A 114,879-nucleotide genomic window follows, 5' to 3' on the forward strand; every position below is an offset into this window, starting at 1 on the left:
GAAGAGAAAAGGGACTAGCAGGAGAATAAGTCTGTTGCCCGGAAATTTGTGTTGTGTTTTAGCCGCGCGCAAGTGATGCGCGCTTTTTGCCATAACAGGAACGGTACTGATGTTAGCGTACTTCATAGTTTTAAAGATTGAGTGGATGGTGTATGTGAAAACTTGTCGTTAATCGCGGTGTGTTCCTGCCAGCCTTGGGGAGCTAAGCATGCTTCATAGCCCATGGCGGGCCGTGATCTATATCTGTTTTATTCTCTCTTTTGCTGGTAAGACAGGGCGCTTTCGGGAAGGGTTGTATGTGCTAAAAAATATTTTTTATTTACATCAGATGAATTTCTAACTACTCCAGTGTCACAAAAAAAACAGCCTATACTTGCTGCTTTAGGTGTTTGATGGCTGCCAACTGCACAGCACCAGTTGTTGATTATAGAGAGTAGGGGGACGTAAAAAAAGCGCCATGGCTGGAGCCACGGCGCTTTCAAGATTTTAGGTGAAGTAGTGTGTTCTAGTTTCTGCCAAAGCTTCTCCTGATCTGAACGTTGAGCCCCAACGAATAAGGCCGCAGACCAAAAGGCTCGCGTTCATGGAAAGTGGAGCCCAGGAAGTAGTTAACGGTTGGCATCAGCATCAACTCATACTTACTATGCAGCGACAGGTTATAGCCTGCTCCCAGCATCAGGTTATAGTTCGATTGCTCCAGTATGTTGTCCTTGGATGGGAAAACAATGGTCTCGTTCCAGGCGCCGTCGATGTACTCGTTCGTGCGGCCCCTTACCAGCAGGTTTGCCCCGGCTGCCGCGGTGAGGTTGAACCTGCTTTGCGCCCGCTCCAGGAAAAAGTACGTCAAGCCCACGCGCAGGCCACCATAGGCATAGGAGCTTTTTAGCTGGCGATCCACCACTTTCAAAACCGGCGTAAGCCTGATAGCGCCATCAGGCTCCAGGCTCCTTACCACAGAGTCTATTTCTCCGTTGGAGTAAGTATAAGCAAGATTTTCGCGCAGCTGCATCAGCGACAGGCTTGTTTCCAGGTACAGCTGCTCCTTTAGCTTCCGGCCCATGGTCAGGTTAAACTCATAGCCCATGCGCTCAGGATCAAGTTTCTCCCTGTTCTTCAGATTCACGATGTAGATTTCATCGGCAGTGGCAGGCGTAAACGACCGGAACGCGTAACGCGGTGCAACTGTCAGGCCCAGATACCAGTCCCTTTGCTGCTTGTCTTTGTCACGATTCTTGGTTTCTGCTGCCGGTTCCTCTTCAGCTTCTTCATCAGCGCGTGCTGCAACTGCTAGTGGAGCAGGGCTTACCGAATCCGGCAAGGCAAAACCTGCTTCAAAGTTGAGCGCAGGAAGTATACTTGTCAAACGGTCTTCAGTCCCAGCAACTTCATTCTTAGCAGCTGCTTCTCTGCCTTTAGGTGAAGTCTTTTCGTCTTCAGGTGATGGCTTACCAGTTTTAGGAATTGCACCCGTAGAAATGGCATCCTCTACCATAGCTATACTTTCAGCAGCCACACGCTTCGCCTCCACCGGGTTTTCCTGTGGCACCGTATCCTGTACTTCTGCTAACACAGGGAAACCCTCCGCCTGCGCCGGTCGAGGGTTTGTAGAATCGTTGCTTTTTCCTGGTAGCTTCTCCTGCTCCTGTGGCTGCTGCCTTAGCCGCGTCGGTTCCTGCTGCGTAGTTTCTGTCGGAGCCTTTGTACTGCTGCGCTGACTTGCAGGAGCCGTGCTTTCTGCCCTGTTTGGCGGAGGCAATGTTCTTTCCGGCTGCTGCATTGTAACGGTATTTTTGCCTGATTCCACTACAGCGGCAGTTTCTTCCTGCTGCTCTTGTGCGGCTGGTACTGCTGCTACATCAGTTGCCGGAGTGTCATTTAAGAAATAGTAAACACCAAGGGTGGCAAGCAGCAAAAGCAGGATCACGCCAAACCAGCCGATGGGGCGCCAGCCGGTATCCGGAGGCTGTACCTCCGCCTTGATGTTTTTCCATCCGTCGGTTGGCGGCTCCTCTTCGAGCTCCAGCAGCTTACGCCTTATTTCTTCCAGTTCTTTATCAGTCAGCATTTCTCAGATATTGAATGTTTTTGCAGCGTCTTCTTCAGATGGCTTTTTGCCTTTGCCAGTTGCGACTTGGAGGTGCCCTCCGCAATGCCCAGCATTTCGGATATTTCGCGGTGGTTATAGCCCTCCACCACGTACAGGTTAAAGATAACCTTGTAGCCTTCGGGTAGTTGGTTGATCAGCAGTAGCAGTTCCTGGCCCGAAATACTGCTGATGATATCGTCTCCTGCCGGCGTGCTTTCCTCCACGGTGCTATAGTCGGTCTGGAACTCGTACTTCCGGTTCTGGTGCCAATGGTTGATGGCGGTGTTCACGAATATCCGGCGCACCCAGCCTTCAAAGGAGCCGCCGTTGTAGCTATCCAGGTGCTTGAATACCTTTACGAAGGCCTCATGGAAAATATCCTCCGCCTCGAACCTCGACTTGGTATAGCGGGTGCAAACTGCCATCATACGCCGGGAGTAAAGCGTGTACAGCTTCTCCTGGGCAGCGGCTTTCCCCTGCTTGCAGCCTGCTATGATTTCTTCCTCAGTTTGCACCTTCTTACCTGTTATCAAGCCAAATTACCTTGTACAATAGGGCGCCGCTGCCCGGTGTGGGAGCAGGAGCAAGGGGGCGGCAGCTATTTCCTGGCGTAAGCATGTTACTGTGCTTTTACCTTTATTTTAACCTGCATTTGCTGCATGCCACTCTTAAAATCGACGCTGTACGTGAAGGCGTCCTCGCCCACAAAGTTTCGGTTGGGCGTGTAGATAAATGTAGGATTCTTGTAGCTTCCCGGGTAATCATAAAACCGCAGGGTGCCATGTTGTGGCTGTATGGTTACGGGGGCAAAAGGAAGGAAATTGCAGAAAGAGTCGTTGGCGAAAATTTTAATTTCTTTGGGCGTGTTGCTGGTTGTTTCCAGCGAGTCGGCTCCCAGTGCCTCAACGCAGGTGCTGAAGTCGATGGACTCTTCTACGTGAATGACTATTTTCTCTGTTTTGCAGATCGCGTCGCTGCACACGGTATACGTCAGGCTGTCTGTTCCCCAGAAATCAGTAGCCGGGATGTAGAACGTCTCATATTCCTCGCCAACGTAAATGCCGGGCGCCACCTGCCCGTGCCGGGGCTGGCCGTACGTTACACTCACGGCTGCCTTGAGGCTGTCATTCACCAGCGGCAGGAGCATCAGCCTTACGGTGTCGTTGTTTTTAAACATGTACACCTCGTCGGGGAACAGTTTGAATTCATGGAAGGAAACAGGAATCACATCCTCTTCAAACGTATCGCAGCCCCAACTAAAGAGCCCCAGCAGTAGGAGCAGCAGCGGGGTACAGGTATTTATACTTCTTTTCATCACACAACAAAGTATAGGTTTCTGCCGGGAAGACAGGGCGGCATCGGGAAGGGTTGCCCGGGTACGGGATATATTTTCAGAGGCGCACCTACTACCAGGAGAGGCTGTTATTACACGGCTTCTCCTGGTGATTCGGTTAGTTAAGATAAACTTTAAGTATGTGAATTTCAATAGCGCCAGGCTATGAAATCTGGCGGATGCGCCGAGGTAGCGCAGCGTTTTTTCCGGAAGGGAGTAGAGTGGAGGGGGAGTCTTAGCGCTGCGCCAGCATCTGGTGCAGCACGCCTTCTTTCAGCGCGTACGCCGACACCCGGATTTCCTGCAGCTTATACTTCTCCAGCACAAAGTCCACGGCTATACTTGCCAGCACAATCATGTCCACGCGCATTTCCAGCATGCCGGGGATAGCCAGGCGTTCGTTGTGGTTCTTGCGGAGCAGTTCCTGGTGTACGGTATAAAAATCCTCCACCGCCAGTGTAGAAGCCACAGGCTGTGTTTGGGTGCGGGAAGTATCGCCTTTGCGCAGACCATCTATGTCGCAGAGGGTGTCGAAGGTGCCGGAGGAACCGACAAGTATGGTGGGTTTATACTTGGCTACGGCCGCTGTGAGCGGCTGCAGGCGTTCCTCCAGGTACGCTTTTTCAGCGGCTATACTTTCGGCTGTGATCGGGTCCTGGGTGAAGAATTTATCCATCAGGCGCTGCGCTCCCAGCTCAAAGCTTTGCTTCCAGAAAATTTCCTGCTGGTTGCAAAGTATAAACTCGATGCTGCCGCCGCCGATGTCCGTGATCAGGGCCGTGTTCTCGTCGAGCACCCCGGCAGCGCGCACGCCGTAGTAGATAAACTCTGCCTCGCGCGCACCGTCAATCACCTCTACCCGGATATCGGTTTGCTTGAAGATGTCCTTTACAAAGGAGTCACCGTTGCTGGCGTTGCGCACCATACTTGTCGCCAGGGCCCGCACCGTTTGTGCGCCATAGCTGTCTATTGTGGTACGGAAGTCTCGCAGGGTTCTTAACGCGCGCTCTGATGCCTCGGGCGCAATGGCCCCGTTGCTGATGCCGCCCTGCCCCAAACGCACCGGCACTTTCGTTTTATACAGCTCGTGCAGTTGTCCCTGCTCGTCTACTTCCGTTATCAGCAGGTGAAAGGTGTTGGTGCCCATGTCAATGAGGGCGAGGCGGTTGGTCATGAGATTTTTCTTAAATGGGACAGCTTTAGTTAGCTTTGGATTCGCGTTTCCACTGCTCAATCTTGTTTATCATTAGAGCTTTGTTCAACTCAAATTGTTTTGCTCTGTGACCATTAGCACCGGAAGGGTGGGGAAAGCCGCTTAAGATATAATTACTATTTAACTTGTTGTTTGATTGTAGCTCAATAAATATATCATTGACGTTCTTCCCCAGTGGGATTATAAGTGCATCTGTAAAGAAGCACATTTCTGGTACTAGATGAGTTTCTATTTGATTCCACAATAACGAACTTTTTAATGGTGATGGTGAGGACCCTGTATAGTTTCGACCTGAGCTAAAAACGGGATATCTGAGTGCGGATGTAGAGTGTAATAAGTCGTTGTCTAAATCAAACAGATTTGCTGTAGACTTTAGGTTTAGCTTTTCATGTAGTCCAAGTTCATCTAGCATCTTAATTAAGTTAGAACGCATTGAACCGGCGAAGCTTGACTCTGATTTGACCTTTTTCAAAGCTGATTCATAGCTGTACCCTTTATGTAATTCTGTGATGACAGTGTTGAAGGATTTTTCCATTTGAGTCCATCCTGGAGTTATGCCAACAATGACTACAGGGGCCGTCTTATTGATGTAATCAAAAGGAGCAAAGTAGACTTCAAGGTTTTTCTCGGTTGCTATCAAATAGCCCTCTTTTATTAAATCGGTTTTAGTGTACCTATCCTTTCTTGGCTCTCTTTTAATCCTATCTTCGAAGTTCATGCTTGATATCAGATTTATGGAACAACTTACTTTTGCCCCTAATAGATAAAGTCTCTCTTAAAGGGTAAGCCCACTGCTATATTTACACTACCTCCTCGCTGAGCTAAACCGAAAGAACGTCCCCAACGGTAATCTCCTGTTTCCACTGTCGTGCAGGTATAGCTCGCCCAGTTCCTCGTTCTGAATCTGCTCGCCGAAGGTGCCGCGCATCAGGTTGTCCAGGATCATGGCCGAGAAGCCGATGGAGTAGAGGTTGATCAGCAGGAAATAGTCGGTGCCGTCCAGCATTTCGCGGCACAGCTTTATCATCTCGTTCAGTTCCTCTTCCAGTTGCCATTTCTCGCCGTTGGGGCCGCGGCCGTAGCTTGGCGGGTCCAGGATGATGCCGTTGTAGGTGTTGCCGCGCTTCACTTCGCGGCGGGCATACTTCATGGCGTCTTCCACGAGCCAGCGCACGTTGTCCAGGTTGCTGGCTTCCATGTTGTCGCGGGCCCAGAAGTTAACCTGCTTTATCGAGTCGAGGTGCGTTACGTCGGCACCAGCGGCTTTGGCGGCCAGGGTGGCGGCGCCGGTGTAGGCAAACATGTTCAGCACCTTCGGCTGTGGTGTTTTCAGCTTTTGGGTGGTGTCGTAGATGAACTTCCAGTTGCTGTCCTGCTCCGGAAAAATCCCTACGTGCTTAAACGATGACAGACCAAGTCGGAAACGCAGTTTCAGGTCGTTGTACTGGTAGTTGATGAACCACTGCTCCGGCATTCCTTTCTTCAGTTTCCACTGGCCTTTCTCCTGGCTGCCCTTGTCGCGGGTGAACACGGCGTTGGCCATGCGCTGCCACTCCTGCTCCGGCAAGTGCTTGTCCCAGATGGCCTGAGGTTCAGGGCGCGCCACGTAATAGTCTCCGAAACGCTCTAACTTCTCAAAATTTCCGGAATCCACCAGTTCGTAGTCAGCCCAGTTTTCTGTTGTTAAAAAGGAATACATATCTTTGTCGTTAATTTCTGGCTTTGTGCCGGTTGGCGGCTAAATTACGCATTATCCGCCGAACCTGAAAAAGGCACGGAGTCGCCTATTTATTTGTTACAGCTACATGGCAATAAGCTTTTATAAGTACCAGGGCACGGGCAACGACTTCGTGATGGTCGATAACCGCAAACATAATTTTCCGGCTGATGATGAAGCGCTGGTAAAATCGCTCTGCGACCGCCGTACCGGTGTGGGCGCAGACGGCTTGATTTTGCTGCAGAACCACCCGGACTACGACTTCGAGATGGTGTACTACAACGCCGATGGCCGCGTGGGCTCTATGTGCGGCAACGGTGCCCGCTGCACGGTTCGCTTTGCCCGGCAGTTAGGTGTGATCGAGGATGTAGCCTGCTTCCTGGCCGCCGACGGTGAGCACCAGGCCAGCGTGGAGCGCGACCTCATCCAGCTAAAGATGCACGACGTGAAGGAGGTAGAGCAGATTGGGGAGGATTTCTACCTGAACACAGGCTCGCCGCACTATGTGCGTTTTGTGGAGGATGTGGAGCTGCTGGATGTCTATGAGGAGGGCCGCGCGATCCGCTACAACGAGCGCTTCAACGAAGTAGGCACCAACGTAAATTTCGTGCAGCGCCTGTCGGACAACGAAATTTTTGTGCGCACCTACGAGCGCGGCGTGGAAGATGAAACATTATCCTGCGGAACCGGCGTGACCGCCGCGGCCTTGGTAGCGGGCATGAAAGGCATGCAGAGCCCCGTAAAGGTAAAGGTGCTGGGAGGCGAGTTGCAGGTGGCCTTTGAGCAGCATGAAACGGGCGGCTTCAAGCATATTTATTTGATGGGACCGGCCAGGCAGGTGTTCAGTGGTACGGTGCCCTTGCAGCAAGTATAAATTACACGTATAAAGCAGACCGCTGGTAATGTATTGCCGGCGGTCTTTGTTTTTCAACCCCAAGTATAAAACAGCGTGTTCCTCAAGTCAGACCATACCTACCTGCGGGCCCTGGAGCCAACCGACCTGGAGTTCCTGTATGCCCTGGAAAATGATACCACCGTGTGGCATGTGGGCAACACCCTCACGCCCTATGCCAAATTTGTGCTGGAGGCTTACCTCGAAAACGCCACGGCCGATATCTATACTGTGAAGCAACTGCGCCTGGCCATCTGCAACAGCAGCCACCAGCCTGTGGGCGCCATCGACCTGTTCGACTTTGACCCGCTGCACGCCCGCGCAGGCATCGGCATTGTGGTAACCGCCGAGCACCGGGGCAACGGCCACGCCAAAGATGCCCTGGAGCTGCTGCTTGGCTACTGCCATAAAACGCTGCAACTGCACCAGGTGTACTGTTCCGTCACAGCAAGCAACCTGGCAAGTATAAACCTGTTTGCCCAGGCAGGCTTTAAGCAGGTGGGCGTGCGGAAAGAGTGGCTCCGAACATTAGAGGGTTGGGACGATGTAGTAGAGATGCAGTGCCTGATGCAGCAGGATCAAACCCAAGTATAGGTATAGATAAAATAAATATGGAATTCAGAATAGCAACCGCAGCCGATATACCGGGCATGTCCCGGGTGCGTTTTGCCGTGCAGGAAAACCAGCTGTCAGACCCCTCGCTGGTGACGCCAGAGAACTATCGTGAGATGATCGGGGAGAAAGGCGCTGGTTGGGTGTGTGCAGTGGCGGGAGAGGTCGTGGGCTTCTCCATCGTGGACCTGACGGAGGCCAACGTGTGGGCACTGTTTGTGGACCCGACCTACGCAGGCAGGGGCATTGGCCGGAAGCTGCATGACGAAATGCTGGCCTGGAGCCTTGCCCAAGGGCAGCAGCACCTGTGGCTCTCCACAGACTCCGGTACCCGCGCCGAGGCATTCTACCGCAAAGCAGGGTGGCAGCAAACAGGCACAGCGCCAAACGGGGAAGTGCGGTTTGAGCTGTCGCTTCCGGCCTGGAGCAGCCGCTTCCAGGCTGCTGAGTAAAGTCGTGCGGAACGCGCTGAACTTCTGACACATTGCCACGCGTTATCCTTCTATGACACCGCTACAAGTGTTCAGCAAGAGCTTATAGCGCTTTTGCTATACTTGGTCGGTAATTATGGCAGAACATTTCCAGTGCCCCGGTTCTGGTATTGTTTTAGTGCAAAGCATTAGATATATCGGAAAAACAGCTATTTTTGACGATATTGCAAACAGAGAAATCACTTAAGTAAACGAAATACAGATGTTCGATTTTTTCGGGAAAACCGTTGCGAAAATATTCGGGACTAAATCCGACAGAGATATAAAAGAGGTACTGCCTTATGTATCTAAAATTAATGAGGAGTATGTTAAGCTTAGCGGTCTTACCGACGATGAGCTGCGTGGCAAGACCTTCGAGATAAAGGGCATCATTGATGAGCGCCTGAAGCCGATTGACGATAAAATTGCCGCCCTGCACCAGCGCGTGATCGATGAACCGGAGCTGAACATCGTGCAGAAGGAGAATATCTTCGCAGAGATTGATGAGCTGGAGAAGGACCGCAACAAGGAACTGGAAGTAGTGCTGATGGAAGTGCTGCCAACTGGTTTCGCCGTGGTGAAGGAAACCGCCCGTCGCTGGAAAGAGAACGGACAGCTGGTGGTAACCGCCACCGACCACGACCGCATGATTGCCGGCCGCAAAATAAACGTGCAGATTGAAGGTGATAAAGCTACCTGGGCCAACAGATGGATGGCCGCCGGTAGCGAGATTGTCTGGGACATGCTGCACTACGATGTGCAGCTGATTGGTGGCACCGTGCTGCACCAGGGCAAGATTGCCGAGATGGCCACAGGTGAAGGTAAAACACTGGTGGCGACACTGCCGGCTTACCTCAACGCCCTTGCCAAACGCGGGGTGCACGTGGTAACCGTAAACGACTACCTGGCCAAGCGTGACTCCGAGTGGATGGCGCCGTTATTTGAGTTCCATGGCCTGACCATCGACTGCATCGACAGACACCAGCCAAACTCTGAGGCCCGCCGCAACGCCTACAAAGCCGACATCACCTACGGCACCAACAACGAATTCGGTTTCGACTACCTGCGCGACAACATGAGCCGCGAGCCACAGGACCTGGTACAGCGCAAGCACCATTACGCCATGGTCGATGAGGTGGACTCCGTGTTGATTGACGATGCCCGTACGCCGCTGATCATTTCCGGCCCGGTGCCGCGCGGTGATGAGCATGAGTTCTACCAACTGAAGCCACGCATTGCGATGCTGGTAGAAGCGCAGCGCAAAGTTGTATCTAACTTCCTGATTGAGGCCAAGCGCCTGATCAAAGAGGGCAACACACAGGATGGTGGTTTATCATTGTTCAGAGCGTACCGTGGTTTGCCAAAGAGCAAGCCGCTGATCAAGTTCCTGAGTGAGACGGGTAACCGTGCCATCATGCAGAAGACAGAGAACTTCTACCTGCAGGATAACTCCCGCCAGATGCCGGAGGCTGATGAGCCGCTATACTTCACCATCGACGAAAAACACAACCAGATAGAGTTGACGGAGAAAGGCGTTGACCTGATCACAGGACAGGGCGAGGACCCGAACTTCTATATCATGCCGGACATCGGTATGGAGATCGCCGAGATTGAGAACAACAAAGCCCTGACGCACGAAGAGCAACTGCACGCCAAAGAGCAGCTGATCTCTGACTTCCAGGAGAAGTCGAAGCGTATCCACACCATCAACCAGTTGCTGAAGGCTTATACGTTGTTCGAAAAGGACACCGAGTATATCGTAACGCCGGACCACAAGGTGAAGATCGTGGATGAGCAGACGGGCCGTGTAATGGAAGGCCGTCGTTATTCGGATGGTTTGCACCAGGCTATTGAGGCGAAGGAGAACGTGAAGGTAGAAGATGCCACACAGACTTACGCCACGGTGACGCTGCAGAACTACTTCCGTATGTACCATAAGCTTTCGGGCATGACGGGTACGGCCGAAACAGAGGCAGGCGAGTTCTGGGATATCTACAAGCTGGATGTGGTGGTAATTCCAACCAACCGTCCGATCCAAAGAAAAGACGAACACGACAAAGTATACAAAACCGTTCGCGAGAAGTATAATGCCGTTGCCGACGAAATTGTGGAGCTGACAGAGAAAGGCCGTCCGGTGCTGGTAGGTACTACTTCGGTAGAGATATCAGAACTGCTGAGCCGCATGCTGAAGCTGCGCAACATCAAGCACCAGGTACTGAACGCGAAGATGCACCAGAAAGAGGCGGAGATCGTTTCTGAGGCGGGTAAGCCGGGAACGGTAACCATTGCCACCAACATGGCCGGTCGTGGTACCGACATTAAGCTGGCTCCAGAGTCGAAAGCTGCCGGTGGTCTGGCCATTGTGGGTACAGAGCGTCACGAATCACGCCGTGTCGACCGCCAGTTGCGTGGTCGTGCCGGCCGCCAGGGTGACCCGGGTTCTTCTCAGTTCTTTGTGAGTTTGGAGGATAACCTGATGCGCCTGTTCGGCTCTGACCGCATCGCCCGTCTGATGGACCGTATGGGTCTGGAGGAAGGCGAAGTGATTCAGCACTCGATGATCACCAACTCGATTGAGCGCGCTCAGAAGAAGGTGGAGGAAAACAACTTCGGACAGCGCAAGCGCCTGCTGGAGTATGACGACGTGATGAACGCACAGCGCGAGGTAGTGTACAAGCGCCGCCGCAATGCCCTGTACGGTGAGCGTCTGGAGCTGGATATCTGGAACATGATCTATGATATCAGCGAGGACGTAATCGTGAGCTACAAGAACATCAACGATTACGAGAACTTCCAGCTGCACGTACTGCGTGTGTTCGGTATTGAGTCTGCCATTTCAGAAGACGAGTTTAAGTCTACGGCGGCAAACCAGTTAGCCGAGCGCCTGTACAACGAGGCCCTGAACCATTACCTGGAGCGCAACAGGCAAACAGCCGCGCAGGCTTACCCGATCATCTCGGATATTCACCTGAACCGTGGACCGATGATCGAGAACGTGGCCGTGCCGTTTACCGATGGCAAACGCCAGCTGGCTGCCGTAGCCAACCTGACCAAGGCTTACGAGTCGAAAGGACAGGAGCTGCTGCGCTCGATGGAGAAGATTATCACGTTGGGTACGATCGACCAGGCCTGGACAGAGCACCTGCGCCAGATGGACGACCTGAAGCAAAGTGTGCAGAACGCTGTATACGAGCAGAAAGACCCGCTGTTGATCTACAAGTTTGAGTCGTTTGAGCTGTTTAAGCGCATGATCGGCAAAGTGAACGAGCAGACCATTCAGTTCCTGTTCCATGCCTCTATCCCGGTGCAGGCACCACAGCAGGTACAGGAACCAATAAGGCCGCCGATGGCGCCGAAGCCACCGGTACTGAAGGAGCAGAAGCAGGAGGTGCACTCTTCCCTGGAGAACCAGCGTGGCCAGACCACGACTGAGGCCCCGGAGCCGGAGCGCATCATGCCCGCGCACTCACAGAAAGTAGCCGGCCGCAACGACCGCGTGAGCGTGCAATACACCGATGGCCGCGTGCTGAAGGATGTGAAGTTTAAAAGCGTAGAAGACGATCTGCAGCACAACCGCTGTGTGCTGATCGAGGAATAAGAGAAGCGGCAGCCACGGGTTTATACTTGTGGCTGCCGTTTTACCGCTCTTACAAGTATAAATCAAAGGCGAAGGATATAGGAGAAAGAAACCTTTCATCTTATGTCCTTTATCTTTTACAGCACAACATGGCAGGAGAAGAACTAGCAGCCTACATCGACCATACCATTCTGAAGCCTGATGCCACGGAGGCGCAGGTGCAGCAGCTCTGCGACGAGGCCACCAAGTATGGCTTTGCCGCTGTGTGCGTGCCACCGTGCTACGTGCAACAGTCGCGGGAGCGGCTGGGTGCAGGCACGCAGGTGAACGTGGCGACAGTGGTTGGTTTTCCGCTGGGCTACCAGCACCCAAAGGTGAAGTTCCTGGAAACGCACCAGGCCATTGCGGATGGCGCGAATGAGATCGACGTGGTCATCAACATATCAGCACTAAAGTCGGGCAAGTATGCGGAGGTGGAAAACGAACTCAGCGACCTGGCTAAGTTCTGCCACCTGAAGGAGGCGGAGCTGAAGGTGATCATCGAAACGGCCTTGCTGACGGAGGAGGAAATCGTAAAAGCCTGCGAACTTTGCGTGAGCGCCGGGGCCGATTATGTGAAAACCTCCACTGGCTTTGCCAGCAAAGGCGCCACCGTGGCGCATGTAGAGCTGATGCGCCGCGTGCTGCCCGCTACCACGAAAATAAAGGCTGCCGGAGGTATCCGAACATTCGAGGATGCCGAAGCGTTAATCAAAGCCGGTGCGGACAGGTTAGGCTGCTCGGCAAGTATACAGATCGTGACTCATGAACAGAATTCTTAATTTTTTCCTGGCGCTGGTATTGCTGGCCGGTACCTCCTGCGCCTCTTCATCGGCCTCAAACAAAACAGGCAGCGAGGCGAAGATTGGCACGGGCAAAGCCAGGGTATCGGAAGACCTAAGCGTATACCGCCCCAAGTATGAGACGCCAGATGCCGGTACCACGGCTGCGCGCGTGGAGCCCACCAACCACGACAATGCGCAGGTAGCCGCCTTGATGGATACGGTGGTGAATGTGAACAGGAACATCAAGTATGCACAAGGCTACCGGATACTGGCCTATAACGGGTCAGAGCGGCAGACGGTGATGAACCTGCGCAAGTCCATCATTTCGCGGGTGCCTGAGGTAAAGGATTACCTGACGTACAACCAGCCGAACTTCCGGTTGATGATAGGCGACTTCTTTAATCGCGTGGAGGCGCAGCAGGTGCTCAACCAGCTGTCAGACCTGCTCCCAAATGCACAGATTGTGCAGGACAAGATCAACATCCCGAAAAGCTACTAACAGCACGGACATAGCACGTCAGTAAAAATAAATTCAAGAAAGCGTTGTGACCGGAAGCTGGTCGCAGCGCTTTTTATTTTTAACTTGCTTTTAGACCAGTTAACTTATACTTAGTGCACGTCTTCGGCTATCGAAATAAAAGTATGTCGCAATTAACAGATAAAATAAAGCAACTCGCCAACTCCTACGCCCCTGACACGGTGCAGGTGCGCCGCCATATACACGCAAACCCGGAGCTCTCTTTTGAGGAGCACAATACGGCTGCCTATGTAAAGCAGGTGCTGGAAAGCTATGGCATCGCTGCTGAACCTATGGCTACCACGGGTTTGGTGGCCCTAATAGAGGGAAATAACCCGGAGAAGAAAACCGTTGCCCTGCGTGCCGACATGGATGCCCTCCCGATTGTGGAGGCGAACGAGGTGGCATATAAATCGAAGAACGAGGGTTTGATGCATGCCTGCGGGCACGATGTGCATACGTCTGCGCTTTTGGGTGTGGCGCGTATTCTGCAGGAACTGCGCGGAGAGTTTGAGGGCACGGTAAAGCTGGTGTTTCAGCCGGGAGAAGAGAAGTTTCCGGGCGGTGCCTCGCTGATGATACAGGAAGGCGTACTGCAGAATCCGGCTCCGGCAAGTATAGTTGGCCAGCACGTGTTCCCGATGCTGCCAGCCGGTAAAGTCGGTTTCAGGTCGGGCATGTACATGGCGAGTGCCGATGAGATCTACATTACCGTGAAGGGCAAGGGCGGACATGCTGCTATGCCTGAATCAAACATCGACCCGGTGCTGATTGCCTCGCACCTGATCGTGGCGCTGCAGCAGATCGTGAGCCGCCACGCCAGCCCGAAAGTGCCGTCGGTGCTGTCGTTTGGCAAGGTAGAGGCAAAGGGAGCTACCAACGTGATCCCGAACGAGGTGAAACTGGAGGGTACCTTCCGGACCATGCATGAGGTATGGCGCAAGGAGGCGCACCAGAAAATAAAGAAGCTCGCCGAAGGCCTGTGCGAAAGTATGGGCGGCAGCTGCGATATTGACATCAAGCACGGTTACCCCTTCCTGCAAAACGACCCGGAAGTGACAGGCATTGCACGGGAGGCGGCTGTGTCGTACCTGGGGGAGGAGAACGTGGTGGACCTGGACCTGTGGATGGGCGCTGAGGACTTTGCCTACTACACTCAGCAGGTGCCGGCGTGCTTCTACCGCCTCGGCACCCGTAACGAGGAACGGGGAATTATATCCGGTGTACATACGCCCACGTTTGATATCGACGAGGCGGCGCTGGAGACGGGAATCGGTCTGATGGCCTTTATTGCGCTGCAGCAGTTGCAGCGGTAGCGTTATAGGCCAATGGAGAAAGCGGGGGCAGCATTCAGATTGCGCGGGGGCTTATTCGACAGGGAAAGAACCTTACGGTTGATGCCGGACTACCTGGAGTACGACAACAAGGATTTGGTTTCGGAGCCGTTTACAAGGGTCAGGAAAGAGGACATGGCCGATATCAGCTACAGCGCCGACTGGAACATCTGGTACCGGTTCTATGTGGGCAGCACCTACCGCATCAACATTAAAACCAAAGACCACCGGGTACTGCGGGTGAAATTTACCAGCTATTTCAGTGCAAACGAAAAGGTGAACGATGCCTATGATACCATTGTAAACCTGCTTTGGGAGTATTACCTGGAGGACATCGTAACTGAGCGCCTGGAGGAGTTTGAGGCTTCCAAAAAGCTGCAACTAGCTGGGTTCACGCTGACCGAACACGGTGTGACGGTGCCGGAGAAGAAGCTTTTTATCGAGTGGGGCGATGTGGAACTGAAGGAGTACGAGGCCTACCACATGGTGTACAACCGGCAGCAGCCCACCGAGCACCAGGATATCCGCCTCGGGGAGTGGGGCAGTGAAGTCCTCTACAGTATCATTAAAAAACTAAAGAAACGAACATCCTAAAACAGCGGCAAAACCTTTCCACATGAAGAAACTATACTTGCTTTTTATACTTTGCCTGCCGCTTGTGGCGCAGGCTCAGCTCAGGGTTTCGGCGCCTGCCAGCATTTGGCCGGAGCTGCAGGTAAGTTATGGTGTGGGCGACGAGGGCGTGCTGTGCTTCCGCAACGGCTACCGCATCAACACCGACAGCGACTTCAACGACCTGAAAGAGACGGGACCGCTGAGCAGCTTTGAGCGGGTGGAGCTTTCGCTGGGCTACGAACATGCATTCACTGAGCACTGGCGTGGCGGCGGCCTCTTCCGGTATGCCATCGAAGATTATCCTTCCGCCGCTTTCTACGGTTTGTTCCTGCGCCACAATGGAAGCCTGAAGGGGCTGTACTTTAACAAGCAGCTGCTGTTTGAGTATGTAACCCAGGAAGACCAGGATGCGATTGGCCGCTACCGCCCGATGGCCGAACTGGGAAAGCGCTTTCCGCTGGGCAGCAAATTCATATCCCCAAGTATAAGCTTCGAAGCCATGCTGCGCTCTGAGTTCGGCAGGGAAATAGATGGTGCCCCGGCCGAGCGTAACATAGACCGCACCCGGCTGCGCCTGAACCTGAATTTTGAGTTGACCGAAAATCTGCGCCTGAACCCATACTTCCTGCGGCAAACGGACTACTATTATGTGCTTGTGCCGCCTGTGTACGACGAGCAGGACCAACTGGTGGCTGACGGCTACAGAACCAAGCGCAACCGCATTATGCCGGTGTTCGGGCTCGAGCTGAAGTATAGCATCAGGCACACACCGAATACTGCCAGTATTTCCTACTAGAATATGTATAACTGTTAAATAGTCAGCGTGTTATGAAATTTTTGCAGGTGTGAAATGACATTTTTTCAGAATTCAACAGGATGATTCAACTGGTATGGTTTTTACTGAGGCATAGGTAGAAATCAACTATAGTTAAAACATAAAAAAGGAGGTTATCATGGCACTTAGCAGATACAACGGCATGCAGGAGAACATGCCGAACACATTTAGCTCGATGTTAGATAGATTCTTTAACGAGTCTGTAAACTCCAGAAACTTCACAGACTTTACACCGCACGTGGATGCCTGCGAAACCGAGAAAGGCTATGAGATTGAGGTCTCTCTGCCAGGCGTGAAACAAGAGGATATCAGCATTGATTTCCAGGAGGGAAGACTGACGATAACAGGAGAGCGCAGGCTGGAGAAAAAAGAAGAAGGCCGCCGCTTCCACATGCTGGAAACACAGTATGGTTCGTTTAGCAGATCTTTCTACCTGCCTGACAAGGTAAACCCAGACCAGATCTCGGCCAGCTTTGAGAACGGTGTGCTGCTGGTGAGCGTGCCGAAGGATGAGCAAAAAACTATGAAGCGCCAGATCAACATCTCTTCTGGCTCAGAGAATAAGAAAGAGTCGAAGAAGGTGGAAACCAGGGAGACGGCTACAGCAGAAAACGGCCGGGCGAAGAAATCCTAGAAAGCAAGAACTAACAGAAGAGGCCATCACTTTGGCCTCTTTTTTGTTTAGATAAGATACGAGACCATACAACTGGCTGCATTGGCCATACTATCGTATAAAGTTGTAGCGTTACTCAGATAAGATATAGAAGATTAGGAATATAGTATCGTAATAAAGATTTAAGCTAAAACATGAAGACGAAACAGTTTATACTTGGTGTTGCGCTTTCGGCTGTTGTGGGCGGCGGGGTAGCAGTAGGAAGCTACAAAATGTTGGAGGATGACCAGGTGCTGCGTGTGCAGGACGAGCAGCAGTACCCAACCGTGCGCTATACCAGCGACATGCGCAGCAGCAATGTGGTAGTGCCGGAGGGCCTGAACTTTGTAAATGCCGCCCAGGTGTCCACGCCTGCCGTAGTGCACGTAATGACCGAATACACCGCCCGTAGCTCAGACCGCTACAGCAGCCAGATGGATCCGTTCCTGCGTGAGTTCTTTGGCGATGGCTTCGGCCAGCAAGTGCCGCGCGGTCCGCAGATGGGCTCCGGTTCCGGGGTGATCATTGCCTCCAACGGCTACATCGTTACCAACAACCACGTAATTGACAAGGCAGATAAGATTGAGGTTGTTATGGACGACAAACGCACGTTTGTTGCGAAACTGGTAGGCACCGACCCGACTACCGACATTGCCCTTTTAAAAATTGAGGCGGAAAAACTGCCGACTATCCGCTACGGTAACTCTGATGAGCTGCGTGTAGGCGAGTGGGTGCTGGCCGTGGGTAACCCCATGAACCTGACCTCTACCGTTACAGCCGGTATTGTGAGTGCCAAGGGCCGTAACATCAATATCCTGCGCACTAGGGCGAACAAAGACATGAGCATCGAATCGTTTATTCAGACAGATGCTGCCGTTAACCCGGGTAACTCAGGGGGTGCCCTCGTAAACCTGAATGGTGATTTGGTAGGCATCAACACGGCCATCGCTTCTCAGACAGGCCAGTTTGCCGGCTACTCTTTTGCCGTACCTTCTTCTATTGTGAGCAAGGTAGTAGACGACCTGCTGAAGTATGGCGAAGTACAGCGCGCCTTACTGGGTGCCTCTATCCAGGAGATTGATGCCGCCTTTGCCAAAGAGAAAGGACTGAAGACCTTAAACGGCGTGTATATTGCCCAGGTACAGGAGAAGAGTGGTGCCGAGGAAGCAAACCTGAAAGCCGGTGACGTGATCACAGCCATCAACGGCGTAACCGTGGCCAAGTCGTCGCAGTTGCTGGAGCAGATTGCCCGCTACCGTCCTGGTGATAAAGTGAAGGTGTCTTACCTGCGTGATGGAAAGGAAAAGTCAACGAACGTGACGCTGAAGAACCTGGAGAACAGTACGGAATTGGTGAAGCACAGCGAAGCCAAAGCCATTACCTTTGAAGGTGCCACGTTTGAGCCTGTATCGAAGCAGGAAATGAGCAAGCTGGGTATTACGGGTGGCGCTAAAGTGAGCGGCATCAACAGCAGCAAGTTCCGTGAAACAGGTATGAAAGACGGTTTTATCATCACCCGCATCGACAAGTATGAGGTGAACCAGCCATCTGACGTGGAGAAGTACCTGAAGAATTTCGATGGTGGCGTAGTCTACATTGAGGGTGTTTACCCGGATGGACTGAAAGCCTACTACCCGATCGGTAAAGGTTAAGAAACTGACACGTATACTTATAGAAAGCTTCTGCAGCCTTGCAGAAGCTTTTTTATTTTTTAGCTTTGTATAAGTCCCTTTTTGAATCTTGATAAAAAGTAAAACCATGAAACAGACCATAGAAGCGCTTCCGCTTACCAAAGAAATAAACGATGTACTGCAGCAACTGGGCATCAAAGAAACAAACCCCGCCTACAGCACTGGCCTTACCTGGGGTGGACAGGAGGGCCGCAACACGCGCACTATTACTTCCCCGGCCGACGGCAATACCATTGCTACGGTAAGTATGGCCACGGCCGAAGACTACGAGCAGGTAGTACAAACGGCGCAGGAGGCATTTAAATCCTGGCGCACCGTTACCTCTCCAAAGCGGGGTGAAATTGTGCGGCAGATTGGCGAAAAGCTGCGCCAGCACAAAGAGGCGCTGGGCAAGCTGGTGAGTTACGAAATGGGCAAGATTTACCAGGAAGGCCTGGGCGAGGTGCAGGAGATGATCGACATCTGCGACTTTGCCGTGGGACTTTCGCGGCAGCTGCACGGTTATACGATGCACTCAGAGCGCCCGCAGCACCGCATGTACGAGCAGTACCACCCGCTGGGCATTGTAGGCATCATCTCGGCCTTCAACTTCCCGGTGGCCGTGTGGAGCTGGAACGCCATGCTGGCAACCGTTTGCGGCGATGTGGTGATCTGGAAACCATCGGAGAAAACGCCGTTAACCGGCATTGCCTGTCAGCACATTATCCGGGAGGTATTAGCTGCCAACGAGGTGCCGGAAGGCGTGTTTAACCTGATTATCGGGGATGCAGAGATCGGCAGCCTGATGAGCCACGATAAGCGCATGCCGCTGCTATCGGCCACTGGCTCTACGCGCATGGGCAAGAAAGTAGGCGAGGCCGTAGGCGCACGCCTGGGCAAGTCGCTGCTGGAATTGGGCGGCAACAACGCCATCATCATGACAGAGAACGCGGACCTTGAAATGGCGCTGAACGCCATCGTGTTCGGGGCTGTGGGTACCTGCGGCCAGCGTTGCACCTCCACCCGCCGCCTGATCATCCACGAGAACATTTACGAGCAGGTGAAAGAGCGCCTGTTGAAAGTATACCCGAAGCTGCCGATCGGACACCCGCTGGATAGCACCACCCTGGTAGGCCCGCTGATTGATACGGATGCCGTGAATGCCTTTACTGCGGCGCTGGAGAAGGTACAGCAGGAGGGTGGCACGCTGCTTACAGGTGGCGAGGTGTTGAGCGGCGAAGGCTATGAGACAGGCACCTATGTGAAGCCTGCTATTGTGGAAGCCGAGAACGAGTATGAAATGGTGCAGGAAGAAACCTTTGCACCTATCCTGTACCTGATCAAGTACAGCGGTGATGTGGAGAACGCGATTGAAATTCAGAATGGCGTACGCCAGGGTTTGTCATCCTCTATCTTCTCTACCAACCTGCTGGAGACAGAGGCTTTCCTAAGCCACTGGGGCTCTGACTGCGGTATTGCCAACGTGAACATCGGTACATCTGGTGCCGAGATCGGTGGTGCCTTTGGAGGCGAGAAAGAAACAGGCGGTGGCCGCGAATCCGGTTCAGACGCCTGGCGCATCTACATGCGCCGGCAGACGAACACCATCAACTACAGCCGCGAGTTGCCACTGGCCCAGGGCATTAAGTTCAACATCATGGACTAAGGATCAGGATTTAGAGGATTAAAAAAGATGAATAGGATGCAACAGTTAGCTTAAGCCATTCACATTATTCCATCCTTCAAATTTTAAACTTCATCCTATAAACCCTGATTCAGATAATTAACCGAAAAGCCAGCCCTACTGCAGGGGCTGGCTTTTTTGTTGACCATACTTATCGGGCAGTAGATATGTGCACAACCTAAGGCTGTGTCAGGAGAAAGAATATTTATACACATGCTATACTTGAAGGGGCGTATGGCAGCAGTTTCTCTACACTTCTGCTACAAGTATGGCGAAGTTGAGCAGTCATTACGCAGCAATATCTCCTTTTTATGATCAACCCCACGGCGGTATCTCTTCAAAAACAGATAGTTATCCACAATTGTGCATAAATAGTATGTGGATAAGTGGATAACTCCTGTTTACACCTGCAAATCAGTACCTGAAAGCGGGTGGAGCGGGTGGATTGCTTCCTGTGTTATCCCATACTTGCTGCTTTAACTGCAACGTGCTGAAGCAGATAAGGTGTTTAAACGTTTTCAACAAGTGCCTGTGGAAAGTGTGGAAAAGGTGCTTAACGAAAATCATCCGGAAAAATTTTGCAATTTGATGCAACCTCAGGTGCAGCTATGTGTCTTTAGGGCAGAGATTGAAAGAGACGAGGTGGATAGAACAAAATAGCATGTAAGCGCGGCTTAAACGATCAGGCATAGGACTTTGGAGAAACTTGGCTATCAGGATGTAAATCACCAGGTGGTGGAACGCTGCAAAAGCGGTGACAACAGGGCGCAGTATGAGCTGTACAAGCTTTACTCGAAAGCCATGTTCAACGTGAGTATGCGCATCACCAACGATTATGCCGAGGCTGAGGACGTGCTGCAGGAAGCCTTTATCAGTGCTTTTAAGAACATGCACAGCTACAAGGCAGAGGCTTCGTTCGGGAGCTGGCTGAAAAAGATCGTGATCAACGCAGCCATAAACGCGGTGCGCAAACGGCGCTCCGAGCTGGTGCCGATGGAAGATAACCTGGTGGCAAACGTGCCTGACGAAGTATGCGACGATGATTCAGAGTGGCAGGTGGAGCAGGTCCGGCGGGCCATCCAGAAGCTACCGGACGGTTACCGGGTGGTGCTAAGCTTATACCTGATGGAAGGCTACGACCACAGCGAGATAGCCGAGATACTGGGCATTACGGAATCAACCTCTAAATCGCAGTACAGCAGGGCCCGAAAGAAACTGCTGGAGATTATGAAAGAGCCACAGCTAATGGCCAGAGTATAAAACAAACGAACAACGGGTGTCAACCATGAAAGATAGATTAGAAAATTTTATTCAGGACAATCGGGAAGATTTCGACGTGTTCGAGCCCCGGCAGGAACTGTGGCAGGAGATCTGCAAAAACATTCCTGAGTCAAGCAGCAAAGAGGCCAAGGTGATTAGCATTAAGCTTGGCAAGCGCGCCAGCTTCAGCGCCGACTTCTTCTTTATGCGTGTGGCGGCGGCTATTGTGCTGCTGCTGGGCTGCGGCCTCACGATTCTGCTGATGAAAGAGCAGGCGCCAAGCCCTGCCAACACCCTGGCCGCTGCGCCAAGTATAAAGGCCATTGCCCCGGAGCTTCCGGAAGTGGAGGCCTATTACGTGAGCCAGATTGAGGAGAAGAAGTCGGAGCTAAGTGCCTACGACCTGAAGGTGCTGGGCCTGGACGGACAGGGAGAGATAGACCAGGAGCTGGCACGCCTCGACAGCAGCTACGTGCAACTGAAGAAGCAACTTTATACAACCCCTAATACAGATGAAATAGTGAGTGCGCTGATCCAGAACCTGCAGATACGGATCGGGGTGCTAAACCGCCAACTGGAAGTAATCCAGCGCATCAAACAAATGGAACAACAGCCAAAATCAGAACCTAAAACCGATGATACGACCAATGTATAAAATTCTACGCTACATGCTGGTGCTTGCACTGGCCCCTGCACTGGCACATGGTAAGCAGCAGGAGCCCGAGGTAAAGGTAACACCCGAGGTGAAGGTAACAGTAGACCTGTCATGCCTGAGCACGATGTCAGCGCTAAAGCTGGCGAAGCTGGAAAACATGCCATCGCTGAAGCAGCTGGAGGTGCTGGAACGCCTGGAAACCCTGGAGCAACTAGCCGACCTGAACGAACTGGCGCTTAATTACCAGACGGGCAATGCTACAGGGCAAACTGGCAGCACTTCGCCAGAGACAGCAGTTTACGATGCCGAGAAACGCAAAACCGTCAACAAATCATTCAAGGTGAGCAAATCCGACAGGCTGCGCATCGAGAACGAGTGGGGCAAGGTACACGTGAACACCTGGGACAAGAACGAGATAAAGGTGCAGGTAGATGTGATTGCCCGCGCCGGCACAGAGGCCAGGGCCCAGGAGATGCTGGACGGCGTGAAGATACTGGAGAGCCGCGAGGATAACACCTACGCTTTCCGCACCAAGCGCGAGTCCATGAACATCAACGGCCACAACAACAACAACCGGAGCCTGGAGATCAACTACACCATCTACATGCCCGCCGAAAATGCTATTGCAGTGAAGAACAGCTTTGGCGATGTTTACCTGGCCTCGATGAAGGGAAAGACAGAAGTGGATTTGAAGTATGGCGCCCTAAAATGCGACAGACTGGGCAGCAATGAGAACAATGTGCGCTTAGCGTATAGCTCCGGTAACTGCAACTACATAGAAGGAGGCAACATTAGCGTTGCTTATTCCAACATGAAGGTTGGAGCAGTGAACAGCCTGCAAGGCTCCTCGAAGTACAGCGACTTTAAAATTGGTGCGCTGGAAGACCTGCTGGACATGGACCTGAAGTACGGCACTTTCAGGATCGACAACATCAGCAAAAACATTCGCAAAGTATCGTTGGACAGTGGCTTTACCCCGGTTAACCTCCATTTTGCCGACAACTCCGCTTTTAACTTCGCTGTGAATGTGCAGTTCGGAGAGTTTAACTTCGATAAGTCCGCTGTGAACATTACTTCGCTGGAAAGAGATTATACTTCGGCTGCTTACAAAGGCAGCTTTGGCGGCAGCTCGCCAAAGGGCCTGGTGAACATTACCTCCAAGTATGGCGAGGTGAAATTCACGAAATAGAGAATAAAGTTTGTTTAAGGTGATAAGAGAGCCGGCCCAGTGTCGGCTCTCTTTGTTTTTGCACGTACAGCATACCAAGTATTTTCAAGTATATTTGATTATGGCAAAGAACAAAGAACTCCTGAACTCAGGCAAGGCTCCGGAGCCTGTGGGGCTGTACCCGCATGCGCGGCGCGTGGGCAACCTTCTTTTCCTGTCTGGGGTGGGGCCACGGGAGCGCGGCACCAAAAATATTCCTGGTGTGGAGTTGGATGCACAGGGAAACATCTTAAACTACGACATAGAGGCGCAGTGCCACTCAGTTTTCCGGAATGTGCGTTACATCCTCGAGGATGCCGGCGCTGATTGGGACGACCTGGTGGATGTGACCGTTTTCCTGACAAACATGCAGGACGATTTCCAGACCTACAACCGCATCTACGCCGAGTATTTCAAGGACAACCAGCCCTGCCGCACTACTGTAGAGGTTAACAAACTACCCACTCCCATTGCGATAGAGCTGAAGTGCATTGCCACCATCATCACACCTTAACCAAGTATAAAATCCGCAGATATCACCCGTGAGCGACAACAGAGAGAAATTATACACCGACAGGGCGGCTTCCCTGGCAGCGCAGGAAAAGCAGGCAGCATCCAAATCAAGTGCCGTATCGTGGCTGCGCGTGGCGCTGTTTGTAACAGGAGCGGCGCTGGCCTTTTATTTTTTCAAGGTTGATAACAACACCGCCGGGGCACTCACCATCCTGGGGTTTTACATCCTGTTTGTGCTGGTGATGCGCTGGCACAGCCGCCTGGATTTTAAGCGCCAGCAGCTGCGGCTGCTGGGTCTGGTGAACGGACAGGAAGTAGAGCGCCTGCAGGGTAGGCTAAACCAGTTCGACGGTGGCAAAGAATTCATAGACGATCACCATCCCTATACTTCGGACCTGGATATTTTCGGGCACAGTTCGCTGTTTCAGCTGCTCAACCGCTCCGTTACCAGCATCGGCAAGTATAAACTGGCCGTGTGGCTGCGTCAGGCGGCCGCTCCCCAGGAAGTATGGCAGCGGCAAGAGGCAGCAGCAGAATTGGCCAGTCCGGCACGCTTGGATTGGCTGCAGGCGTTCCTGGCCCTCCCGATGCACTACAAGCACAATGCGGAATCGGCAAAGGGTTTTATCAACTGGTTTAAGCAGGCGGATTTTTTTCGGCAAAACAGTTGGCTGAAACCGCTGGTGTTCATACTTCCCATACTTACGCTGGCGGCTATTGCAGCCTGGTTCTACGGCTTCAGTGGGTGGATTGCCGTTGGCTTTCTACTGCTGCAGTTCATACTTGCCTACCGCTTCACAAAGGCGCGGGACGACTACTATGAGCAAAGTATGGGCATACATGAGGCCATGCAAAGCTACACCAGACAACTGCAGCACATAGAGCAGGAGCAGTTCACAGCGCCGAAGCTACAGGGTTTGCACCAGCAGTTGGTTTCCGGCGGCGTCAGCGCCTCTACAAGCCTAAGGAAGCTGTCCGGCATCATCGATTACTTCTCGTACCGCCTAAGCACGCTCATGGCCTTTTTCCTGAACACGATCCTGATGTGGGATTTTGTGTGGATGTACCGCCTGGAGGACTGGAAGGAGCAGCACCTGGAGAAGCTGGAGCACACGCTGGAAGTGCTGGCAGAGCTGGAGGCCCTGGCAAGTATAGCCGCTTTCCAGCACGCGCACCCGGGGTATGCGGTGCCGCAACTAAGCGAGGAACCCTTCCTGTACGAGGCAGCGGCCATGGCGCATCCGCTCATCTTTTCTGTCAATCCGGTTGCCAATGATTTCGGTATGCAGGGCACCGGCCACACCATCGTGATCACGGGTTCCAACATGTCGGGTAAAACAACATTCCTGCGCACCGTGGGCATTAACATGGTGCTGGCGCTAATGGGCGCTCCGGCCTGCGCGGCACGCCTGGAGGTGGCTCCGGCGCAAATCTACACGGCCATGCGCACGGCAGATAACCTGTCGGAAAACACCTCTTCGTTTTATGCGGAGCTGAAGCGCCTGCGTGTGTTGCTGGAGCTAACGGAGCAGGGGCAGCCGGTCTTTTACCTCCTCGACGAGATACTCAAAGGCACCAACTCCCGCGACCGTCACCTGGGCGCGATGTCATTGATACGGCAGCTGCACAAGCGCAACGCCTCCGGCCTTATCTCCACCCACGACCTGGAGCTGGGTGCCATGGAACAGGAACTGCCTGGCAGCGTCGAGAACTTCAGCTTCAACAGCGACATTACTGGCGACGAGATCCGGTTTGATTATAAACTCACCACAGGCATCTGCCGCAGCTTTAACGCCAGCAAACTGATGCAACTGATGGGCATTGAGATCACAGGTAAAGTCTGATTCTTTGAAAGCAACATTTTTGATAAAGGACAAAAAATCAACCTCATTTCTACTGCACACCACGTATGACTAGTTGAAATTTTGGATACATTATACATCAACAACTAGCAAAAAATATTATGAGAGTAGTAGCCGATATCCCGAACCCAGACATGAAAGTGACGCTCCTGAACTGGAACGGAAAGTACCTGATCAAGCTGGAGAAAGGAGACTTTGAGCAGACATATAAGATAAGCGAGATGGACGTAATGGGCGATGCAGGCGCCAAAGAACTGCTGGACGAGGACTTTCTGGAGGCAACCCTCAACCGTTTCAATGATATGCGCGATGCGTTTGTGAGCACTGTGCGGCGAAATAACGGGTAGAGGTGTAGCTAGGTATTCTAGGTATTACTATTTATGTGTTTATAGTAGCTAAGTAGAAAGTATGAATATGATATTGAATAGATACTCCTATACGCTATTCATACTTTCAAGCCTCTTGTTCTCCTGTGCAAACAGTAATGTCCCTTTGGGTATTGAAAGATCATCCGCAAGTATATTTATGTTATTAATTTGTTCCCATGAAATTAATTAGACCAAAAATTATCGGAACACTGAAATTACACAAGATGATGGAGGGTAATTTGGCTGTGATGAATGATATAAAGAATGCTCCTAACAAAATCATTATTCCTTGCCGTTCTGTAGCGCATGGAGAGGAAATCATTTCTAGAATTAAAGAAGCCAAACCAGGAGAACTCATTCATCTATGATTGTAGACTTTGATTATGCCTTCATCCCATGTCATGTATAACAAGTTTCGGATAATTAGATATTGTTCGCTCTGTACCACTCGAAATTGCCTAATAGAAGCCTCCTGACACAAATGCCGTAGAAATGTCGGAAATGCACCGTTACAATTTCCAGCGTTTCATATTTACTTTTGAACAAAGCACTAACAAAAATAGCTATGAGCGACATTGGAAGTAAAATTCGGGAGATCAGGAAAAGGAAAGGTTTGTCTCAGGAAGAATTAGCCGAGCAGGCGAGTGTCAACCTCCGAACGATTCAGCGAATTGAGAAGAACGAAACAGAACCCCGCGGCACTACAATGCACCTGATTTGTGGTGCCTTGGGTATAAGCGCTGAAGACATCCTGGATCACGGGAAGCAAGTCGACAAAAGCTATCTGATCTTTTTCCACCTCTCCGTTATCTCGTTTTTAGCTATTCCTGTCGGTAACATCATTCTGCCGCTCATACTTTGGATGACCAAAAAAGATAAGGTAATCGGTTTAAGTGAGACAGGAGCAAACGTTCTGAATTTCCAGATTGCCTGGACAGTTCTATCCTTCCTGGCTATAGTTGCCTTTGCTTTCTTCAAGATCATGCATTACCCGGGAGCAGCTGCCTTATTCTATGTGTTCATCAGTCTTTATGTGCTTAACATTATTTTCCCGGTAATTGCTGCCATCAAAGTGAAGAAGGGAAACCAGCTGCAGGTGTATCCGAACCCGATCAGCTTTATCAAATAAGGCTGCTACGACACAATGTAGTCCCTGTAAAGAAACACTCTATAAAACAGAAAAGCCCACCTTAACGGCGGGCTTTTCTGTTTTATAGAGTGTTTTGCTGGAATTAACCGATCGCAACACGCTTGAACTCAGCCACTGTCATGCCTTTGCTTGTCTTGTCAAGCAGCTGGGCGATTGTCAGTGATGGGTCTTTCACGAACTCCTGGTTCAGCAGGGTGTTCTCTTTGTAGAACTTGTTCAGCTTGCCCATGGCAATCTTCTCAAGCATAGCCTCTGGCTTGCCTTCGGCACGCGCCTGCTCTTTACCTACTTCAATTTCGCGCTCTACTGTAGCAGAGTCAACGCCGTCTTTGTCAACCGCAATTGGCTTCATGGCGGCAATCTGCATCGCTACGTCTTTGCCAACCTCAGTTACTTCAGAACCGCCTGTGTTTGTCAGGGCAACCAATACTCCAAGTTTGCCATTTGAGTGGTCGTAAGAAACAACTTTCTCAGCAGATACATTCTCGTAAGAAATCACTTCGATTTTCTCACCGATTTTGCCCATCAGATCCGTGATGTGCTCCTGCAGCGAACGACCATCAGCCTGTGCTACAGCCAGCAAATCTTCTTTGGTGGCAGCGTTTGTAGAAACAGCAGCTTTCATGGCGGCTTGTGCCAGGTTCTGGAAGTCAGCTACTTTCGATACTGGCTCAGTTTCGCAGGCCAGGGCAATTACTTTACCGTTAGTGCCTTCTTCGTTCACGTGCGTCATCACGATACCTTCAGAGGTAGCGTTATCAGCGCGCTTGCTTGCAATTTTCTGGCCTTGCTTACGCAGAATATCTTTAGCTGCTTCAAAGTCGCCGTTAGCTTCTGTAAGCGCTTTCTTGCAATCCATCATACCGGCACCAGTTTCCTGGCGCAGTTTGTTAACGTCTTGTGCTGTAATAGCCATCTTTTTATAATTAAGAATTATGAATTATAAATTATGAGTTTACTCTTTGGCAGGGCGGAAGTAGAAAGCTGGCATCTATACCTCGTCAGCGGCTTCTTTCCCAATCCCCTAAAACAAACTGAACATTGAAGCAGTTTGTGCCCAATGTTCAGTTTGTAAAGTGGCAATATGAATTACTTCTTATTGCTCGTCAGCTTCTTGCTTCTCTTTGATGCCTTCTTCCTCAGAACGCTTGCGCTCTGTTTCCTCTTTGTCAACTTTGCGCTCAGACAAGCCGTCTTCGATCGCCTTGCCGATAAGCGACACGATCAGAGACACAGACTTAGAGGCGTCATCGTTAGCAGGAATTGGGAAGTCTACCAGCTCTGGGTTAGAGTTTGTATCGCAAACCGCGAATACGGGCAGGTTCAGCTTGTGTGCTTCTTTCACCGCGATGTGCTCACGCTTCACGTCCACTACGAACAGAGCCGCTGGCAGGCGAGAAAGGTCGGTGATACCGCCCAATACACGATCCAGTTTCTCACGCTCGCGAGACAGCATCAGCTTCTCACGTTTCGCCAGTGCCTTAGACTGCTCAGGGTCTTTCATCATCTTGTCGATGGTAGACATTTTCTTGAGCGACTTACGCACAGTAGCGAAGTTTGTAAGCATACCACCTAACCAACGCTCAGTAACGTAAGGCATTTTAAGGCGACGCGCCTCTTCTGCCACGATTTCCTGCGCTTGCTTTTTAGTAGCTACAAACAAGATCTTACGACCAGACTTGGCGATGTTGCGGATAGCTGAAGTAGCTTCGTCCAACGCAACCAACGTTTTGTTCAGGTCAATGATGTGGATGCCATTCTTCTCCATGAAGATATATGGAGCCATTTTGGGATCCCACTTGCGGGTAAGGTGACCGAAGTGAACACCTGCCTCAAGTAGTTCTTTATAATTAGTACTTGCCATGTTGTTGATACACCTTTAATATTAACGTTTACTGAACTGGAACGAACGACGCGCTTTGCGCTTACCGAACTTCTTACGCTCCACCATACGAGGGTCTCTAGTGATGAAACCTTCTTTCTTAAGAGCTGTTTTGGTCTCGGCGTTCTCTACCACCAGTGCTTTAGAGATTGCAAGTCTAAGTGCTTCAGCCTGGCCGCTTACACCACCACCTCTTAGATTGGCTTTCACATCGTACTTGCCAATTGACTCCAAGGTTTGAAACGGCTGATTCACGATAGTTTGCAGTACTTCGCTAGGGAAATACTCTTTGTAATCTCTACCGTTAATAGTGATATTCCCTTGCCCGGACGTCATGTAGATGCGTGCCACCGAGGTTTTTCTTCTACCAGATGTATTGATAACTTCCATTAATAATTAGATATTGAGGGTTAATTCTTTAGGCTGCTGAGCGGCAAAAGGATGCTCGCTTCCTGTGAAAACATGAAGATTTCTAAACAGCTCACGGCCCAGTCTGTTTTTAGGCAACATGCCACGAACAGCGCGCTCTACAAGCAGCGTAGATGATTTTGCCTTTAGCTCACGTGGAGAAGTTCTCTTCTGGCCACCTGGATACCCAGAGTGTGTCAGGTAGTACTTCTGGTCCCACTTGCGGCCAGTGAAACGTGTGTCATCAGCATTGATAACAATCACATTGTCTCCGCAGTCAGCGTAAGGAGTGTATGAAGGCTTGTTTTTGCCCTTCAGGATCTTGGCAACCTCTGATGCCACACGACCCAAGCTTCCTTGCCCCGCATCAACAATCACCCAGCCTTTGTTGGCGGTTTTCTTGCTGACGTTAAGGGTCTTATAACTTAAATGATCCATTTTGGTGGTTGTAAGCGATTTATTTATTTAATTATGAACTTTCGGTCATTGGAAAATGGTCACAAAGATAAGTGCTATTTATTTGATATGCAATACATAGTGTTGAAATATACTGGTAACCAGATGAGCATGCCAGATTCCGGGAGGTGGTTTGTGCCTACAGCAGCTTTAGGATGAGGCATAAAAAATACCCAGCCGCATCCGAAAGGTGCGGCTGGGTAAGTATAAATTTCCTGTAGTTCGTTCTACTTCGCTCTGGTGGGCGGCGGTGGAGCAGGAAGTCCAGGCAGCTTTCCGTACTTGCTCTCGGCAGCCGGAATCGTTTTGCTTCCGTTATACTTATACTCTTCCACACCGCCAGATTTCAGGTAAACTACAAAAGATAGCAAATCAAACTCCTTTCGGTTGTTAAACTTAAATCCGACGTGCTTCACTTCAGGGTTTCTTTTCAGAAAAGCCTTGTGGTCTTCTGGCAGGTTTGCCTCATTCTGGTAAAATGCGTCCGTCACACCCATCACATAAGTAAACGCTTCATCAGCATCTACTTTCACGGGCGGAGGTGGGGGAGGCAATTGCTCTTCAGCAGGGGCTGGTGGTGGCGGTGCTGGCAAAGCAGGGAACTTCTCCTTGAACTCCTGTACCTGTCTAGAGTCTTTGTTCTTTTCAGTTATAATGGATATTACTCCCTTTGCTGCTTTTTTGCCGAATACCTTCTGCGCGCTTTCGCCTTTGTACACATTTATGCTGTGGATCTGCTTCGGGTCTAGTTGCTTGTAGGTCTCGTTTTTGTCTTCCTTCCCATCAACGTAGTAGATAACGCCATCGGGGAAGTAAGCCTTTAACTCGGCTGGAGCAGGCGGTGGAGGTGGAGGCAACACTTCGGCATCCGGAGCTGCCGGTGCAGGAGCTGCTGGTGCGTCCGGGGCTGCCGGTGCAGGCGGTGGCGGCGGTGCGGGTAGTTCAGCTGCATCTCGGACAGGCGGTGGCGGCGGAGGTAGTTCCGGTAGCTCGTACTTGCGCTTGAGGGCAGCTATACTTTCTGTACTGTCCAGGTAGTATACTTCGGTTCCACCACCTTTTAGGTTAATCACGATTGCATTTCTGTTCTCCACTATTTTTCCCTTCACGTTTTTCACGGCAGGGTTGTTCATCAGTAAATCAACAAGTGCTTTAGGAAGCTTACCATCGCCGTCTTGGGCTGGTGTTTGCTTTTCCTTATCTCCAAAAGTATATGCTTCCTCTGCGCCGGCCTTCACGCCAATTACTATTTTGCCGCTCGATTTCCAGATTTGTATGATATTAGATGGATCTGCTGGAGCGGTGGGAAGGTTTCCATATTTAGTAACAAACCTGGACATGTCACTTTCCTTTTTTAATCCGAAAACTTCAAAACTATTTCGGCTCCCGATCATTATGCGCTCAAATCTATTTCCACTTCCTGTTAAATCATCAGGTAACCAAGCAATTTCAGTTACATTAAGGTTACGCCTAAAAAAATCTTCATAATCTTTTGATAAACCCTGGCTACTTGTATTTGTGGTAGCATTCCCTGTGTCCACTAATGACATTTCATCTACAAATTTATCAATTGGCTCACTGGCACTTCTAAAAGCGAGCAGTAACACGGCAGCCAGTGGAAGCGCAATCAGCAGCCGCAGTTGGTGGGCTTTTCTTGTCGGTACTTTGTTCATCATGGCTATTCTTCTTTTAAGTGATGGAAAGTTAAACTGGTTGGCAAGCTGTGGCTCTGGTGTAGCCAGGGCTTTCAGGATAAGGTACTGGTAAGCCTTTCTGTCTACTCCGGCGCTCACCACGTGCTGGTCGGCAATAAACTCCAGGTTTTCTTTAATGGCTTTTTTCATGAGCCACACGCCCGGGTTAAACCAGTAGAAAACCGTGCTTAGCTCGGCCAGCAGCACATCGAGCGTATGCCAGCCTCGTACATGGATCTGCTCATGCCGCAGAATCGCCTCCAACTCTTCGTTTCGGTGCTGGGCCGGGTTCAGGTAAATGGTTTGCCAGAAGGAAAAGGCCTGGCTGATATTTCTGATCTGGCGAAACGAGATGCTTTTGTAGGCTTTTGGCTCGGAGGAAGTGTGGATTTGGTACAACGACACGAACTGCAGCAGCAGCCGAAAAGCCATCACTGCCACTCCTGCCCAAAACAGTATAATTGGTATCTGCCAGTAATCGAAAGCGGTTTCCTGGGCAGGTAGGTTCGTTGCTGTCATCCAATGGGCGGGTACCGTAACAGCATAAGCGCTTACCAGCTCCTGTTGCTGCCCAAACAGCTCCGCCAGATCAACAAAAGGATAAAGCGAGGAGAACAGCACGGCAAATACCAGGAACAGGCGGTTGAGGTGGTAAAACGTGAGCCGGCGCAGGACCAGGTGGTAAGCCAGGTAAAACAGCACCAGGGCCACATTCACTTTAAGCAGGTAGAGGAGCAGGGTTGGCATATCATTCGGGCTTTTTGTTTTCGATCATTTGAATAATCTCTTTCAGTTCTTCAGCGCTGATCTGCTGTTCCTTCGCGAAGAAAGCCACCAGTTCCTTGTAAGAACTCTTGAAGTAGTCGCCTACAAACCCTTTCATAAAGCGCTTCTTGTAATCCTCCGCTTTTAGCAGGGGCTGGTAGCGGTAGGAGTTGCCCAACTTCTCGCTTTCCAGAAATCCCTTCTTCTCCAGGTTCTTCACCGTGGAGGCCAGCGTAGTATAAGGCGGCTTTGGTTCAGGCATCTTTTCTAAGAAATCCTTGATGAAGCCACTCCCGGTTTCCCAGATTACCTGCATGGCCTCTTCCTCTTGTTGTGTCAGCTTTTCCATATTTATACGAGTCTTTCGTAAGTATACGAAACTTTCGTAATTAAATGATGCACAAGCCATGATTTTTTTGGAAAATAAATTCAGATAGTTTGAAAAGAGTGCCTGGAGCAAGCTTTTGTATCTTTTACCGCTTGGGTGCGTGTACCTTTATACTTCGAAAAAACGAAAGATCTATGAAAGCCATACTTGTAAAAGAACCCGGTGGACCAGAACAACTTGTGCTGGGGGAATACGAAACCCCACAGCCACAGCCCGATGAGCTGCTGGTGAAAGTACACGCCACCGCCCTGAACCGCGCCGACACGCTGCAGCGGCAGGGCAAATACCCGCCACCCGCCGGGGCAAGTCCGCTGCTGGGCCTGGAGGTAGCCGGAGAGGTAGTGGAGGCTGGCTCAAACTGCACGAAGTACAAAACAGGCGACAAGGTGTTTGGCCTGCTGCCCGGTGGCGGCTACGCTGAGTACGCGGTGATACAGGAAGCCATGGCCATGCGGGTGCCAGCCAACCTAAGTATGGAAGAAGCTGCAGCGATTCCGGAGGTGTTCCTGACGGCTTTTCAGGCGCTGATCTGGCTCGGGAAGCTGCAGGAAGGAGAGCGGGTGCTGCTCCATGCCGGGGCCAGCGGCGTTGGCACAGCTGCCATCCAATTGGCTCGGGCCACGAAGGCAGAAGTCATCGTAACGGCATCAAAGCAAAAGCTGCAGGCCTGCCTGGATTTGGGTACCCACAAGGCCATTGATTACAAAGCCAGTAATTTTGAGGAGGAGGTGCTGGCGCATACCAACGGCGAAGGCGTGGATGTAATAATTGATTTCATTGCCGGGCCATACTTCAAGCAGAACATCAATTGCCTGCGGCTGGATGGGCGCATGGTGCTGTTGGCCAGCCTGGGTGGCGGAAAGGTGGAGGAGTTCGATCTGCGAAAGATACTGGCGAAGCGGTTGCAGATTATGGGCTCCACCCTCCGCTCCCGCAGCCCGGAGTACCAGGTGCAGCTCACGCAGGAAGTGGCCCAGTTTGCCATGCCCCATTTTGAGCGCGGGGAAATCAAGCCTGTGGTAGACTCTGTGTATGACTGGCAGGACGTGGCCGAGGCCCACCGCTACATGGAAGAGAACAGGAACATCGGGAAGATTGTGCTGCGGGTGCGTTAGGACCAAGTATAGAGAAGGCAAAAGTAAAGGCCGCTGAAGTATGACTTCAGCGGCCTTTTATGCTATAAACTCTGTAATACTCATTTTCGCGCCATTGTCATTTTGAACGGTAGTGAGAAATCTATCTGGAATTCTGAAAAGATCTCTCCTGACGTCGAGATGACAATGGAATGGAGCAGAGATCATCTGCGTCTTTTGTCCTTTGTCAAAAAGCCCTTACTCTATATCTGAAATATCTGAAGCCTAACTCGCCCGCAGCTGCTTTACCAGTACGGCAAAGTCTTTCGGGTAAGGGGCCTCTATTTTTACCGGCTCCTCGTTCAGCAGCAAAAAGCCGAGGTTAAACGAATGGAGGGCAAAGCGCTTTATCAGTGGTAATTCTTCTGTGTTCTGCTTCAGGTTGAATTTGCGTTTGAGGCTGCTCAAAAACAGATCCTCGCCTCCGTACAGTTTATCGCCTACAATGGGCGCTCCCAGAAAAGCCAGGTGCACGCGTATCTGGTGCAGTCGACCGGTTACCGGGAGGCACTCCACCAAGGTATGGCGGCTGTAGGTTTCAATCGTGTTGAAATATGTTTCGGCGGGCTTGCCCTGCGGCGCCAGTTTGGCCACCCCTTTCGCATTGGCTAGAATAGCGCGGCTCACCAGCTTTTCCTCAAACTTGTGGGTGCCCCAAGCCACAGCGTGGTATACTTTGTATACTTCGCGCGCCTCAAACTGCATCGACAGGTGGCGGTAGGCTTCGGCATTTTTGGCAAAAGCCAGGCAGCCCGAGGTGTCCTTATCCAGGCGGTGGCAGGCCTGCAGGTCCGGGTTGTACTGGCGGGCAATCTTCAGCAGGTTCGTGGAGTTTGGTGTGCGGTCTTCCAGCGTCGCCAGGAAGGGCGGCTTGTTCACCACCACGTAATCGTCATTCTCAAATATGATCAGGTCTTCGAAAACCGGGTATTTCATGTGTTGCTATACTTTGTTCCGGCACAGCGCAACCGCTACTGTGCATCCTGCAAAGATACGCAATTTTCGCTTGTCATGGCTTGGATGAGCGGGAGCAATGAGGGAGCGGCTACTTTGCCTTCTGTAACTTAAAGCGGAGGGTGGTTCCTCTGTTGAGCTCACTCTTTACGGCAATAAACGAACGGTGGGCCTCTATTATGTGCTTGCAGATAGCCAGCCCCAGGCCAGTGCTGGACGTATCGCGGGCGCGGCTCTTATCAATGCGGTAAAAGCGCTCGAAGATGCGGTTGATGTGCTCCAGGGCAATGCCCTTGCCATCGTCCTTTACTGTGATGGTATACTTGCGCCTGCCCTCGTCAAACGTGATCCAGATGTTGCCGCCCTTTCGTCCATACTTGATAGCATTGTCGATCAGGTTAACGAACACCTGCCGGATGCGGTTCGGGTCGGCGTATAGCATGATCTTCTCATCAGGGGCCACCTCTACATGCAGCGTAATCTCGTGCGCACTCGCCTTTTGCTCCAACTGCTCTGCCACCTCGCGTACCAGTTGGGCCGCATCAAAATTGCGCCGGGCCATCTTCACCACGCCTTTCTCAAACTGCGAGATGCTGATCAGGTCCTGCACCAGTATGTCAAGGCCGTCGAGGCTTTTGGCGGCTTTCTGCAAAAACTTGTCGCGCACGTTGGGGTCGTCCATGGCGCCATCAAGCAAGGTATGGATAAAGCCTTGGGCAGCGAAGATGGGCGTCTTGAGCTCATGTGACACATCTGCCAGGAACTCGCGACGCATTACCTGCAGCCGCTTCAGCTCGTCAATCTCCTGCTGCTTACGCTCGGCAATCAGAAAAATGTCTTCTTTGATTTTTCTGAGCGGGTCGGCCGAGAAGGTAGACTTGGTTTCCACTTTCTTGAAATCCTGCCGCTTTATCTTCTCCAGGCTGGAGTACACGTTTTTCACCTCGCGGAACACCAGCGCCTCATATGAAAAGTAGATGAGCAGAAAGCAGCAGATAAACACAATAATAAGCGCCACCAGCAACCCCTGCGAAGAGAAGGAGCTAGCCAGCGCCAGAAAGGCAGTAAGCACCAAAGCCACCGCCAGGGCAGTCAGAACGGCAAGTGTGCGGGAGTTAAAGTTCATGGTAACAAGCCACAGGTATCAGCACATGAAGATACAAGTTTTAGCTGTGCGATGGGAAGGTGAGAAAAAAATAAAGCAGCATGAATAGCCGCCAAAGGGCGGTTTCAGGCTGCATAAGCAAAAGGTATTGTACTTTGGGTTAGTCGGTGTTGAACTTATAACCCACGCCTTTGATGGTTTTGATGTTGTCTTCGCCAATCTTCTCGCGCACCTTGCGGATGTGCACATCCACTGTCCGGGCGATAACATACACATCGCTGCCCCATACGTTGTTCAGCAGTTCTTCGCGGGTGTATACTTTGTTGGGCGTGGTGGCCAGGAACGAAAGCAGCTCGAACTCCTTTTTTGGGAGCGTAATCTTGGCCTCGCCCTTGTACACGGCAAAGCTGGTGCGGTCTATGCGCAGGTCGCCAACTTCTATTACCTGCTCTTTCTCCTCTTCTTGCGCATCGCGGCGGGTAAAGGCGGCCAGGCGGCTTAGGAGTGCGCGGGGCTTTATGGGCTTGTTGATGAAATCGTCGGCGCCGGCCTCGAAGGCGGCCACCTCGGAGAACTCCTCGGAGCGGGCTGTCAGAAAGATGATGTGCGTGGTGCGGAACTCGCTCATTTCGCGCAGTTGGCGGCAGGCGGCTATGCCGTCCATCACCGGCATCATCACGTCCATCAAAATCACATCCGGCTTGGACTGTACGGCCACGTCAATCGCTTTCTTGCCATTATCGGCAGTGGTCACATCGTAGCCCTCCCGGACCAGGTTGTAATGCAGCAGCTCTACGATATCCGGATCGTCGTCTACTACCAGTATTTTGTAGTGTGATGTGGTTTGCACGGTTCAAAGGGATTAGGGTTTGTTAAAGGCACGGGCAGCATTCGGGCTGTTCTCCATACAACAGTTTGAGCGGCCTTGCGGCCTGCTGCACTACCAGTTTTCCTATACAAATATACCCTAAGCTACAGCAATTACTGTAGCTTCATCAAATCATAATATTTTCTTAACATTTGGGCGACTGCTCTTGCCCGGTGCGGCATAAAAAAGCCAGCCCTTTGGAGAGGCTGGCTTGCTGTTAGTTTCGTGCGATCATGAGTTTGTTTTTGAGATTCTTATATTCGTAGAGGTTTACTTTTACTGACCCTACAAACATCTCTGCCTGTATCATCACCGGTATCTTGTTCTTGTCATCCGACAAGTACACCGTGATGGCGTTCTCTCCGTTAAACATCTCATTCTTCGGCATGCGGGGCACCAGTTTGATTGCTTTTATGTCACCAGCTTTGGTGGATACAGTTTCGCGGCCCCTGTACTCAACCACCATGTCGAAGTTTTCTTCGTCGAAGAAGCCCTTCACTTTGGTTTTGTCACCGATCTCCATTTTATCATAATCCAGGGTGCGGAGGTAGTAGAAACCACTCACAATGTCCTGCACATTTTCTGCCACCTTAAAGGTCTTCTTTTCCACGTCCTTCGAGCGCTTCTTCTTTTCCATGTGCGCTTTGTTGCGGAAATGGTCAAAGTCCACGGTTTCGCGCTTGCGGTAGTTGCCCTCCTCTATGTTGCGGAAAGAGCGCTGAGGCACAATGGCCGCCGTGTCGATGTACGACTGCCAGGTGTCGCGTATGCGAATGGTCAGGTCAAAAAAGCTGTTCGTTTTTCCATACACTGTCGCCTTGTAACACATTCTGTCGTTTATGCGGTGCAGGGTAGGGGATATATCAATCACGGCCTCGGCCGCCGTTATTGGTCCGTAGTGTACTTTATACTTCAATACCTCGCCGGTGCCAAAACTTTCGTTCGGTACCTGACGCATCCTGTCTTTGGTGGCAAAGCCAAAGATCACAAGTGTAAGTATGAGGAATACAGGCAAAAACTTCTTCATAATTCAGCCTCTTTAGTGGGGTCAGCGTTGTTTTTACTACCTAAACAAGTTTTATACCAAGAGTTTCTCAAACCGTAAATTATAAAATTTGCCAGCGCTAATCAATTCATTTACAATAAAAAAAGGTGCTGCACATGAGGCAGCACCTTTTAATTACTTCAGGTTCGGGAATAAAGTTCACTCGGCAGCGGCAGTAGCTGCGGCGGCATCATCCAGTGCTGCGGCTACTTTCTCCGGATCACCTTTCACGATGGCTCTGATTTTTTCCTCTATTTCCTCGCTTAGTTCCGGGTTGTCCAGCAATATCTGCTTCACACCGTCGCGTCCCTGGCCCAGCTTGTCGCCGTTGTAGGAGAACCAGGAGCCGGACTTGTTCACGATGCCCAATTCTACGCCAAGGTCAAGGATCTCACCAACCTTGGAGATGCCCTCGCCATACATGATGTCGAATTCTACTACTTTGAACGGAGGCGCCACTTTGTTCTTCACTACCTTCACACGGGTACGGTTACCGGTAATGTTATCTGCGCTCTCCTTAATCTGGCCGATACGACGGATATCCAGACGAACGGAAGCGTAGAATTTAAGGGCGTTACCACCAGTGGTTGTTTCCGGGTTACCGAACATCACACCGATCTTCTCACGAAGCTGGTTGATAAAGATACAGGTACAGCCCGTTTTGTTGATGGTACCCGTCAGCTTACGCAGTGCCTGAGACATCAAACGTGCCTGCAGACCCATTTTGCTGTCACCCATGTCGCCTTCCAATTCGCCTTTCGGTACCAGGGCGGCAACAGAATCAATCACAATAATGTCTATAGCACCGGAACGGATCAGGTGGTCAGCAATCTCCAGTGCCTGCTCCCCGTTGTCGGGCTGTGATATCAATAAGTTTTCAGTGTCAATGCCAAGCTTCTGCGCGTAGGCTCTGTCGAATGCGTGCTCGGCGTCGATGAAGGCAGCCATGCCGCCTTTTTTCTGAGCCTCAGCAATGCAGTGCAAAGTAAGTGTGGTTTTACCTGATGATTCAGGGCCATAGATCTCTACGACACGGCCACGCGGCAAACCGCCGATTCCCAACGCAATATCCAGGCCCAGCGAACCAGTGGAGATAGCCGGAATATCTTCTACCTTGTTGTCGCTCAACTTCATTACGGTACCTTTGCCGTATGTCTTGTCGAGCTTGTCCATGGTCAGCTGCAAGGCCTTCAGTTTTTCGTTGCTTATGCTCATTTGTGTTTTGTTGATTTGCTTTATATTGAAGGTGAAATTACAAATTCGACACCAATCTACAAAATAGTTTGCAAGTAATTTGCTAATTATTTTAGTTGCTTTGCGGCGTCTGGTTATAACACATGCCAGCTGCTTTTTGTGCCATCTGTCTCTAACTTTATGCGCTATTCCACGCTTTTATTTCTCTTGATTTTCTTGATAGTAAGTCCTTTTGCCAAGGCGCAGCTGAACAATAGTGCTTTGCTGCAGCAAGTGCCTGTTCAGGAGCAAAATGCTAACCAGATTAGGATTGGCGTCAGCGCGCTTGGCTTCCTTAAGAACAACGAGTACTTCAACAAAATTGCAGACGGCTACACTTTATTTGGCTACCAGCTTCACCCGAAGATCAGTTACCAGCCCACCGGAAACGTGAAGGTAGAGGCGGGCGTGCTGCTTTGGAAAGACTTCGGCGCATCGGGCTACGAAGACATCGCTCCGACCTTTACTATAAAGGTGCAGCAGGAGAATTGGGCGCTGCTGTTCGGCACGCTGGAGGGCAACCTGAACCATGGCTACATAGAACCGCTCTATGATTTTGAGCGCCTGCTCACAAACCGCCTGGAGAACGGCATACAGTTCAAGCGCAACACACGCGGCCTGCGCCTTGATGCCTGGGTAGACTGGGCCAACATGCTGTATGAAGGCGAAAACGATCAGGAACTGGTGAATGGGGGAGCTGTCGCCAATTTTCTGCTGCTGGGGCTGGAGGGCCGCGGCAACCTGGCCGACAGTTTATACTTAAGGCTGCCGGTTCAGTTTACGGCTCAGCACAAAGGGGGCCAGATAGATATATCGGACCTGCCGCTAACCACCGTGGCAAACGCTGCCATTGGGCTGGAGCTGGAAAAGAAGTATACCCAGGGCCTGTTGCACCGGCTGTACACCAGCAACTACGTTGTTGGCTTTAAAGATTTCTCGAACGAGTTTCAGTTGCCATACCAGGAGGGCTATGGTTTATACTTGAATGTTGGGGCGGATACGAAGTACCAGGACGTAATGCTGAGCTACTGGTGCGGCGACGGCTATATTACTGAGCTTGGAGGGCAGCTGTACCAGTCCGCTTCCACCACCTTCAGGTATCCGGAGTACCTGCAGGAAGAACGGGAACTGCTCATAGTTCGATTTATGAATGATATTGCGCTGCTGGAGAACCTTAGCCTGACACTGCGCCTGGAGCCCTTACTGGACCTGAACGATACGAAACTGGAATTCTCCTCTGGCTTTTACCTTAACTTCAACACAGATTTTTTTCTGGCGAAGCCGAGGCGGTAAAGGATAGTAAGGGTTAAGCAATAACCCACCCTTGCCCCTCCGTGGAGGGGAACAGCCAGCACGGGTATAAAGTTAATCTCTACGGGTTTGGTATCTGTTTGCAGTCTTACAAGGGAGTCTAAATCTTTAACTTCCCCACTACTAACGACACATCAGATAGAAGAACTCCCCTCCTTGGAGGGGTAGGGGTGGTTTTACACTAGTGGATATATAGTACGCAGACAGATAATCCACTTCATACTTCCCAATTCAGAGGTCAACCACCCAAAATCACTTAAACTACGGCAGTGGAGTTTTGTGCATGCCGCTGCTGCAGCTCCTCGAAATCAGAACGGGTAAGGCCGTAGTAGCTTAAGTCAACGAGTTCCTCGGAATCGGCGCCGCGGTAATCATTGCGCAGCACCCCCTCTTTCAGAAAACCGCAGCTTTCAGCCAGTGTGCCGTAGCTCTCGTTGGCGCTGGTGCAGCGCAGGTACAGCTTGTTCATACCAAGGGAGTTGAAGGCAAACCGCAGTGCCTCCCCCAGCGCCTCCTGGGCCAGATCGTGGGTGGCAGGCCACGCGGTAAAATATAAACCCACCTCAGCTTTGGGAACAGAACGGTCCAGGTTCTTCAGGGCGATGTCGCCAATGTAGGCCTTGTCTTCCTTCCGCCAAACGCCAAAATCGAAGGTTCTGCGGTTCTCCCATTCAGAGCGCAGTTGGCGCACCTGAGAGCGGGCATCATCCAGCACACGAACGCGCGCCAGCCGGCCCGAAAAAGCAGGATCAAGTGAGGTTAGGTTCTCTTGTAGCAGCCTTATAAAATCGTGCTCATCACCGTCCTGGTAAGGGCGAAGGGATAGATTTGTGGTTTCCAGCTGCCCGTCCGGAGCATCGGACAAGGTGTTGTACAGATAGCTCATGGGAATATAGTAAGTGGTGATGGTGCTGAGAAAGGTGGCTAGATTTTGTCATACGCTAACCACTAAAAAACGTGCCGCCGCATTACCGGTTTTGCATGCGCATTAACTCCTCTCATTTCGCTGCCGTTAAATAGTAGCAGTAATAAGATAGTCAAAATTCAAGATCAAACCAACATGGGAAACAGACTAGAAGGAAAAGTAGCCATCGTGACGGGCGGTGGATCAGGTATAGGCGAAGCCATCAGCAAAAAGTTCGCTAAAGAAGGAGCCAGGGTAGTAGTGGCGGGATTGCACGAAGACCCTGTGGAGGATGTGGTGAGCGGTATTCAGGCGGCAGGCGGCACGGCCGTTCCATTTAAAGGCGACCTGTCTTCGCTGGCGATTGCCCAAAGCTGTGTGGAGCTGGCCGTAAAGGAATACGGAAAGCTGGACATCCTGATTAACAATGCCGGGACTTTCCCGGAGACAAACATGCTGCCGGATTTTTCGGAGGAGGCGTTCGATTACCTGCTGAAGAACAACATCAAGACAACTTTTGCCATGAGCAAGGCCGCGCTGCCGGAGCTCCAGAAGACAAAAGGCAACATTGTAACGGCTGGCTCTGAGTCGGGTGTGCTGGGCATTGCGCAGAATGCGCCCTATGGCGGCACCAAGGGCTTTAACCATGCCTTCACCAAAGGGCTTGCCGCAGAGCAGGCGCAGACCGGCGTGCGGTGCAACATTGTGGCCCCCGGCCCCATAGATACCGGCTGGACGCACAAGGAAACCGGCCCAATGGATAAGCAGATGGAGAAGATGGTGACACAGGGCACCTTGATGGGCCGCCGGGGAACGCCCGAGGAAGTAGCCAATGTGTACCTGTTCTTGGCGTCAGACGAGGCCTCTTATGTGACCGGAGCCGTGTGGCCGGTAGATGGCGGTACACTCATTGCCAAAGGCCCTGCCGGTGACCAGGCAGCAGCAAGTATGCAAAAGCAACCGGAAGGCCACCTGAACCTGGAGCATTCCAAAGACAGCCATACTTCAGTGCGGAAGTAACTTTTACTTCGTGGCGGGCAAAACTTGCAGAATTTGTGCTTCAAGAAGCAGGTAAATATAAGTCATCTGTCATCTCGACGATAGGAGAGATCTATCTGGAATTCTGAAAAGATCTCTCCTGACGTCGAGATGACAGGTATGTGAAAAGGATAACTTGTGAGCGACTGGGGTTGCTATACTTGCTTCGTAGCAGACAAGACGCTCGCAGGAGCTGCGCACGCTGCGAGGTCTACGAACAAGTATAAAACAGCAAAGCCGCTGCCTTTCTATAAGGCAGCGGCTTTGCTGTTTTATACTTCTAGCTGTACTTCTACTATGCGTTCAGGAACGGATAACTGAAGTGTTTCGGGCTATGTAGGTTCTGCTGGATCATCATCACATCCAGCGTATGGGCTGTTTCCTTGAAGTACTCCAGGCGGCGGTATAGCATTTCCTTCTGCAGCACAACGCCTGTTGCGGTTTTCATGAAGGCTTTTTTGTCTTCCAGCACGCGTTGCATCACCTCGTTTACCTGCTCCTCGTGCTGGGCGTACCACTGCTGGAAATCATACAAACGGGCAAGGCCAACTGCCGGAGACTGAAAATCCAGGCCGTGCAGGCGCAGCACATGGGCCAGCAGATCAATCTCCAGCGGAATGGAGGTGTTGTATGGCATAGAACGCACTTCCAGCTTGCTGTTCAGTGCGCCGGCTACCACAGCCAGGTTGTCTTTAAAGCGAAAGAAAATTGCAGCCGCTTCCATATTGTATAAGCTAATGTGAGAAACTCAATTGAGATGCAAAATTACATCAAATTAGTGAATTTTGAATGATTGACTTCTGAATAACTGAATAGGTGATTTTTAATTGAGTGAATATTGCTTGTCATCCTGAAAGGATCTTGGTGGCAAGACACAATGGCTTTCGAACCGAACCACTAAGATCTTTACAAGATGACAGCAGCTGAATTATTCACTCATTCAAAATTCAGTTATTCATAATTCGTTAAAGAAGCTCCTGGATCAGTTGCTCCACGGATACGCCTTCGGCTTCGGCTTTGAAGTTGCGCACGATGCGGTGGCGCAGTATTGGTAGTGCAACTGCTTGTACGTCCTCAATATCGGGGCTATACTTGCCGTTTAGGATGGCGTTGCACTTGGCGCCTACAATCAGGTGCTGCGAGGCTCTTGGGCCCGCTCCCCACTCTAGGAACTGGTTTGCCTGGTTAGAAGCCCGTGGCATATTAGGGCGGGTCTTGTGCACCAACTGCACGGCATACTCCACCACGTTGTCTACCACCGGCACGCGGCGCACCAGTTGCTGAAAAGCAAGAATGTCGTCGGCGTGTAGGATGCGTTGCAGTTGATTGACCGCTACGCCCGTGGTGTTCTTCACAATCTGCAGCTCCGATTCGTAACTCGGGTAGCCGAGCGTAATATTGAACATAAAGCGGTCTAGCTGCGCCTCTGGCAGCGGGTACGTGCCTTCCTGCTCGATTGGGTTTTGGGTGGCCAGCACAAAGAAGGGCTCGGGCAACCGGTAGCGATGTCCGGCTACCGTCACGGCGTGCTCCTGCATGGCTTCCAGCAGGGCCGCCTGAGTTTTAGGCGGTGTCCTGTTAATCTCATCGGCCAGTACAATGTTAGAGAAGATAGGGCCCTTCACGAAGTTGAAGTTTCGCTCAGAGTCCAGCGTTTCGGCACCAACAATGTCTGATGGCATCAGGTCGGGCGTAAACTGCACCCGGTTAAAGCTCATGTCGAGCGTGGAGGCGATGGTCTGGATAAGGAGCGTTTTGGCTAGCCCCGGCACACCCACCAACAGGCAGTGCCCCTGACAAAAAACAGCTGTGAGTACTAATCTTACTACTTCGTCCTGCCCCACAATTACCCGCGATATTTCAGCGGTAAGGTCCCGGTAGGAGCGGTAAAGGGCGTCGGCTGCTTCTTTGTCAGAGGTGTACTGCGTCATTGTTGCGTTATTGTGTTAGTTTGAGTCCCCCGCATTGTTCGTACTCCGGGTCAATGTCAATATAAACCGTGTCTACGTTCTTGCGGAACCACTCGTTTACGGCTTTGCTACGCTTTTCGGACAGGGCCGCGTTGGCTATTTTCTGGTAGTCGTCCTGCAGGTTGGCCAGGTGCGGCTTGCTCTTTGACTTCAGGTAAATAATGCGCATGGCCTCTTTTCCGTCCGGTGTGGTGTACGGGATCGGCTTTGATATCTCGCCCACCTGCATGGTATCAATAACAAAGAAGATGGCCGGGTCAACCTGGTCCATCGGCGTGTAGGTTGATCCGGTGGCGCGGCTTGTCAGCATACCGCCGTTATCTTTCGTCGCCTTGTCATCAGAGTATTCTTTGGCTGCCTTGGCAAAGCTGATGCTGTCGTTCATGATCATGGTACGAATGCTGTCAAGCTCTACGGCTGCTGCTGCAATGTCTACCGTGGCGGTGGCAGGCTTAATCAGGATGTGGCGCGTATTAAACTCCTGTCCACGGCGCTCAATCAGCTGAATCAGGTGGAAACCATACTGCGACTCCACAATGTTGGAGATGCCGCCCGGCTCCAGACGAAGGGCGGCCGCCTCATACTCCGGCACCAGTTCCTTCTTCTTGAAAAAGCCAAGTTCACCGCCAGCCTGGGCAGAGCCCGGATCCTGTGAAAACTGCGTCGCCAATTTCGCAAAATCCTCGCCGGCAAGTATACGCTTGCGCAGCTCTTCCAGTTTCTGACGCGCTTCCTGTTTCTGTTCCTTGCCTATTTCGGCAAAGGCCACAATCTGCCCGATCTCCACCTCTGAGGAAAAGTAGGGCAAGCTATCCTTTGGGATGGCGTTGAAGTACTTCTTAATCTCTTTCGGGGTAACGGTTACTTTGCTGGTGATCTCCCGCTGCATCTTCTCCATGATCATCTGATCACGCACGGTTCTGCGCAGTTCATCCCGTAATTGTTTCAGGCTCTTGTTGTAGTACTGCTCCAGGCGCTCGGTACCGCCCACCTGGCTAGCCAGATATTCAATGCGCTGGTTCAGCTCGTTGGTAACCATGGCATCCTCCACAATCACAGAGTCTACCTGGGCGCGGGCAAGCAGGAGCTTATCCTGCAGCAGCGAGGTGAAAATCTGGCACTTCAGGTCTTCGCTGGGCTGTTGCTTGGATTGGGAAAGGTATTGCAGGTAACCGAACTCCAGGTCGGAGCGCAGGATTACGTTGCTGTTTACTTTGGCTATAATGCCGTCTACTTTCGCCTGAGTGGGCGCTTGTGCAAAGGCCGAGGCAGTAGTGAAAACAAGGCAAAGTAACGCAAAGGCCGATTTGGCAAAATGATGAATATTTCTCAAGGTATGAATGTTTTATACTTCCGCTGAAAATCAACGCACAATTTACTCTTTTATTCTGAATAACCCGTTATCGTAGCAAGAACAGTACCAGCGGCGACTATTGCCGTACCAGCTTGTCTACCTCTTCCTGCCTGATGTTTACCGGGTACTTTTCGTGAAGCTCATTCACCCACTGCTCCTCCAGGTAGTTTTGGTAGTCAGAGATAACCAGCCCGCGCACTTCGTCGAGTTCTTTGTTGCCCGGCGCCAGCACGTCTTTGACGATGATCAGGTATTCGCGACCATTCTGCTGGACAGTGTAGGTGCCGGGTTTCCATTCCACGCCATCTAATGCCTTGTTCTCGCCACGCTGAAACTTCTTCTCTGTGATCTGCACATTCAGCGGGTTGTCCTTGTTCAGGTTATCAGCCAGGGCACCCAGTTCCGAAGTATAAAGCGTGAAGGACACGCGTCGGTTTCTGCGGCGGCCGGTTTCGGTGTTGTCCGGGCCGGCCTGCTTGCTTTTGCCCATGCTGTTGCTGCTGATCTGCGCTGCCGCCACGCCCTGTTCCTGCAGGTAGTCCACGGCTGCCTTTGCGCGTGCCGCTGCCAGTGCAGCCGACTCGCGGGCATCTGTGTGGCCGTTTACATCAAGGGTCATGTTCTCGTTGTTCTGCAGTAGTTGCGCCAGTTGGTCCAGTGTGGCCCGGCCTTCGGCGTTTAACACTGCTTTATTCTGCTCAAACAGTACATCCGTCAGTTTGGCAAAGCTCACCGGGTAGCGGCGCTTGTCGAGCTGTTGCTGTGCCTGCTGCAGCAGGGCTTTGTTTGCCGCGCTGATCACGATGGCATCGGCGCGCTGGCCCCAGGTATACTTGTCGCGGTTCTGGTTAAAGAAATTGCGCAGGCCAACAGAGTCCTCCACGGCCTTTGTCCATACTTTCTCATCCATCAACTGGAAAAGCAAAATGCCGTCGTGGTACTCCTGCACCAGCATGCGGTAGTCTGGATACTTGTTCTCCAGGTTTGCCTTCTCATAATCCAACAGGCTCTTCTCCACAAAGCTGTCGTAAAGCAAGTTCATGGCGTGCGCGGGAGTGCCGGAACTGCGGGGCGTCTGCTGCTCCTGCACGTAGGCATAAAAGTCACCAATCGTATAGGTTTTGCTTTGGATGGTGAAAAGCGGTTGCTTCAGGGTCGCATCGTTTGCGTCGTAAGTCCAGTCGGCCTGCAACAGCGCATCGGTGGCCTTTGCCAGGGCGGCCGCCTTTGCCTCGGCATTGGCGGTGAAGTTATTCTCCTGCCTGATGCGCTTCTGGAAGGCTGTTTTGTTTAGCTCCGAGCGCGAGTCTTTGGCTATTTTATTGCGCAGGTACTGCTCCATCTCCTCGTAAGGCGGCAAGCTGCGCTTTTCCAGCAATTTAACAATGTGCCAGCCGTAGGGCGTGTACACCGGCTTTGAAACGTCTCCCGGTTTCTGCAGGGTGAAGGCTGCCTCTTCGAAAGAGGGAATCATGCGGCCTGTGCCAAAAAAAGGCAACTCACCGCCGTTGTTGGCGGTATTGGTGTCTTCAGAGAACTCGGCCGCCAGTTTCTCCCAGCTTTCGCCTTTCTGTACGCGGCGGTAAATGGCGTCTACGCGCTGCCTGGCCGCCAATGAGTCGGCCGCAGGGGCATCCGGAGTGGAGCGCACCATAATATGGGCAACTCTTGCCTCGCCACGGGCCTCGCGATTGTCGTTTACTTTTATCAGGTGATAGCCAAAGCGTGTGCGCACCGGCATGGAGATGTCGCCCACGGCTGTTTTATAGGCAGCGTCCTCGAATGGGTAAACCATTTGCAGCGCGGTGAAATACCCGAGCTCTCCCTTGTTTTCCGCCGCTGAGGGGTCCTGTGAAAACTCCTGCGCCAGCTTTCCGAAATTCTCGCCGTTCTGGGCGCGCTTGCGCAACTCCATCGCGCGGTTATAAGCAGCCAGCGTGTCCTGTGGGGCCGCATCGGGCTGTACCGACAGCAGGATGTGCGAGGCATTTATTTCCTGCTTCATGCGCTCATACGCCTCACGCACCAGCTGGTCCGTTACGCTTTTGTCAGTCAGGTACGGCTGCGCCAGCTGCTCCTTGTACCCCTCCAGTTCACGCCTGAAGGCCATGGTAGTGTCCAGGCCGCGGTTTTCGGCTTCCAGCACCTTCAGCTTGAAGTTGGTGTACAGGTTCAGGTAATCTGTTACGCTCTGGCGGGTGTAAGCATCGTCGTTGCCACTGTTGTTCTTCTCGTATACATAGCGGAATTCGGAAGTGGAGATGGGCTGGGTGCCGAGCGTAGCTACTGCGGGTTCTCTGGTGTCGTTCTTCTTTGTTGCGGTGCAACCGGCAAGAGCCAGCGAGGCAGCCGCAACAAGTAGGTAATTGCTGCGCATAAGTTGGTTTAAAACAGGCTTTTGTTTTGCTGATCCGGGATCAGGGTATGCAATTTTAGTTAAAATTTCTGACAGATAAGTCAAAAACTATAACCATAATCCCATCAGCCCTGCATTTGTTCCCGGATAACGGGAAATGCGCAGCGAAAGTGTGTCAGCGGCTTTATTTGATTTTTTTGTAGAGGCGGCAGATATTCTTCGCTCCTTTGGAGGAGAACTCCACTTTATCCATGATGCGGTTAACCAGGGCAATGCCCACACCGCCTTTTTTGCCGATGCGGATGTGCTCCTGGATGTCGGGCTCCTTGTAGTTTGAGCGCTCAAAGGCAACCCCTTCGTCCGTTACCTCGAACACGAGGAATTCTCCCTGCTTTTGAATGGCAAGGGCAATGTACTTTTCCGGGTCTTCGTGGTTGGCGTGTATGATGAGGTTGGCGCATATCTCATCCACGGCCAGTACGATTTGGTTCATCAGAATATCCGAGAGGGCATAAGTCCCCAGGTATTCCGTCACAAAGTCCCGTATTAGCTTCAGGTTTTTTTTAGTACAATTTACCCGAATCGAGTTATTCATTAGCGACGCTTCTTGCTTCCTCGTAATCAGAGACGATGGTCATCAGCAGGTCGAGGCCAAGGATCTCAAATACATTACGAACTTTGTCTTGCATGTTAAAGAAGATGAGCTTGATCTGTGCATCCTCAAAGCGCTGCAGGTGCGAAATAAAAACGCCCAGGCCTGCAGAGGAAATATAATCCAGGTTCTGGCAATCTACCAGCACCTTGTTATACTTCATTATTTCGGGATCGGACAGTTCTTCGTCCAGTTGCACAGAGGAGCTTGCGTCCAGTTCACCGTCAAGGGTCATGATGACGGTGTTTTCTTTGATTTCTTGTGTAATTTTCATCGGCATACTTTACGGCTTAATCATATGTTAGGTTCAGTGGGCTTAAACTTGATTACCATCAGTGTCTGGTCGTCATAAAGGTTGTCAGGGCCCGTAAAATCCTCCAAATCATTTATGATGGCCCATTTTATATCATCCGCGTCCAGGTGGTACGTTTGCTTGAGCATGTACTGCAGCCTGTCCTCGCCATACTCCTCATTTGCCGCGTTCCGGGCCTCCACAATCCCGTCGGTGTACATCACCATCACGTCCTCGGGGTTGTAATCGTAGTACATCTCCCGGATGTGGCTGGCGTAGCTCTTATCCCGGATGATACCCAAGCCCAGGCCTTCCGTCTGGAAGTAGAACACGTCGTCCATCATCGAGTTATAGTACAGCGTGTGGCAATGGCCGGCGCGGGCAAACATAAAGCCCTTCATCCGGTAATCTATGATATAAAGCGCAGAAGTGATGAAGGAGGTTCGCTCCAAACACCGGCTCAGGGCGCTGTTCGCCTGCTTCATAAACTCACTCGGCGCCATGTCCTGCTGCATGAGCCCGTGAAAGATGCCTTTCATCTGAGCCATGTGGAAAGCCGCCGAGATACCCTTGCCCGACACATCCCCGATAATAATGGCAATGCGCGACTCGCTTAGCTGCAGGAAGTCATAAAAATCGCCTCCCACTTCTTTGGCTGCCTTGGAGTGCGTGCTAATCTCAAACCAACTGTCGGTCGGGAATGTTTTGGGAATCAGGCTTTCCTGTACCTGCGTGGCGATTTTTAGTTCTTCTTTATAACGCTCCGTCTGCAGCGATTCGTTTACCAGGCGCAGGTTTTCGATGGTGAGCATGGTCTGGCTCGTAAAGGTGCGCAGCACGTTCACTGTTTCCCTATCGAAGCCGCCCTCAATATCCTTAAGCAAGTATAAAACCCCCGACAGGTGCTTCGGGGATTTAATAGGAAGTATAACCATCGATTTCCAGGGCAGCGCCAGTTCGCGGAAGCCGGGGTTGCGGGCCAGGTTGTTGTTGATGTAATCGCTGCTGTGGATGTTGTAGGCCAGCAGCAAGTGCCGTATGCGCTTTATCTGCTCCACGTTGATATTGAGCAGGTGCGTTACCTGCGGCTCCCCGTTGCGGATAAGCTCGAACCAGGCCGCGCTGGCATCGGAGGCTTTGATGGTGCTGTCGAACAGCATGTCGTATACCTGCGTCTCGCTCTGCCCCTGCTGGATGGACTGGCTCAGGCGCTGGAAATTAAGGAGGTCCTCGCTCTTCTGCTCAAACACACTGGAGGTAGGCAAACTGAACAGCGACACCAGAAAGGCCGCCAGCGAGTAAAGGGCCACAAACAGCATGGCCAGCAGCAGAAAGCCAACGTCGGTGTAGTCGATGACAAGTGCCGGGCTGTCGGCGGTGTTTTTAAAGAAGCGGATAAAGATGTAGCAGCTTAGCAGTATGGCTCCCAGCAGCACGAGCGAGCGGCTCTTGTTGTTGAAGGTGAGATACGCCACCCACTTCAAGTTGGTGCACAGAAAGAGGATGTAGAAGCTCATCAGGGCCAGTAGCGGCAGGAAGATGTAGCTGGTATACTTAAAGTTGAAGATGGTAAGCAGGAGCGTGGCGGCCAGCAACAACTCAAACCAATCCCAGGCAATCTGCAGGAACTTGTTTTTGTGGTAGAGCAGCAGCACCCGCCAAATGTAAAATGCCTTCGACAGGAAAAGCACCATCAAACCGAAATTTACCTGGTACACCAGGTGGAGCAGCAGGGTAGACTCTGCCTCGGAGTAATTGGAGTACACGCGGTAACCCAGAAACAGCGCCACGCTCAGGTAGGCAGCCACCCCCGCCCTGGAAAACAAATTCCAGAGGTAGCCGATAAAGTCCAGCCCCTTCAGCGACTCGGTTTGCAGCCGCTGAAACAGGAACACCGATACAATGAAGATCACGATCAGCAGGTTGCTGAAGAAGGGCAACGCAAATCCGGGCACAGCGCTACCAGCCAAGGTACGCTCGGCGTTAAGCAGCACAAAAGCAAGCAGTAAAAGCCAGCTCACAATTGCAGAAGTAACCAGTAATGTTCTTGCGTTAGTTTTGTATAGCATAAAACGGAAGTCCGTCTTTATTTTTTAGCACGACTGAGTATGGTTCCCCCTGGTTGAATTCAAAGTGAAGGTAAGAAAAAAAAATGCGCTTTGACCAAGGCAGCGTGTTCTGTTTAAAAAATCAACTTGGATAACGTAATTAAATTCATCCGGGTTAATATTTCTACTAACTAAGGGAGCTAAAGCAGGAGGAGGGCCTGCAAAGAATAGCTAGGTAGGAGGCTGCCTTTGCCAGGTAAGATAGAACTGAATTTGCTTTAAAACGGAGCAGCCAGGAGGTGTGTCCTGGCTGCTCCATTATGTTAATGCGGTTAAATCAGAAGCGAAGTTAACCGCTGCCGGCGTTTTGCCGAATTATACTTAGCGGCTGTTGTAGTTCGGTGCCTCACGTACAATCTGTACATCGTGCGGATGGCTCTCGCGCAGGCCGGCGCCACTTATCTTCACCATCTTAGAATCCCACAGGTCTTCAACCCGAGGCGTACCGCAATAGCCCATACCTGCTCTCACACCGCCCACCAGTTGGTAGATCACCTCGCTCACAAACCCTTTGTAGGGCACGCGGCCCACAATGCCTTCCGGAACCAGCTTCTTGGCGTCTTTCTCGCTGCCCTGGAAATAGCGGTCTTTCGATCCATCCTCCATAGCCTCTACAGAGCCCATGCCGCGGTAGGTTTTGAACTTGCGTCCTTCGTACAGAATCATCTCTCCCGGAGCCTCTTCCGTGCCTGCCAACAGAGAGCCGATCATTACGGTGCTGGCGCCACCGGCCAGTGCTTTCACAATGTCGCCGGAGAATTTGATGCCACCGTCGGCCACAATCGGAACACCGGTGCCTTCCAGGCCACGGGCAGCCTCCATTACAGCCGAGAGCTGCGGCACACCAATACCGGCGATAACGCGGGTGGTACAGATGCTGCCTGGGCCAACGCCCACTTTCACGGCATCCGCCCCGGCGTCGGCCAGCGCTTTGGCGCCTTCGGCAGTGGCAATGTTGCCGGCAATGATATCCACGTCTGGGAACGTGTCCTTTATTTTTCTAACTGCCTCCAGCACGCCTTTCGAATGGCCATGGGCAGTGTCTACGCTTATCACGTCTACGCCAGCATCCACAAGTGCCTTTACGCGGTCCAATACGTCGGGTGTTACGCCAACGGCAGCACCTACGCGCAGGCGGCCAAACTCGTCTTTGCAGGCAAATGGCCTGTCTTTTTTCTTGAGGATATCTTTGTAGGTGATCAGACCCGCCAGCTTTCCGTCCTTATCAATTACAGGTAGTTTCTCGATTTTATATTCCTGCAGGATGTCCTCTGCTTTGGAAAGGTCGAGTCCCTTTTCGGCTGTGATCAGGTTTTGGGTGGTCATGATGGCGGTGACAGGCTGTGTCAGGTCGCGCTCAAAACGCAGGTCGCGGTTGGTGATGATGCCTGTTAGTTTGCCTTCGCTGTTCACGATCGGAATACCGCCGATCTTGTTTTCGGTCATGATCTGCACCGCGTCGCCCAGGGTGGCGCTCTCGTTCAGCGTGATCGGGTCGAGGATCATGCCGCTTTCAGAGCGCTTTACCTTGCGCACCTGTGCCGCCTGCTTCTTTATCGACATGTTTTTATGGATAATGCCGATGCCACCTTCCTGCGCCATGGCAATTGCCAGGTCCGCCTCGGTCACCGTATCCATAGCCGCCGAAATAAGCGGCGTGTTTATGCGGATGTTGCGGGTAAGTTGTGAGGAAGTGTCAGTTTGGTGGGGAAGCACCTCGGAGTAGGCCGGGAGCAGAAGCACGTCATCGTAGGTGAGGGCCTCAAATAAAATCTTAGACTGATCAAAGCGCATGGCAAATAAATTAGGGACTGTTATTTGCCGCGTAAAGTTACACAAACTTTTATGCAATCGCACACAAGTATAAATGTAAATTTTGTGTGAACAATTTTATGGCTGCAGGTTCCGGGGAAGGAAAAAGGAGTGGAGGGGAAAGTGTAGCAGGAGATGGAGTGACAAGCTTGCCGCGGTCAGGTCAGGTGCTCGCAGGAGCTGCGCATGCTGCGAGGTCTTTAGCTGTTGGGGTAGTTGTTTGTCCATGGAAGCGTAAGCCCCTCTCCCTAGCCATCTCCCTAAGGGGCGAGGGAATTCTGCTATTGGTTTCGATAAGTAAAAGCGGTGTGGTGTTGGCTTTTCAGGTTAATCCACCCCTGCCCCTCCGAGGAGGGGAATTAACCTCACCCCAACCCTCTCCTAAAAACAGGAGAGGGAGCTTAGCTGAAGCTCCGTCAGCAGCGGCTACCTGAGCTGATTCCAGTCTTTGGGTGGGGGTAGGGGCCCTCGAAAAAGAGCGCCTTGTAGTGATGCGGTGCCCGAAGGGCAGCCTGCAGCGAAGCGATGGCAGCTTCAATACACAGCGCGATGCCCGAGGACGAGGCCCCGCTTATATAGGGCCCCTTCCCCAGCCGTGAGCGCTCCAAAGTATGAGATGAAACAGTTAGTGTATGGGAGCTGGAGGATGAGCGGAAGCTAGGTAGCGTAGCTTAATTCAAGTTACAGAAAGCTGAGCTATCAAGTATAAACCATCCGCAAGTCTTCCATGAATTAAATCATCCTTAATACGTCGCCATACTTGTATCCACCTGCGTAGCCCAGGCATGAATACCACCTTTCAGGTTCAGAAGATTGTCGAAGCCGAGCCGCTGTGTCAGGTAATTCATAGCCTGCGCACTTCGGAAGCCATGATGGCAAACCATAACTACGGGAATGTCGCGGCGGATACGGTTGACTTGCTTGGGCAGCTCGCCCAGCGGGATAAGTTCGCCGCCCAGGTTGCAGATCTCGAACTCCTCAGGCTCGCGCACATCCACCAACTGTATGTTGCTGCTTCGCGAAAGCCGCTCCTTTAACTCCTGCACTGTAATCTCGTCCATGGTTCCTGCTTATGAGTGGTTGGTACAAGTATAAAATAGCGGCCTGTTGTGCGCTTTGTTTCAGCAACGCCCAAAATTAACCTGCTTTTGTTTACTTCCACAGCTTTGGTGCTGTAAATTGCCACCATGGATTCAGAACTACGTATACTCGCGGCCGCGCTAGTACAAAGCTACCCGCTGTTACTGGATAATATAAGTATAGCACAACTGTGGGCGCAGTTTCTGGCAGGTATGCAGCAAACCTCGCTGTTGGAGTACATAGCCGTGGTGGCGGGCATAGTGAGTGTGTGGTACTCCCGAAAAGAGAATATCCTGGTGTATCCCATCGGCCTCATCAGCACCACCATTTATGTGTACCTGAGCTTTAAGTACCACCTGATCGGGGAAGCCAGTGTAAATGTGTATTACACTATTCTGAGTGTGTATGGATGGGTGCTGTGGTCCAGGAAAAACAACCAGGAAGAGCATGTGCTGCACATCAGCTTCTCAAGCCGGAAGCAGTGGGTGCAGCAACTTGCGTTCTTCGCTGTGCTGTACGGCATCATCTACTTTTGCCTGGTGTACCTGAAGGGTGCATTTTACGAAGGCGTTATTCCGTGGGCCGACGCTTTTGCCAGCGCCACCGCCTATACAGGTATGTGGCTGATGGCCCGGAAGAAGGTAGAGAGCTGGTATTGGTGGGTTCTGACCAATATCGCTTCTATTCCGCTTTACTTTGTGAAAGGACTTGTGTTTACCTCCGTTTTTTACTTCGTGCTGCTGCTTATGGCCTTCGCCGGACTGGTAGAGTGGAAGCGGAGGGCGAATAGCCGCCAAAACAGAACTGCCAACGCTGTTAGAACTAAAGTTTAGGGTAAATTAAGAGTTGAAAGCATGATTCTTGCCTTAGATTTATACTTTCTCGCTTGAAAGTTTAAATCCAGCCAGTTGCAAACAACGTACATTTACCTACCAACCTGACCTATTGCTGCGACCCCACCGGGCGTAGTTTGTATAACCACTAACGTAGCAGCACATGAAACAACGTAAACTTGAGTTACCAGAAGAGCTGAAATTTGAGAACCGGATGAAGTGGGGGTATGAGTCGCCGGACGAAAGCCCTAAGCAAGTTCTGCTGAGGCAATACGGAAACAAGAAGCCTAAGCCGGTGGAGGTGTATAACTTCTACGGGTACAGTTTTTCTGAAAGTTAGTAACATCCTACTCACATTAGTGTTAAAACAAGGAGAGGCAGCTGTAAAGCTGCCTCTCCTTGTTTTAACACTAATGTGAGTAGGATTAAATTCTTTAATCAGATAACAGCAGTGACGGTTAACCTTTCATCTTGGTTGTATAATGGAGATATAAGTTTTTTTACTCAGCTTTGTATGATAGGAATGTTTTGTAAATAGGATAATGGTATGTTACAACATGATTTTAAGTTTTTAACAAAAGTAAGAATCATTCACCTTTAATTTTCCCACCTCTGCACCTTGGAATGTGTTTTATACAATAATTTAGTATATATATTACATTTTACTTGTGAATATTTATATATTTGAACAAGTTATAGAAAACAAAAAAAGTAACAGTTTCCGAAACCAACATAGGCTGGGTAAAGAAATCCTGCACCCCCACCTAATTAGTTGCCTTCATACCCTAGGTAATTATTTTCCGCAAAATGTTCCGGTTCCCAAAGCCGTGAAAGCGGATGATTATGATTCTTCCGATATATTCTGAAACGTATCTCACCGTCTATGGAGCATACCATCTACGTTCCTTCGTAAAGAATTGCGCCTTTTCATGCGCTACATTCTGAACAGGCCAGGCAGAGAGCATCTCCTTTAGCTGCATTCAGGCAATCATCCACTGTCAATGAGTCAATTATCTAGCTGATGAACTTTTTTCATGCAGCACAAGAAAGCTATGCACATTCTTTTCCCATGCTAAACCAAGTCAATCAACAATCTAAAATTAGTTCTTATGGAAAATTTTATCAGTTATTCAACGTGTAAGGCCGGGGGCGCTCCACAAAAGCAGTTAACAGGTTTAAGGCGATATGCCATGGTATTGATAGCTGTGCTTGTGGCTATAAGTAACATAGCATTTGCGCAGATTGCTCCTGTTAATCCACCAACTGGTGGATTTCATATCGATGGGGACTTGAGGGCTAATACTCCTCAAGGTGGTATCGGTGACTGGGTAAGCGGCCCAGGCGGCTCAGGAGGATTTATATTTAATAATGATGGTACTGTTAATGGAGGGGTAAATGCTCAACTTGTAAGAGATCCGTACAATGAAAGGGCTGATATAATCTTCACGGAGGGCAGTAAGTTTAATGCTGATCCGAGTACTTGGGCCTGGTCAGTAAGCAAGGCCCCTAATAAAAACGATATCAACAACGCCATGTACTTGGTTACAAGGGATGCCTCCAATAATGATTGGATAGTTATAGGCGGTGACCGGTTATCTACAAGCGGTACCAGCTATATCGATTTTGAGCTATTACAGAAGTCTGTAACGAGAAATGGAACCGGCAACGGCTTTACATCTTTAGGAACTGAAGGCGGCAGAACGGTGGGTGACCTTGTAGTTTCTATGGAGTACAGCAACGGAGGGTCAAAGCCTATTGTCAGGATTTACCGCTGGCAGGAGGTATCACCCGGTGTGTACGACTATGTGCTGCCGACAAGAGACTTGAGTGCCTTGGTTTTCGCCGAAACAAATAGAACTGGCTCGGTAGACGTGCCTTTCCGCGGCTTTGGAAGTACCAGTTACTCTCAATATGCCTTTGTAGAAGCAGCCGTCAATGTAACAGGAGTTTTGAGAGAAATTGCCGATCCATGTACTGCGCTTAGCATCAGAACCATATTTATAAAGACCAAAGCCTCCGACTCGCAAACAGCGGCACTTAAAGACATGGTGGAACCTATACCTGTGACGATAAACTTTGGTTCCGCTACAATTGCCTATGGAGGCCCATACTGCCCGGTAGGAACTGCCACAGTCACTCAAACAGGCGTAGCAAATGGTACATATAGTAGCACTACAGGTTTAGTTTTAAACGCTACTACAGGAGAAATAAACTTGGCTATCAGTATACCCGGCACCTACACCGTAACATACACTTACACTACAAATGGTTGTGAAAAGACTACGCCTGCAACTGTTGTAATTAATGCCGCCCCTGTGGCACCAACACTTTCTCCAACGCAGCCAACCTGTACCGTTCCTACAGGAAGTGTGACAGTAACGGCCCCGGTAGGAACAGGCTTAGAATATAGCCTGAACGGCGGCACATGGCAAACCGGCACAAGTTTCTCTAATCTGGCGGCAGGAAGTGCTTATAGTGTTAGGGTAAAAAACAGCGGGGGCTGCATCTCTGCTCCAACTACCGGAACGTTAAACTCCCAGCCTCCTACCCCCGCTGCTCCAACAGCAGATGTGGATCAGCCAACCTGTACGGTAGCCACCGGAAAAATCAGCGTAACTTCTTCAACTGAAGGGCTAAGTTTCAGTATCAACAGCACTAATCCTGCAGACTTCACTAATACTACAGGGATTTTCGATCTGCTTACTCCTGGTAGCTACACTATCAGGTCGAAGAGTGGGGTGTGTATTTCTGATGGCGTAACAAAGGTAGTGAATGCTCAGCCTCCTACACCGCTTGCGCCAGTGCTTTCAGTAACGCAGCCTACCTGTACAGTTGCGGCCAAGATTGTTATTACTTCCAGCACCACTGGTTTAAAGTTTAGCCTGGATGGAGGACCATATGCCGACTATCCTGCAGGCGGTTATACAGGCCTTACCCAAGGTGTGCATTCCATAAAAGCCCAGAATGCTAGCCTTTGCGTATCGCCAGCTGCCACGGAAACTATAAACGCCATTCCGAACCCACCATCTGCACCTACAGTAGCTATAGTAGATGCCAGCTTGTGCGGGCCTGCCACTGCCACTGTTACAGTTACTTGTCCGTTAAACACAGAGGCGGAACCTAACCGTTATTCTTATAGTAACAACGGAGGGGCTTATCAGGCTAGCCCTGTGTTTGGCAGCTTAGCTGCTGGCGCCGGATTTAGCATTACTGTGAAAGATAATGTAACAGGATGTGTGTCTTCTGCCACTGACTGTAACAACTACACAACTGCTAGCTGTACCCAACAGGTAGCGACTATTACCCAAACCCAATCCTCTGTTCAGTCGATACAAGTTACTAGTGAGATGAAAGAGAGTAAGTCTCTTACCGCTTACCCTGTTCCGTTCTATGACAATGCTACAGTAGAGTTCACATCTGAGCGTAATGGAAATTTTGTAGTCAACCTTTATGACCTGAAAGGAAGTTTAGTGCGGGAACTGAAGTCTGGTACAGCCAAACAGGGTGAGGTAAATAAGATTGAAGTAGACGGCAGCAACTTACCGGAAGGAATGTATCTGGTTCGCGTTGTTAATGGAAATGGGTCCAAAACTATAAAGCTTCTTAAAAAACAGTAAGCGTTAAATAACAATAAGCATTAGGGGGTGCTTTATTGTAGGAAGGGGTGCCGGAGAAAAGTCTCCGGCACCCCTTGTGCTTTATAGACCGTTAAGTTTCCGTGCATCCTATCACTGTATTTACGACCTTTACCCCATGCTGAAAATAGCGATTACCGGGCCGGAGTCTACAGGTAAATCTACCTTGGCGGCACAACTGGCGGAGAAGTATGATACTGTTTGGGTGCCGGAGTATGCGCGCAGCTATGTGGGCAACCTGGGCAGGCCCTATACCTTGGCCGACATAGAAGCCATTGCCAAGGGGCAACAGGCCCTGGAGCAGCAGCTGGAGCAAAAGGCAACGGGCCTGCTCTTTGCCGATACCGATATGCTGGTGCTCAAAGTCTGGAGTGAGCATGCCTTTGGCCACTGCCCCGCGTGGGTAGAAGAGAAACTGCGGGCCCAGGAGTATAACCTTTACCTGCTGATGGGCGTTGATTTGCCCTGGGAGCCTGACCCGCAACGCGAGCACCCGCACCTGCGCCAGTTCTTCTACGATTGGTATAAACGCGAACTGCAGGCGCTGCAGGTACCCTTTGTAGAAATACAGGGACAGCGGGAGGAGCGACTGTTGCAGGCCTGCCGGCAGGTGGAGGCACTGCGCTATGAAAACAAAAAACTTAATTGATTATGCTATACTTCCTCGAGAACGATAACTATAAAGCGGGCGTCGATACAGTTGGCGCCGAACTACACCATTTCATCAAGAAAGATGAGCAGCTTGAGCTGATCTGGCAGGCCGACACGGACGTGTGGGCAAGCCACGCGCCTAACCTGTTCCCCATTGTGGGCGAGTTGCCAAACCAGCAATATACCTTCAAGGACAGTACCTACGACATGAAGCGGCACGGTTTTGCACGCCGCAAGGAATTTAAGCTGGTAGACGAGCAGCACGACAAGCTGGTGTTCGAACTCACCGAGGATGAGGAGACGCTGCAGCACTACCCATTCCATTTCAGGTTTTTGGTGGCGTACACGCTGGACGGTAGCACGCTGTCTGTTTCATACCACATTACCAACACCAGCGAGTTGGCTATGTATTTCTCCGTGGGCGGACATCCCGGCTTCAGGGTGCCTTTTTACCCTGGCGAGAAGTATGAGGACTACTTTATCGCGTTTGAGAAAGAAGAAACGCTGCGCCGCCACCTGCTCAACGACCAGGGCCTGTTAAGCGGAGAAACGGAGTTGCTGGCTAAGCGTGGCAACCGAATTCCCCTGGACCCGGCGTACTTCGACAAAGACGCCATTGTGCTGAAGTACCTGCAGTCGGAGCGGGTGCAACTGGGCAGTACGCACCATGACCGCCGCATTGAACTGGCATTTGAGGATTTCCCGTTCCTGGGCATTTGGGCGAAGCCAAACACAACCGAGTATGTGTGCATCGAGCCCTGGTGCGGCATTGCAGGCAGTGTGGGCGAAAGCGGAGAACTGAAAGAGAAGGAGGGAATAAACAAGCTGGCCCCGGGGCAATCGTTTGAGCGCACGTACAGCATTACGGTGCTGTAAACAGGCCGGAGCCAAAACGTAAGGCCTGTGTTGCCGAAAGGCTGAAGCAGCAGCGGAGCAAGTATAAAAAGAAGAATCCCCGGCTATGCAAACTGTGTGCGGCCGGGGATTCTTTGTTTTGGAAAAGTGGAAGTTCAGTGTAGCGATGGCTCCGGGAACTTGGGTACTTTTATTCTTCTGATGTCATACTTTGGCTCATAGTCGTTGATTGGCAGCGAGATGCCCGGTGGCAGGTCCAGGTCAGGCAGGTCGTCTCCAAGTGGTTCACCCCCGTCATCGTCGTTGTCGGTGGATGGTGGGCGGTTAAATTTCTGGCGCGGGGCAAAGGCGTAATAGGCCAATATGGTTAACAGGGCTACTGTGTATAATATACTGATCATCATTCTACTTCTACTTTAAATTTCTACTTCTGCTTATCTTCCCTTAAGGCAGAAATCCTTGCGCCAAGCGGCTAAGTATAATGTGCCTTAGTTATGTTTTACAACGTACTTTTCGGCTAAGTGGTTATCCATCAGCATTAAAATTTAGTGGCAATTTAGCTGGTGAGGGTGATGTGATTACGTAGTATAAATAATCTAAGTTTTGATTTAAGTATAGTTCCTCCTATCTTTGCGGCAGTTTAGGGGTGCCTTAATAAAACGGGCTGAGATCATACCCATTGAACCTGATCCGGGTAATGCCGGCGAAGGGAAAACACGGTGAACGAAATGTGGCAGGTTGCATACCCCTGGCATTCCTGCATTTTCGAACTTTCCTTTTTACAGTATCATGAACAAATTTCTTATTGCCGTGGTAGCGATGCTGCTGCCGTTGCAACTGCTGGCTCAGTACCAACTGAGCGGACACGTGCGCAACGCCACCTCCAAAGAGGGCCTTGCAGGCGCAACTGTTGTGCTGGAGCGCACGCAAACAGGCACCACCTCGGGCACTAACGGCTCCTTCTCCTTCAACAACCTGCCAGCCGGCGCCTATACGTTAAAAGTGAGCTTTCTGGGCTTTGAGGAGCAACGCGTAAACGTAAACCTGCAGCAGGATACTGATCTGAACATTACGCTGCGGCCGAAGGCGCTGCAGGCAAGCGAGGTGGTGGTGCAGGCCACCCGTGCCGACGAAAGAACGGGCACCACCTTCACCAACGTGACCCGTGAGGAAATTGAGGAGCGCAACTTTGGGCAGGACCTGCCTTACCTGCTGGAGCAGACGCCATCGGTGGTGGTAAACTCTGATGCGGGCGCAGGCGTGGGCTATACCGGCATCCGCATCCGGGGCTCCGACATCACACGCATTAACGTGACGGTAAACGGTATTCCGGTAAATGACTCTGAGAGCCACGGGGTGTTTTTTGTGAACATGCCTGATTTCGCCTCGTCGGTGCAGGACATACAGGTGCAGCGCGGTGTGGGCACCTCCACAAACGGGGCAGGTGCCTTTGGTGCAAGTATAAACATACAGACGGAGCGGGTGCGCCGCGAGGCCTACGCCGAAACCGACAACAGCTATGGCTCCTTCGACACCTGGAAAAACAACGTTCGCTTCGGTACTGGGCTGATTAACGGGAAATTCGCTTTCGACGGACGCCTGTCCCGGATTAAGTCAGACGGCTACATCGACCGTGCCTCCTCCGACCTGAAGTCGCTCTACTTCGCCGGAGGCTACTACGGTGATAAAACTACGGTGAAGTTCATTACCTTTTCGGGGCAGGAGCAAACGTACCAGGCCTGGTATGGCACCCCTGAGGCGCTGGTATACGGCAACGCGCAGGATCTGAAGGATTACATCGACCGCAACTACATTGAGGGCAGCGACCGCGAGAACCTGCTACGCTCCGGCCGCACCTACAACTACTACACCTACGACAACGAGACAGACAACTACCAGCAGGACCACTACCAGCTGCACCTGTCGCATGACTTTGTGCCGGGATTAAGCTTTTCGGGTGCGTTGCATTATACTTACGGGCGCGGCTATTATGAGCAGTTTCGTGCCGAGGATGACCTGGAGGACTATGGCCTGCCAAATGTGGAAATAGGCAGTGAAGTCATCTCCACATCAGACCTTATCCGCCGCCGCTGGCTCGACAATGATTTTTACGGCGCCACCTATGCCCTGCAGTACAACCCGAACCAGCGCCTGAATGCCACCCTGGGCGGTGCCTGGAACAGGTACGACGGCAGCCACTTTGGTGAGATCATCTGGGCACGCTACGCCTCCACCTCCAACATCCGCGACAGGTACTACGACAACGACGGGCAAAAGACGGATTTCAACATCTTCGCCAAAGCCAGCTACGGCCTTACAGACAAACTGAGCCTGTTCGGGGACCTGCAGCTGCGCACCGTGAAGTATGAATTCCTGGGTTTTGACAACGACGGCGACAACATCACCCAAACGGCAGACTTTACCTTCTGGAACCCAAAAGCGGGCATTACTTACAGCCTGCAGCCGGAGCACCAGTTTTATACTTCTTTTGCGGTGGGTAACCGCGAGCCCGTGCGCGACGATTTTACCGAATCGACGCCTGAGAGCCGGCCGAAGCACGAGACGCTCCGCAATGTGGAGGCAGGCTACCGCGGCATGTTTGGAGTGGGCGAGATTCTTGGGCAAGGTATAACGGCCGATGTGGAGGCGAATTACTTTTACATGAATTACCAGAACCAACTGGTGCTGACGGGGCAGATCAACGATGTGGGCGCCTACACCCGTACTAACATTGACAAGAGCTACCGGCAGGGCGTTGAGTTTTCAGGTGCGCTGCGTTTAGGTACCAGTGCCAGCCTGCGCAGTAACATCTCCTTCAGCGAGAATAAAATTCAAGGCTTCAGCGAGTTCCTGGATGATTACGAAACCGGCGACCAAGTACGAACGGATTTCCGCGAAACCACCATCGCCTTCTCACCTGACTGGGTTACTGCCACGCAGCTGGAGGTGGAGGTGCTGAAAGGGCTTCGTGCGGCGCTTATTTACAAAACCGTAAGCCAGCAGTACCTGGACAACACCGAAAACGACAGTCGCGCCATACCTGCCTACCAGGTGGGGGATGTGCGCCTTCGCTACAACATCAAGTTTGAAAACGTACTGAAGGAGCTGGAACTGGGGCTATTGGTAAATAATGTGTTCAACGAGAAGTACGCGGCCAACGGCTATACCTACAGCTACATCTACGGTGAGCAGTATACCGAGAACTTCTACTACCCACAGGCCCTGCGCAACTTCCTGCTATCGGTAGGGCTTAAGTTTTAGAGGCAAGCAAATTATAAAAAAGTAACCCACCCCTGCCCCTCCAAGGAGGGGAATTATCAGCACGAGTAAAAATCCCCTCCCTGGAGGGGCAGGTTAACGCATCTACATAAAGTATAAGGCATTTTATACTTACATTTTACAAAAGGCTCCGTCATCTGATGGAGTCTTTTGTTGTATGGGCGGATGCACCTCCCGAAACAAAAGGCACGCAAAGTTATTCTACTGGGTGTACGGCATCTGCCCGAATATTTTATCTTTGCGTAATACCCTTTTCCCAAAAAAACTAAACGAAAGCTATGGCATACGAATCCGCAGGAGCCCCTGATTACTACAACATCGACGACCTGCTAACCGAGGAACATAAACTTGTGCGCCAGTCTATGCGCGATTTTGTGAAGCGTGAGATCTCACCAAACATCGAGCAATGGGCACAGGAGGCGCATTTCCCTTCTGAAATTGTGAAGAAGTTTGGAGATGTGGGCGCCTTTGGCCCGACTATCCCGACGGAGTATGGCGGCGGTGGTCTCGACTACATCAGCTACGGCATTGTGATGCAGGAAATCGAGCGCGGTGACTCAGGCATGCGCTCCACGGCTTCGGTGCAGGGCTCATTGGTAATGTACCCGATCTACAAGTATGGCTCGGAGGAGCAGCGCAAGAAGTTCCTGCCGAAGCTGGCGAGTGGCGAGTGGTTGGGCTGTTTCGGCCTGACCGAACCCGATCATGGCTCCAACCCCGGCGGCATGACCACCAACATAAAGGACATGGGCGACCATTACCTGCTGAATGGAGCCAAGATGTGGATCTCGAATTCACCGGAATGCCAGGTAGCGGTAGTATGGGCGAAGAATGAAGAAGGCCGCATCAAAGGGGTGATCGTGGAGCGCGGCATGGAGGGCTTCACCACGCCCGAGATACACGGCAAGTGGAGCCTGCGTGCCAGCACCACCGGCGAACTGGTGTTCGACAACGTGAAAGTGCCCAAGGAGAACCTGTTGCCAAACGTTGAGGGCCTGCGCGGGCCGCTCGGCTGCCTTGACTCCGCCCGCTACGGAATTTCCTGGGGAGCCATCGGTGCTGCCATCGACTGTTACGAGTCTGCGCTGAAGTATAGCCTGGAGCGTATCCAGTTCGACAAACCCATCGGCGCCTTCCAACTCACACAGAAGAAACTTGCCGAAATGCTGACCGAGATAACGAAGGCCCAGTTGCTGGCCTGGCGCCTCGGCACCCTGATGAACGACGGCAAAGCCACTACGCAGCAGATTTCCATGGCCAAGCGCAACAACGTGGACATGGCGCTGCACATTGCACGCGAGGCACGCCAGATCCACGGCGGCATGGGCATCACCGGCGAGTACCCGATCATGCGCCACATGATGAACCTCGAATCGGTGATCACCTACGAAGGCACCCACGACATTCATCTGCTTATCACAGGCGCTGACATTACCGGGATCCAGGCGTTTAAATAATCGTTGATCGTTATCTGTTGCTCGTTTTTCGGGTGGCGGAGTGAGGATAAAAGTATAAAAGAGGCAGCTGCGGGAGTGGCTGCCTTTTATACTTATTTAGCATTCCTGCTTCTGGCGCAAGCGTGGGTTTGCCGAATAAACTTTTTCGAGGAGTAGCTGTAGTGAGCCTCTCACCCAGCCCTCTCCCCCAGAGGCGAGGGAACGCTGCTGTTGGTTTCGCCGAAGTATAGTTGCTGTTGTATTAACCCACCCCTGCCCCTCCGAGGAGGGGAATTTACCTCACTCCAACCCCCTCCTAAAAACAGGGGAGGGAGTGGTGGTGCTACTTTTACTCAAGTATAAGCGCTGTAGCAACTGCTGTTCAGCGGACAAGTCGCGACCTGTCCCTACAAAGGGAATTGTCTGGAGGAGTAAAACATCCCCCTACCCCCTTCAAAGGGGGACTTAGCCTTTATTGCATTGCAAAAGCAGTGGCTAGCTGAACCGATTCCAGTCCTTGGGTGGGGGTAGGGGCCCTCGAAAAAGAGCGCCTTTGGAGTTTTTCGGTCCCGCGGGAGCGGGATTGCGATGCGCCAGCGAGCAAAGAAAAGGGCCCGGCGCGATGCCCGAGGACGTGGCCTCGCTCATATAGGGCCCCTACCCCAGCCGTGAGCGCTCCAACGCCAAAGGTGGAACAATAGGTATTTGGGAGCTGGAGGATCAGCGGCAGCTATAAAAGACAGCTTGATTCAGGTTACAGAATTGTAGCTATACAAGTATGGCTGCAGCAGTCTACGGCATAAGCGGACGCTTGCGCCAGGTAATGTAACAAGTATAGCCGCGGCTATGCAAGTATGGCTTTTCAAGCCAGTCGGGTTACAAACTCATCATCACGTGTAGGGCTACGTAGCAACAGCCTGTCCATACTTTATACCTTACAGAACTAATTCTGTTTATCCTCTAATCCTGCAAATCCTTATTGATATCAATTGCTAATTTGATTAGATTTATGCTTGCGAACTATAAAATAATTAGCAAAAAAGCGTAACTTCGTTTCTATAAATGGAGCCAATCAGCGGCAAAAACTGTTATCTTTAAGAGCAGCAAAAGCGCTTTTAGGAAGAAGAAGTATACGTATGAGAGAAGATTACCTGACTGGCGACAAAGAGCACTTAACGCCGGTTGAACGCGACATAGACAAGGCACTCCGCCCCCTCAGTTTCCACGATTTTGCGGGGCAGGACAAGGTGGTGGAGAACCTGAAGATATTTGTGCTGGCGGCCAAGCGCCGCGGTGAGGCGCTGGATCACGTGCTGCTGCACGGCCCTCCGGGATTGGGTAAAACGACGCTTTCGCACATCATCGCCTCTGAGCTGGATGCTGGCATCAAGATGACCTCTGGCCCGGTGCTGGACAAGCCAAGTGATTTGGCGGGCCTGCTCACCAACCTGGAGACGAACGATGTGCTGTTCATCGACGAGATTCACCGCCTCAACCCGGTGGTGGAAGAGTACCTGTACTCGGCCATGGAGGATTACAAGATCGACATTATGCTCGACTCCGGTCCGAACGCCCGCTCGGTGCAAATCAGCCTGAACCCGTTTACGCTCATCGGCGCAACCACACGCTCAGGTTTGCTTACGGCCCCACTGCGTGCCCGCTTCAGCATTAACTCGCGCCTGGAGTACTATGATGCCGAACTGTTGACTTCGATCGTAAAGCGCTCGTCGGCCTTGCTGGGTGCGCCTATACATGCGGATGCCGCGTTTGAAATTGCCCGCCGCAGCCGTGGTACGCCCCGTATTGCCAACAACCTGCTGCGCCGCACCCGCGACTTCGCCCAGGTAAAAGGAGACGGCACGATTACCGTGGAGATTGCCAAGTTTGCCCTGAACGCGCTCGACGTAGACCAGAACGGCTTGGACGACATGGACAACCGTATCCTTACCACCATCATCGATAAATTTAAAGGCGGCCCTGTGGGGCTCTCTACCATCGCGACGGCTTGTGGCGAGGAGGCCGAAACGATTGAGGAAGTATACGAGCCCTTCCTGATTCAGGAAGGTTACATTAAGCGCACCTCGCGTGGCCGCGAGGCTACCGAGATGGCATACCGCCACCTGGGCAAGATACCGCCGCAGGAGATTGCCTCCGGTGGGCTCTTCAGCCAGCCCGGTGCCTAAAGATAACTGTTTGTGATTTTTTCTAAAGAGCAGGCTTCGTGGCCTGCTCTTTTCTTTTGTTAGGACCTCGCTGCGAGCGTCTGTTACAACATAATGTAACAAACCGCTCCAACTTCTCCTAGTTCAAGAAAGGAAGTTGGTTACTGCTGCTGATCCCACTACATCCTCATTATCTCCCTAAAACCATCGGGTTGGATTTATTTTAACTTAATTTTGTTTCTCCTGAAGTATAAACAGCGGTTACAAGTATAAATTGAGCAAAGAGAAGTATACATACCTGATCAAGCAGAAGGCGCAGGAACTGGGCTTTATGTACTGCGGCATCTCCAAAGCGGATTTTCTGGAGGAGGAGGCGCCACGGCTGGAGCGCTGGCTCAACCAGAACATGCACGGCCAGATGCACTACATGGAAAACCACTTCGATAAGCGCCTGGACCCGCGCCTGCTGGTGGATGGGGCCAAATCTGTGGTGTCGCTGTTGCTCAATTATTACCCGGAAAAGGAAAACCAGCAGCAGGAGGAGGATACTTACAAAATATCCAAGTATGCCTATGGCACCGATTACCACTTCGTGATTAAAGACAAGCTGAAGACACTGCTGGCGTACATCAACGAAGAGATAGGGGAGGTTGGAGGCCGCTGCTTTGTGGATTCCGCGCCGGTGCTGGATAAGGCCTGGGCAAAGAAAAGCGGCTTGGGCTGGGTAGGCAAAAATTCAAACCTGATCACGCCGCAGGTAGGCAGCTTCTACTTTATAGCTGAGCTGATCATTAACCTGGAACTGGAATACGACGGGCCGATAAAAGATTACTGCGGCTCCTGCACGCGCTGCCTCGATGCGTGCCCGACAGGTGCTATTACCGAACCCTATGTGGTGGACGGCAGCAAGTGCATCTCCTACTTCACCATTGAGCTGAAAGACCAACTGCCGCAGGAAATGAACGGGAAATTCGGAAATTGGGTGTTTGGCTGTGATATCTGCCAGGATGTGTGCCCGTGGAACCGTTTCAGCAAACCGCATCAGGAACCGGCTTTTGCGCCGCACCCCGATCTGAAGCACCTCAAAACCAGCGATTGGCAGGAGCTGACGCACGAAGTTTTCTCGCAGCTGTTCAGGAAATCAGCCGTGAAGCGGACAGGCTACAATGGCCTGCTGCGCAACATTCTGTTTGTGCAAGATAGCCCTGAAAAGGACTAGCCTATACTTTGGGTTTCAGAAACACCCTGTTCAGGATGAGCAGGTACATGCCCGAGAACTGTTCGTAGCACCAGTTTCTCAGTTGCTTTAGCTCGGCTCGCTCCAGCACTTTAAACGCTTTGCGCAATTCTTTTTCAAACAGCATCTTATCAAAGCTAACCTTCAATAAAATGGTTTTAACGTATTCCAGCATTTCAATAAACATGAATTGGTAATGTGTTTATTAATACGGATGATGAAGCTAAAAGTGTCGGAATATTTATAAAAAATCACTCAATAGCTTAAGTGTTAGAACGTTTGAAAACAAAAAGGCCAGGAGTTGCAATCAAGCAGTTCCTGGCCTTCTATAGTAGTATGAACAGTTATTCGCTATGCGATAAACAGCGTTGCAATGTTCATTACCTGCTCCTTCGTAAGCGGCTCATCGAATGCCTCTGTAGCAGCATCAGTGGATACACCGTTGAACCCAGCGATGTTCACGCCTGCCTGCATTGTCTCGGCTTCGCCCATGTATACTGCGTTGGCAGCAGCAGGAACCATTTCGCCTTCCGGTCCGCCCGTAATCCAGCCTTTCAGGCCGCGAATTCTACGCACAATAGAGGCGTGGCGTGCCTCCACAGCATGGATCTGCAGCGCAGCTGTCAGTACAGCAGGGTTGCCTGCTAAGTTAGCAGCCTGTCCTTTGTAGGCACGAACACCGGTATCCTCAAAAGCCTGCGATAACGTCATAAACGTTTGAAGATCAGTGTTCCAGTTAGGGAATGCGCCTCCTGCCGAAAAATCGAAGTTTGGCTTACCGGTTGGAGTGCCGCCTGCTCCCTGAATGGCTGTTTTCAGGAATTCAACGTGCGCTACTTCATTGTCGCGTACGCTCTCGAAAAAGTCTCTGGTGTCACCGAAGTTAAGGGCTGAGCTGTTCAGGCCCTGGATGTAAAACTCTGCCTCCAGGTACTCCAGTGTCAGGGCAAAGTTCAATACTTCCAGTACGCTGCTGGTCGACTGTCCGTATGCCTTCTTGAACATGGTACCCATGGCCAGTGGCACAGCGGCCAACGCCACTTTTTTGCCGAAGCTGCCCAATCCGCTAAATGCCTCGCGGCGCGAAGCCAGACGCTGGTATACTTCCGGGTCTGTCTTCTCTATATCTTTTATTATATTAAATATGTTCATTTCTCTTGTCCTCCTGTTGCTTATTTAGGTAAGTTGCTGAAGTTAATTTTAGTTTTGATGAAAGGGGCGGCTGCCGTCAGCACCTCGGTAGGTGACATGGCTCTGTCCAATCCCTGTGCATCAATAACCGCCTCGCCATACTCCCTGTCGTTGTTGCTGATCAGGTCGTGAATAGCAGCGGCGTGTCGGGCCTCAACCGATACAATCTTACCGGCCAGCAGTAGGTAGGTTAAGCCATCACCTGTGTCTGTAAAAAGCTTGCCGGCCCCGTTATAGGCGGCTACACCGAGGTCTTCAAACGTTCTGGCTGTTTCCAGCACGCTGTTTTTGTTTGTGAAGTTCACAGCGCTGAAGTCCACCTCCAGGCCTGGAATGGCATTTTTGCCAAGGGCAGCCTTGAAGAACTCGCGGTGCGCGACTTCATGCGCTTTCAAATCCATCATTACCTGCATTTCTGCGGCAGAAAGTGCGCTGCCTGATTTTGCCACTACTTCCGTGTAGAAAGCGGCTTCCAGTTGCTCTAGTGCATAGGCATAGTTCAAAACGCCTGTATCACCGGATCCGAGGTCTACCTCACCGTTCATCGGCGGGTTTACATCGTCATCGTCGTCATCGCACGAGGTGGTTAGCAATATAGTCGCGGCAGCGGCAGTGGCTCCGGCGTAGCGGAAAAATGATCGGCGCTGCATCGGGCTCAGCAGGTGCTGTCCTAGACCCTGGCCATTCTCCTCAGGTTTAGCTAGTTCTTTCATATAGTTTGGTTTTTGAGTGATATAAATTTTACTGCAGAAGAGGTTGACGTCACCAACAATGAAGCCTATACCTCGTCCCAAGCCAACTACCTACGGCAGCGGGTTTGCATCTGGATTTAGAGGAAGTGCAATTTTTAACTGTGTTGCAACATGGTTGTGGTGCAATTGCCTGGGGGAGATCGTGCGGTCGTGCGGAAGCAGAAAGTGGCCTGACGCACTTAAATTCCGCCTTTCAGCGTTTTATGGCAGAAAGTGTTAAATTTGAAACTTAGATTCAGGCCTGACTGCCGAAAAAACGAATACAAAACCATGCGATCTATCTGCCTTACTTTTATACTTGTATTTATGCTGCTTGTGCCCGCATGGGCGCAGCAGGTAAGTATTGAGTTAGGCAAAAGCCCGTTGCCGCTTAACCAGTACTACACCATCTCGGTGCGCCTGCAAAACCAGCAGTTGCAGGAGTACACGCCCTTCCCGGACATAGAGGGCTTTAAGAAGAGCAACAAGTACTCTACTACCAAAACCATCGTTACAGGCGGCAGCACCACCACCATCCTCACCATCACCCAGAATTATGCGGCACTGGAGGAGGGGGAGTATGTGGTAAAGCCCTTTTCCATGAAGGTGAACGGGCAGGCGGTGCAGTCGCAGGGGATGGAGGTAACCGTTACGCCGCTGCAGGCCAATGCGCCGCAGCGCAGTAACCAGCCCGACCTGATCACTCCCGAAGCCGACCAGGAGCAGGAGGTGGAGCAGTCCGTGGAGTTTATCGACAAAGAAGACAATGCGTTCCTGACGGTCTACACCAACAAGGATGAGGTGTTTGTAGGGGAGGGCGTAAACGTGGTGCTATACTTTTACCTGGCCGAGGCTGATCAGCGCCTGCTAGACTTCCATGATTTCGCCAACCAGCTGAACACTATGCTGCGGCAGATAAAACAACCCCATGCTTGGGAAGAAACATTTGATTTTACCGAAATCACACCTGAAAATGTGCTTGTGCGCGGGGAGCCCTACCTGCGGTTCAGGCTTTATGAGACAATGCTGTACCCGCTGAGCAACGAGCCGTTCCGGTTTCCGCAGCTGCAACTCCAGATGATCAAGTATAAAGTGGCTAAGAATCCATCGTTGGTGGAGGAAGACAGGCAGGAGGGCTACAAAATTTTCTACTCGCGGCCAAAGGAGGTGCTGGTGAAGCAACTGCCGCCCCACCCGCTGCGCGATGTGGTGCCCGTGGGCGACTATACCCTGAGGGAGCGGCTGTCGAAGAGGAGCGTGCCGGTGAATAAGAGTTTCCGATTTACTTTTGAAGTGGTGGGCGAGGGTAACATTGCCGCCATTATGGCGCCCGAACCCAGGGTACCAACCGGGCTGGAGTTTTACCCGGCTGATGTGCGCCAGGATGTAACCAAGCGCGACGGCAGCGTATCGGGTGCTAAGAGCTTTACGTTCGCCGTGCTGCCCCGCGAGCCAGGCGACTACCGTATGGACAAGATACTGGAGTGGATCTATTTCAGCCCCACCACCGCCTCCTACGATACCCTGCGGCCCACGCTGCAGGTACAGGTTACGGGTGCCAGCGACAGCGATGCACTGGTACTGTCCCGCGACCTGGGACCTTTCTACAACATCATCGAAAACGAAGACAACACACTGGTAAGCCTGCACGAGTTTGACGAGGTAAAGCGCTATACCAACATAATCTTGCTGCTGCTGCTGGCTGTGGCGGCGTTTGTTTTCCTAAAGAAATAACTATGAGCAACTCCTACGGAAAACTGTTCCGGATCACAACCTTTGGCGAGTCGCATGGTGCGGCAGTGGGCGTAACCGTAGACGGCTGCCCGGCCGGCCTGGAAATCTCCCCGGAGGAGATACAGCACGCGCTGGACCGTCGCCGCCCCGGCCAGTCCGATATCACCACCCCCCGCAAGGAGGAGGACAGGGTGACCATACTTTCCGGCATATTCGACGGCAGAACCACCGGTACGCCTATTGCCCTTGTGGTAAACAACAAAGACCAGCACAGCCACGACTACAGCCATGTGGAGCACGCTTTCCGCCCTTCGCACGCGGATTATACTTATACTGCCAAGTATGGCCTGCGCGATTTCCGGGGCGGTGGCCGCAGCTCTGCCCGCGAAACGGTGGCTCGGGTAGCGGCCGGTGCGCTGGCGGCTAAACTGCTGCTGCACCACGGCATTACGGTGCAGAGCTATGTATCGCAGGTGGGTACGGTAAAACTGCGCAAGCACTACTCCAAACTGGACCTAAGCAAGATAGATTCTAACAAGGTGCGCTGCCCGGACGGGAAAATCGCCGCCCGCATGATCGGCGTAGTGGAGGAAGCCCGCGACAGCCTCGATACGGTGGGTGGCGTGGTAAGCTGCGTGGTAAAAGGCGTGCCCGCCGGTTTGGGAGAGCCTGTTTTCGATAAGCTGCACGCCGAGCTTGGCAAGGCGATGCTAAGTGTAAATGCAGTGAAAGGCTTTGAGTACGGCAGCGGTTTTGAAGGCGTAAAGATGCGCGGCTCCGAGCACAACGATGAGTTTTACACCGATGCGCAGGGCCAGGTGCGCACCCGCACCAACAACTCTGGCGGTATACAGGGTGGCATCAGCAACGGCCAGGATATTTACTTTAGCGTGGCTTTTAAACCAGTCGCGACCATTTTGCAGCCCCAAACCACCATCAACGATGCCGGTGAGGAAATTACGCTCCAGGGCAAAGGCCGACACGACCCCTGCGTGTTGCCGCGCGCGGTGCCCATTGTGGATGCCATGGCCGCACTGGTGATTGCCGATTTCCTGCTGCGGCAGCGGGTAAACAAGCTGTAGTTAAAAGTGGGGTTGCGGGCTTAATCAGGAGAAGGCATCTGCTGGCACATAGCCCCACCGGAGAAGTTCCTGCTCGTGCGTTATAGGCCGGCAAAAGCCGTCTGTAAGAAGTATGATGCGGGTGCTGGCACGCAGCACTGACCGGTAATCGTGGTCGGTTATGATGAAGCCTTTGGTGCCCAGGTGTGCCTGTAGCAATTCCTCTATATGCTCCACGTAAAGCGGCTCCACCCCGGAGAAGGGCTCGTCGAGCAACAGGAACTTTGCATCCAGCTGCAGCAAAAGCAGCAGTTCCAAATACCGCAGTTCTCCTTTCGAAAGCTCATCGGCGTGTTTGTTCAGGTGCTTTTGCAGGCGCTCATCCTCCTTTACATGGTGGCGCTTGTCCGGCGTCAGCAAATATAAATCAATAATCCGGCTGATCCGGATATTGTTGGGAAGGAAATGCTGCTGGGGCAAATAGGCGATCAGGTGCTGGTGCTTGTACGGCTCCGGGTAAACCTGCCCGTTCATCCGGATGTGCTTGTGCACCGTAGGCTTCGTTCCAAAGATAATCTGTAGCAGCGTGGTTTTACCGCAGCCGTTTCTTCCGAGCAATCCTACCACCTCACCTGTTTCGCAGCTTAGGTAGATGTCAGACAGCAACTGCCGGTCGCCCACCTGGTACAAAATACTGTCTGCCTCAAGTTTGTTTTTAAGCATAGAGGTACAGCTTTAGCAAGAACAACAGCAGGACAATGGCCACATTGGCAAGGTATGCGCTACCGATAAGGTTTACCTTGCTCAGGCCCATGTTGTGGTAAAAAAAATACTGGTTGCTGTGCCGTGTTTAGAACAAGTATAAGGCAATCAGAAAGCCCCCCGTGAGCAGGCTCAGGCTAAAGGCATTGATCATCCGAATGGCTACATGCTGCTGAAAAGCCAGTCCCGTTAAAGCCGCAAGCAGGGAAAACGGCAGGTTAAAGGTCTGGAGAACCTTATAGTAGTGCAGGCGCAGTCTGAGTTTTTGCATGAGCTCGGGTTGTACTGCTGAAGATAATAAATATTGGCTTTACCTGATGGGAGCGCCAAATAGTTTTATATCGCTTGGCACCGTGTAGCGCCTTTGCTGCCCCCGGAGCGACTGCTGTATGCAGTAATTGGCGTTGGCACCGGCATCCATACTTGGTCCCTCCAGAATGGAGCGGTAGTATAAAGGTCCTAGGTCTACTTTCAGCTCGGGCTCCTTAGCAAGCTTTACCTTGGAAATGGCTGTCCGGAGATCACGTTCTGTAGCCCAGGGCATCACATCAACGGTGGGTAACTCTGTGGCTTTTTCCTGCAGTACGATGTTGGCTGAGAAGTTATAACCCTGTATCGCCGTCGGGACGAGGATGTACTGCCTGCTGTAGCCCAGCGAACTCACCACCACACTGTCGCGGGGCAGTACGGGCATGGAAAAGTAGCCGTATTGGTTTGTGAAGGTGCCCCGTGTGGTGTGCGGCACAAACACAGCCACACCAGCCAGACCTGTGGCGCTGTCGCCTGCCGTTACCATGCCTGAAAGCTGGAGGACCTGTGGGTTTTCCTGTGCAGCCGCCTGAAGCGATAGCATCCAAAGTAGGGCTAGCAGCCAGAACGGATGGCAGTGGAGAGCAGGTACGTTTTTCATAGCGTGGTGCGGGTGTAAGGGGTGCGGTGGCGCTAGCCGTTATGTCAACGTAAAAATATACTAATTCATATATACTGAAGTATAAAATGTAAAGCAACTAACCTGTTTGCGCGGCAAACTGTGGGCGGTAAGTATAGCTGTAAAACAGAAGCGCCGCCTCTGCTAAGCAAAGGCGGCGCTTCTGTGTTGAAGAATATAGTTTTAGAATAGTTTCAGCTCTATCACCAGGTACCAGATCAGGGCAAGCACTGGCAGCAGGAACGGGATGGCGTAACGGAACACGTACCCGAAGAAAGACGGCATCTTGATACCTGCGCTCTCGGCAATGGCTTTCACCATAAAGTTGGGGCCGTTGCCGATGTAGGTGAAGGCGCCAAAGAGCACGGCAGCAAGCGATATGGCTTCCAGCAGCACCAGCGTTTCGGGGTTGGCTCCGGTGCCGGTCGCAAACTGCCGCACCTCCACTACGCTGTTCTGGGCCATATCATACTTGGCCATGGCCAGCGACAGGAAGTTAGCATAGGTTGGCGCGTTATCCAGGAAGCCGGAGAGTGAGCCGGTGGCCCAGTACAGGAAGTTTGGCGTGATATACTTGGAGTACTCCGGGGCCGAGGCGATAGCTGCGGAAAGCTGCAGGGCCGGCATCATCGTAAAGAAAATACCAAAGAACAGGAACACCACCTCCAGGATCGGGTGGAAATTGAATTGGTTGCCTGCCAGTGCCGTTTTGCTCGAGAAGCGGTAGCAGGCAAAAGCCGCTGAAAGCTGGATGATCTCACGCAGGTAAGAGAACTTGTTGCCGTCGTAGTATATGTGTGGCAGGCCGTCGATTACGTTGGGGTCGAGGAAAATGGCGCCGATAATAATAGCCAGCCAGAACAGGTTGCGCTTTCCGCTAACATAGAATTCTGTCTTCTCTCTGTTTTTAGCCACTACCTCCGGGCGCGCTGTAAAGCTTTCTTTGTTGCGGCTATCCACAATGTAAAACACAACGCATAGGAAAGTGATAGCCAGTATCCACGGCACAAACAGGTGCTGCAGCGTCCAGAAAAACGGAACCCCCTTCAGGAAGCCAATGAAAAGGGGAGGATCGCCGAGTGGCGTAAGCAAACCACCCGCATTACTCACAATAAAAATGAAGAACACGATCTGGTAAGGCTTGATGCGGTGCACGTTGAGCCGGATGAACGGGCGTATCAGCAGCAGCGAGGCACCGGTTGTACCCACCAGGTTAGCAAGCACAGCGCCAACCGCCACCAGGGCCACGTTCATGGCAGGCGTTGCATTGGCGTTGATGTTGATGTAAATACCGCCCGCCGCAATGTAAAGCGAACTTAGAAGTATGGCAAAAGAGGCGTATTCAAAAAAAGTATGGACAGGCATGTGGTAGTCCTGCAACACAAACAGGTAATAGGCCAGTACTGTCAGGCCCAGGGTGATGGCTACAGGTTTGTAGTTTTTCTCCCAGAAGTGGCCGAACAGGATCGGACCGGCGGCTATCATGCCTATCAAAAGCAGGAAAGGTATAATCAGGAAGAGCGGTAACGCGTGTTGGGCCTGCGCCAACAGAATGAAGTTGTTTAGCATGGTCTAATTGAGTTCTGTGTAAGTCAGGGCTCGGAATTTAGTTGCAGCGCAAAGATACGGTTTCTGGCTAAAATAGCTAGTGCGGCGGGAAGGCATCAGGGGGTGGTAAGCCTTCCCGTCCTTTAAAAAGCAAAAGAGGAAGCGCGTGTCTGCCTTCCTCTTTTGCTTTTTAAAGGTTTAAAGTATAAGCTTATTGTTGCTCTTCCTGTTGGGGAGTGGTGTCGATGAGAATGACGGGTATGTTTTCGTCCCGAACCACGTCGGCATCGCTGCTGCCGTTAGCCGGCCCCTGCTCCCCCGTGTTACCTGTAAGCACCTCTTCTTTATCTTCTTCTTTCATGATTTCAGAATTTCAAAATTAAACTATAGTGCAAAAAGCAGTTTCTGCCTCTGGTCTAATTACGTAGAAAAATAAAAGAACGTCTACCAAAATCTGGTACAGGGGGCACATTGACCTTAAAATCAGTACAATTTATTTAGTGCCGGAAGTATAAATACGGAGAGTGTGTGCTGCCGCTATTCAATTTCTGTGTTTTTATACTTAGAGGCAGCATGTTGCTGTTGTCTCTGAACAAGACCACCTGTGCCATTCCGTCAGGGGCGTTGGGGGGTGGTGCAGTTTTTGCAATGTGTGCAGGTATACAGGTGGTTTTGTCGCGATGTGCCTTTTACTTTAATTACACGGCTATGCAGCCTGTTCTGCTTTTCGGAAATAATGAGTAATTTTGGAAACTTTCAGATATAACCACTGGTTTTAATCTTAAACAGAGCAATCTCATGATAGAAAATAAAGAAAAAATGGTTTCTGTGTATGCAGAGGCTAACCCGAACCCAGAGTCAATGAAATTTGTGATGAACCAGCAACTGCTGCCCGAGGGCCAGAGCGTGGATTATCCAAACCTGGAGAGCGCTATGGAGTCGCCGTTGGCGCAGGAGCTCTTCAACTTCGACTACGTGTCGCGCGTGTTCATTGCCAGCAACTTTGTAACGGTAACCAAGAGCACGGCTGACCTGGAGTGGGTAAAGCTGATCCCGGAACTGCGCACGTTCCTGAAGTCATATGTAGAGGCGGGTGGCCCCATCTTTAACGAAGGTTTCTCTGCTGCCAGGGTAGACGCCCCTGCTGCAAACGGTGAGACATCGGCAGAAGACGCAGAGATCGCTAAAAAAGTAACTGACCTGCTGGACAACTATGTTCGCCCGGCGGTAGAGCAGGATGGTGGTAACATCACATTCAAGTCTTATAATGACGGCGTGGTAACCGTGCACCTGCAAGGCTCCTGCAGCGGATGCCCTTCTGCCACGGTAACCCTGAAGGCCGGTATCGAGAACCTGCTGAAGCGCATGGTGCCGGAAGTAAAAGAAGTAGTAGCCGACGGCGTGACGATCTAATTCAGCCGGAAGTATAAAGTATAAAGCAAAAGGGCCAGCCTCACACAGAGGCTGGCCCTTTTGCTTTGCAGTGGTTTGCGCCGGACTGCAAATGTTGTACACTGCCGGTTAGATGCCGACTTATCAACTTGATAAGCTATTAAAATTCCTGCGCTGTCATCTCGAATGCAATGGGAGATTTATCCGGGACGTGCAGAAGGTCTCTCCTGTCGTCGGGATGACAATATCGTTTCCGGGAATAGCCTGCTTATACTTGCTGGCCGCTGCATTTGTCCCTGCGGGCCAGTGGAGTCGGAGACTCCACCTTCACCCTACGTCACGAATCTGAAGATTCGCGGCAGTGGCTTGGCTGCAAGCATAAGATAAGTATAAGTATAGCAGAAGAGAATTCCCCTCCTCGGAGGGGCTAGGGGTGGGTTCATCCACATATAAACCAGCAAGCAACAAAAAAGCCCGGAGCATGTGCCCCGGGCTTTCTGTTTTTATACTTGCTGATGCTTAGCGCACCTGCTGTACCTGTGGTTCTGGCTGCTGACGCTTGTCCTTCATTGTATCCACTACAATTGGCGTAGCAATAAACAGGGAAGAGTACGTACCGAACATCACACCGATGATCATAGCCAGCGAGAAGCTGCGTAGCACCTCACCGCCGAAGATGAACAGGATCACTACCACCATAAACAGTGTTAGTGACGTGATAATCGTACGGCTGAAAGTGCTGATCAGGGCTGGGTTTACCACCTCTCTGATGTCCTTGCGTGGGTTATCGTGCAGGTATTCACGCACACGGTCAAAAATTACCACGGTATCGTTAATCGAGAAACCAATGATAGTCAGAACGGCTGCGATAAACACCTGATCCATTTCGTAGGAGATACCGAACAGGTTCAGGATAGAGAACACCGCGATGATCATCAGGGCGTCGTGCAGGAGGGCAACTACACCGCCCAAGCTAAACTGCCATCTGCTGAAACGCAGCATCACGTAAAGGAAGATACCCACCAGCGCCAGCAGAATCGCGATCAAAGCCGTGTTCTGTATGTCGTCGGCCATGGTGGCGCCTACTTTAGAGGAGCTTAGCACTTCCGGTGTCAGGTTGCTGTATTGCTGCAAGCCCTGCTGCAGTGCCGCCATTACCTGCTCATCTGCTTCGAGGCTCTCGTTGTCGGCCATCCAGCTGGTAATGATTTTCACGCGGTTCGATGCGCCAAACGTTTTCACCTCTGTGCCTGCCTGCTGGAATTCATCCAAAAGGCTGGAGCGTACTTCAGAAGCCGGAACAGCCTGATCAAACTCAACTACATAAGAGCGACCACCCTTGAAGTCAACACCCAGGTTAGGACCTGTGATGAACATGGCCACGATACCGAACACTAGAATGAACAGGGAGAAAGCATAAGCTGGCTTTCTGTACTTCATCACGTCGAATGTCACATTGCGGAACATCTTATCAGCCAGTGAGGTAGAGAAAGAAAGTTTTCCGCCTTTCTTGTAGGTAGCTTCAATGAACAATCTGGAAAGGAACACCGATGTGAAGAACGATGTCACAATACCGATCATCAGGGTGATGGCGAAGCCTTTCACAGGGCCTGAACCGAAGAAGTATAGGATAAAGCCTACCAGGAAAGTTGTTACGTTGGCATCGAAGATAGAGCTGAAGGCCTTGCTGTAACCACCATCGATGATCTCACGCATCCCGAGCCCTTTAGCTGCTTCCTCACGCATACGCTCGAATATGAGTACGTTCGCATCCACGGCCATACCCAGTGTCAGCACGATACCGGCAATGCCAGGCAGCGTAAGCGCAGCACCAAACTGGGCCAGTACGCCAAGTATAAAGAACACGTTGAACAACAGGGCAAGGTCAGCAATGATACCACCGCGGCTGTAGTAAGCGATCATGAAAAGAACCACGATCACGAAACCGGCAATGGTAGAGATCAAACCCTGGTTGATAGCCTCCTGGCCCAATGACGGACCAACGATAGCCTCTTCCACGATACGCGTTGGAGCTGGCATTTTACCTGCTTTCAGGATGTTGGCAAGGTCTTGCGCTTCCTCTACGGTGAAGTTACCGGAGATAGAAGAGTTACCGCCTGTAATCTCGCCCTGTACTACCGGGGCAGAGTATACATAGTCGTCAAGCACAATCGCCACCTGGCGGCCCACGTTGTCACCTGTCAGACGCGCCCATTTCTTGGCACCTGTCGGGTTCATGGTCATACTGATCTCAGGACGGCCTGTCTGGTCAAAGTCCTGGCGGGCATCGTTGATGGCCTCGCCTGTCATTGGCGCGTTTCCGGCACGGCCTTTCTTGATGGCGTAGAATTCAACAAACTCCTGTCCTTTTTCACCTGCCAAAGGCTTCACACCCCAAAGGAACTTCATGTTAGGAGGCAGAATGCCACGCACACCTGGCTGGCTGAACAGGTCGTTGATGCGGGCTGTGTCGCGCACGTTGGCACCGATACCGCCGGGCATCTGAGTGAAAAGCGTAGCTAGTACGCCACCCTGTGGTGTTGTTAAAGAAGTGTCAGCGGTAGCAAGGGCAGCTGTGTCGGTTGTAGTAGCTGCGATTGCGGTAGAGTCCGTTGCGGCTGTATCGTTAGCGGCAGCCTGCGCCAGCACGTCTTGGGTAGCGTCTGCCACAGTGGCATTGTTACCGGCAGCGGCTGGAGTTGCATTTGTCTTGTTAGCGGCTATGTTCAGTTTTCCTGCTTTCTGCTGCTCGTCCAGATACTGGCCTACCTGCATAAAGTATGGCGTAAATTCCTGTGGTGTCCATACTTCCCAGAACTCCAGGTTAGCCATGCCCTGCAACAGCTTGCGCACGCGGTCTGGGTTGTCGATGCCCGGAAGCTCAATCTGGATGCGGCCAGTGCCTTTCAGGCGCTGAATGTTTGGCTGGTTTACACCGAAACGGTCGATACGGGTACGCAGGATGTTGAATGAGCGGTCGATGGCGTCTTCCACCTCGGCTTCAATCACCGCCACTACCTCGCTGTTGGTCGACTCGTAGCTGATCTTGCCACGGTTCGCGGTGTTGGAGAAGATGCGGCTCAGGCGGTCGTTCGGGGCAATCTCGTTAAAGGCCTCTGCGAAAAGCGTGGTGAAACGCTGCTGGCTGTTCTTCTGCAGTTCCTGCGCGCGGTCCAGCGCCTTCAGGAAGTTCGGGTCTTTGCTGTTGCCAGACATGGACTTGATGATCTCGACAGGAGAAACCTCCAGCACCACGTGCATACCGCCTTTCAGGTCGAGGCCCAGGCCCAGTTCGTTTTCCTTTACTTCCTGGTAGGTCATGCCCAGGTACACGGGCTCTTTCCACATGGAGTCGAGGTAAGCCTGCTTTTTGGCCATGTCCACATTGCCCTGGGCATCTGTGGCGTAGGCTTCTGCTTTGTCCTGCACGTTGCCGGCAACGAACGAGAACGATAGATAGTAAAGGCACAGCGCCGAAACTATCACCGTTAGCACGATAATAAATGTTTTGTTACGCATTGTTAGTTATAGAAAGTATGTATTGATGAAATCTTGAATACTGCAATAAAGTCTCCCGTAACACCTTACAATGCAAACCAATAGAATGCCTGTATGCGTTCCGTTGATAGCCTGTTGATGGCATCAGCGCTAAATAAACTTAGTAAAGGGAGGGGGAAACAGGAGGGAGGCAGCCTAGGGGGCGTTTGGCTGAATAGTGATAGGGAAAAGCGTTGCAATAAAGCCTGCTCCCGGGGGTACCGTGGTATAAGCCGGCAAAACCATGTCGGTAGGGCGGGCAAAGCCTGGTTGCTGCGGCAGCGGCGCAATGTCCTGCTGCAGGTTCAGGGCCACAAAAGAGGTGGTTCCCTCCAGCGATACCTTTTGCTTGATGACCGTTTTCTGCTCGGCATGCGAAGCCAGCGTGGTGCCGGTTTCCTGTGCATGGCCTGCCACCGAAGTATACGCCACCACTTCCTGCCCGTTGAGCATAAGCGCCCACAGCAGGGTTACCGACATCAGAAGATGCCTGAAGTGAAGGGATATGTTAGGTGCTTTTGGCATGTATAGCCACAAATATGATATCTTTTCTCTTAAAAAAGAAATCCTTAGCGGTTAATCTCGATAAATCGCTTCACATCATACTTCTTACCGATAAGCAGCAGGATATCTGACGGATAGATGATGGTGTCGGCTTTGGGAACGCCGATGATGTGCTCCACCTGCATCGGCTTGCCATCCACGATCTCCTCAAAAAAGCGCCGGATGGTAATCAGGTTGAGGTTATACTTCTCGCGGAGCGATATTTTGGCCACGCTGCGGTTGGCGATATTGCGGGGTGCGTTGATCTCCACGATCTCGTAATCGTCGGGCAGGGGCAGGAAGGTGCGGATGTTTGGCTGCAGGAGGCGCTCGGCCACCGTTTTGCCAACCTCACCCTCCGGCGACAGGATCTCCTGCACCCCCATCTTCTGCAGAATGCGGCGCTGCTGTGTGTTGGAGGCGCGCGTGATTACGCGCTTTACGTTCAGTTCCTGCAGGTTTGCTGTAGTGATAAGTACGGCTTCAAAATCCTCGCCAATGGCCACGATCACCGCTTCCATGTCCTGAATGTTCTGTGCCTCGAGGGCACGTATGTCAGTCGCGTCAAGGGCCACGGCGTAGGCTACCTCGTCTTTTATGGATTCTACGTGGTCCTCATCGTTGTCGATGGCCAGTACCTCGGCGCCGCGCTCTGCCAGCGTGCGGGCGATGGAGTTACCAAATATACCCAGCCCGATTACAGCAAACTTGTTCGTCATACGTTTATTTTGGTATTAAGGAAGGTGGTTAGCACCTCCAGGCCACGCTCGAAATGGGCGTTGTTGGGGATAATCACATCTGCGTCGTTTTTGTACGGCTTAATGTACTTTTCGTAGGTGGGCGCCACGTGGTTAGTGTAGCGGTACAGGACATCATCCAGGTCATAGCCCCGCTCTACTTTGTCGCGCACAATGCGGCGCTGCAGCTTTATGTACTCCTTAGCGTCGATGTACACTTTCAGGTCCAGCAGTTTGGCGATCTCCTCAAAGTAAAACACGAAAATACCCTCCACCACCACAATGGGCGCCGGCCTGAACTCAAGCTGCTTCGGGATAACGTTGGGATTATTGAAGGTGTACTCGGTGCGGTAAACGGTTTCGCCTCGGCTGATCTTCAAGAGGTCGTGGGCGTAGGCCTCGTCATCAATGCAGGAAGGTAGGTCGAAGTTAACGACGCCATTAGCGTCTTTTACCTGGTGCTCGCGCGCTTTGTAATAGTTGTCCTGAGAGATGAGGCAAACGTTCTCAGGTGAAAACGATGTGAGCAGCTTATTCAAAAAAGTGGTTTTTCCTGAAGCACTACCTCCTGTAATTCCGACGATGTATGGCTTTTGCATGGGGAGCTATAGTTTCAGGTCATAAAATTAACACATTAGCCTGTAAAGGCCACACGCGAATCGCAATTTTATACTTGCCTGCCGGCTAAAGCGCCTTCAGAAAGCCAACAAGTTGCTGTACCGCACGCCCCCGGTGGCTGATGGCGTTTTTCTCTTCGGGACGCATCTGGGCAAAGGTCCGGTCGTGGTCATCGGGCACAAACACCGGGTCGTAGCCAAAGCCTTTGTCGCCTTTCCAGTCTTCGGCTATACTTCCTGTTACGATGCCCTCGAACTGGTGCTCCTTCCCCTCTAAGATGAGCGTTATACTTGTGCGGAAACGGGCGCGGCGGTTTGCCTGCCCCTCCAGACTTTGCAGCAGCTTCTGAATGTTGTCGGTGTCTGATCGCTGTGGGCCGGCATAGCGGGCAGAGTATACGCCTGGTGCGCCGTCCAGCGCCTCTACCTCCAGCCCGGTATCGTCGGCAAAGCAGCTTACGGCAAAATTATCCCACACATAAGCCGCTTTCTGGTGCGAATTGCCCTCCAGCGTGTCCTGCTCTTCGGGCAGCTCCACGTGGCAGCCAATGTCCTCCAGGCTCAGCAGTTCATACTGCCCGTCGAGCATCTGGCTTACTTCCGCAATCTTGTGCTTGTTATTTGTGGCAAAGCAAAGCTTCTTCATGTTCGTTTTTCGTTGCTCGTGAAAGTATAGGAAGTTTCTTCGAACCGTCTCTTCCAGGTATACGCGTTATCTTCTTGCTAATAATCTGTTTTCTAATGCAGATACGCCCCGAACTGCTCCCCCTCAAGTATAACATCGATGCGCTCATTGATGGTAGTCGCAAGCGAGTAGCCGGTGTAGGTGGAGGCGATGGGGTAGCGTGGGTGATGGCGGTCTACCAGTGTGGCAATCTCCACTTTCTTCGGGTTTAGCGTCAGGAAGGAATTTAACGTATAGGCCAGCGTTTTTCCTGTGTACAGCACGTCGTCCACCAGTACCACCGACATGTTCTCGAGGTTCATGTCATCCGGATGCAAATCAATGGGTTCCTCCAGCGGCGTGTCTTTGTTCAGGCTAACGCGCAGCAGGTGCACCGTAATAGGGGAGATGTTCTGCAGGTGGCCTGCCAGCATCTCGGCCAGCGTATAGCCGTTGTGGTGGATGCCTGCCAGCACCACTTCCTGCTCCTCAAAGTTGCGCTCGTATACCTCGTAAGCCATACGAATAACCTTCTGCGTAATCTGGTCGCGGTCCAGTATCAGGTTCTGTGCGGGTTCTGCTGTCATAGGTGTTTAAATGAGCTGGTTACAGGCGGCTCCGCCCCGAAGCCGCCAAGCAAATCTAAGAAACTAATCGCAGCAGCCATGCCTTTTGGCACTTGTGCAAAATATTTTGCCATGTAATCTATTTCTTTCAAATAAACTTCTTAAATTTGCAGTCCGATATAGAAATTAAGGTTAAATAACGTTTACGATAATGAAAAAAGGCATTCACCCAGAATACAGACAGGTGGTTTTCCAGGATATGACAAGTGATTTTAAATTTATCACGCGTTCTACCATGTCTTCTGATGAAACAATCACTTGGGAAGACGGTAAAGAATACCCTGTGATTAAAGTAGAAGTTTCTTCTGCATCCCACCCATTCTACACAGGTAAAAATATCTTTGTGGATACTGCTGGACGTGTTGAAAAATTCAACAAGCGTTACACCAAGAAATAAGCGGTTTATTCCGGTTAAAACGTTTTAAAGAGAGTCTTCCTGAATTATTTCGGGAAGACTTTTTTATTTTTGCGCTATGAACATTATTCTCTTCGATGCCCCTGCCCAGCGGCAGAACCTGTTGCCGCTTACGTTTACCCGGCCTGTAGGCCAGATGCGTGTGGGTATATTGACCATCGCCGAAAAATGGGCCCAATACATGGGCGCATCAGTTTCCTGCCTCACACAGCCTTACCTGCAGCAGAAGTATCCGCTTGTCTTCGGAACGCACAACCTGTACATCAACGGGGCCGTGTGCCCTGATGAAGGCCTTGTTGCTGCTATCCGCGCGCTGAAGGAGGGGGAGGCGCTGTACCACAACAGCACGCTGATCGCCCTGAACGGGGATAACCTGGAACTGCAAGACATCGATAGCCTTACGGGCCACAGTGCCTCGGGACGGCAGGAATACGGAAGCTGCATCCTCATCAACGATGTGTGGGATATTTTCCTGCAGAACGGTGATCAGATCCGGAGCGATTTTAAGCTGCTGACCAACGGCCGCCAGAGCCAGCCCATCGGCGATAAGCATACGATTGTATACAACGAGGAGAATATCTTTATAGAAGAGGGCGCGCAGATACGTGCCGCGGTGCTGAATGCGGAGAACGGACCCATCTACATTGGCAAGAATGCGCAGGTGCAGGAGGGGTCGCTTATTCGCGGGCCGTTTGCGCTATGCGAGGAGAGCCACGTGAACATGGGCGCCAAGATGCGCGGCGACGTGACCGTGGGCCCCTACTCAAAAGTGGGTGGCGAGGTAGCGGCCTCCGTAATTTTTGGATACAGCAACAAAGGCCACGAAGGCTACCTGGGCAACTCGGTGCTGGGCGAGTGGTGCAACCTGGGCGCAGACACCAACACCTCCAACCTCAAAAACAACTACGCCGAGGTGAAGATCTGGAACTACGCCAAAGGCGGTTTCAAAAACACCGGACAGCAGTTCTGCGGCCTCATCATGGGCGACCACAGCAAGTGCGGCATCAACACCATGTTCAATACAGGCACGGTGGTGGGTGTGAGCGCCAATATATTCGGGGCCGGTTTCCCGCGTAATTTTATACCTTCGTTTAGCTGGGGTGGCGCAGCAGGCTTCGAGACGTTCCAGATGCGCAAAGTGGTGGAAGTGGCCGAGAAAGTAATGGCCCGCCGCAAGCTGCAGTTCGACGAGGTAGAGAAAAGCATACTTGCCCACATCTTCGAAGAAACCAAGCAGTACCGCGTGTGGGACAAGAAAACGGAAGAAGCGAAGCCGGAAACAACGGTCTCTAATTCATAATTCATCATTTCTAATTCATGATTAACAAAGCGTGCAGTTTTCAGAGATCATAGGCCATCAGGAGGCAAAACAGCTGCTGCTGAAATCAGTGCAACAGAACCATGTGGCGCATGCGCAGCTGTTTCTGGGGCAGGAGGGAAGCGCTAACCTGGCGCTGGCGCTGGCCTATGCCACCTACATCAACTGCGAAAATAAGCAGCCGGATGATTCGTGCGGCACGTGCAACAGCTGCGTGAAAATGAACAAGCTGGTGCACCCCGATTTCAACTTCGTGATGCCGGTGACCACCACCAAGTCGGTGAGCAAGGATGCGCTGAGCAACAAGTTCCTGGCTGAGTGGCGCGAATTTATTCTTGCCAGCCCTTACCAGGGCCTGAACGAGTGGATGCAGTACATCGGGGCGGAAAACAAGCAAGGCATTATCTCTAAAGATGAAAGCCGCCAACTGGTAAAGCTGGTGTCGCTGAAGGCGTTTGAGGGAAGCTACAAACTGGTGGTGATCTGGCTGCCTGAGTTGATGCACCCTTCTGCGGCCAACGCCCTGCTCAAGTTACTGGAGGAGCCACCCGCGCAGACAGTGTTTTTACTGGTGTCGCAGTCGGCGGAGAAGCTGCTGGCCACCATCACCTCCCGTACCCAGATTATGCAGGTGCGCAGCTTTACGGAGCAGGAAGTAATTAGCTGGCTGCAGCAGAAGTATAGCGCCGATGAAACAAAGGCAGCGCAGGTAGCGCAGTTGGCCGAAGGAAACCTCAATGCCGCCGCCAAGCTGATGAGCGAGGTGAGCAGTGATTATTTCCAGTTCTTCACGGAATGGATGCGCCACTGTTACAGTTATAAGTTTATAGAGTTGGTGGACATGAGCGACAAATTTCAGGCGCTCGGGCGCGAGAACCAGAAGAACTTTTTGCTGTACGCGCTCAACCTGTTCCGCAAGGTGATGCTATTTGGGGTGGATGCCTCCCTGATCTCTTTTCTGCCGCCAGCGGAGCTGGATTTCGTGCAGAAATTCTCAAAAGTGATTACGGGCAACAACGCGGGGCTACTGGCGGAGGAGCTGAACCAGGCGCATTTCCACATCGAGCGCAATGCCAACCCCAAGATGGTATTTGTGGATAGCTCCATTCAGTTGGCAGGTTACCTGCGTAAAGGATAGCAACAAATGAAGCTGCAGTATGCGGCTGAAAAGTATAGACTATAAATGGAAGAAGAGCAGGTAATTGCCCTTCCGGAAAGTATAGACATGGCAGAGAACATAACAGACAAAACAATACGCATCGGTACACGCGGAAGCAAACTGGCCCTGTGGCAGGCGGAAACTGTGGCTGAGAAACTGCAGGCGGCAGGCTTTAAAACAGAGCTGGTTATTATCAGCACCAAAGGCGACCAGGTGCTGGACAAGTCACTGGCGAAGATTGGCTCGAAGGGCGTGTTTACCGAGGAACTGGAAGTATGCCTGCGCGAAGGCCAGGTGGAGATTGCTGTGCACAGCGCCAAAGACGTGCAGTCTACCATTCCAGCGGACCTGGAACTGATCGCTTTTATGGAGCGCGAAGAAGTAAACGATGTGCTGTTGTCGTTCGATCCTAACTTCAAGCTGGAGCGCGAGAGCAAGGCTATTATCGGTACTTCCTCTACCCGTCGCAAGGCGCAGCTACGGAAATACTACCCGAACATCACCACGGCAGAATCGCGGGGCAACCTGCAGACGCGCCTGCGCAAGCTCGAAGAGAAGCAGTTTGATGCACTGATGCTGGCTTATGCCGGTGTGCGCCGCATGGGCTATGAAGAGTTGATCGTGCATACGTTTCCGGCAGATGAGTTTGTGCCGGCTACCGGGCAGGGCAGCGTAGCCGTGGAGTGCGCCAAAAACCTGGATATAGAGTTGAAAAAAGGCCTGAAGCAGGCGCTGAACCATACCGAAACACACGTGTGCCTGCTGGCTGAGCGTGCTTTCCTGCGCACCATGGAGGGCGGATGCAGCATTCCTACGTTTGCCCTGGCAAGCCTTTCAGACGAAGGCTTAAGTATAACCGGCGGCATCATCAGCCTTGATGGGGCCATCTTGTTGCGTGAAACTATGCAAGGACCAACGGTAACGGCAGAGGAGATGGGCGAGGAGCTGGCTAACACCATCCTGAGCCAGGGCGGCGATGAAATCTTAAGAAGTATAAGAGCAGAGCGCGGCGAGCAAGTATAAATCTGCTTTCCACAGAGTCTGGTCAACATAAAATACTAGAAACAAAGAGGGCCTTCTGCACATGTAGAAGGCCCTCTTTGTTTAAAAATAAGTATAAAACTAAGCTTTGGAAGCTTCTGCCTTCACAGCGGCTTTGGTAAGTGGCTGTGTACTGGAAGAGCGGGCATAAGCGAGGAAATCCTGCATCTCGCGCTTCACGGTTGGAGCCATAATGTACAGGCCGATCATGTTCGGGATACTCATAGCAAACAGCATGGCATCAGAGAAAGCCACCACACTACCTAACTGGATTGGGGCACCTAACACCACGAAGGCGCAGAACAGCACCTTAAAGCTGACAGAGGCTGCCGTGGTATGGCCAAACAGGTATGTCCACGATTTCAGGCCGTAGTATGACCAGGTGATCATGGTGGAGAAGGCGAAAAGTATAACGGCCGCGGCAAGTATAACCGGAAACCAGTCGATTACCGTAGCGAAGGCTGAGGAGGTTAGCGCGATGCCGTCACCCACACCCTCTATTTGGTAAGCACCCGAAACAATGATTACCAGGGCTGTCATGGTACAGACAATCACCGTATCGATGAAGGGCTCGAGCAGGGCTACAAAGCCCTCGGTTACCGGTACGTTGGTTTTAACGGCAGAGTGCGCAATGGCAGCCGAGCCGATACCGGCCTCGTTGGAGAACATGCCGCGGCGCAGTCCCTGGATCATCACACCTACCACACCGCCACCGATGGCAGAGGCCGTGAAGGCACCTTCAAAAATAGCAGCGAACGCATCAGGTACTTGCGTATAATTAGCGATCAGCACGAAAATAGCAGCCAGGATGTAGATGCCGCACATGAGCGGAACAACTTTTTCGGTTACGCGGGCAATGCTTTTCATGCCACCTAGTATAACCAGGCCCACCAGAACGGCCATGATCAAACCGAACATCCAGGCGTTGCCCCCGCCAAAGAAGGAGCCTGCCTCGCCACCCGTAACAGCGATGAACTGCTGAGTAGCCTGGTTTACCTGGAACATGTTGCCGGCTCCAAGCGCCCCACCGATACACATAATGGCAAAGAACGCCGCCAGAAACTTGCCGAAACCAGCCATGCCGCGCTCCCGCAGCCCTTTGTTCAGGTAGTGCATCGGGCCACCGGATACGGTACCGTCTGCGTGAACGTCTCTATACTTCACGCCCAGTGTGCAGGACATGAACTTAGACGACATGCCCAGCAAACCTGCCAGGATCATCCAGAACGTGGCACCCGGTCCGCCCAGCGATATGGCGATGGCCACACCGGCAATGTTACCCAAGCCCACGGTGCCCGAAACGGCCGCAGTCAGCGCCTGGAAGTGCGTGATTTCGCCGGGAGCATCTTCCTGGTTATACTTGCCGCGCACAATATCAAAAGAGTGGCGGAAACCCCGGATGTTGATAAAGCCCAGGTATACCGTAAAGAACAAGGCGCCCAGGAGCAGCCAGAGCAGGATAAGGGGTACTGAGATTGTGTCGGTAATTCGGAGTTCGTAAAACACGATGTCGGAGATGAACTGGGCCGTGGGGCCGACGGCGGCATCAATCTGTTCGTCTACCGTTGTTTTGTGTGTTTGGGCAAAGAGGGAACCACAGGCCCCCAAACTGAGCGCTGCAGCGAGTAAGATTCTCTTCATCTATGAGGTTTTGTTGATTAGTCTTATGCTAAATATAACTTTTTATGCCGCTAAAGTAAAGTTTGAGGCCATATTGCCTCCGTCAGTACAACAAAAGTGGTGTAAAGTATAATCTGCAGCAGTGACTGCGGCACGTTTCACGAACTGCCCGTAGGGTGCCGTATCCGTTTGCGCTGCCCAGAAAAGCGGATGAAGCCAGAGAAAAACCTTTAAAACTATAAAAGGGAGCTAAAAACGTTTAAATTTGAAAACCTGCTACGTGTGGCCGGTTCAGAAACAAGCTTATAAACACATAGAACAGAAGTATGAAACTGCTGAAACAAATAGCCGCAGCCACCCTGCTGGTCGGGCTGCTTCCGCTGGCGGTGCTGGCGCAAAAGCCGAAAGGCAAAGACCAATTGGTCACCATCTCCACTCCGCAGGGAGAAATCAAACTGGTGCTTTTTGAGGACACCCCGCTGCACCGGGCCAACTTCCTGAAGCTGGCGAAAGAGGGATTTTATGACGGCACCACCTTTCACCGGGTGATCGATGGCTTCATGATCCAGGGAGGAGACCCGAACACCAAAGACAACGATCCAGGCAACGACGGTGGCGGTAGCCCTGGCTACACCGTGCCCGCAGAGATAAAGCCGGAGCACAAGCATGTGCGGGGCGCAGTGGCCGCCGCCCGTAAAGATGACCGCGTGAACACAGAGAGAGCCAGCAGCGGCTCACAGTTTTATATTGTGGAGAACCACGACGGCACCCCGATACTGGACGAAGTATACACGGTGTTCGGGCAGGTAGTGGACGGACTGGATGTGGTGGACAAGATTGCCGAGGTGGCGAAGGACGGGCGCGACCGGCCGCTCTCTGATGTGAAAATGAAGGTGACGGTGAAGCAGGTGAAAAAGAAGAAGATCGCCAAAAAGTACGATTACAATTACAACACCCAAACACTCGAGAAAAACTAGCATGAAGCGCATACTCATTACCGGGGCCAACGGCCTGCTGGGGCAAAAGCTGGCAGAACTCCTGCTGGCAAAGCCTGATGTGGCCTTGCTCGCCACCAGCCGCGGCGAGAACAAACTGGCAGAGATGTACCCTACGCTGCCTTTCCGAAGTATGGATGTGACCAATGCCGCACAGGTAGACCTGGTTGTCAACGAATTCCGCCCGACGCACATCATTCACACGGCTGCCATGACGAACGTGGACCAGTGCGAGAGCGATCGCGACGGCGCCCTGCTGCTGAACCGTGATGCCGTGCAGTTCCTGGTAAACACCTGCGAGAAGTATGAAGCGCACCTCATCCACGTAAGCACCGACTTTATTTTTGATGGCGAGGACGGACCGTACGATGAAACAGCGGAAGGCAACCCGGTGAACTTCTATGGCGAAACCAAGCTAATGGCAGAGGAGGTTGTGAAGAACGCAAAATGCAAGTGGGCCATACTTAGAACTGTGCTCGTGTATGGCGTGGTAAACGACTACGGCCGCACCAACATCGTGCTGTGGGTGCGCGATAGCCTGAACGCCGGCAAGGTGATTAAAGTGGTGACAGACCAGTTCCGGACGCCAACACTGGCCGAAGACCTGGCCATGGGCTGCTGGCTGGCTGCTAAAAAAGACGCTGAGGGCATCTACAACATCTCCGGCTCCGAAATGCTCACGCCCTATGAAATGGCCATGCAGGTGGCAGACTTCTTTGCGCTAGACAAGTCGCTGATCGATAAAGCGGACGGCAGTACCTTTTCGCAGCCCGCTAAACGGCCACCGCGCACCGGTTTCATCATCCGTAAGGCAGAAATGGAGCTGGGTTACCGCCCCCACAGCTTTGCCGAGGGCATACGACTGGTAGCGGAGCAGGCCGACGCCAAACTTTAAACGCAAGCAGTGCTGGCAACTACATCAAGATCTGCCTAAGATAGAGAGCATTAAAAATACTTTATTTTTAATGGTGCTGTCAGTAGCAATACCTATATTGTGTCCTTTAAATTCCCTCTATTACCACCTTATTACCTAAACTAAACTAATTCAACACTTCTACCCTTCTTATGAGTGCTAATAAAGAATCCTGGGGCTCGCGCGTCGGTTTGATCCTGGCGATGGCCGGCAACGCTGTAGGTCTCGGAAACTTCCTGCGCTTCCCGGTGCAGGCGGTGCAGAACGGCGGTGGCGCCTTCATCATCCCTTATCTTGTCTGTTTCCTGGTGATGGGCATTCCCCTGCTGTGGATTGAGTGGTCGATGGGCCGCTTTGGGGGCAAGTTCGGGCACCACTCCACCCCATTTATTGTGGATACAATGGGCAAGAACCGCCTCTGGAAATATATCGGTGTGTTCGGCATCTGGACCAACATTGCGGTGGCGGCTTACTATTGCTACATCGAGTCCTGGACGCTTTCTTACGTGATGCACTCTGTGGTTGGTACTTTCAGCGACCTGGACCAGGACGGCGTAGCGGCGTTCTTCAGTGAGTATGTGGCTATTGGCCAGTCTACTCTGGGTATTCCGTACGAACCGATTGTGTTTTACATCCTTTGCTTGTTGCTAAATACCTGGATCCTGTCGCAGGGCCTGGCTGGTGGCGTGGAGCGCGTGGCGAAAGTAGGCATGCCATTGCTGCTTTTGTTCGGTGTTTTCCTAGCCTTCAAAGGCTTCACGATCAACGCTGGCGTAGATGGTGCCATCAACGACAGCACTGTGGGCCTAAACTTCCTCTGGACTCCGAATTTTGAGCAACTGTGGTCGCCTACAGTATGGCTGGCGGCAGCCGGACAAATTTTCTTTACCCTGTCGGTAGGTATGGGTACGGTACATTGCTACGCCTCTTATGTTCGCCCGAAAGATGATATCGCTCTGAATGCCATGTCAGCCGGTTGGATGAACGAGTTCGTAGAGGTGGTGCTGGGTGCCTCTATCCTGATCCCAATCTCTATCGGCTACCTGGGCGTTGACCGCGTTACCGAAATGGTGCAGTCGGGTGGCCTGGGGCTTGCCTTCCAGACGCTGCCTTACCTGTTCTTCCAGTGGGGAGATGTAATGGGCGCCGTAGCCGGCATGATGTGGTTCGGCCTGCTGTTCTTTGCCGGTATCACCTCATCCTTGGCCATGGGTACGCCGTGGATAGGCTTCCTGCAGGACGAGTTTAACTGGGGCCGCAAATCTGCTGCCTGGTCTTTCGGCCTGATCGTGCTTATACTTGGTATGCCTACCGTGCTGTTCTTTAAGTATGGCGTGTTCGATGAGTATGATTATTGGGCAGGAACCGTGTCTCTGGTGGTGTTTGCCCTGGTGGAGACCATTCTGTTTGCCTGGGTTTTCGGTATCGACAAAGGCTGGAGAGAGATTATCTCTGGTGCCGACATCAAGGTGCCGAACTTCTACAAGTTCATCATCAAGTACATTACGCCGCTGCTGCTGTTGTGGGTATTCATTGGCTCGCTGGTTACGCCAAAAGGCGGCGACTGGGGCAAGGCTTTAAGCGGCGATTGGCAGCTGGATGACGGTTCTATCATCAGCAAGCTAAGAAACGTGAGCCTGCACCGCAAGTTGGCAGAAGCCACCGATCCGGCTGTGATCGAGCAACTGCAGAATACGCTGTTCTTCGTGAATGCCTCGCGTATTCTGCTGGCAACCGTGTTTTTGAGCATCGCTGCGCTGGTGTACATCGCGTATAAGAAAAGAGTTAGAGAAGGAAGAATCCAGAAAATATGAACACATCAGCACTAATCATCATGCTTACCACTATGTTGTTGGTAACTGGTCTTATGATTTACTTCTTCACCCGGGTAATTAGCGCGCCGCCTAAGCCCGAGCCCGATTCGTACACCGATAACGATGACGAATCGGAACGGCAGGTAAAACCGTAGAACCCCTACATGAAGAAAATAAAGCACTGGATACGCAGAAACTTTGGCTTTTCGCAGCGCGAGGTAAATGCGTTTCTGGTGCTACTCACCTTACTGGTGCTGCTTACGGCAGCACCTTTTCTTTTTGGTAAGTTTTATACTTCGGAGGAAAACTTTTCTTCGGCATCGGACCGGCAACTGCTGGATAGCCTGGCCGCGCAGCTGGAGGCAAAGCAGGCGGAGCGCCGCAGCAAGTATAGCGTACCAACCGTAGCGCTGCGCCCTTTTAACCCGAACGAGCTGACGGTGGAGGAGTGGCAGGCGTTCGGGTTGCCTAAGTACCTGGCTCAGCGCATCCTTAACTACCGCAACAAAGTAGGCGATTTGACCTATAAAGCCGAGCTTGGCAGGATTTACGGGTTGCCGGATTCCGTTTTCCAGCGCCTGCACCCTTACATTCAGCTGCCTGTGGAGCGGCCGAGCAAGTATAAGCGCAAGGAGTATGCTGCCAACCAGCCCAATCCAAACTGGAGTACCGAGCGGCCACCGCGGGAGAAATTTATACTGGCACCCTTCAACATCAACACCACCGATACCACTCAGCTCAAGCAGATCAGGGGAATCGGCAGCAAGCTTTCTGCTCGTATTCTGAAGTATAGAGATAACCTGGGCGGCTTCCATAGTATGGCGCAGGTTGGGGAGGTGTACGGGCTGCCGCCGGATGTGGTGGATAGCCTGCAGAAGTATACCTTCGTGGCGAAAGGCTACGCGCCGGGACAGCTCAACATCAATACAGCCACAGCCGATGAGCTGAAAATTCATCCCTACGTCTCCTCGAACGTGGCGCGGGCTATTGTGGCATACCGCGAGCAGCACGGCAGGTATGAGCGTGTGGAGGATGTGCGGCAGGTGCGGCTCGTGTCAGCAGAACTCTATGAAAAGCTGAAACCGTACCTGGCGCTGGAATAGGAGTAGCCTTCCTTTTATTTATATGTGGTCGGACAAAACTGCTTTCGCGGCCCTCGTTAGCTAGAGCCAAAGGAAAGCAGAAGCAGCAAACCTGCTGTCATTTCGAACGCAGTGAGAAATCTATTTAGAATTCTGTAGAGATTTCTCACTGCGTTCGAAATGACAGGAGTGAGTTTGGTTACTTGTGTAAAGTGGAATGGCAGGTGTGGTTAAAGCAAAACGCTTCGTGTCTCTGCACGAATAACTACTTCTCCTCCTCCGGCAAATATGCTCTATAAACCGCCGATAAATCCTCCTCACCAAAGCCCTGCGCTTTTACCTGGGCAAAAACCTCTTTAGCGGCTTGCAGCGACGGCAGCGCAATGTTCTGTTCGTAGGCGGTAACGCTTGCCAGGTGCAGGTCTTTGTGCGCCCACTCCAGCGGAAACTCCGGGGCAAAATCGCGGCTGAGTAGCTTAGGCTGTTTTAGCTTAAGAAAAGGAGCAGCGGCGGGCCCGTTCAGCAGTGTTTTGCACAGCATCTCCTCCGAAATGCCTAAGGACGTGCCTAGCTTAAGGGCTTCCGCGAAAGTGGCCATGGCTTGTGCCAGCATCATATTGTTTGCCATTTTCATGCCTGCGCCGGTGCCATGCGCGCCTACATGCACGGTTTCCTTGCCCATTATATCAAATAGCTCCTGCACCTGCGCCACATCGGCCGCATCGCCGCCTACCAGGAAAATCAACTCTCCTTTCTCGGCGGGTACCAGCGAACCGGAAACAGGCGCATCCAAATAGCGCAAGCCTCGTTTTGTCGCCTGCTCTGCCATTTTGATGGTGAACGACGGATTGATGGTGCTGCAGTTTACCCAGAGTGCGTTTTCAGGCAGTGCCTCCAGAAATCCATCTTCGCCTAAGGCCACTTCTTCAACGGCTTCTGGTGTTGAGAGCATCGTGATCACCACATCGCATTGTGCGGCAAGCGCTGCCGGTAATTCTGCGCGTGTCGCACCATTCTGTACCAGCTCATCGGCTTTGGACTGGGTGCGGTTGTACACCACCAGTTCGTGCCCCGCTTGCTGTAAATTTGCGGCCATGCGGCTGCCCATAATGCCTAATCCTATAAATCCTACTTTCATGTATGTCGGTTTGTTTAAACTACAGTTCCTTTATGCGAGGAAGGGAGTGGAATGGTTATGTCAGATGAGTGAGAGGGGAAGTATGAGCTGTTTATACTTGGCAAGTAGGTGCCGCATCATCCTGTCAATTTATACTTACAAGTGGAGTAAGTCCAGCAGCTTTTCGGCTTTCTCCAGTGCCTGCTTTTCTGACTTGAAGGTAAGCATCTGCTTTGCCTGCGCCAGCGTTACCCAGCGCGCCTCGTTTACCTCCCAATCGTGCTTATTTATGTGGCCGGAAGTATAGCGGAGCAAAAAGAAGTGAACGAACTTATGGAAACGCACGCGCTCCTTGCCTTTGTTTCCCACATACCAGTACTCAATGGTATCGATTTTTTGGAGCAGTTCCGTGTCAATGCCTGTTTCCTCTTGTACTTCACGCACCGCAGTCACTTCCGGCGTTTCGCCTTTGTCCACGATACCTTTCGGCAGCTGCCAGCGGTTTTCCTTTCCCACCGAAATGAGTGCCACCTCTACACCGGCATCATCAGAAGCCCGGAAAGCAATACCGCCTGACGAAACCTGGTCTACAGTGGCCAGTTTGGGTTTTCTAGCATCGGGGAAAAGGTCTCCAGTCATCTTCTCAGGTATAAACGCTCTGATTTACTGCGCCAAGGGAGTTGCCTTCACAGCTGTTGAATCTTGCTGCATCTGCTTGCGCTGCTCATTCAGCCAGAGCAGCGTGGGGTTATAGGCCATGTCGTGCACGCCCACGTACAGCAGCAGCTTCACGTTGTTGGATGTGCGGCTGAACACCACCGGCGGGTCGCCTTCGGCAAAGTATGCATCCATGCTGGTGCCCTCCAGCCCTTCCGGCAGCGCCTGCTCCTTTACAATGTAATCCATCTGCTCCTGCGAAATTGTGTCGGCAGGATCTGCCAGAATGTTAAACGCGCGAATGGAGTGGCTGGCAGGCACGAGCAGGTCGTTGATGCCATGGGCGATGAAAATGGGAACGTCTTTGGCCTGGTGGATCTGTGTGCTCGGGCTGCGCTTTTTGCCTTCTTCGAACGCGGGTGTACCAGGGAGCGGCTCCCCGCCCAGGGCCGAAATAATCTGGCTGTTATACTTGCGGTGCGGGTAGTAGAGGTTAAACTCATACCAATCCGGAATATCGAACACAGGCACCCAGGCTGCCACGCCCGCCCACATGTCGGGGTGGCGGCTGGCTGTTACCAACGCCGTCATGGCACCGCCCGAAGAGCCAACCAGGTAAACGCGCGAAGAGTCGATGTGGGCGTTCTGCATGGCGTACTCCACGGCATCCATGATGTCCTGAATCGCCAGGTCAGAGGCCATCGCTTCCGGATGATCGAACACGCCGCGGAAATTCGGCTGAATGTAAGCCCAATCATACTTCTCAGCCCACAGCGCGAACGGCAGCGAAGGCACCTGCAGGTAGCCGCTGCTCCAGCTGTGCAGCAGCACCAGCAATGGCTTTTTACGGCTCGACTCCGACGCATAGAACAGCGCAGGTTCCACCTGGCCGTCGGCCGTGGATTTTATTCGAACATCCTGTATATCAGGCACCCCCTTTTTCCAGGCCGCCAGGCTTTCAGTGCCTACCTTGCCGGGATACTGCTTGGTGGTGCTATACTTATCCATCCGCTCAATGGGCGGAATGGGCTTATCACCCCGGTTGCAGCCTAAGAGGGCCAGGCACAGTAACAGCAGCAGTATAAAGGAGGGAAAGCTAGTTTTCATGTATGATCGCGTTTGCAGGCGCAAAGGTATGGGTTGCTTATACTCCTACAAGAACTCACTGTTGTTAAAAATGTTGCATGCGGCCGTTTTTAGCCTGAGTGCTGCATAAGATGCAGTAGCGTTTTTAAGCTAACACAGCTGAAAGACAAATCTGTTCCGCAAGCTTCATTGTTCCAGGATACTGGTTAATCCTTCTTTCTCACAAAGTACCCTTGATACTGTTTTGCTCCAAAACCAAGCGGCGTGTGGCTACATCATTCAGAAACACATACACCTCCCGGATATCCAGCTGCTGGTAAGCAAATTCGCCGACAACGGCCCGGTTCGTTATAAAGCCTTGTATGATGCTTTGCCTGTGCTGTGTTTCATCAACGGAATCCGGTACAGTTTGAAGGGGTTGGAGTAATACAGCGGCAGCATGATCGCTGGTGGTGTAGTCGAACAGGGGGAATATATCATCCTTAAGGTTAAGATCCTGTACCTGCAGCGTTTAGTTTCCGAGTAGTGGTGAGTTGGCATTAATAGAAATGACAAGATAACATATTCAGCCTCAGTAACTCCCTTCTAAGTCTGCTTAAATCCTGCTAACTTGCTTTGTTTAGGTAGACTTAACACCCGCTTCTTTCGTTTACGAGGCATAGTATAGTATTAATTTCGTGTGATGAGCCAGGATACGGAGGCACAAGAGCAGGTTTCGCCGGTAGGGCCGGACGAGTATAATGCAGTTATGGAAGTGTGGGAGGCATCTGTGCGGGCCACGCACCACTACCTGCGTGAAAAAGACCTTCAGTTTTACAAGCCCCTTGTGCGCCATAAGTACCTGAAAGCCGTGAAGCTACACGCCGTGCGGCACCCCGACGGAAGCATAGCGGGATTTATGGGCACGGCCAAAGGTGCGCTCGAGATGCTGTTTATTCACCCCGATAGCCGGGGGAAAGGCATTGGCAAGCTGCTGCTGCTGCATGCCATACATAAACTGAAAGTAAGCAGGGTGGATGTGAACGAGCAGAACGTGCAGGCTATCGGCTTTTACGAGCGCTTTGGCTTCCGCACCGCCGACCGCTCTGAGCGCGATGGCACCGGTAAGCCCTACCCGATCCTGCACATGCAATTAACCTAACAATAGCATACCTGTGCGCTGCGGCTGCACCAAGTATAGAAATTACCCATGAAGGACATCCTTAAGAACTACCGACGCAGGCTTCTGAACCTCGGCTCCAGCAACAGGGCCCTGGTGCTGCTACGCCTGTACCGGGAGCTGCACCTGGATGTGGAGGCGCTGGATTTTGTGAACGGGAAGCCCGCTTTCGAGGTGCTGGAGAAACTGTTATCAGGTAAAAAGAAGATCACTCTAAGCCCTTACGCCGATAGTCGGCATGCGCCCGTAGCCACCGTGAGCCGCCGCCTCCGGTTTATTAAGCGGAAGGCGGAGATGGTGTTTGAAGAGCGCGGCAGCAAAGAACTATACTTAGGCTGGCCCTTTGTGCACGGCAAGTTTTCGGATGGCACGGCGGTGCGCTGCCCGTTGCTGTTCTTCCCGGTGCGGCTGCAGGTAAATGCGGCGCAGGAGTGGGAGCTGCAGCCCGACGAGGCCCAGCCACCCCAATTCAACCAAAGCTTTCTGCTGGCCTACGCGCATTACATGGGCACCCCGGTGGCCGAAGACCTGCTGGAGCTGGATGTAAGCACACTGCCGCAACAACCGCTGGAGTTCCGCACCAAAGTATACGAACTGCTCAAGGAGCAGCAGCTAAGTATAAACGTGGGCCGCGAATTCTTTACCGACAAGCTCAAAACCTTTACCGAGTATAAAAAAGCCGACTACGAGGCCGAGCACAAGCCGGGGCAACTGTACCTGGAGCAGCAGGCGGTGCTGGGCATTTTTCCGCAGGCAGCCTCTTACCTGCTGTCGGATTACGACGCCTTGCTGGAGCAGGAAGCGCTGCAGGAAATGGAGCAGCTGTTCGGCACCCAGGAGGCAAGTATAAACAGTACACCGCAGGCGCAGCACACCTTTACCGCTTTTGCCATGGATGCCTCTCAGGAGGCGGCTCTGCAGGCGGTAAAGCATGGGCAGTCGGTGGTAGTGCAGGGGCCGCCGGGCACGGGAAAGTCGCAGCTTATCTGCAATCTGGTGTCTGACTTCACGGCCCGGGGCAAAAAGGTGCTCGTGGTGAGCCAGAAACGGGCCGCACTCGATGTGGTGCACCGCCGCCTGTCGCAGCAAGGGCTGGGGCCATTTGCCGCCGTAGTGCACGACATCAATGCCGACCGCAAAGCCGTTTTCACACAGCTGCGCGAGCAGATAGAGCAGCTGGATGAATACCGCAAGCAGAACCTGGCCCTAAACAGCATCTACACCGACCGTGTTTTTCTGGAGGTAGGCCGCGGCATCAACAAAAACCTGGAAAGGCTGGAGAACTTCAGAAGCGCCCTCTTCGATGCCAGCCGCAGTGGGTGGTCGCCGAAAGAGCTATACTTGCGCAGCAGTTTACAGCGGCCGCACATCTCGCTTTCCACCACCTACCGTACCCTCACCGCCGAAAACGTGGCCGAGTTTCTGCCGCGCCTGCACGCCTATGTGCAGCAGGCCATTCCTTGGCAAAAGGAAGAATTTGCGTGGCAGGAGCGGCGCAGCATGAAAGGCTACACCTGGCAGGAGCGGCAGGAACTGGAGGCGCTGATTCAGGTGCTGCCAGAGGAGCACACCACACTGCAGCAGAATATCAGCGACCTGAGCGGCTTTCCGTTCGTGCTGGGGGAGCTGCCAAAGTACAAAGCGGCATCAGAATACATCGCTAAGCTGCAGAAGCTGCTGGGGCAGGAGGGGGTGCTGCCCGCTCTTCAGCCGGTACTACAAAAGCAGGCAGAGGCGAAGGAGCTGCAGGCGCAGGTGTTGCGGCTGAAAGCGCTATACCTGGCAGCTCCGGCTCCCGATGGCCTGATTCCAGTAGAAGATCTTGTTTCGCTGAAGGCGGCTCTGGCCAAGTATGAGGAGCAGCAGGGACAGTTTTGGAAGCAAATCAGCTGGTATTTTTCACCTGAAAAGCGGCTGTTGCAGAAGGCGCTCGCCAAGTATAAACTGGAGCTGAATGAGGCAGGCGTGGGCGAGTTGCAGCGGCGGCTGGTGCTGCGCAAGCAGACAGAAGAGTTCATGCAGGGTATCAATGCAAGTATAAAAGCAGGTTTCCGGATTGATCGTGACGCCACCGAGGTGCTGCAGAAGCTACAGGTGGTGGAGCAGGCCCTGCAGGCGCAAAAGCTCCTCCGGAAGCTGCACAACGATAAAGTACTGCACGAGAAACTGCTGCGCATCGTGCAACTGCCCGAGCACCTGCAAGCACTGGTGCAAAGTATAAATCAGGCAGAGGACAAGTGTAAAGTATGGCTGAAGTGGCTCACCGAGCCGCAGGTGCAGCGCCTGACGCAGGACAACAACTACAAAGAAGCGCTGCTGCAGGAGCTGCCCGAGGTATTTGAGCACCTGGTGGCGTTTGATACACTGCTGGCTTCCTTCACCGAGGCTGAGCGAAAAGTGGCGAGGCTGCTGCTGGAACAAGGCATTAAAACGGCAGAGGAGGGCGAAACACTGCTGCTGAACAGCCTGCACCTGGCTTGGCTGCACGAGTTGGAGGGGCTGCACCCGGAGCTGCGCATGCCAAGCAACGGTGAACTGGAGCGCATCGAAGGGGAACTTCAAAACCAGTTGCTGCAAAAACAGGAATTGAGTCAAGAAATTGTGCTTTCGCGGTTACGGGAGCAGGCGTACAAGGATATTGAGGTAAACCGTTTGGGTAATCCCGTCACATACCGCCGCCTGCACGCGCAGGTGAGCAAGAAGCGCAGTCTGTACCCGCTCCGCAAGCTGTTCGAACTGTTCTCTGAGGAGCTGCTGGATTTGGTGCCGTGCTGGCTGGCCTCGCCCGAAACGGTGTCGGCGGTGTTGCCGCTGGAGCGCTGCTTTGATTTGGTGATTTTTGACGAAGCCTCGCAGTGCTATGCTGAAACCGGTATCCCCGCCATGCTGCGCGGCAAGCAGGTGGTGGTTGCCGGTGATGCCCAGCAGCTGAAACCGTCGGACCTGTACCGTGCCCGCTGGAGTGGCAAAGAAGAGGAGGAAGTGGAAGAACTGTCGGCTGAGTCGTTGCTGGAGCTGTGCGGTTTATACTTGCCGCAGACCATGCTCACGCAGCATTACCGCAGCCGCTACCCGGAGCTTATCGAGTTCTCAAACCGCTTTTTCTATAAAGACAAACTGGAACTGATACCCGAACTGTTGGATGCCAACGCACGCCAGCCGGCTATCCGGTTTGTGAAAGTGCACGGACTGTGGCAGGACAACCAGAACCTGCTGGAGGCGCAGCGGGTGGTGGAGCTGGTGCTGCAGTACCTGCAGGAAGGGCAGGAGGAAATCGGCGTCATCACCTTTAATTACAACCAGCAGATGCTGGTGCAGGATTTGCTGGAGGAGGCTGCGCTGCTGCAGGGAATCACGCTGCCGTCGTCGCTGCTGGTGAAAAATATTGAGAACATTCAGGGCGATGAAAAGGAAGTGATCATCCTTTCGGTGGGTTATGCCCCGGATGAGAAAGGCAAGTTGGCCATGCAGTTCGGCAGTTTGAACCAGGCTGGTGGCGAAAACCGCCTGAACGTGGCCATCACCCGCGCCAAACAGCAGGTGGTGGTGGTGAGCAGCATCCGGGCAGAGCAACTGCAGGTCGAGAACACGCTGCACCTGGGGCCAAAGCTGTTGCGCGATTACCTGCATTACGCCCAGCAGGTGAGCCGCCGCTATTTTGAGTATCAGCCGAAACAGGAAAGTATACCGCACTACGTGCCACTGCTGAAAGAGGCACTGCAGCAGCAGGTAGCGCACCTGAAGCAGGAAGTGCCGTTTGCTGACCTTACGCTGGTGCAGGAAGCCGCCTACCACGGTGTGATACTCACCGACGATGATCTCTATTACAGCGCGCTCTCCGTCCGACATGCGCACGCTGACATTCCAAGATTGCTGCAGCTGCGCCACTGGCCCTACAAGCGCGTGTACAGCCGCCAGTTTTGGGAGAAGCCGGAGAAAACGGTGAAGGAGTTGAAAGCAAGCCTGAAAGGGAAGATGCTGGAAAGTTAGAAATTACATAGGCTTTAGCTGGCGCAAGCGTCCGCTTGTGCCCCATTTCATCTCTTTTTCAAATTTAACCTTTTGGGGATAAACATAACCAATACTCGTTTTGAGCTATCCCCTTGAGGGGATTATAGGGGTGTTTACACCTGCATATTCACTAGTATTTATGACAAAAGCGCATCCACTACGTAGCTTTACACCCCTTCGGTCCCCTCAAGGGGACAATTCTTTTACATAAGGGCTTATTCCAGTAAAGATACGGAACAGGATTAGGCGTCCGCTTGTGCCGCGTTTCGATTTAGTTTGCAAGTATAGGCTTCGGGTTGTAAACAACATATGAAACAGGAAGCTATACTTTCCCCAGATCTCCTCGTACTGCCAAGGCAAACACATCAGCATGCTGTACAAAATTTTTACCGTTTACGTGTACCTGCAAACCCTCTTCTGCGGCTGCGGCGGAGACAGGCGCAACAGTGGCTTTGAAAGGCCGGACTTCAAATATAAACTAGAGAAAATAGCGCGGCTGAACGAGCAGGTACAGGAAAGCTCTGGTCTCGCCCACGCCCCCGACAGCACTTTCTGGACGCACGGCGATAGCGGCACACCGGCTACTTTATATCAGGTTAGAGCGGATGGCGAACTGCTGCAGACATTGCCGCTGGACCTGCCGAACCGTGATTGGGAAGAGCTCGCGGAGAGCGGGGAGCAGCTGTTCATCGGCGACTTCGGCAACAACCAGAACAACCGGCAGGACCTGCGTATCCACATCCTCAACAAGCAAAGCTATACTTCAAGCGGCACCATCAATTTCACTTTTGGGGACCAAATGGCATTTCCACCCGCACAGGATGAGCAGCACTTCGACCTGGAGGCGTTTTTCTACCACCAGGATTCGCTCTATCTCTTCACCAAAAGCCGCGGCCGAAACAAGCAACTGAAGCTTTATACCTTACCCGCCACGGCAGGCAGGCATGTGGCACGTTTGCAGGAGCAACTGCCGGTGCGCGCCATGACGACTGCCGCCGCGCTCTCACCCGACGAAAAGCAGTTTGCCATACTTGGCTACGGTAAAGTATACCTGTTCGAGGTGCAGAACGGCCGCATCAGCCTCGGCGGAAAGCACTACTGCGTGCCTGTCGGCAGAACGGGGCAGGCCGAGGCGATACTCTACACTTCCCCAAATCAGCTGCTGATCACGAACGAGAGCGGTAAGCTTTTTGAGCTAAGGCTGCGCCAATCGCCATCGCCAAAAGCAAAATAGCCGTAGTAGGAGTATCACATCAAAACGAAGAGAAAACAATGCATACAACCATATTAGTAACAGGTGCCACAGGCACGGTAGGCCGCGAAGTGATCAAGCAACTCTCGATGCTGGAAGATGATATCCGGGTGCGGGCGGGCGTTCACTCTGTCATTACGGGGGAGAACCTGAAGCGCCTGCCAGGTGTGGAGATCTCTGAAATGGATTTCGAGAACCCCGAGTCACTGCACGCGGCTTTCACGCATGCCGATAAACTTCTCATGATCGCGCCTTTTACGGATGACCAGGTGACGATGGAGAAGACGCTGGTGGATGAGGCAAAGCGAACAGGCGTAAAGCACATTGTAAAGCTTTCTTCGATGGGAGCGGATGAGGAGCCCGGTATTTTGCTTGGCCGCTGGCACCGTGAGATAGAGCGCTACATCGAGGACAGTGGCATCAATTATACTTTCCTAAGGCCAACGTCTTTTATGCAGAACTTCATTGAGTATGATGCCGGTAGTATAAAGCAGGAGGGCCGTTTTTACCAGCCTACCGGCGAGGGCAAAGTATGCTATGTGGATGCACGCGATATTGCCGCCGTGGGCGTGGAAGCACTACTTGGCGAAGGCCATGAAGGAAAGATTTATGATATTACCGGCCCTGAGGCGCTCTCGAACTACGATGTGGCGCAGCTGATGAGCGAGGTAACCGGCAAACAGGTGGAATACGTGGATGTGCCGGAACCGGCGGCCCGGGAAGCCATGTTGGCCCAGCACGTGCCCGCCTGGATGGCTGATGCTTTGCTGGAACTCTACGGTGTGTACAGAAACGGTAATGGCAGCCAGGCAACGGACACCGTAGCGCAGCTTACAGGGCGCCAGCCACACACCATGCGCCAGTTCCTGCAAGATCATCAGGAAGATTTCAGTTAAGATACATTAAGCTAACAAATATACTCCTTCAGTTTTTGGCTTTACGTTGATTCATCACCATACAAAAAAAGCCCCTCCTGCAAAACAGGAGGGGCTTTCTATTTGATGCTATACTTGGTTCTATTTAATCAAGGTCGCGGTAACGGTCGCTGCGGCGCGTGTTAAAGCGGTCGCTGTCGCCTCTGTTACTGCCTGAATTAGAGCTTCCGCTCTGGTCTCCATAGCCACGGTAGTTCTCACGGGAGTTAGATCCCTGGTTGTCGCCATAGTACGAAGTTCTGCTGTCCATGGAGCCGTAACGACTGTTGTCGCCGCCCTGGCCGCCTTGGTTATAGCCTCCTTCGCTGTAGCCGCTCTGGCCATAACGGCCGGAGAAGTTACCCTGGCTGGAGCCGCCTGAGCCATAACCGCCCTGGCTGCTGCCACCATATCCGCCGCGGCTTCCTGAGCCACCCTGGTTGCTGCCTGATCCGTAGCCGTAGCCACCGCTCATGCCGCTGTTACGGTTGCTGTCGCCGTAGCCGCCGCTCTGCTGGCTTCCGCCTGATGATCTGCCGGAAGAACCATAGCTGGAGCCACCACTGTAGCCCTGGCCATAGTCGCTGCCCTGTGAGCCATATCTGGCTGAACGATATTCATCGTCGTACGAGCCGCCTCTTGAGCCGTAGCCGCCCTGGCTGTCGTAACCACCTTGCATGGAGCTTTGAGAATCCCATCCGCGCTGTGAGCCACGGTTGTTCTGGTCATACTCGCTCATGCCTCTGCTGGAGCCATAGCCCATAGAACCGTAACGGTCTCTATCGCCATAGCCACCCTGGTCGTTCGATCTGCCCGGGCCTGATCCTGTCATGCCGTAACCGCCGCCTTGCTGGCCGCTGCTGTAGCCTCCCTGTCCGGAAGATGAGCCATAGCTGCCCTGGTTGCCATAGTTCTGCGAGGCAGAGCCATAGTTGCCGCCGTAGCTGCCCATGCCGCCCTGGCCGTTCATTCTGCCATAGTCGTCCTGGTCAGACGAGCTGCCGCCGCCGTAGCCGCCTTGAGACGAACCGTAACGGTGCGACCCCTGGTTTTGGCTGGTGTAGCCGCCGCCCTGGTTGCTAAAGTGTCCACTGCGTCCGCTATCGTAGCTGCCATAGCTTCCCTGCGAGGAGTTACCCTGTGTGCCAAAGGCACCGGATGCGCCACCGGAAATCATGCCACCTTGTCTGTCGCCTTCTCTATCTTCGTAGCCACCCTGCATGCCGCCACGGCTGGCACCAAAGTCCTGGTCCTGGTTTCTCACACGGTTTCCTTCAAAACCACCCTGGCTGCCATAGTTGTAGCCACCCTGCGAGCCGCTGTAACCGCCTTGGCCGCTGCTGCTGCTGCCTCCATAACCGCCCTGCGATGATCCGCCGGAGCCACCATAGTTGCTCTGGCCGCCGTAGTTGCCACCGCCCTGGTTAGACGAGCCGCCATAACCGCTCTGGCCACCATAGTTGCCCTGCGAGCCATAGTCGCTTTGATAACCGTAGCCACTCTGGCCCCCATAGTTGCTGTTCTGTGAGCCATAACCGTAGCCGCCCTGGCTGCCGTAACCGCTCTGGTTACCGGAGCCGCCTTGATTGCCCTGGCCGCCCTGGTTGCTGCCTGATCCGTAGCCGTAGCCACCGCTCATGCCGCTGTTACGGTTGCTGTCGCCGTAGCCGCCGCTCTGCTGGTTGTTGCCTTGCGAGCTCTGTGATGAGCCGCTGCTGGACATAGAGCCATAGTTGCCGTAATCCGACATGTTGCTGCTGCGATCAGAATCAGTGTTGGAGCCTCCCGAGTTGGAAGAGCTGTTGCTACTGCTGCTGCCTGATTTGCTGCTGCCGGACTTTGCGCTTGGGCTGTCTGATTTCTTCGAGTCCTTCTTAGAGGAAGAGGAAGAAGTTGTGGAGCCGGAAGAGGAGCTTTTTGCTTTCGTGCCGGAAGATTTAGAGGTAGACCCAGAGGTTTTGCTGCTGGAGCTTCCGCTTGGTGAGGATGATCCGCTTCCTGAAGAGGACGATCCCCCTAATGAAGACCCTCCTGAAGAAGAGTTGCCGGAGGAAGACCCACCGTAAGAGCTGTTACTTGTATCGTTTGATGAGGATGTCGGATTGGAGCTCGACGAGCTGCTATTTGCGTTTGAGCTGTCGCTCGAGTTCTGATTTTTTTCGTTGTCTTTCATAGTTCTGGTTTATTAAGTTTGTGAAGATGTTAATGTATTAGCCTGCTACAACTACACCTAAAGGGGCGGCATTAGCAAATAAACCCGCTCCCGTTTTGGTTGCAACCGCACCTAAAGTTTAGGTGCGATCTACTGCTTTTTAAGTGTAACTGAATGATTTAGCTATACGAACCAGAGGGCACATGGTTATTTCTATGTTCGCCTGCAACTTACTGTTAGCGGTAGGAGAATTGGCTTGCTCCAATAGGAAGAACAGGAGCTGGAAAAGGTGCTTAGATGAGGACGTACATACTCCCTGAGCACAGGTAACTGGCAAGCTTATACTTGTGTAAGTGCTTGGTGTTGTAACAGTTGTTATTTTGCTTTGGGCGGTAGTGCTTATTCAGAACTTATACTTACATTTGCCTCATTATTAATTATATTCAGTAGAATGAAAACAGGTACAGTAAAATTCTTCAACGTATCCAAAGGGTTCGGTTTTATCGTGGCAGATGACACAAAACAGGAAATCTTTGTGCACCAATCAGGCCTGACCGACGAAGTACGCGAGAACGACCGCGTTTCTTACGAAGAGAAGGATGGCAAAAAAGGATTGAACGCTATTAACGTAGAGAAAATCTAAGTTAGGTTAAGCTGGCCTACGGTCACTTCTCAAGCATTCTTCTACCCGCTCAGCTCCTGGGCGGGTTTTTCTTTTGTTAGTTTTTCGGCTCTATGCGCTCTTCCTGCTTTTCCCGGTTCCGCTCTTCGCCTTTCTCCAGCCCTTCCTGTATCAGCTCCTCTGCCTCCATTTTGTCTTCCAGGTCGGCATGCGGGTGCTCCTGCTCCGCCTCGTGTTGCGGCTCATAGTTCAGGGTGATCGTCATGGGGAAGTGATCGGACCCAAACTTGCGAAGGCGGCGCAAACTCACCAGCCGGAATGCCGGGTCGTAGAACACATGGTCGAGCGGGTAGCGGAACACAGGGATATGTGCGTTATAGGTGTTGTAAAAGCCTCTGCCCACACGCGGGTCAAGCATGCCGCTCACCTCCTTAAACAGCTTGGTGGTGTTAGACCAGGCCACATCGTTCAAGTCGCCGGCCACCACAGAAGGGTAGGGCGTTTTCTTCGATTCTTTGGCAACGATCAATAACTCTGCCTCGCGCGTTTCGGTGTTGAGCATCAGGCGCGGTGGCTGCGGGTGCACCGTAAACAGGTCGAATTTTTTACCGCTTGGCAGCTCCACCACGGTGTAAAAAGAAGGGATATCGTCCTCAACATTAAACCTGATCTCGCTGTTGTGCAGCTTAAACTTGCTCCAGAACAGCATGCCGTAGGTATTATCCAGAGGCTTTTTGATAGAGTAGGGGTAGCGCTTGTCCATCTCCTGGCACACGCTGTCGTGCCAGGCCTGATCCGGTTCGTTCATCACCAGCATGTCCGGGTCTTCCTCCAGCACCACATCCAGAAACTTTTGATAGTCCTTGTTCACCATCCGCACGTTGGCCATCATCATAGTAAAAGCATTGGTGGGTTTGGCCACCTCCGTCCGGAGCGCCTCCACTTTGGCCAGTGGCGTGAAATTATAGACGTAGCGTATCTCGTTCAGGATACCGAGCACCCAGGCTGCCACCATCAAGGTCTCCCAGGTACCCTCCACTCCATACATTGTGGTATAGAGCACCAAAATGACAGCCAGGATAACGGCCACGTGCAGGCGCGGAAAATCCAGCACCCGGATCCACCAAAGGGGCGTGCGGATGAGTGGCAGAAAAGAGAAAAGGGTGAAGAGACAGCCAAGTATAAGGAGCGCAGATTTCATTTCAGACAGGTGCTTGAGCGGTTAGTGCATGTAAACCATACTCTTATGAGCTGGTATTTGTTTCTGCTCCTATTGTACGGATTTCCTACACAAGCCGGTGCATCTATTATGCCCCAAAAGCAGTCGCCCCGGCTGCAGGGCATGGGCAACCGGGGCGACTTGCATTATAGGTGGTTTCCAGGCTACTGCTGCTGCGCTTCGGCAACGCGTACGCCAACCGAAAGCACGTGCGGCAGCGGATCGCGGCGCATGTACTGCGTCAGTTTGATGCGGTAGGTGCCTGCCTTCTCGAATTTTACATCGTCCAGCGCCACCACCTGCAGGTCGTAAATATCGCTGGAGCCATCACCCAGTGGCTTTCCCGTTTTGGAATCCATCAGGAGCACCTCGTGCAGGCTCGCAGAGAGTTGTGTACTGTCAGGCCCCACTAACTGGTGGCGCAGGTACAGGTTGTAATAATCATACTGCAGGTTATAGCGCACGTTGAAAGAAACGTCATATCGCTGCGTAGTATCCTTTATTTCGAAGTCAAAAACGGGGGCATTGTCGATTTGCCAGTTTCCATCCGGCAAATCGACATTCTGTTCATACACCCGTGCCGGATCACAGCCGATCAGCAGCAGCAACAGGGCCGCTACGCACATTATCATACTTCTAGGCATCGGTGCGCGGTGGTTTAGTGCCCTGATCGGGCTTTTTGCCTTTAAAAGGTTTCCGGCGGCGCTTCTGGTTTTGTCCGCCACCACCCTGCTGCGCGCCATCAGGCGCACTTACGCCTCCTGGTGCCTCTGCCCGCGGTGGGCGTGGCTCACGTTTCTCACGACGCTCTCCTGGCTCCTTGCTTGCACGGGGTTCGCGGCTCTCCCTCGGCTCTCTGCTTTCACGCGGTTCCCTGTTCTCACGAGGAACCCGGTTTTCACGTGGCTCCCTGTTTTCCTGCTGTGGTTGGCCCTCCCTGCTTTTGTTTTTGTTGCGTGGCGGGCGCTGCCTACGTGGCCTGTCCTGTGTTTGCTGGTCATCAGATGGCGAGGAAGAGCCTGGTGCCCGTTCTCCCGCTACTGCGGCAGGAGCCTCTGCTCTTCTTTCCTGCTGTCCCTCGCCTGAACCGGATGGGCGCTTCTTCTTTTTCTTTTTCTTGCTGCTTTTATACTTGTCATCGAGGCGCTCGAGGCTACCCTCCACCTGTGCCACAAACTCATTCTGCTTTACCTCTTCCTCCACTACCGGCATCAGGGTCTCCACCGCAATGCCCTTGGCATTCAGCTCCTGGATCTCCTGCACACGTTCCACCGGCACGGCATACCAATTGTTGTCGCCTCTGTAGCCGAACCACATCATGCGCTTGAAGATATCCGTTTTCTGCAGCATGGCATCACCCTGCTGCGTCTGCAGTGGCCTGTTAACCGTTGGGATGTCCTTCAGGGCATCCATGTAGGTCTCCAGTTCATAGTTGAGGCAGCACTTGAGGCGGCCACACTGTCCGGACAACTTGCTCGGGTTGAGCGACAGGTTCTGGTAACGCGCAGCCGTGGTGGACACGCTCTTGAAATCGGTGAGCCAGGTAGAGCAGCAAAGCTCGCGGCCGCAGGAACCGATACCGCCCAGGCGGCCGGCTTCGTGGCGCAGGCTGATCTGGCGCATTTCAATGCGTATTTTAAACTCCTCAGCCAGCTTCTTGATCAGGTCGCGGAAATCCACCCTGTCGTCGGCCGAGTAGAAGAAAGTGGCCTTGGCGCGGTCTGCCTGGTACTCCACATCCGACAGCTTCATTTTCAGACGAAGCTGCTGTATGATTTCCCGGCTGCGGTACATGGTACTTCCCTCCAGGTCGCGCACTTCGTTGAACTTCTCCATGTCGCGCTCGTTGGCGATGCGGTAGATGCTGCGAATTTCCTCGTTGTTGTCTACCTTCTTCTTGAGCATCTGCAGCCGAACAAGCTCACCTTTCAGCGACACAAAGCCAATGTGGTGACCATTGGGCACATCCACGACCACGGCGTCGCCGGTGGTCAGGTCCAGCCTGTTTATATTGCGAAAAAAGTCTTTGCGACCTCCTTTGAATCTTACCTCTATAATATCGAACTCCTCAAACGACGTTGGTATTTCCATGTCGCTAAGCCAGTCGAATACGTTTAAACGGTTACAGCCTCCCGTGCTGCAGCCGCCGTTGCTTTTGCAGCCACCAACTACCTCTGTGCCTTCGGCACTGGTTGTCTTGGTGCCGCAGCCGCCACTAGAACATGAACTACATCCCACTTTTTATATCTCCTTATATAGCTAGGCTATTCTTGTTTTCTAAAATAGTTAATTAACAAATATAACAATTTTTTAGGCTTTTGCTTTGGCCGCCTGTAAAACTGCTCCTCTCGCAAACACAAGAACACACGGATTAGTGCTACCTGTACCCGCAAAAGCACGCAATGGCCCTATACGAAAAATGAGGAGCGGGTGGGGCTGGCACAGAATTAAAGTATAATTTTAGGGAATGCTTCGGAAGTTACTCTCTCATGCCGCTATCTATGGCCTGGCTGCACAATTGCCCCGTGTGGCTGGCGTGCTCGCACTTCCTGTTATTACCCCCTACTTAACCCCCACCGATTATGGTGTGGCGGGGGTTATGTCTGCTTACTTGGCTGCGCTAACGCTAGTGCATTCACTGGGGCTTGGTACTGTTGAAATGAACAGTTTTGTAAAGTACCCACTGCGCTATAAGTGGATCTGGCGACAAATACACGGTTTTATGCTGCTGTGGTCGGTTATGTATGGTCTTCTTATGTTTGCAGTGTTATATGCCGTTGTGCCAGATGAAGCAAGCGGAAATGAATTAGTGCTCGTGTTACTTCAGGTAATTCCGGTTGCTTTTCTGGCTCCCACTTCAGGCTACGGCGGCACTACTTTTCTGCTCCGGCAGCAGCCTATGTCCATTGCGTGGCGCTCGTTTGTAGCCGGGTTGATGATGGTGGCGCTGAATATTTATTTTATTGCAGAAATGCGTTTGGGTTACATGGGATGGTTTTACGCCAGCTTCTGTAGCGAAGTCATACTCTTCTTGCTTTACTTCAAAAAAGTATACTTTGATGAGAAGATTTGGCCGATATTTCGCTTTAAGATGCACCGAATACGCCATTCTCTCCGAATTGGTCTGCCCATGGTGCCGCACAATTTTTCAACTTTTCTGTTAGATGCATCCGACAAGTTGGTGATGGATGCGTTAAAAATACCTATTACACGCATTGGCTCTTATAACCTTGCCTCGAGCTTTGGGTTATATTTCTCAGCTGCATCTGGTGCATTGGAGCAGGCTGCCAGCCCTTTTTACTATCAATACTATGCAAAGTCTAAAGATAAAGCTGCCCTACTGTCTGCACGTAAAATGACGCTCACAATGCAGGCTTTTTTCCTGATGACCACCTTTGCCGTTTCAATTTGGCTAAAAGAAGTGTTTCAACTGCTTATAAAAAATAATGTTTTGCAGCAGGCTTACCCCTTGGCTATAGTTATCTTGATGGGGTACAACTACAGGCCTATGTATTGGGCTGTGGTGAATAGATTGGCGTATGAAGAGAAAACAAAGGTGCTTTGGAAAATATCGCTAGTGGCGGGGCTGGGAAACGTGCTTCTAAACCTATTATTGATTCCTTACTATGGGATAGAGGCAGCTGCTTTTACTACGTTTGCCGCACTGATGTATATGGGATACAGTGGTTTTATGCTGAAGGAGTACAAGCAGTTGCCCCGGATACCGCACTACCCTCTGCTGTGGCTTATGGCTACTACTGGCTTGTTGCTTCTTTCTTATTATTTGTCCGACGTCGCTGTTCTAGTAAAAGTTATGATTACAGGCTCTCTGTTAACACTGGTGACTCTGTGGGTTGTTCTAAATATCAAAACCACTAAGTCGGTAGTTTAGTCCGGCTAATCAGTCTGAAAGGTACTGCAGCTGTAAGCTCTTATAGCATGTTTTGGCGTAAATACTACCTCATCTAGCACAATGCAACCCATGCCTAACTTCCGTTTCACCTTCTTAACAGCCCATGAAATGTCGCTGCTGCGGCAAACGTTTCTGGATGCTTTCGCTGATTACGTTGTGCCGATACAACTAAGTGAAACACAGTTCCAAACCAAGTTGAAGCGGGAGGGAATAGCACCGGAGTTCTGTGTAGCCGCCTATGTAGGGGATGAAATGGCAGGGTTTATACTTACGGGACTAGGGGAATGGGAAGGCAAGCCAACTGCTTACAATGCCGGTACAGGCGTGAAGCCCATGTACCGCGGGCACCGGCTTACGGAGCAACTGTATGCTTTCCTGCTGCCAAAACTGCGCGAGAGCGGAGTGGAGCAGTGCCTGCTGGAGGTGATACAAGACAACAAACCAGCACTTAAATCCTATGAGCGCACAGGGATGCGTATTACCCGCTCCCTCGACTGCTTCCGCTCTCCCAAGCAGGAAATTCTTTTTTCCACAGACATGCCTGATGACATTACTCTTTCCTTGGCCTCACGGCCTGATTGGAAGGTTTATGATACATTTAAGGATGTTGCGCCTACGTGGCAAAATAACAGTGCAGCTATCAAGCGGAGCGGTAGCGAGTGTGTGACGCTGGAGGCCGTTAATTCTTTTGAGGAGGTAGTGGGGGTCATTTCTTTCTTCCCAAAACTCGGAACGGTTGCACAACTGGCGGTGGATGCGCGCTGGCGCGACATAGGGGTGGGGTCAGCGCTGCTGCGGGAGGCGGTGCAGCGGACAGAAGCATCCGCCCTGCTTTTCATCAACATCGACCATACTGCCAAAGAATTCATCACGTTTCTGGAGCGTCGGCATTTTAAGGTGATACTTCGCCAGTATGAAATGTTGATGGCTATTGTTTAGGGAAGGCAATCAGAATCAGGTACTGCTCTTTCCCTTTCTTTGGAAGAGTTAAAGCTGTAATACTTTAAGCGTACCAGCCCATATCCGTACCTTTGTATCTCAACATAACTGAACTACAAGATGAATATAGCATGGGTATACTTGCTGCTGGCTGGTATTTGTGAGATTGGCTGGGCGTTTGGGCTTAAGTACAGCGAGGGTTTTACAAAGGTTGGCGTAAGCATTGTGACGGTTGTCGTAATGATTTTAAGTTTCGTGCTACTCTCGCAGGCCATGAAGACCTTGCCCTTGGGTACCGCCTACGGTATCTGGACAGGGATTGGAGCCGCGGGTACGGCCGTACTTGGAATGGTGTTCCTGGATGAACCCCGTGACGTTATCCGCATCGTTTGCCTGCTGCTCATTATTACAGGCGTGGTCGGCCTGAAGGTTTTCTCTGGGGTGAAATAAGCTATTCTACTACGTATACATCCAGCGCCTTTTGTGAAAACAAGTATAACTGGGTTTCTCCTACAAGCGCACTACTGTAATTCTTCTCTGTCGGGAGTTCCAGCGTGCGAGCCGCTTGGGTGTAAAGATTACGGAAGTGCAGTTTGTTGTCCTTCACAAAGTATAGCTCATTGTCGCGGAAGCCGATGTGGGACAGACCAGTGTAAGGGAGTGTCGTTTTATAGTTGCCCAAATTATCAAACACCAGAACACCGCTGTTAAAATCGAGCAGGTATACCATATTCTGGTACTCACGCAACTGGCGCACATCAAACTTTGCCCGGTCCAGCAACAGGTTCAACGGCGTTTCCACCGTCAGTTCGCGCACATTTGGGTTCAGCTTGCTTAAAGTCAGGTTTGATTCATCAAAGAGCCAGTAACCTTGGTCGGCAGCGGGTGCGGCTAGCTTGGCGGTGCCTTGCCGGTTCACTTCCAGGAGATCAAGGCTGCTGATGGGGCGCAGAAAACGATCCAACAATACAAGTTGCTGGCTTCCCTCATAAAAAAGCAGGATCTTCATCGGATTCCAAGCATGAATGCTGGAAAAACGAGCCCGTGTGGGAGGAGAGTATACATCCAAGGGAGTGCCCCAAGGGTCGAGGCGCAGCAGGTTCTGGCTTTCGTCCAGCAGGTAAATATTACCTGTGCGGTCCTGGGAAACGGCTGTTGCAGAACTGGTAACAACGGAATGACTATAGCGCAACACGGGTGCCTGGAGCGTGTCCTGCGCCATGCCTGGTGCCCCTGCTACAAAGAGCAGCCACAGCACGAGAACGTGTATTTTAGCCTTCAAAGGTTTTCAACTCGAGTGTGTTTCCGTCATACACGGCATATGTGCAAAAATTGACCCATTCTCCCAGGTTAATGTACTGCGCCTGCTCGCCGATTGACATTTCCAGCGGCAGGTGACGGTGCCCGAAGATATAATAATCGTGATGCTGCTTTTGCTCTACTTCCTGGCAATACTGCACCAGCCACT

General features: G+C 52.1%; 107 protein-coding genes and 1 riboswitch (2 of these 108 running past the window's edge). Of the genes, 53 read left to right on the forward strand and 54 right to left on the reverse strand.

The window, feature by feature from the left end:
• From A0W33_RS10880 to A0W33_RS10910, 7 genes are all read right to left on the reverse strand, one after another.
• Positions 1-126: the 5' portion of a PKD domain-containing protein gene (locus A0W33_RS10880; RefSeq protein WP_068838166.1), read on the reverse strand. Its footprint begins 2,043 nt before the window's first position; the window shows 126 of its 2,169 coding nt (coding positions 1-126); the start codon lies at positions 124-126; its stop codon lies off the left edge, out of view.
• Positions 127-505: 379 nt separating this feature from the next.
• Positions 506-2,065, reverse strand: a complete 1,560-nt coding sequence (locus A0W33_RS10885; RefSeq protein ID WP_068838167.1) for a hypothetical protein — start codon at positions 2,063-2,065, stop codon at positions 506-508.
• Positions 2,059-2,619: an RNA polymerase sigma factor gene (locus tag A0W33_RS10890; protein WP_229802140.1), complete on the reverse strand. Its 561-nt coding sequence runs from the start codon at positions 2,617-2,619 to the stop codon at positions 2,059-2,061. The genes A0W33_RS10885 and A0W33_RS10890 overlap by 7 nt, the downstream gene beginning before the upstream one ends.
• A gap of 86 nt (positions 2,620-2,705) precedes the next feature.
• The gene (locus tag A0W33_RS10895) at positions 2,706-3,401 is read right to left on the reverse strand and encodes an Ig-like domain-containing protein (RefSeq protein WP_068838168.1); all 696 of its coding nucleotides are present in this window, start codon (positions 3,399-3,401) and stop codon (positions 2,706-2,708) included.
• Between the two features lie 253 nt (positions 3,402-3,654).
• A complete protein-coding gene (locus A0W33_RS10900; RefSeq protein WP_068838169.1) occupies positions 3,655-4,593 on the reverse strand; it encodes a Ppx/GppA phosphatase family protein in 939 nt (312 codons plus the stop codon).
• A gap of 25 nt (positions 4,594-4,618) precedes the next feature.
• Positions 4,619-5,350, reverse strand: coding sequence for a hypothetical protein (locus A0W33_RS10905; protein ID WP_068838170.1), 732 nt, complete (start codon positions 5,348-5,350; stop codon positions 4,619-4,621).
• Positions 5,351-5,437: 87 nt separating this feature from the next.
• Entirely contained in the window at positions 5,438-6,331 is an 894-nt protein-coding gene (locus A0W33_RS10910) for a class I SAM-dependent methyltransferase (RefSeq protein ID WP_068838171.1), read from the reverse strand.
• A gap of 106 nt (positions 6,332-6,437) precedes the next feature.
• Here A0W33_RS10910 and dapF point away from each other — a divergent pair, with 106 nt between their 5' ends.
• The 20 genes from dapF (at position 6,438) to A0W33_RS11010 (ending at position 27,025) form a co-directional block, all read left to right on the forward strand.
• Positions 6,438-7,223, forward strand: coding sequence for a diaminopimelate epimerase (gene dapF, locus A0W33_RS10915; protein WP_068838172.1), 786 nt, complete (start codon positions 6,438-6,440; stop codon positions 7,221-7,223).
• A 75-nt stretch (positions 7,224-7,298) separates the two neighbouring features.
• Positions 7,299-7,835: a GNAT family N-acetyltransferase gene (locus A0W33_RS10920; RefSeq protein ID WP_068838173.1), complete on the forward strand. Its 537-nt coding sequence runs from the start codon at positions 7,299-7,301 to the stop codon at positions 7,833-7,835.
• A gap of 17 nt (positions 7,836-7,852) precedes the next feature.
• A complete protein-coding gene (locus A0W33_RS10925) occupies positions 7,853-8,305 on the forward strand; it encodes a GNAT family N-acetyltransferase (RefSeq protein ID WP_068838174.1) in 453 nt (150 codons plus the stop codon).
• Between the two features lie 241 nt (positions 8,306-8,546).
• Positions 8,547-11,921 (forward strand): preprotein translocase subunit SecA, encoded by a 3,375-nt coding sequence (gene secA / locus A0W33_RS10930; protein ID WP_068838175.1) that lies wholly within the window; start codon positions 8,547-8,549, stop codon positions 11,919-11,921.
• A gap of 128 nt (positions 11,922-12,049) precedes the next feature.
• Positions 12,050-12,721: a deoxyribose-phosphate aldolase gene (deoC, locus tag A0W33_RS10935; RefSeq protein ID WP_068840067.1), complete on the forward strand. Its 672-nt coding sequence runs from the start codon at positions 12,050-12,052 to the stop codon at positions 12,719-12,721.
• Positions 12,705-13,223 carry a sporulation protein gene (locus tag A0W33_RS10940; RefSeq protein ID WP_068838176.1) on the forward strand — a complete coding sequence of 173 codons (519 nt, stop codon included), beginning with the start codon at positions 12,705-12,707 and terminating at the stop codon, positions 13,221-13,223. Before deoC ends, A0W33_RS10940 begins: the two co-directional genes overlap by 17 nt.
• A 143-nt stretch (positions 13,224-13,366) precedes the next feature.
• A complete protein-coding gene (locus tag A0W33_RS10945) occupies positions 13,367-14,557 on the forward strand; it encodes a M20 metallopeptidase family protein (protein ID WP_068838177.1) in 1,191 nt (396 codons plus the stop codon).
• Positions 14,558-14,638: 81 nt separating this feature from the next.
• The gene (locus A0W33_RS10950) at positions 14,639-15,169 is read left to right on the forward strand and encodes a hypothetical protein (protein ID WP_068838178.1); all 531 of its coding nucleotides are present in this window, start codon (positions 14,639-14,641) and stop codon (positions 15,167-15,169) included.
• Between the two features lie 22 nt (positions 15,170-15,191).
• A complete protein-coding gene (locus tag A0W33_RS10955) occupies positions 15,192-15,986 on the forward strand; it encodes a porin family protein (protein WP_068838179.1) in 795 nt (264 codons plus the stop codon).
• A 157-nt stretch (positions 15,987-16,143) separates the two neighbouring features.
• Positions 16,144-16,659, forward strand: coding sequence for an Hsp20/alpha crystallin family protein (locus A0W33_RS10960; RefSeq protein WP_068838180.1), 516 nt, complete (start codon positions 16,144-16,146; stop codon positions 16,657-16,659).
• Between the two features lie 173 nt (positions 16,660-16,832).
• Positions 16,833-18,329 carry a Do family serine endopeptidase gene (locus tag A0W33_RS10965; protein ID WP_068838181.1) on the forward strand — a complete coding sequence of 499 codons (1,497 nt, stop codon included), beginning with the start codon at positions 16,833-16,835 and terminating at the stop codon, positions 18,327-18,329.
• Positions 18,330-18,435: 106 nt separating this feature from the next.
• Positions 18,436-20,013, forward strand: a complete 1,578-nt coding sequence (gene amaB, locus A0W33_RS10970) for an L-piperidine-6-carboxylate dehydrogenase (RefSeq protein WP_068840068.1) — start codon at positions 18,436-18,438, stop codon at positions 20,011-20,013.
• A gap of 714 nt (positions 20,014-20,727) precedes the next feature.
• Complete coding sequence (locus A0W33_RS10975) at positions 20,728-21,291, forward strand: RNA polymerase sigma factor (protein ID WP_068838182.1); 564 nt, start codon at positions 20,728-20,730, stop codon at positions 21,289-21,291.
• 25 nt (positions 21,292-21,316) lie between these two features.
• Positions 21,317-21,946: a hypothetical protein gene (locus A0W33_RS10980; protein WP_068838183.1), complete on the forward strand. Its 630-nt coding sequence runs from the start codon at positions 21,317-21,319 to the stop codon at positions 21,944-21,946.
• Positions 21,939-23,135: a hypothetical protein gene (locus A0W33_RS10985; RefSeq protein ID WP_189564782.1), complete on the forward strand. Its 1,197-nt coding sequence runs from the start codon at positions 21,939-21,941 to the stop codon at positions 23,133-23,135. The genes A0W33_RS10980 and A0W33_RS10985 overlap by 8 nt, the downstream gene beginning before the upstream one ends.
• Before the next feature lie 100 nt (positions 23,136-23,235).
• Positions 23,236-23,667: a RidA family protein gene (locus A0W33_RS10990; RefSeq protein ID WP_068840070.1), complete on the forward strand. Its 432-nt coding sequence runs from the start codon at positions 23,236-23,238 to the stop codon at positions 23,665-23,667.
• Positions 23,668-23,695: 28 nt separating this feature from the next.
• Positions 23,696-25,510, forward strand: coding sequence for a MutS-related protein (locus A0W33_RS10995; RefSeq protein ID WP_229802142.1), 1,815 nt, complete (start codon positions 23,696-23,698; stop codon positions 25,508-25,510).
• Between the two features lie 119 nt (positions 25,511-25,629).
• Positions 25,630-25,875: a hypothetical protein gene (locus A0W33_RS11000; protein WP_068838185.1), complete on the forward strand. Its 246-nt coding sequence runs from the start codon at positions 25,630-25,632 to the stop codon at positions 25,873-25,875.
• A gap of 197 nt (positions 25,876-26,072) precedes the next feature.
• On the forward strand, positions 26,073-26,264 hold the full coding sequence (locus A0W33_RS11005) for a hypothetical protein (protein ID WP_068838186.1): 192 nt from the start codon (positions 26,073-26,075) through the stop codon (positions 26,262-26,264).
• Positions 26,265-26,461: 197 nt separating this feature from the next.
• Complete coding sequence (locus A0W33_RS11010; RefSeq protein WP_068838187.1) at positions 26,462-27,025, forward strand: helix-turn-helix domain-containing protein; 564 nt, start codon at positions 26,462-26,464, stop codon at positions 27,023-27,025.
• Positions 27,026-27,128: 103 nt separating this feature from the next.
• Here the strand turns inward: A0W33_RS11010 and tsf are convergent, their stop codons facing one another.
• From tsf to A0W33_RS11040, 6 genes are all read right to left on the reverse strand, one after another.
• On the reverse strand, positions 27,129-27,962 hold the full coding sequence (tsf, locus tag A0W33_RS11015; RefSeq protein WP_068838188.1) for a translation elongation factor Ts: 834 nt from the start codon (positions 27,960-27,962) through the stop codon (positions 27,129-27,131).
• Between the two features lie 180 nt (positions 27,963-28,142).
• Positions 28,143-28,910 (reverse strand): 30S ribosomal protein S2, encoded by a 768-nt coding sequence (gene rpsB, locus A0W33_RS11020; protein WP_068838189.1) that lies wholly within the window; start codon positions 28,908-28,910, stop codon positions 28,143-28,145.
• Between the two features lie 21 nt (positions 28,911-28,931).
• Entirely contained in the window at positions 28,932-29,318 is a 387-nt protein-coding gene (rpsI, locus tag A0W33_RS11025; RefSeq protein ID WP_068838190.1) for a 30S ribosomal protein S9, read from the reverse strand.
• Between the two features lie 6 nt (positions 29,319-29,324).
• Complete coding sequence (gene rplM, locus A0W33_RS11030) at positions 29,325-29,774, reverse strand: 50S ribosomal protein L13 (protein WP_068838191.1); 450 nt, start codon at positions 29,772-29,774, stop codon at positions 29,325-29,327.
• A 245-nt stretch (positions 29,775-30,019) separates the two neighbouring features.
• Positions 30,020-32,233, reverse strand: a complete 2,214-nt coding sequence (locus tag A0W33_RS11035) for a M56 family metallopeptidase (protein WP_068838192.1) — start codon at positions 32,231-32,233, stop codon at positions 30,020-30,022.
• 1 nt (position 32,234) lies between these two features.
• Positions 32,235-32,600, reverse strand: a complete 366-nt coding sequence (locus tag A0W33_RS11040; protein WP_068838193.1) for a BlaI/MecI/CopY family transcriptional regulator — start codon at positions 32,598-32,600, stop codon at positions 32,235-32,237.
• A 173-nt stretch (positions 32,601-32,773) separates the two neighbouring features.
• On the opposite strand from A0W33_RS11040, the gene A0W33_RS11045 reads away from it, so the two are divergent.
• On the forward strand, positions 32,774-33,754 hold the full coding sequence (locus tag A0W33_RS11045; protein ID WP_068838194.1) for an NAD(P)H-quinone oxidoreductase: 981 nt from the start codon (positions 32,774-32,776) through the stop codon (positions 33,752-33,754).
• 243 nt (positions 33,755-33,997) lie between these two features.
• On the opposite strand, the gene A0W33_RS11050 is transcribed toward A0W33_RS11045, so the two are convergent.
• From A0W33_RS11050 to recA, 5 genes are all read right to left on the reverse strand, one after another.
• A complete protein-coding gene (locus tag A0W33_RS11050; protein ID WP_068838195.1) occupies positions 33,998-34,708 on the reverse strand; it encodes an RluA family pseudouridine synthase in 711 nt (236 codons plus the stop codon).
• Positions 34,709-34,817: 109 nt separating this feature from the next.
• Positions 34,818-35,852, reverse strand: a complete 1,035-nt coding sequence (locus tag A0W33_RS11055) for a sensor histidine kinase (RefSeq protein WP_068838196.1) — start codon at positions 35,850-35,852, stop codon at positions 34,818-34,820.
• A 139-nt stretch (positions 35,853-35,991) separates the two neighbouring features.
• Positions 35,992-36,681 (reverse strand): response regulator transcription factor, encoded by a 690-nt coding sequence (locus A0W33_RS11060; protein ID WP_068838197.1) that lies wholly within the window; start codon positions 36,679-36,681, stop codon positions 35,992-35,994.
• A gap of 235 nt (positions 36,682-36,916) precedes the next feature.
• Positions 36,917-37,726, reverse strand: coding sequence for a DUF3108 domain-containing protein (locus A0W33_RS11065; protein WP_068838198.1), 810 nt, complete (start codon positions 37,724-37,726; stop codon positions 36,917-36,919).
• 177 nt (positions 37,727-37,903) lie between these two features.
• Complete coding sequence (gene recA / locus A0W33_RS11070; protein ID WP_068838199.1) at positions 37,904-38,959, reverse strand: recombinase RecA; 1,056 nt, start codon at positions 38,957-38,959, stop codon at positions 37,904-37,906.
• Between the two features lie 195 nt (positions 38,960-39,154).
• On the opposite strand from recA, the gene A0W33_RS11075 reads away from it, so the two are divergent.
• The gene (locus A0W33_RS11075) at positions 39,155-40,270 is read left to right on the forward strand and encodes a hypothetical protein (RefSeq protein WP_068840071.1); all 1,116 of its coding nucleotides are present in this window, start codon (positions 39,155-39,157) and stop codon (positions 40,268-40,270) included.
• Positions 40,271-40,544: 274 nt separating this feature from the next.
• On the opposite strand, the gene A0W33_RS11080 is transcribed toward A0W33_RS11075, so the two are convergent.
• A complete protein-coding gene (locus A0W33_RS11080) occupies positions 40,545-41,174 on the reverse strand; it encodes a GNAT family N-acetyltransferase (RefSeq protein ID WP_068838200.1) in 630 nt (209 codons plus the stop codon).
• 174 nt (positions 41,175-41,348) lie between these two features.
• Here A0W33_RS11080 and A0W33_RS11085 point away from each other — a divergent pair, with 174 nt between their 5' ends.
• The gene (locus A0W33_RS11085; RefSeq protein ID WP_068838201.1) at positions 41,349-42,212 is read left to right on the forward strand and encodes an SDR family NAD(P)-dependent oxidoreductase; all 864 of its coding nucleotides are present in this window, start codon (positions 41,349-41,351) and stop codon (positions 42,210-42,212) included.
• 313 nt (positions 42,213-42,525) lie between these two features.
• Here A0W33_RS11085 and A0W33_RS11090 read toward each other — a convergent pair whose 3' ends face one another.
• The 9 genes from A0W33_RS11090 to A0W33_RS11130 form a co-directional block, all read right to left on the reverse strand.
• Positions 42,526-42,954 carry a hypothetical protein gene (locus tag A0W33_RS11090; protein ID WP_068838202.1) on the reverse strand — a complete coding sequence of 143 codons (429 nt, stop codon included), beginning with the start codon at positions 42,952-42,954 and terminating at the stop codon, positions 42,526-42,528.
• Between the two features lie 241 nt (positions 42,955-43,195).
• Complete coding sequence (locus A0W33_RS11095; RefSeq protein ID WP_068838203.1) at positions 43,196-44,161, reverse strand: AAA family ATPase; 966 nt, start codon at positions 44,159-44,161, stop codon at positions 43,196-43,198.
• A 7-nt stretch (positions 44,162-44,168) separates the two neighbouring features.
• Positions 44,169-45,533 (reverse strand): peptidylprolyl isomerase, encoded by a 1,365-nt coding sequence (locus A0W33_RS11100; protein WP_068838204.1) that lies wholly within the window; start codon positions 45,531-45,533, stop codon positions 44,169-44,171.
• A gap of 97 nt (positions 45,534-45,630) precedes the next feature.
• Positions 45,631-47,931, reverse strand: coding sequence for a peptidylprolyl isomerase (locus A0W33_RS11105; RefSeq protein ID WP_068838205.1), 2,301 nt, complete (start codon positions 47,929-47,931; stop codon positions 45,631-45,633).
• Between the two features lie 163 nt (positions 47,932-48,094).
• Positions 48,095-48,505, reverse strand: a complete 411-nt coding sequence (locus A0W33_RS11110; RefSeq protein ID WP_068838206.1) for an ATP-binding protein — start codon at positions 48,503-48,505, stop codon at positions 48,095-48,097.
• Entirely contained in the window at positions 48,498-48,836 is a 339-nt protein-coding gene (locus A0W33_RS11115; RefSeq protein WP_068840072.1) for an STAS domain-containing protein, read from the reverse strand. The genes A0W33_RS11110 and A0W33_RS11115 overlap by 8 nt, the downstream gene beginning before the upstream one ends.
• Positions 48,837-48,856: 20 nt before the next feature.
• Complete coding sequence (locus A0W33_RS11120) at positions 48,857-50,875, reverse strand: GAF domain-containing SpoIIE family protein phosphatase (protein ID WP_229802147.1); 2,019 nt, start codon at positions 50,873-50,875, stop codon at positions 48,857-48,859.
• Between the two features lie 408 nt (positions 50,876-51,283).
• On the reverse strand, positions 51,284-52,756 hold the full coding sequence (guaB, locus tag A0W33_RS11125; protein WP_068838207.1) for an IMP dehydrogenase: 1,473 nt from the start codon (positions 52,754-52,756) through the stop codon (positions 51,284-51,286).
• Positions 52,757-53,517: 761 nt separating this feature from the next.
• Complete coding sequence (locus tag A0W33_RS11130) at positions 53,518-53,835, reverse strand: rhodanese-like domain-containing protein (protein WP_068838208.1); 318 nt, start codon at positions 53,833-53,835, stop codon at positions 53,518-53,520.
• 126 nt (positions 53,836-53,961) lie between these two features.
• On the opposite strand from A0W33_RS11130, the gene pnuC reads away from it, so the two are divergent.
• From pnuC to A0W33_RS11150, 5 genes are all read left to right on the forward strand, one after another.
• Positions 53,962-54,687, forward strand: a complete 726-nt coding sequence (gene pnuC / locus A0W33_RS11135) for a nicotinamide riboside transporter PnuC (protein WP_082815201.1) — start codon at positions 53,962-53,964, stop codon at positions 54,685-54,687.
• A 163-nt stretch (positions 54,688-54,850) separates the two neighbouring features.
• Entirely contained in the window at positions 54,851-55,027 is a 177-nt protein-coding gene (locus tag A0W33_RS20915; RefSeq protein WP_157578026.1) for a hypothetical protein, read from the forward strand.
• A gap of 769 nt (positions 55,028-55,796) precedes the next feature.
• Entirely contained in the window at positions 55,797-58,304 is a 2,508-nt protein-coding gene (locus A0W33_RS20760; protein ID WP_074937228.1) for a T9SS type A sorting domain-containing protein, read from the forward strand.
• A gap of 136 nt (positions 58,305-58,440) precedes the next feature.
• Complete coding sequence (locus A0W33_RS11145) at positions 58,441-58,971, forward strand: AAA family ATPase (RefSeq protein ID WP_068838209.1); 531 nt, start codon at positions 58,441-58,443, stop codon at positions 58,969-58,971.
• A gap of 2 nt (positions 58,972-58,973) precedes the next feature.
• Positions 58,974-59,849 carry an aldose 1-epimerase family protein gene (locus A0W33_RS11150; RefSeq protein WP_068838210.1) on the forward strand — a complete coding sequence of 292 codons (876 nt, stop codon included), beginning with the start codon at positions 58,974-58,976 and terminating at the stop codon, positions 59,847-59,849.
• 134 nt (positions 59,850-59,983) lie between these two features.
• On the opposite strand, the gene A0W33_RS11155 is transcribed toward A0W33_RS11150, so the two are convergent.
• Positions 59,984-60,232 carry a hypothetical protein gene (locus A0W33_RS11155; RefSeq protein WP_068838211.1) on the reverse strand — a complete coding sequence of 83 codons (249 nt, stop codon included), beginning with the start codon at positions 60,230-60,232 and terminating at the stop codon, positions 59,984-59,986.
• 228 nt (positions 60,233-60,460) lie between these two features.
• Positions 60,461-60,557: riboswitch (TPP riboswitch) on the forward strand.
• 60 nt (positions 60,558-60,617) lie between these two features.
• Here A0W33_RS11155 and A0W33_RS11160 point away from each other — a divergent pair.
• The 4 genes from A0W33_RS11160 (at position 60,618) to queG (ending at position 67,924) form a co-directional block, all read left to right on the forward strand.
• Positions 60,618-63,089 carry a TonB-dependent receptor gene (locus A0W33_RS11160; RefSeq protein ID WP_068838212.1) on the forward strand — a complete coding sequence of 824 codons (2,472 nt, stop codon included), beginning with the start codon at positions 60,618-60,620 and terminating at the stop codon, positions 63,087-63,089.
• Positions 63,090-63,385: 296 nt separating this feature from the next.
• On the forward strand, positions 63,386-64,564 hold the full coding sequence (locus A0W33_RS11165) for an acyl-CoA dehydrogenase family protein (protein WP_068838213.1): 1,179 nt from the start codon (positions 63,386-63,388) through the stop codon (positions 64,562-64,564).
• A 1,115-nt stretch (positions 64,565-65,679) separates the two neighbouring features.
• On the forward strand, positions 65,680-66,726 hold the full coding sequence (gene ruvB, locus A0W33_RS11170) for a Holliday junction branch migration DNA helicase RuvB (protein WP_068838214.1): 1,047 nt from the start codon (positions 65,680-65,682) through the stop codon (positions 66,724-66,726).
• Between the two features lie 253 nt (positions 66,727-66,979).
• Entirely contained in the window at positions 66,980-67,924 is a 945-nt protein-coding gene (gene queG / locus A0W33_RS11175; RefSeq protein WP_068838215.1) for a tRNA epoxyqueuosine(34) reductase QueG, read from the forward strand.
• Position 67,925: 1 nt separating this feature from the next.
• Here queG and A0W33_RS11180 read toward each other — a convergent pair whose 3' ends face one another.
• From A0W33_RS11180 to A0W33_RS11190, 3 genes are all read right to left on the reverse strand, one after another.
• On the reverse strand, positions 67,926-68,117 hold the full coding sequence (locus tag A0W33_RS11180) for a hypothetical protein (protein ID WP_068840075.1): 192 nt from the start codon (positions 68,115-68,117) through the stop codon (positions 67,926-67,928).
• Positions 68,118-68,293: 176 nt separating this feature from the next.
• On the reverse strand, positions 68,294-69,094 hold the full coding sequence (locus tag A0W33_RS11185) for a ferritin-like domain-containing protein (protein ID WP_068838216.1): 801 nt from the start codon (positions 69,092-69,094) through the stop codon (positions 68,294-68,296).
• A gap of 20 nt (positions 69,095-69,114) precedes the next feature.
• Complete coding sequence (locus A0W33_RS11190) at positions 69,115-69,846, reverse strand: ferritin-like domain-containing protein (RefSeq protein WP_068838217.1); 732 nt, start codon at positions 69,844-69,846, stop codon at positions 69,115-69,117.
• A gap of 309 nt (positions 69,847-70,155) precedes the next feature.
• On the opposite strand from A0W33_RS11190, the gene A0W33_RS11195 reads away from it, so the two are divergent.
• On the forward strand, positions 70,156-71,598 hold the full coding sequence (locus A0W33_RS11195) for a BatD family protein (RefSeq protein ID WP_068838218.1): 1,443 nt from the start codon (positions 70,156-70,158) through the stop codon (positions 71,596-71,598).
• Positions 71,599-71,600: 2 nt separating this feature from the next.
• The gene (aroC, locus tag A0W33_RS11200) at positions 71,601-72,680 is read left to right on the forward strand and encodes a chorismate synthase (RefSeq protein WP_068838219.1); all 1,080 of its coding nucleotides are present in this window, start codon (positions 71,601-71,603) and stop codon (positions 72,678-72,680) included.
• A 24-nt stretch (positions 72,681-72,704) separates the two neighbouring features.
• Here aroC and A0W33_RS11205 read toward each other — a convergent pair whose 3' ends face one another.
• The 5 genes from A0W33_RS11205 to A0W33_RS20920 all read right to left on the reverse strand — a co-directional run bounded on the left by A0W33_RS11205 (position 72,705) and on the right by A0W33_RS20920 (position 76,258).
• Positions 72,705-73,382 carry an ATP-binding cassette domain-containing protein gene (locus A0W33_RS11205; RefSeq protein ID WP_068838220.1) on the reverse strand — a complete coding sequence of 226 codons (678 nt, stop codon included), beginning with the start codon at positions 73,380-73,382 and terminating at the stop codon, positions 72,705-72,707.
• Positions 73,383-73,509: 127 nt separating this feature from the next.
• A complete protein-coding gene (locus tag A0W33_RS11210; RefSeq protein ID WP_068838221.1) occupies positions 73,510-73,692 on the reverse strand; it encodes a hypothetical protein in 183 nt (60 codons plus the stop codon).
• Positions 73,693-73,731: 39 nt separating this feature from the next.
• Positions 73,732-74,331 (reverse strand): carboxypeptidase-like regulatory domain-containing protein, encoded by a 600-nt coding sequence (locus A0W33_RS11215; protein ID WP_082815202.1) that lies wholly within the window; start codon positions 74,329-74,331, stop codon positions 73,732-73,734.
• A 201-nt stretch (positions 74,332-74,532) separates the two neighbouring features.
• Complete coding sequence (locus A0W33_RS11220) at positions 74,533-75,918, reverse strand: sodium:proton antiporter (RefSeq protein ID WP_068838223.1); 1,386 nt, start codon at positions 75,916-75,918, stop codon at positions 74,533-74,535.
• A gap of 190 nt (positions 75,919-76,108) precedes the next feature.
• Positions 76,109-76,258, reverse strand: coding sequence for a hypothetical protein (locus A0W33_RS20920; RefSeq protein WP_157578028.1), 150 nt, complete (start codon positions 76,256-76,258; stop codon positions 76,109-76,111).
• Positions 76,259-76,695: 437 nt separating this feature from the next.
• Between A0W33_RS20920 and A0W33_RS11225 the strand changes: the two genes are divergently transcribed.
• Positions 76,696-77,310: a NifU family protein gene (locus A0W33_RS11225; protein WP_068838224.1), complete on the forward strand. Its 615-nt coding sequence runs from the start codon at positions 76,696-76,698 to the stop codon at positions 77,308-77,310.
• A 498-nt stretch (positions 77,311-77,808) separates the two neighbouring features.
• On the opposite strand, the gene secDF is transcribed toward A0W33_RS11225, so the two are convergent.
• From secDF to A0W33_RS21250, 7 genes are all read right to left on the reverse strand, one after another.
• The gene (secDF, locus tag A0W33_RS11230; RefSeq protein WP_068838225.1) at positions 77,809-80,808 is read right to left on the reverse strand and encodes a protein translocase subunit SecDF; all 3,000 of its coding nucleotides are present in this window, start codon (positions 80,806-80,808) and stop codon (positions 77,809-77,811) included.
• A gap of 174 nt (positions 80,809-80,982) precedes the next feature.
• Positions 80,983-81,351: an RNA methyltransferase gene (locus A0W33_RS11235; RefSeq protein ID WP_229802150.1), complete on the reverse strand. Its 369-nt coding sequence runs from the start codon at positions 81,349-81,351 to the stop codon at positions 80,983-80,985.
• A 44-nt stretch (positions 81,352-81,395) separates the two neighbouring features.
• The gene (locus tag A0W33_RS11240) at positions 81,396-82,088 is read right to left on the reverse strand and encodes a potassium channel family protein (RefSeq protein ID WP_068838227.1); all 693 of its coding nucleotides are present in this window, start codon (positions 82,086-82,088) and stop codon (positions 81,396-81,398) included.
• Positions 82,085-82,705, reverse strand: a complete 621-nt coding sequence (locus A0W33_RS11245; RefSeq protein ID WP_068838228.1) for a uridine kinase family protein — start codon at positions 82,703-82,705, stop codon at positions 82,085-82,087. The genes A0W33_RS11240 and A0W33_RS11245 overlap by 4 nt, the downstream gene beginning before the upstream one ends.
• Before the next feature lie 85 nt (positions 82,706-82,790).
• The gene (locus tag A0W33_RS11250) at positions 82,791-83,369 is read right to left on the reverse strand and encodes a non-canonical purine NTP diphosphatase (protein ID WP_068838229.1); all 579 of its coding nucleotides are present in this window, start codon (positions 83,367-83,369) and stop codon (positions 82,791-82,793) included.
• Between the two features lie 92 nt (positions 83,370-83,461).
• Positions 83,462-83,974: a phosphoribosyltransferase family protein gene (locus A0W33_RS11255; protein ID WP_068838230.1), complete on the reverse strand. Its 513-nt coding sequence runs from the start codon at positions 83,972-83,974 to the stop codon at positions 83,462-83,464.
• Positions 83,971-84,105: a hypothetical protein gene (locus tag A0W33_RS21250; RefSeq protein ID WP_262502124.1), complete on the reverse strand. Its 135-nt coding sequence runs from the start codon at positions 84,103-84,105 to the stop codon at positions 83,971-83,973. Before A0W33_RS21250 ends, A0W33_RS11255 begins: the two co-directional genes overlap by 4 nt.
• 59 nt (positions 84,106-84,164) lie before the next feature.
• Between A0W33_RS21250 and A0W33_RS11260 the strand changes: the two genes are divergently transcribed.
• From A0W33_RS11260 to hemC, 4 genes are all read left to right on the forward strand, one after another.
• A complete protein-coding gene (locus tag A0W33_RS11260; RefSeq protein ID WP_068838231.1) occupies positions 84,165-84,410 on the forward strand; it encodes a type B 50S ribosomal protein L31 in 246 nt (81 codons plus the stop codon).
• Between the two features lie 76 nt (positions 84,411-84,486).
• A complete protein-coding gene (locus tag A0W33_RS11265; protein WP_068838232.1) occupies positions 84,487-85,728 on the forward strand; it encodes a GlmU family protein in 1,242 nt (413 codons plus the stop codon).
• Between the two features lie 31 nt (positions 85,729-85,759).
• The gene (locus A0W33_RS11270) at positions 85,760-86,884 is read left to right on the forward strand and encodes a DNA polymerase III subunit (RefSeq protein WP_068838233.1); all 1,125 of its coding nucleotides are present in this window, start codon (positions 85,760-85,762) and stop codon (positions 86,882-86,884) included.
• A gap of 87 nt (positions 86,885-86,971) precedes the next feature.
• Positions 86,972-87,928 carry a hydroxymethylbilane synthase gene (gene hemC / locus A0W33_RS11275; protein WP_068840076.1) on the forward strand — a complete coding sequence of 319 codons (957 nt, stop codon included), beginning with the start codon at positions 86,972-86,974 and terminating at the stop codon, positions 87,926-87,928.
• Positions 87,929-88,027: 99 nt separating this feature from the next.
• On the opposite strand, the gene A0W33_RS11280 is transcribed toward hemC, so the two are convergent.
• On the reverse strand, positions 88,028-89,587 hold the full coding sequence (locus A0W33_RS11280; protein WP_068838234.1) for an alanine/glycine:cation symporter family protein: 1,560 nt from the start codon (positions 89,585-89,587) through the stop codon (positions 88,028-88,030).
• Positions 89,588-89,892: 305 nt separating this feature from the next.
• Between A0W33_RS11280 and A0W33_RS11285 the strand changes: the two genes are divergently transcribed.
• From A0W33_RS11285 to A0W33_RS11300, 5 genes are all read left to right on the forward strand, one after another.
• Positions 89,893-90,543: a peptidylprolyl isomerase gene (locus tag A0W33_RS11285; protein ID WP_068838235.1), complete on the forward strand. Its 651-nt coding sequence runs from the start codon at positions 89,893-89,895 to the stop codon at positions 90,541-90,543.
• A 1-nt stretch (position 90,544) separates the two neighbouring features.
• Positions 90,545-91,456, forward strand: a complete 912-nt coding sequence (locus A0W33_RS11290) for an SDR family oxidoreductase (protein ID WP_068838236.1) — start codon at positions 90,545-90,547, stop codon at positions 91,454-91,456.
• Between the two features lie 170 nt (positions 91,457-91,626).
• Positions 91,627-93,288, forward strand: a complete 1,662-nt coding sequence (locus A0W33_RS11295) for a sodium-dependent transporter (RefSeq protein ID WP_068838237.1) — start codon at positions 91,627-91,629, stop codon at positions 93,286-93,288.
• Positions 93,285-93,443, forward strand: coding sequence for a hypothetical protein (locus tag A0W33_RS21095; RefSeq protein ID WP_172798111.1), 159 nt, complete (start codon positions 93,285-93,287; stop codon positions 93,441-93,443). The genes A0W33_RS11295 and A0W33_RS21095 overlap by 4 nt, the downstream gene beginning before the upstream one ends.
• Positions 93,444-93,452: 9 nt before the next feature.
• Positions 93,453-94,391 carry a ComEA family DNA-binding protein gene (locus A0W33_RS11300; protein WP_068838238.1) on the forward strand — a complete coding sequence of 313 codons (939 nt, stop codon included), beginning with the start codon at positions 93,453-93,455 and terminating at the stop codon, positions 94,389-94,391.
• Between the two features lie 244 nt (positions 94,392-94,635).
• Here the strand turns inward: A0W33_RS11300 and A0W33_RS11305 are convergent, their stop codons facing one another.
• The 3 genes from A0W33_RS11305 to A0W33_RS11315 form a co-directional block, all read right to left on the reverse strand.
• Positions 94,636-95,508 (reverse strand): NAD(P)-dependent oxidoreductase, encoded by an 873-nt coding sequence (locus A0W33_RS11305; protein WP_068838239.1) that lies wholly within the window; start codon positions 95,506-95,508, stop codon positions 94,636-94,638.
• Positions 95,509-95,643: 135 nt separating this feature from the next.
• Complete coding sequence (locus tag A0W33_RS11310; protein ID WP_068838240.1) at positions 95,644-96,126, reverse strand: NUDIX hydrolase; 483 nt, start codon at positions 96,124-96,126, stop codon at positions 95,644-95,646.
• Positions 96,127-96,150: 24 nt separating this feature from the next.
• Positions 96,151-97,251: an alpha/beta hydrolase family protein gene (locus A0W33_RS11315; protein ID WP_068838241.1), complete on the reverse strand. Its 1,101-nt coding sequence runs from the start codon at positions 97,249-97,251 to the stop codon at positions 96,151-96,153.
• 661 nt (positions 97,252-97,912) lie between these two features.
• Between A0W33_RS11315 and A0W33_RS11325 the strand changes: the two genes are divergently transcribed.
• The 4 genes from A0W33_RS11325 (at position 97,913) to A0W33_RS11340 (ending at position 104,548) form a co-directional block, all read left to right on the forward strand.
• Positions 97,913-98,371 (forward strand): GNAT family N-acetyltransferase, encoded by a 459-nt coding sequence (locus A0W33_RS11325; protein ID WP_082815203.1) that lies wholly within the window; start codon positions 97,913-97,915, stop codon positions 98,369-98,371.
• A 48-nt stretch (positions 98,372-98,419) separates the two neighbouring features.
• Complete coding sequence (locus A0W33_RS11330) at positions 98,420-102,379, forward strand: AAA domain-containing protein (protein WP_068838243.1); 3,960 nt, start codon at positions 98,420-98,422, stop codon at positions 102,377-102,379.
• Between the two features lie 391 nt (positions 102,380-102,770).
• On the forward strand, positions 102,771-103,634 hold the full coding sequence (locus tag A0W33_RS11335) for a hypothetical protein (RefSeq protein WP_068838244.1): 864 nt from the start codon (positions 102,771-102,773) through the stop codon (positions 103,632-103,634).
• Between the two features lie 38 nt (positions 103,635-103,672).
• The gene (locus tag A0W33_RS11340) at positions 103,673-104,548 is read left to right on the forward strand and encodes an SDR family oxidoreductase (RefSeq protein ID WP_068838245.1); all 876 of its coding nucleotides are present in this window, start codon (positions 103,673-103,675) and stop codon (positions 104,546-104,548) included.
• A gap of 124 nt (positions 104,549-104,672) precedes the next feature.
• Here the strand turns inward: A0W33_RS11340 and A0W33_RS11345 are convergent, their stop codons facing one another.
• Positions 104,673-106,316, reverse strand: a complete 1,644-nt coding sequence (locus A0W33_RS11345) for a hypothetical protein (protein WP_175537485.1) — start codon at positions 106,314-106,316, stop codon at positions 104,673-104,675.
• Here A0W33_RS11345 and A0W33_RS11350 point away from each other — a divergent pair.
• Positions 106,315-106,632: a hypothetical protein gene (locus A0W33_RS11350; protein ID WP_068838246.1), complete on the forward strand. Its 318-nt coding sequence runs from the start codon at positions 106,315-106,317 to the stop codon at positions 106,630-106,632. The two genes, A0W33_RS11345 and A0W33_RS11350, sit on opposite strands and share 2 nt — an antisense overlap.
• 537 nt (positions 106,633-107,169) lie before the next feature.
• On the forward strand, positions 107,170-107,361 hold the full coding sequence (locus A0W33_RS11355) for a cold-shock protein (protein WP_068838247.1): 192 nt from the start codon (positions 107,170-107,172) through the stop codon (positions 107,359-107,361).
• A 76-nt stretch (positions 107,362-107,437) separates the two neighbouring features.
• Here the strand turns inward: A0W33_RS11355 and A0W33_RS11360 are convergent, their stop codons facing one another.
• The 3 genes from A0W33_RS11360 to ricT form a co-directional block, all read right to left on the reverse strand.
• Entirely contained in the window at positions 107,438-108,541 is a 1,104-nt protein-coding gene (locus tag A0W33_RS11360; protein WP_068838248.1) for an endonuclease/exonuclease/phosphatase family protein, read from the reverse strand.
• Positions 108,542-108,723: 182 nt separating this feature from the next.
• Positions 108,724-109,191: a gliding motility lipoprotein GldH gene (locus tag A0W33_RS11365; RefSeq protein ID WP_229802152.1), complete on the reverse strand. Its 468-nt coding sequence runs from the start codon at positions 109,189-109,191 to the stop codon at positions 108,724-108,726.
• A 4-nt stretch (positions 109,192-109,195) separates the two neighbouring features.
• Complete coding sequence (gene ricT / locus A0W33_RS11370) at positions 109,196-110,650, reverse strand: PSP1 domain-containing protein (RefSeq protein ID WP_068838250.1); 1,455 nt, start codon at positions 110,648-110,650, stop codon at positions 109,196-109,198.
• A 376-nt stretch (positions 110,651-111,026) separates the two neighbouring features.
• Here ricT and A0W33_RS11375 point away from each other — a divergent pair, with 376 nt between their 5' ends.
• The 3 genes from A0W33_RS11375 (at position 111,027) to A0W33_RS11385 (ending at position 113,861) form a co-directional block, all read left to right on the forward strand.
• Positions 111,027-112,451, forward strand: coding sequence for a lipopolysaccharide biosynthesis protein (locus tag A0W33_RS11375; RefSeq protein WP_068838251.1), 1,425 nt, complete (start codon positions 111,027-111,029; stop codon positions 112,449-112,451).
• A 90-nt stretch (positions 112,452-112,541) separates the two neighbouring features.
• On the forward strand, positions 112,542-113,411 hold the full coding sequence (locus tag A0W33_RS11380) for a GNAT family N-acetyltransferase (protein ID WP_068838252.1): 870 nt from the start codon (positions 112,542-112,544) through the stop codon (positions 113,409-113,411).
• Positions 113,412-113,531: 120 nt separating this feature from the next.
• Positions 113,532-113,861 carry a DMT family transporter gene (locus A0W33_RS11385; protein ID WP_308428472.1) on the forward strand — a complete coding sequence of 110 codons (330 nt, stop codon included), beginning with the start codon at positions 113,532-113,534 and terminating at the stop codon, positions 113,859-113,861.
• Position 113,862: 1 nt separating this feature from the next.
• Here A0W33_RS11385 and A0W33_RS11390 read toward each other — a convergent pair whose 3' ends face one another.
• Together A0W33_RS11390 and A0W33_RS11395 are read right to left on the reverse strand one after the other, a co-directional pair.
• Positions 113,863-114,693 carry a hypothetical protein gene (locus A0W33_RS11390; RefSeq protein ID WP_068838253.1) on the reverse strand — a complete coding sequence of 277 codons (831 nt, stop codon included), beginning with the start codon at positions 114,691-114,693 and terminating at the stop codon, positions 113,863-113,865.
• Positions 114,683-114,879, reverse strand: the 3' end of a protein-coding gene (locus A0W33_RS11395; RefSeq protein WP_068838254.1) for a UDP-2,3-diacylglucosamine diphosphatase. The gene runs 574 nt beyond the window's last position; only the last 197 of its 771 coding nucleotides appear in the window; the start codon falls outside the window, past its right edge; it ends in the stop codon at positions 114,683-114,685. The genes A0W33_RS11390 and A0W33_RS11395 overlap by 11 nt, the downstream gene beginning before the upstream one ends.

It is taken from the genome of Pontibacter akesuensis (assembly GCF_001611675.1).
GTDB lineage: Bacteria > Bacteroidota > Bacteroidia > Cytophagales > Hymenobacteraceae > Pontibacter > Pontibacter akesuensis.

What these genes read in the sequence shown, in the direction of transcription:
- A0W33_RS10885 (WP_068838167.1), bottom strand. Translation starts at nt 2,065, where the DNA reads ATGCTGACTGATAAAGAACTGGAAGAAATAAGGCGTAAGCTGCTGGAG.
- A0W33_RS10895 (WP_068838168.1), bottom strand. Translation starts at nt 3,401, where the DNA reads ATGAAAAGAAGTATAAATACCTGTACCCCGCTGCTGCTCCTACTGCTG.
- A0W33_RS10900 (WP_068838169.1), bottom strand. Translation starts at nt 4,593, where the DNA reads ATGACCAACCGCCTCGCCCTCATTGACATGGGCACCAACACCTTTCAC.
- A0W33_RS10905 (WP_068838170.1), bottom strand. Translation starts at nt 5,350, where the DNA reads ATGAACTTCGAAGATAGGATTAAAAGAGAGCCAAGAAAGGATAGGTAC.
- A0W33_RS10910 (WP_068838171.1), bottom strand. Translation starts at nt 6,331, where the DNA reads ATGTATTCCTTTTTAACAACAGAAAACTGGGCTGACTACGAACTGGTG.
- dapF (WP_068838172.1), top strand. Translation starts at nt 6,438, where the DNA reads ATGGCAATAAGCTTTTATAAGTACCAGGGCACGGGCAACGACTTCGTG.
- A0W33_RS10925 (WP_068838174.1), top strand. Translation starts at nt 7,853, where the DNA reads ATGGAATTCAGAATAGCAACCGCAGCCGATATACCGGGCATGTCCCGG.
- secA (WP_068838175.1), top strand. Translation starts at nt 8,547, where the DNA reads ATGTTCGATTTTTTCGGGAAAACCGTTGCGAAAATATTCGGGACTAAA.
- deoC (WP_068840067.1), top strand. Translation starts at nt 12,050, where the DNA reads ATGGCAGGAGAAGAACTAGCAGCCTACATCGACCATACCATTCTGAAG.
- A0W33_RS10940 (WP_068838176.1), top strand. Translation starts at nt 12,705, where the DNA reads ATGAACAGAATTCTTAATTTTTTCCTGGCGCTGGTATTGCTGGCCGGT.
- A0W33_RS10945 (WP_068838177.1), top strand. Translation starts at nt 13,367, where the DNA reads ATGTCGCAATTAACAGATAAAATAAAGCAACTCGCCAACTCCTACGCC.
- A0W33_RS10950 (WP_068838178.1), top strand. Translation starts at nt 14,639, where the DNA reads ATGCCGGACTACCTGGAGTACGACAACAAGGATTTGGTTTCGGAGCCG.
- A0W33_RS10955 (WP_068838179.1), top strand. Translation starts at nt 15,192, where the DNA reads ATGAAGAAACTATACTTGCTTTTTATACTTTGCCTGCCGCTTGTGGCG.
- A0W33_RS10960 (WP_068838180.1), top strand. Translation starts at nt 16,144, where the DNA reads ATGGCACTTAGCAGATACAACGGCATGCAGGAGAACATGCCGAACACA.
- A0W33_RS10965 (WP_068838181.1), top strand. Translation starts at nt 16,833, where the DNA reads ATGAAGACGAAACAGTTTATACTTGGTGTTGCGCTTTCGGCTGTTGTG.
- amaB (WP_068840068.1), top strand. Translation starts at nt 18,436, where the DNA reads ATGAAACAGACCATAGAAGCGCTTCCGCTTACCAAAGAAATAAACGAT.
- A0W33_RS10980 (WP_068838183.1), top strand. Translation starts at nt 21,317, where the DNA reads ATGAAAGATAGATTAGAAAATTTTATTCAGGACAATCGGGAAGATTTC.
- A0W33_RS10985 (WP_189564782.1), top strand. Translation starts at nt 21,939, where the DNA reads ATGTATAAAATTCTACGCTACATGCTGGTGCTTGCACTGGCCCCTGCA.
- A0W33_RS10990 (WP_068840070.1), top strand. Translation starts at nt 23,236, where the DNA reads ATGGCAAAGAACAAAGAACTCCTGAACTCAGGCAAGGCTCCGGAGCCT.
- A0W33_RS11000 (WP_068838185.1), top strand. Translation starts at nt 25,630, where the DNA reads ATGAGAGTAGTAGCCGATATCCCGAACCCAGACATGAAAGTGACGCTC.
- A0W33_RS11005 (WP_068838186.1), top strand. Translation starts at nt 26,073, where the DNA reads ATGAAATTAATTAGACCAAAAATTATCGGAACACTGAAATTACACAAG.
- A0W33_RS11010 (WP_068838187.1), top strand. Translation starts at nt 26,462, where the DNA reads ATGAGCGACATTGGAAGTAAAATTCGGGAGATCAGGAAAAGGAAAGGT.
- tsf (WP_068838188.1), bottom strand. Translation starts at nt 27,962, where the DNA reads ATGGCTATTACAGCACAAGACGTTAACAAACTGCGCCAGGAAACTGGT.
- rpsB (WP_068838189.1), bottom strand. Translation starts at nt 28,910, where the DNA reads ATGGCAAGTACTAATTATAAAGAACTACTTGAGGCAGGTGTTCACTTC.
- rpsI (WP_068838190.1), bottom strand. Translation starts at nt 29,318, where the DNA reads ATGGAAGTTATCAATACATCTGGTAGAAGAAAAACCTCGGTGGCACGC.
- rplM (WP_068838191.1), bottom strand. Translation starts at nt 29,774, where the DNA reads ATGGATCATTTAAGTTATAAGACCCTTAACGTCAGCAAGAAAACCGCC.
- A0W33_RS11035 (WP_068838192.1), bottom strand. Translation starts at nt 32,233, where the DNA reads ATGCCAACCCTGCTCCTCTACCTGCTTAAAGTGAATGTGGCCCTGGTG.
- A0W33_RS11040 (WP_068838193.1), bottom strand. Translation starts at nt 32,600, where the DNA reads ATGGAAAAGCTGACACAACAAGAGGAAGAGGCCATGCAGGTAATCTGG.
- A0W33_RS11045 (WP_068838194.1), top strand. Translation starts at nt 32,774, where the DNA reads ATGAAAGCCATACTTGTAAAAGAACCCGGTGGACCAGAACAACTTGTG.
- A0W33_RS11050 (WP_068838195.1), bottom strand. Translation starts at nt 34,708, where the DNA reads ATGAAATACCCGGTTTTCGAAGACCTGATCATATTTGAGAATGACGAT.
- A0W33_RS11055 (WP_068838196.1), bottom strand. Translation starts at nt 35,852, where the DNA reads ATGAACTTTAACTCCCGCACACTTGCCGTTCTGACTGCCCTGGCGGTG.
- A0W33_RS11065 (WP_068838198.1), bottom strand. Translation starts at nt 37,726, where the DNA reads ATGAAGAAGTTTTTGCCTGTATTCCTCATACTTACACTTGTGATCTTT.
- recA (WP_068838199.1), bottom strand. Translation starts at nt 38,959, where the DNA reads ATGAGCATAAGCAACGAAAAACTGAAGGCCTTGCAGCTGACCATGGAC.
- A0W33_RS11080 (WP_068838200.1), bottom strand. Translation starts at nt 41,174, where the DNA reads ATGAGCTATCTGTACAACACCTTGTCCGATGCTCCGGACGGGCAGCTG.
- A0W33_RS11085 (WP_068838201.1), top strand. Translation starts at nt 41,349, where the DNA reads ATGGGAAACAGACTAGAAGGAAAAGTAGCCATCGTGACGGGCGGTGGA.
- A0W33_RS11090 (WP_068838202.1), bottom strand. Translation starts at nt 42,954, where the DNA reads ATGGAAGCGGCTGCAATTTTCTTTCGCTTTAAAGACAACCTGGCTGTG.
- A0W33_RS11095 (WP_068838203.1), bottom strand. Translation starts at nt 44,161, where the DNA reads ATGACGCAGTACACCTCTGACAAAGAAGCAGCCGACGCCCTTTACCGC.
- A0W33_RS11105 (WP_068838205.1), bottom strand. Translation starts at nt 47,931, where the DNA reads ATGCGCAGCAATTACCTACTTGTTGCGGCTGCCTCGCTGGCTCTTGCC.
- A0W33_RS11110 (WP_068838206.1), bottom strand. Translation starts at nt 48,505, where the DNA reads ATGAATAACTCGATTCGGGTAAATTGTACTAAAAAAAACCTGAAGCTA.
- A0W33_RS11115 (WP_068840072.1), bottom strand. Translation starts at nt 48,836, where the DNA reads ATGAAAATTACACAAGAAATCAAAGAAAACACCGTCATCATGACCCTT.
- guaB (WP_068838207.1), bottom strand. Translation starts at nt 52,756, where the DNA reads ATGCGCTTTGATCAGTCTAAGATTTTATTTGAGGCCCTCACCTACGAT.
- A0W33_RS11130 (WP_068838208.1), bottom strand. Translation starts at nt 53,835, where the DNA reads ATGGACGAGATTACAGTGCAGGAGTTAAAGGAGCGGCTTTCGCGAAGC.
- pnuC (WP_082815201.1), top strand. Translation starts at nt 53,962, where the DNA reads ATGGATTCAGAACTACGTATACTCGCGGCCGCGCTAGTACAAAGCTAC.
- A0W33_RS20915 (WP_157578026.1), top strand. Translation starts at nt 54,851, where the DNA reads ATGAAACAACGTAAACTTGAGTTACCAGAAGAGCTGAAATTTGAGAAC.
- A0W33_RS20760 (WP_074937228.1), top strand. Translation starts at nt 55,797, where the DNA reads ATGGAAAATTTTATCAGTTATTCAACGTGTAAGGCCGGGGGCGCTCCA.
- A0W33_RS11145 (WP_068838209.1), top strand. Translation starts at nt 58,441, where the DNA reads ATGCTGAAAATAGCGATTACCGGGCCGGAGTCTACAGGTAAATCTACC.
- A0W33_RS11150 (WP_068838210.1), top strand. Translation starts at nt 58,974, where the DNA reads ATGCTATACTTCCTCGAGAACGATAACTATAAAGCGGGCGTCGATACA.
- A0W33_RS11155 (WP_068838211.1), bottom strand. Translation starts at nt 60,232, where the DNA reads ATGATGATCAGTATATTATACACAGTAGCCCTGTTAACCATATTGGCC.
- A0W33_RS11160 (WP_068838212.1), top strand. Translation starts at nt 60,618, where the DNA reads ATGAACAAATTTCTTATTGCCGTGGTAGCGATGCTGCTGCCGTTGCAA.
- A0W33_RS11165 (WP_068838213.1), top strand. Translation starts at nt 63,386, where the DNA reads ATGGCATACGAATCCGCAGGAGCCCCTGATTACTACAACATCGACGAC.
- ruvB (WP_068838214.1), top strand. Translation starts at nt 65,680, where the DNA reads ATGAGAGAAGATTACCTGACTGGCGACAAAGAGCACTTAACGCCGGTT.
- A0W33_RS11180 (WP_068840075.1), bottom strand. Translation starts at nt 68,117, where the DNA reads ATGCTGGAATACGTTAAAACCATTTTATTGAAGGTTAGCTTTGATAAG.
- A0W33_RS11185 (WP_068838216.1), bottom strand. Translation starts at nt 69,094, where the DNA reads ATGAACATATTTAATATAATAAAAGATATAGAGAAGACAGACCCGGAA.
- A0W33_RS11190 (WP_068838217.1), bottom strand. Translation starts at nt 69,846, where the DNA reads ATGAAAGAACTAGCTAAACCTGAGGAGAATGGCCAGGGTCTAGGACAG.
- A0W33_RS11195 (WP_068838218.1), top strand. Translation starts at nt 70,156, where the DNA reads ATGCGATCTATCTGCCTTACTTTTATACTTGTATTTATGCTGCTTGTG.
- aroC (WP_068838219.1), top strand. Translation starts at nt 71,601, where the DNA reads ATGAGCAACTCCTACGGAAAACTGTTCCGGATCACAACCTTTGGCGAG.
- A0W33_RS11205 (WP_068838220.1), bottom strand. Translation starts at nt 73,382, where the DNA reads ATGCTTAAAAACAAACTTGAGGCAGACAGTATTTTGTACCAGGTGGGC.
- A0W33_RS11210 (WP_068838221.1), bottom strand. Translation starts at nt 73,692, where the DNA reads ATGCAAAAACTCAGACTGCGCCTGCACTACTATAAGGTTCTCCAGACC.
- A0W33_RS11215 (WP_082815202.1), bottom strand. Translation starts at nt 74,331, where the DNA reads ATGAAAAACGTACCTGCTCTCCACTGCCATCCGTTCTGGCTGCTAGCC.
- A0W33_RS11220 (WP_068838223.1), bottom strand. Translation starts at nt 75,918, where the DNA reads ATGCTAAACAACTTCATTCTGTTGGCGCAGGCCCAACACGCGTTACCG.
- A0W33_RS20920 (WP_157578028.1), bottom strand. Translation starts at nt 76,258, where the DNA reads ATGAAAGAAGAAGATAAAGAAGAGGTGCTTACAGGTAACACGGGGGAG.
- A0W33_RS11225 (WP_068838224.1), top strand. Translation starts at nt 76,696, where the DNA reads ATGATAGAAAATAAAGAAAAAATGGTTTCTGTGTATGCAGAGGCTAAC.
- secDF (WP_068838225.1), bottom strand. Translation starts at nt 80,808, where the DNA reads ATGCGTAACAAAACATTTATTATCGTGCTAACGGTGATAGTTTCGGCG.
- A0W33_RS11235 (WP_229802150.1), bottom strand. Translation starts at nt 81,351, where the DNA reads ATGCCAAAAGCACCTAACATATCCCTTCACTTCAGGCATCTTCTGATG.
- A0W33_RS11240 (WP_068838227.1), bottom strand. Translation starts at nt 82,088, where the DNA reads ATGACGAACAAGTTTGCTGTAATCGGGCTGGGTATATTTGGTAACTCC.
- A0W33_RS11245 (WP_068838228.1), bottom strand. Translation starts at nt 82,705, where the DNA reads ATGCAAAAGCCATACATCGTCGGAATTACAGGAGGTAGTGCTTCAGGA.
- A0W33_RS11250 (WP_068838229.1), bottom strand. Translation starts at nt 83,369, where the DNA reads ATGAAGAAGCTTTGCTTTGCCACAAATAACAAGCACAAGATTGCGGAA.
- A0W33_RS11255 (WP_068838230.1), bottom strand. Translation starts at nt 83,974, where the DNA reads ATGACAGCAGAACCCGCACAGAACCTGATACTGGACCGCGACCAGATT.
- A0W33_RS11260 (WP_068838231.1), top strand. Translation starts at nt 84,165, where the DNA reads ATGAAAAAAGGCATTCACCCAGAATACAGACAGGTGGTTTTCCAGGAT.
- A0W33_RS11265 (WP_068838232.1), top strand. Translation starts at nt 84,487, where the DNA reads ATGAACATTATTCTCTTCGATGCCCCTGCCCAGCGGCAGAACCTGTTG.
- hemC (WP_068840076.1), top strand. Translation starts at nt 86,972, where the DNA reads ATGGCAGAGAACATAACAGACAAAACAATACGCATCGGTACACGCGGA.
- A0W33_RS11280 (WP_068838234.1), bottom strand. Translation starts at nt 89,587, where the DNA reads ATGAAGAGAATCTTACTCGCTGCAGCGCTCAGTTTGGGGGCCTGTGGT.
- A0W33_RS11285 (WP_068838235.1), top strand. Translation starts at nt 89,893, where the DNA reads ATGAAACTGCTGAAACAAATAGCCGCAGCCACCCTGCTGGTCGGGCTG.
- A0W33_RS11290 (WP_068838236.1), top strand. Translation starts at nt 90,545, where the DNA reads ATGAAGCGCATACTCATTACCGGGGCCAACGGCCTGCTGGGGCAAAAG.
- A0W33_RS11295 (WP_068838237.1), top strand. Translation starts at nt 91,627, where the DNA reads ATGAGTGCTAATAAAGAATCCTGGGGCTCGCGCGTCGGTTTGATCCTG.
- A0W33_RS21095 (WP_172798111.1), top strand. Translation starts at nt 93,285, where the DNA reads ATGAACACATCAGCACTAATCATCATGCTTACCACTATGTTGTTGGTA.
- A0W33_RS11300 (WP_068838238.1), top strand. Translation starts at nt 93,453, where the DNA reads ATGAAGAAAATAAAGCACTGGATACGCAGAAACTTTGGCTTTTCGCAG.
- A0W33_RS11305 (WP_068838239.1), bottom strand. Translation starts at nt 95,508, where the DNA reads ATGAAAGTAGGATTTATAGGATTAGGCATTATGGGCAGCCGCATGGCC.
- A0W33_RS11310 (WP_068838240.1), bottom strand. Translation starts at nt 96,126, where the DNA reads ATGACTGGAGACCTTTTCCCCGATGCTAGAAAACCCAAACTGGCCACT.
- A0W33_RS11315 (WP_068838241.1), bottom strand. Translation starts at nt 97,251, where the DNA reads ATGAAAACTAGCTTTCCCTCCTTTATACTGCTGCTGTTACTGTGCCTG.
- A0W33_RS11325 (WP_082815203.1), top strand. Translation starts at nt 97,913, where the DNA reads ATGAGCCAGGATACGGAGGCACAAGAGCAGGTTTCGCCGGTAGGGCCG.
- A0W33_RS11330 (WP_068838243.1), top strand. Translation starts at nt 98,420, where the DNA reads ATGAAGGACATCCTTAAGAACTACCGACGCAGGCTTCTGAACCTCGGC.
- A0W33_RS11335 (WP_068838244.1), top strand. Translation starts at nt 102,771, where the DNA reads ATGCTGTACAAAATTTTTACCGTTTACGTGTACCTGCAAACCCTCTTC.
- A0W33_RS11340 (WP_068838245.1), top strand. Translation starts at nt 103,673, where the DNA reads ATGCATACAACCATATTAGTAACAGGTGCCACAGGCACGGTAGGCCGC.
- A0W33_RS11350 (WP_068838246.1), top strand. Translation starts at nt 106,315, where the DNA reads ATGTTGCTGCTGCGATCAGAATCAGTGTTGGAGCCTCCCGAGTTGGAA.
- A0W33_RS11345 (WP_175537485.1), bottom strand. Translation starts at nt 106,316, where the DNA reads ATGTCGGATTACGGCAACTATGGCTCTATGTCCAGCAGCGGCTCATCA.
- A0W33_RS11355 (WP_068838247.1), top strand. Translation starts at nt 107,170, where the DNA reads ATGAAAACAGGTACAGTAAAATTCTTCAACGTATCCAAAGGGTTCGGT.
- A0W33_RS11360 (WP_068838248.1), bottom strand. Translation starts at nt 108,541, where the DNA reads ATGAAATCTGCGCTCCTTATACTTGGCTGTCTCTTCACCCTTTTCTCT.
- A0W33_RS11365 (WP_229802152.1), bottom strand. Translation starts at nt 109,191, where the DNA reads ATGATAATGTGCGTAGCGGCCCTGTTGCTGCTGCTGATCGGCTGTGAT.
- ricT (WP_068838250.1), bottom strand. Translation starts at nt 110,650, where the DNA reads ATGGAAATACCAACGTCGTTTGAGGAGTTCGATATTATAGAGGTAAGA.
- A0W33_RS11375 (WP_068838251.1), top strand. Translation starts at nt 111,027, where the DNA reads ATGCTTCGGAAGTTACTCTCTCATGCCGCTATCTATGGCCTGGCTGCA.
- A0W33_RS11380 (WP_068838252.1), top strand. Translation starts at nt 112,542, where the DNA reads ATGCCTAACTTCCGTTTCACCTTCTTAACAGCCCATGAAATGTCGCTG.
- A0W33_RS11385 (WP_308428472.1), top strand. Translation starts at nt 113,532, where the DNA reads ATGAATATAGCATGGGTATACTTGCTGCTGGCTGGTATTTGTGAGATT.